The sequence below is a fragment of the Vasconcelosia minhoensis LEGE 07310 genome (genome assembly GCF_015207255.1).
GTDB classification, from domain to species: Bacteria; Cyanobacteriota; Cyanobacteriia; order Phormidesmidales; family Phormidesmidaceae; genus Vasconcelosia; species Vasconcelosia minhoensis.
Map to the genome: position 1 here is coordinate 1 of NZ_JADEXG010000011.1, position 101,812 is coordinate 101,812.

At 56.2% G+C, this 101,812-nt stretch carries 89 protein-coding genes, 2 tRNA genes, 1 pseudogene and 1 CRISPR repeat array; of the genes and pseudogenes, 45 read left to right on the top strand and 47 right to left on the bottom strand.

Going from position 1 to position 101,812, the window contains the following annotated elements:
- Window positions 1–9: 9 nt before the first annotated feature.
- Window positions 10–1,777: a CRISPR direct-repeat array (repeat unit 37 nt; unit sequence ACCGAAACCAACCCAAACCCCTCTCAGGGATTGAAAC).
- A gap of 338 nt (window positions 1,778–2,115) precedes the next feature.
- Complete coding sequence (gene pruA, locus IQ241_RS06490) at window positions 2,116–5,106, top strand: L-glutamate gamma-semialdehyde dehydrogenase (RefSeq protein ID WP_193905609.1); 2,991 nt, start codon at window positions 2,116–2,118, stop codon at window positions 5,104–5,106.
- Between the two features lie 63 nt (window positions 5,107–5,169).
- On the opposite strand, the gene IQ241_RS26390 is transcribed toward pruA, so the two are convergent.
- From IQ241_RS26390 to IQ241_RS06505, 3 genes are read right to left on the bottom strand one after another with little or no spacing between them, the layout of a single operon-like run.
- On the bottom strand, window positions 5,170–5,622 hold the full coding sequence (locus IQ241_RS26390) for an HNH endonuclease (RefSeq protein ID WP_193905610.1): 453 nt from the start codon (window positions 5,620–5,622) through the stop codon (window positions 5,170–5,172).
- Window positions 5,623–5,645: 23 nt separating this feature from the next.
- On the bottom strand, window positions 5,646–6,074 hold the full coding sequence (locus IQ241_RS06500; protein WP_193905611.1) for a hypothetical protein: 429 nt from the start codon (window positions 6,072–6,074) through the stop codon (window positions 5,646–5,648).
- 12 nt (window positions 6,075–6,086) lie between these two features.
- Window positions 6,087–6,587 carry a hypothetical protein gene (locus tag IQ241_RS06505; RefSeq protein ID WP_193905612.1) on the bottom strand — a complete coding sequence of 167 codons (501 nt, stop codon included), beginning with the start codon at window positions 6,585–6,587 and terminating at the stop codon, window positions 6,087–6,089.
- Window positions 6,588–6,750: 163 nt separating this feature from the next.
- Between IQ241_RS06505 and IQ241_RS26395 the strand changes: the two are divergent.
- Window positions 6,751–6,918: pseudogene (locus tag IQ241_RS26395) on the top strand (helix-turn-helix domain-containing transcriptional regulator); the annotation flags it as partial.
- A 138-nt stretch (window positions 6,919–7,056) separates the two neighbouring features.
- Here the strand turns inward: IQ241_RS26395 and IQ241_RS06510 are convergent.
- Both IQ241_RS06510 and IQ241_RS06515 read right to left on the bottom strand, forming a co-directional pair.
- Window positions 7,057–8,781, bottom strand: coding sequence for an ABC transporter ATP-binding protein (locus tag IQ241_RS06510; RefSeq protein WP_193905613.1), 1,725 nt, complete (start codon window positions 8,779–8,781; stop codon window positions 7,057–7,059).
- The gene (locus IQ241_RS06515) at window positions 8,778–9,995 is read right to left on the bottom strand and encodes a lipid-A-disaccharide synthase-related protein (protein ID WP_193905692.1); all 1,218 of its coding nucleotides are present in this window, start codon (window positions 9,993–9,995) and stop codon (window positions 8,778–8,780) included. The genes IQ241_RS06510 and IQ241_RS06515 overlap by 4 nt, the downstream gene beginning before the upstream one ends.
- 164 nt (window positions 9,996–10,159) lie before the next feature.
- Between IQ241_RS06515 and clpS the strand changes: the two genes are divergently transcribed.
- Window positions 10,160–10,486: an ATP-dependent Clp protease adapter ClpS gene (clpS, locus tag IQ241_RS06520; RefSeq protein ID WP_193905614.1), complete on the top strand. Its 327-nt coding sequence runs from the start codon at window positions 10,160–10,162 to the stop codon at window positions 10,484–10,486.
- A 138-nt stretch (window positions 10,487–10,624) separates the two neighbouring features.
- Here clpS and IQ241_RS06525 read toward each other — a convergent pair whose 3' ends face one another.
- Window positions 10,625–12,151 (bottom strand): GAF domain-containing sensor histidine kinase, encoded by a 1,527-nt coding sequence (locus IQ241_RS06525; protein ID WP_193905615.1) that lies wholly within the window; start codon window positions 12,149–12,151, stop codon window positions 10,625–10,627.
- A gap of 204 nt (window positions 12,152–12,355) precedes the next feature.
- Between IQ241_RS06525 and IQ241_RS06530 the strand changes: the two genes are divergently transcribed.
- Window positions 12,356–13,699 (top strand): leucyl aminopeptidase family protein, encoded by a 1,344-nt coding sequence (locus IQ241_RS06530; RefSeq protein ID WP_193905616.1) that lies wholly within the window; start codon window positions 12,356–12,358, stop codon window positions 13,697–13,699.
- Here the strand turns inward: IQ241_RS06530 and IQ241_RS06535 are convergent.
- Together IQ241_RS06535 and IQ241_RS06540 are read right to left on the bottom strand one after the other, a co-directional pair.
- The gene (locus IQ241_RS06535) at window positions 13,696–14,886 is read right to left on the bottom strand and encodes an MFS transporter (protein WP_193905617.1); all 1,191 of its coding nucleotides are present in this window, start codon (window positions 14,884–14,886) and stop codon (window positions 13,696–13,698) included. The genes IQ241_RS06530 and IQ241_RS06535 overlap by 4 nt on opposite strands.
- Window positions 14,887–14,895: 9 nt before the next feature.
- Window positions 14,896–15,798, bottom strand: a complete 903-nt coding sequence (locus IQ241_RS06540) for a DMT family transporter (RefSeq protein WP_193905618.1) — start codon at window positions 15,796–15,798, stop codon at window positions 14,896–14,898.
- 194 nt (window positions 15,799–15,992) lie between these two features.
- Here IQ241_RS06540 and pdxR point away from each other — a divergent pair, with 194 nt between their 5' ends.
- The 8 genes from pdxR to IQ241_RS06580 all read left to right on the top strand — a co-directional run bounded on the left by pdxR (window position 15,993) and on the right by IQ241_RS06580 (window position 23,840).
- Window positions 15,993–17,498: a MocR-like pyridoxine biosynthesis transcription factor PdxR gene (pdxR, locus tag IQ241_RS06545; protein WP_193905619.1), complete on the top strand. Its 1,506-nt coding sequence runs from the start codon at window positions 15,993–15,995 to the stop codon at window positions 17,496–17,498.
- A 128-nt stretch (window positions 17,499–17,626) separates the two neighbouring features.
- On the top strand, window positions 17,627–18,073 hold the full coding sequence (locus IQ241_RS06550) for an Hsp20/alpha crystallin family protein (RefSeq protein WP_193905620.1): 447 nt from the start codon (window positions 17,627–17,629) through the stop codon (window positions 18,071–18,073).
- A 201-nt stretch (window positions 18,074–18,274) separates the two neighbouring features.
- Entirely contained in the window at window positions 18,275–19,591 is a 1,317-nt protein-coding gene (gene aroA, locus IQ241_RS06555) for a 3-phosphoshikimate 1-carboxyvinyltransferase (RefSeq protein WP_390622421.1), read from the top strand.
- 176 nt (window positions 19,592–19,767) lie between these two features.
- A complete protein-coding gene (locus IQ241_RS06560; protein ID WP_193905621.1) occupies window positions 19,768–21,510 on the top strand; it encodes a putative bifunctional diguanylate cyclase/phosphodiesterase in 1,743 nt (580 codons plus the stop codon).
- 90 nt (window positions 21,511–21,600) lie between these two features.
- Entirely contained in the window at window positions 21,601–22,053 is a 453-nt protein-coding gene (locus IQ241_RS06565; protein WP_193905622.1) for a hypothetical protein, read from the top strand.
- 84 nt (window positions 22,054–22,137) lie between these two features.
- The gene (locus IQ241_RS06570; RefSeq protein ID WP_193905623.1) at window positions 22,138–22,659 is read left to right on the top strand and encodes a photosystem I assembly protein Ycf3; all 522 of its coding nucleotides are present in this window, start codon (window positions 22,138–22,140) and stop codon (window positions 22,657–22,659) included.
- Window positions 22,660–22,674: 15 nt separating this feature from the next.
- Window positions 22,675–22,965, top strand: coding sequence for an Asp-tRNA(Asn)/Glu-tRNA(Gln) amidotransferase subunit GatC (gene gatC / locus IQ241_RS06575; protein WP_193905624.1), 291 nt, complete (start codon window positions 22,675–22,677; stop codon window positions 22,963–22,965).
- Window positions 22,966–23,363: 398 nt separating this feature from the next.
- Window positions 23,364–23,840 carry a hypothetical protein gene (locus IQ241_RS06580; protein ID WP_193905625.1) on the top strand — a complete coding sequence of 159 codons (477 nt, stop codon included), beginning with the start codon at window positions 23,364–23,366 and terminating at the stop codon, window positions 23,838–23,840.
- A gap of 128 nt (window positions 23,841–23,968) precedes the next feature.
- On the opposite strand, the gene IQ241_RS06585 is transcribed toward IQ241_RS06580, so the two are convergent.
- Window positions 23,969–24,349, bottom strand: a complete 381-nt coding sequence (locus IQ241_RS06585; protein WP_193905626.1) for a DUF2267 domain-containing protein — start codon at window positions 24,347–24,349, stop codon at window positions 23,969–23,971.
- Between the two features lie 413 nt (window positions 24,350–24,762).
- On the bottom strand, window positions 24,763–27,306 hold the full coding sequence (locus IQ241_RS06590) for a sigma 54-interacting transcriptional regulator (protein ID WP_193905627.1): 2,544 nt from the start codon (window positions 27,304–27,306) through the stop codon (window positions 24,763–24,765).
- 273 nt (window positions 27,307–27,579) lie between these two features.
- On the opposite strand from IQ241_RS06590, the gene IQ241_RS06595 reads away from it, so the two are divergent.
- Window positions 27,580–28,155 carry a hemerythrin HHE cation-binding protein gene (locus IQ241_RS06595; RefSeq protein WP_193905628.1) on the top strand — a complete coding sequence of 192 codons (576 nt, stop codon included), beginning with the start codon at window positions 27,580–27,582 and terminating at the stop codon, window positions 28,153–28,155.
- 75 nt (window positions 28,156–28,230) lie between these two features.
- On the opposite strand, the gene IQ241_RS06600 is transcribed toward IQ241_RS06595, so the two are convergent.
- The 13 genes from IQ241_RS06600 to IQ241_RS06660 form a co-directional block, all read right to left on the bottom strand.
- Window positions 28,231–29,073, bottom strand: coding sequence for an Rpn family recombination-promoting nuclease/putative transposase (locus tag IQ241_RS06600; protein WP_193905629.1), 843 nt, complete (start codon window positions 29,071–29,073; stop codon window positions 28,231–28,233).
- A gap of 113 nt (window positions 29,074–29,186) precedes the next feature.
- Window positions 29,187–30,524, bottom strand: a complete 1,338-nt coding sequence (locus IQ241_RS06605) for a UDP-glucose dehydrogenase family protein (RefSeq protein ID WP_193905630.1) — start codon at window positions 30,522–30,524, stop codon at window positions 29,187–29,189.
- A complete protein-coding gene (locus tag IQ241_RS06610) occupies window positions 30,525–31,631 on the bottom strand; it encodes an NAD-dependent epimerase/dehydratase family protein (RefSeq protein ID WP_193905631.1) in 1,107 nt (368 codons plus the stop codon).
- Window positions 31,632–31,683: 52 nt separating this feature from the next.
- Entirely contained in the window at window positions 31,684–32,979 is a 1,296-nt protein-coding gene (locus IQ241_RS06615) for an NAD(P)H-dependent oxidoreductase (RefSeq protein WP_193905632.1), read from the bottom strand.
- A complete protein-coding gene (gene rfbC / locus IQ241_RS06620; RefSeq protein WP_193905633.1) occupies window positions 32,976–33,530 on the bottom strand; it encodes a dTDP-4-dehydrorhamnose 3,5-epimerase in 555 nt (184 codons plus the stop codon). Before rfbC ends, IQ241_RS06615 begins: the two co-directional genes overlap by 4 nt.
- 50 nt (window positions 33,531–33,580) lie before the next feature.
- Complete coding sequence (rfbF, locus tag IQ241_RS06625) at window positions 33,581–34,354, bottom strand: glucose-1-phosphate cytidylyltransferase (protein ID WP_193905634.1); 774 nt, start codon at window positions 34,352–34,354, stop codon at window positions 33,581–33,583.
- 33 nt (window positions 34,355–34,387) lie between these two features.
- Window positions 34,388–35,575 (bottom strand): glycosyltransferase, encoded by a 1,188-nt coding sequence (locus IQ241_RS06630; RefSeq protein ID WP_193905635.1) that lies wholly within the window; start codon window positions 35,573–35,575, stop codon window positions 34,388–34,390.
- Window positions 35,576–35,635: 60 nt separating this feature from the next.
- On the bottom strand, window positions 35,636–36,574 hold the full coding sequence (locus tag IQ241_RS06635) for a glycosyltransferase family 2 protein (RefSeq protein WP_193905636.1): 939 nt from the start codon (window positions 36,572–36,574) through the stop codon (window positions 35,636–35,638).
- A 14-nt stretch (window positions 36,575–36,588) separates the two neighbouring features.
- Window positions 36,589–37,608: a hormogonium polysaccharide biosynthesis glycosyltransferase HpsE gene (gene hpsE / locus IQ241_RS06640; protein WP_193905637.1), complete on the bottom strand. Its 1,020-nt coding sequence runs from the start codon at window positions 37,606–37,608 to the stop codon at window positions 36,589–36,591.
- 84 nt (window positions 37,609–37,692) lie between these two features.
- Entirely contained in the window at window positions 37,693–39,651 is a 1,959-nt protein-coding gene (gene hpsE, locus IQ241_RS06645) for a hormogonium polysaccharide biosynthesis glycosyltransferase HpsE (protein WP_193905638.1), read from the bottom strand.
- A gap of 266 nt (window positions 39,652–39,917) precedes the next feature.
- Window positions 39,918–40,517 carry a precorrin-6Y C5,15-methyltransferase subunit CbiT gene (gene cbiT / locus IQ241_RS06650; protein WP_193905639.1) on the bottom strand — a complete coding sequence of 200 codons (600 nt, stop codon included), beginning with the start codon at window positions 40,515–40,517 and terminating at the stop codon, window positions 39,918–39,920.
- Window positions 40,518–40,573: 56 nt separating this feature from the next.
- Window positions 40,574–42,052 carry an aminotransferase class I/II-fold pyridoxal phosphate-dependent enzyme gene (locus IQ241_RS06655; protein WP_193905640.1) on the bottom strand — a complete coding sequence of 493 codons (1,479 nt, stop codon included), beginning with the start codon at window positions 42,050–42,052 and terminating at the stop codon, window positions 40,574–40,576.
- 8 nt (window positions 42,053–42,060) lie between these two features.
- On the bottom strand, window positions 42,061–42,528 hold the full coding sequence (locus tag IQ241_RS06660) for a VOC family protein (RefSeq protein ID WP_193905641.1): 468 nt from the start codon (window positions 42,526–42,528) through the stop codon (window positions 42,061–42,063).
- Window positions 42,529–42,695: 167 nt separating this feature from the next.
- Between IQ241_RS06660 and metH the strand changes: the two genes are divergently transcribed.
- The 4 genes from metH to kaiC all read left to right on the top strand — a co-directional run bounded on the left by metH (window position 42,696) and on the right by kaiC (window position 49,335).
- Entirely contained in the window at window positions 42,696–46,295 is a 3,600-nt protein-coding gene (gene metH, locus IQ241_RS06665; protein ID WP_193905642.1) for a methionine synthase, read from the top strand.
- 170 nt (window positions 46,296–46,465) lie between these two features.
- Window positions 46,466–47,302, top strand: coding sequence for a circadian clock protein KaiA (locus IQ241_RS06670; protein ID WP_193905694.1), 837 nt, complete (start codon window positions 46,466–46,468; stop codon window positions 47,300–47,302).
- A gap of 72 nt (window positions 47,303–47,374) precedes the next feature.
- Window positions 47,375–47,692: a circadian clock protein KaiB gene (kaiB, locus tag IQ241_RS06675; protein WP_193905643.1), complete on the top strand. Its 318-nt coding sequence runs from the start codon at window positions 47,375–47,377 to the stop codon at window positions 47,690–47,692.
- An 83-nt stretch (window positions 47,693–47,775) separates the two neighbouring features.
- A complete protein-coding gene (gene kaiC / locus IQ241_RS06680) occupies window positions 47,776–49,335 on the top strand; it encodes a circadian clock protein KaiC (protein WP_193905644.1) in 1,560 nt (519 codons plus the stop codon).
- 38 nt (window positions 49,336–49,373) lie between these two features.
- Here kaiC and IQ241_RS06685 read toward each other — a convergent pair.
- The 4 genes from IQ241_RS06685 to IQ241_RS06700 form a co-directional block, all read right to left on the bottom strand.
- Window positions 49,374–49,446 (bottom strand) — tRNA-Arg (locus IQ241_RS06685).
- 58 nt (window positions 49,447–49,504) lie between these two features.
- Window positions 49,505–50,020: a MarR family winged helix-turn-helix transcriptional regulator gene (locus IQ241_RS06690; protein ID WP_193905645.1), complete on the bottom strand. Its 516-nt coding sequence runs from the start codon at window positions 50,018–50,020 to the stop codon at window positions 49,505–49,507.
- Window positions 50,021–50,049: 29 nt separating this feature from the next.
- A complete protein-coding gene (gene dusA, locus IQ241_RS06695; protein ID WP_193905646.1) occupies window positions 50,050–51,042 on the bottom strand; it encodes a tRNA dihydrouridine(20/20a) synthase DusA in 993 nt (330 codons plus the stop codon).
- Window positions 51,043–51,216: 174 nt separating this feature from the next.
- On the bottom strand, window positions 51,217–52,989 hold the full coding sequence (locus tag IQ241_RS06700) for an Rqc2 family fibronectin-binding protein (RefSeq protein WP_193905647.1): 1,773 nt from the start codon (window positions 52,987–52,989) through the stop codon (window positions 51,217–51,219).
- 227 nt (window positions 52,990–53,216) lie between these two features.
- Between IQ241_RS06700 and remA the strand changes: the two genes are divergently transcribed.
- From remA to puuE, 3 genes are all read left to right on the top strand, one after another.
- Window positions 53,217–53,480: an extracellular matrix/biofilm regulator RemA gene (remA, locus tag IQ241_RS06705; protein WP_193905648.1), complete on the top strand. Its 264-nt coding sequence runs from the start codon at window positions 53,217–53,219 to the stop codon at window positions 53,478–53,480.
- 98 nt (window positions 53,481–53,578) lie between these two features.
- Window positions 53,579–54,034 carry a SufE family protein gene (locus IQ241_RS06710; protein WP_193905649.1) on the top strand — a complete coding sequence of 152 codons (456 nt, stop codon included), beginning with the start codon at window positions 53,579–53,581 and terminating at the stop codon, window positions 54,032–54,034.
- A 9-nt stretch (window positions 54,035–54,043) separates the two neighbouring features.
- Complete coding sequence (gene puuE, locus IQ241_RS06715; RefSeq protein WP_193905650.1) at window positions 54,044–54,946, top strand: allantoinase PuuE; 903 nt, start codon at window positions 54,044–54,046, stop codon at window positions 54,944–54,946.
- A gap of 127 nt (window positions 54,947–55,073) precedes the next feature.
- Here the strand turns inward: puuE and tkt are convergent, their stop codons facing one another.
- From tkt to acpP, 3 genes are all read right to left on the bottom strand, one after another.
- A complete protein-coding gene (gene tkt, locus IQ241_RS06720; RefSeq protein WP_193905651.1) occupies window positions 55,074–57,080 on the bottom strand; it encodes a transketolase in 2,007 nt (668 codons plus the stop codon).
- A gap of 206 nt (window positions 57,081–57,286) precedes the next feature.
- Window positions 57,287–58,540 (bottom strand): beta-ketoacyl-ACP synthase II, encoded by a 1,254-nt coding sequence (gene fabF, locus IQ241_RS06725; protein ID WP_193905652.1) that lies wholly within the window; start codon window positions 58,538–58,540, stop codon window positions 57,287–57,289.
- Between the two features lie 84 nt (window positions 58,541–58,624).
- Window positions 58,625–58,870, bottom strand: coding sequence for an acyl carrier protein (gene acpP, locus IQ241_RS06730; protein ID WP_193905653.1), 246 nt, complete (start codon window positions 58,868–58,870; stop codon window positions 58,625–58,627).
- Between the two features lie 424 nt (window positions 58,871–59,294).
- Between acpP and psaC the strand changes: the two genes are divergently transcribed.
- Window positions 59,295–59,540 carry a photosystem I iron-sulfur center protein PsaC gene (gene psaC / locus IQ241_RS06735; RefSeq protein ID WP_193905654.1) on the top strand — a complete coding sequence of 82 codons (246 nt, stop codon included), beginning with the start codon at window positions 59,295–59,297 and terminating at the stop codon, window positions 59,538–59,540.
- Between the two features lie 229 nt (window positions 59,541–59,769).
- Here the strand turns inward: psaC and IQ241_RS06740 are convergent, their stop codons facing one another.
- Window positions 59,770–60,669, bottom strand: a complete 900-nt coding sequence (locus tag IQ241_RS06740) for a cell division protein FtsX (RefSeq protein WP_193905695.1) — start codon at window positions 60,667–60,669, stop codon at window positions 59,770–59,772.
- A 230-nt stretch (window positions 60,670–60,899) separates the two neighbouring features.
- On the opposite strand from IQ241_RS06740, the gene def reads away from it, so the two are divergent.
- Window positions 60,900–61,463: a peptide deformylase gene (gene def, locus IQ241_RS06745; RefSeq protein ID WP_193905655.1), complete on the top strand. Its 564-nt coding sequence runs from the start codon at window positions 60,900–60,902 to the stop codon at window positions 61,461–61,463.
- Window positions 61,464–61,523: 60 nt separating this feature from the next.
- Complete coding sequence (locus IQ241_RS06750) at window positions 61,524–61,721, top strand: hypothetical protein (RefSeq protein WP_193905656.1); 198 nt, start codon at window positions 61,524–61,526, stop codon at window positions 61,719–61,721.
- 9 nt (window positions 61,722–61,730) lie between these two features.
- Here IQ241_RS06750 and IQ241_RS06755 read toward each other — a convergent pair whose 3' ends face one another.
- Window positions 61,731–63,989 carry an APC family permease gene (locus tag IQ241_RS06755; protein ID WP_193905657.1) on the bottom strand — a complete coding sequence of 753 codons (2,259 nt, stop codon included), beginning with the start codon at window positions 63,987–63,989 and terminating at the stop codon, window positions 61,731–61,733.
- A 125-nt stretch (window positions 63,990–64,114) separates the two neighbouring features.
- A complete protein-coding gene (locus IQ241_RS06760) occupies window positions 64,115–64,513 on the bottom strand; it encodes an allophanate hydrolase-related protein (protein ID WP_193905658.1) in 399 nt (132 codons plus the stop codon).
- A gap of 202 nt (window positions 64,514–64,715) precedes the next feature.
- Between IQ241_RS06760 and IQ241_RS06765 the strand changes: the two genes are divergently transcribed.
- The 5 genes from IQ241_RS06765 to IQ241_RS06785 all read left to right on the top strand — a co-directional run bounded on the left by IQ241_RS06765 (window position 64,716) and on the right by IQ241_RS06785 (window position 69,821).
- Complete coding sequence (locus IQ241_RS06765) at window positions 64,716–65,936, top strand: ABC transporter ATP-binding protein (protein ID WP_228021449.1); 1,221 nt, start codon at window positions 64,716–64,718, stop codon at window positions 65,934–65,936.
- Window positions 65,937–66,044: 108 nt separating this feature from the next.
- Window positions 66,045–67,352, top strand: a complete 1,308-nt coding sequence (locus tag IQ241_RS06770; protein ID WP_193905659.1) for an ABC transporter substrate-binding protein — start codon at window positions 66,045–66,047, stop codon at window positions 67,350–67,352.
- Window positions 67,353–67,391: 39 nt separating this feature from the next.
- On the top strand, window positions 67,392–68,246 hold the full coding sequence (locus IQ241_RS06775) for an ABC transporter permease (protein ID WP_193905660.1): 855 nt from the start codon (window positions 67,392–67,394) through the stop codon (window positions 68,244–68,246).
- A gap of 6 nt (window positions 68,247–68,252) precedes the next feature.
- Entirely contained in the window at window positions 68,253–69,068 is an 816-nt protein-coding gene (locus IQ241_RS06780) for an ABC transporter permease (protein ID WP_193905661.1), read from the top strand.
- A gap of 132 nt (window positions 69,069–69,200) precedes the next feature.
- Window positions 69,201–69,821: a hypothetical protein gene (locus tag IQ241_RS06785; protein WP_193905662.1), complete on the top strand. Its 621-nt coding sequence runs from the start codon at window positions 69,201–69,203 to the stop codon at window positions 69,819–69,821.
- Window positions 69,822–69,897: 76 nt separating this feature from the next.
- Here the strand turns inward: IQ241_RS06785 and IQ241_RS06790 are convergent, their stop codons facing one another.
- The 3 genes from IQ241_RS06790 to IQ241_RS06800 all read right to left on the bottom strand — a co-directional run bounded on the left by IQ241_RS06790 (window position 69,898) and on the right by IQ241_RS06800 (window position 72,392).
- On the bottom strand, window positions 69,898–70,986 hold the full coding sequence (locus IQ241_RS06790) for a WD40 repeat domain-containing protein (RefSeq protein ID WP_193905663.1): 1,089 nt from the start codon (window positions 70,984–70,986) through the stop codon (window positions 69,898–69,900).
- Window positions 70,974–71,942, bottom strand: coding sequence for a CobW family GTP-binding protein (locus tag IQ241_RS06795; RefSeq protein WP_193905664.1), 969 nt, complete (start codon window positions 71,940–71,942; stop codon window positions 70,974–70,976). The genes IQ241_RS06790 and IQ241_RS06795 overlap by 13 nt, the downstream gene beginning before the upstream one ends.
- 189 nt (window positions 71,943–72,131) lie before the next feature.
- Window positions 72,132–72,392, bottom strand: coding sequence for a hypothetical protein (locus IQ241_RS06800; protein ID WP_193905665.1), 261 nt, complete (start codon window positions 72,390–72,392; stop codon window positions 72,132–72,134).
- Between the two features lie 783 nt (window positions 72,393–73,175).
- Between IQ241_RS06800 and IQ241_RS06805 the strand changes: the two genes are divergently transcribed.
- The 5 genes from IQ241_RS06805 to IQ241_RS06825 all read left to right on the top strand — a co-directional run bounded on the left by IQ241_RS06805 (window position 73,176) and on the right by IQ241_RS06825 (window position 79,871).
- Window positions 73,176–74,075, top strand: coding sequence for an RnfABCDGE type electron transport complex subunit D (locus IQ241_RS06805; protein ID WP_322743595.1), 900 nt, complete (start codon window positions 73,176–73,178; stop codon window positions 74,073–74,075).
- Window positions 74,076–74,191: 116 nt separating this feature from the next.
- Entirely contained in the window at window positions 74,192–75,487 is a 1,296-nt protein-coding gene (locus IQ241_RS06810) for a DUF2330 domain-containing protein (RefSeq protein WP_228021450.1), read from the top strand.
- 173 nt (window positions 75,488–75,660) lie between these two features.
- A complete protein-coding gene (locus IQ241_RS06815; RefSeq protein ID WP_193905667.1) occupies window positions 75,661–77,397 on the top strand; it encodes a diflavin flavoprotein in 1,737 nt (578 codons plus the stop codon).
- 48 nt (window positions 77,398–77,445) lie between these two features.
- Window positions 77,446–79,206 (top strand): diflavin flavoprotein, encoded by a 1,761-nt coding sequence (locus tag IQ241_RS06820; protein WP_193905668.1) that lies wholly within the window; start codon window positions 77,446–77,448, stop codon window positions 79,204–79,206.
- A gap of 59 nt (window positions 79,207–79,265) precedes the next feature.
- Window positions 79,266–79,871 carry a phosphate-starvation-inducible PsiE family protein gene (locus IQ241_RS06825; protein WP_193905669.1) on the top strand — a complete coding sequence of 202 codons (606 nt, stop codon included), beginning with the start codon at window positions 79,266–79,268 and terminating at the stop codon, window positions 79,869–79,871.
- Between the two features lie 33 nt (window positions 79,872–79,904).
- Here the strand turns inward: IQ241_RS06825 and IQ241_RS06830 are convergent, their stop codons facing one another.
- Entirely contained in the window at window positions 79,905–81,824 is a 1,920-nt protein-coding gene (locus IQ241_RS06830; protein ID WP_228021451.1) for a heavy metal translocating P-type ATPase, read from the bottom strand.
- A 63-nt stretch (window positions 81,825–81,887) separates the two neighbouring features.
- Here IQ241_RS06830 and IQ241_RS06835 point away from each other — a divergent pair, with 63 nt between their 5' ends.
- The 7 genes from IQ241_RS06835 (at window position 81,888) to IQ241_RS06865 (ending at window position 89,594) form a co-directional block, all read left to right on the top strand.
- Window positions 81,888–83,036, top strand: a complete 1,149-nt coding sequence (locus tag IQ241_RS06835; protein ID WP_193905671.1) for a precorrin-8X methylmutase — start codon at window positions 81,888–81,890, stop codon at window positions 83,034–83,036.
- An 89-nt stretch (window positions 83,037–83,125) separates the two neighbouring features.
- On the top strand, window positions 83,126–83,551 hold the full coding sequence (locus tag IQ241_RS06840) for an OsmC family protein (RefSeq protein ID WP_193905672.1): 426 nt from the start codon (window positions 83,126–83,128) through the stop codon (window positions 83,549–83,551).
- 43 nt (window positions 83,552–83,594) lie between these two features.
- Window positions 83,595–84,440: an aldo/keto reductase gene (locus tag IQ241_RS06845; protein ID WP_193905673.1), complete on the top strand. Its 846-nt coding sequence runs from the start codon at window positions 83,595–83,597 to the stop codon at window positions 84,438–84,440.
- A 116-nt stretch (window positions 84,441–84,556) separates the two neighbouring features.
- Window positions 84,557–85,999, top strand: a complete 1,443-nt coding sequence (locus IQ241_RS06850) for a glycoside hydrolase family 13 protein (RefSeq protein WP_193905674.1) — start codon at window positions 84,557–84,559, stop codon at window positions 85,997–85,999.
- Between the two features lie 74 nt (window positions 86,000–86,073).
- Window positions 86,074–87,519 carry an ATPase domain-containing protein gene (locus IQ241_RS06855; protein WP_193905675.1) on the top strand — a complete coding sequence of 482 codons (1,446 nt, stop codon included), beginning with the start codon at window positions 86,074–86,076 and terminating at the stop codon, window positions 87,517–87,519.
- Window positions 87,520–87,555: 36 nt separating this feature from the next.
- Window positions 87,556–88,671: an ATP-binding response regulator gene (locus tag IQ241_RS06860; protein WP_193905676.1), complete on the top strand. Its 1,116-nt coding sequence runs from the start codon at window positions 87,556–87,558 to the stop codon at window positions 88,669–88,671.
- Window positions 88,672–88,775: 104 nt separating this feature from the next.
- Window positions 88,776–89,594 (top strand): hypothetical protein, encoded by an 819-nt coding sequence (locus IQ241_RS06865; protein ID WP_193905677.1) that lies wholly within the window; start codon window positions 88,776–88,778, stop codon window positions 89,592–89,594.
- A 10-nt stretch (window positions 89,595–89,604) separates the two neighbouring features.
- On the opposite strand, the gene IQ241_RS06870 is transcribed toward IQ241_RS06865, so the two are convergent.
- The 3 genes from IQ241_RS06870 to IQ241_RS06880 all read right to left on the bottom strand — a co-directional run bounded on the left by IQ241_RS06870 (window position 89,605) and on the right by IQ241_RS06880 (window position 91,841).
- Window positions 89,605–89,991 (bottom strand): type II toxin-antitoxin system VapC family toxin, encoded by a 387-nt coding sequence (locus tag IQ241_RS06870; RefSeq protein WP_193905678.1) that lies wholly within the window; start codon window positions 89,989–89,991, stop codon window positions 89,605–89,607.
- 11 nt (window positions 89,992–90,002) lie between these two features.
- A complete protein-coding gene (locus IQ241_RS06875; RefSeq protein ID WP_193905679.1) occupies window positions 90,003–90,266 on the bottom strand; it encodes a hypothetical protein in 264 nt (87 codons plus the stop codon).
- A 105-nt stretch (window positions 90,267–90,371) separates the two neighbouring features.
- Window positions 90,372–91,841, bottom strand: coding sequence for a phosphohexomutase domain-containing protein (locus IQ241_RS06880; RefSeq protein ID WP_193905680.1), 1,470 nt, complete (start codon window positions 91,839–91,841; stop codon window positions 90,372–90,374).
- Between the two features lie 252 nt (window positions 91,842–92,093).
- On the opposite strand from IQ241_RS06880, the gene IQ241_RS06885 reads away from it, so the two are divergent.
- Both IQ241_RS06885 and IQ241_RS06890 read left to right on the top strand, forming a co-directional pair.
- A tRNA-Pro gene (locus IQ241_RS06885) sits at window positions 92,094–92,167 on the top strand.
- A gap of 24 nt (window positions 92,168–92,191) precedes the next feature.
- A complete protein-coding gene (locus IQ241_RS06890; RefSeq protein WP_193905681.1) occupies window positions 92,192–92,884 on the top strand; it encodes a Uma2 family endonuclease in 693 nt (230 codons plus the stop codon).
- A 55-nt stretch (window positions 92,885–92,939) separates the two neighbouring features.
- Here the strand turns inward: IQ241_RS06890 and IQ241_RS06895 are convergent, their stop codons facing one another.
- The 4 genes from IQ241_RS06895 to IQ241_RS06910 form a co-directional block, all read right to left on the bottom strand.
- Window positions 92,940–93,077, bottom strand: a complete 138-nt coding sequence (locus tag IQ241_RS06895; protein ID WP_193905682.1) for a hypothetical protein — start codon at window positions 93,075–93,077, stop codon at window positions 92,940–92,942.
- A gap of 71 nt (window positions 93,078–93,148) precedes the next feature.
- The gene (locus IQ241_RS06900) at window positions 93,149–93,787 is read right to left on the bottom strand and encodes a pentapeptide repeat-containing protein (protein WP_193905683.1); all 639 of its coding nucleotides are present in this window, start codon (window positions 93,785–93,787) and stop codon (window positions 93,149–93,151) included.
- Between the two features lie 37 nt (window positions 93,788–93,824).
- Window positions 93,825–95,237 (bottom strand): DICT sensory domain-containing protein, encoded by a 1,413-nt coding sequence (locus IQ241_RS06905; protein ID WP_193905684.1) that lies wholly within the window; start codon window positions 95,235–95,237, stop codon window positions 93,825–93,827.
- A gap of 68 nt (window positions 95,238–95,305) precedes the next feature.
- Window positions 95,306–96,883 carry a photosystem II high light acclimation radical SAM protein gene (locus tag IQ241_RS06910; RefSeq protein ID WP_193905685.1) on the bottom strand — a complete coding sequence of 526 codons (1,578 nt, stop codon included), beginning with the start codon at window positions 96,881–96,883 and terminating at the stop codon, window positions 95,306–95,308.
- 167 nt (window positions 96,884–97,050) lie between these two features.
- Here IQ241_RS06910 and IQ241_RS06915 point away from each other — a divergent pair, with 167 nt between their 5' ends.
- On the top strand, window positions 97,051–98,430 hold the full coding sequence (locus IQ241_RS06915) for an MATE family efflux transporter (protein ID WP_193905686.1): 1,380 nt from the start codon (window positions 97,051–97,053) through the stop codon (window positions 98,428–98,430).
- Between the two features lie 29 nt (window positions 98,431–98,459).
- On the opposite strand, the gene IQ241_RS06920 is transcribed toward IQ241_RS06915, so the two are convergent.
- Entirely contained in the window at window positions 98,460–98,876 is a 417-nt protein-coding gene (locus IQ241_RS06920; protein ID WP_193905687.1) for a hypothetical protein, read from the bottom strand.
- A 318-nt stretch (window positions 98,877–99,194) separates the two neighbouring features.
- On the opposite strand from IQ241_RS06920, the gene IQ241_RS06925 reads away from it, so the two are divergent.
- Both IQ241_RS06925 and IQ241_RS06930 read left to right on the top strand, forming a co-directional pair.
- On the top strand, window positions 99,195–100,265 hold the full coding sequence (locus IQ241_RS06925; RefSeq protein ID WP_193905688.1) for a ParA family protein: 1,071 nt from the start codon (window positions 99,195–99,197) through the stop codon (window positions 100,263–100,265).
- Complete coding sequence (locus IQ241_RS06930; protein WP_193905689.1) at window positions 100,249–100,998, top strand: HEPN domain-containing protein; 750 nt, start codon at window positions 100,249–100,251, stop codon at window positions 100,996–100,998. Before IQ241_RS06925 ends, IQ241_RS06930 begins: the two co-directional genes overlap by 17 nt.
- Window positions 100,999–101,040: 42 nt before the next feature.
- Here the strand turns inward: IQ241_RS06930 and IQ241_RS06935 are convergent, their stop codons facing one another.
- Both IQ241_RS06935 and IQ241_RS06940 read right to left on the bottom strand, forming a co-directional pair.
- The gene (locus IQ241_RS06935) at window positions 101,041–101,349 is read right to left on the bottom strand and encodes a DUF3181 family protein (RefSeq protein WP_193905690.1); all 309 of its coding nucleotides are present in this window, start codon (window positions 101,347–101,349) and stop codon (window positions 101,041–101,043) included.
- A gap of 62 nt (window positions 101,350–101,411) precedes the next feature.
- Window positions 101,412–101,687 (bottom strand): 2TM domain-containing protein, encoded by a 276-nt coding sequence (locus IQ241_RS06940; protein ID WP_193905691.1) that lies wholly within the window; start codon window positions 101,685–101,687, stop codon window positions 101,412–101,414.
- Window positions 101,688–101,812 lie beyond the last annotated feature (125 nt).

Genomic DNA, 101,812 nt, shown 5'->3' on the forward strand with positions numbered 1-101,812 from the left:
CCCCCAAGCACCGAAACCAACCCAAACCCCTCTCAGGGATTGAAACTATCTCTAGACTAAATGAACCATAGTCCATCGGCACCGAAACCAACCCAAACCCCTCTCAGGGATTGAAACAAGGACGGGTTCCATGGCATCGATAATCCTCAGCTACCGAAACCAACCCAAACCCCTCTCAGGGATTGAAACATGGCGATTATCCAGTCCACAACCAATATCCAACACCGAAACCAACCCAAACCCCTCTCAGGGATTGAAACACACAAGTTAGCCGTTCATCTTTACGATAAGGTTACCGAAACCAACCCAAACCCCTCTCAGGGATTGAAACCTCCAGGTACAGAGTATGGCTAGCATTAACTACCACCGAAACCAACCCAAACCCCTCTCAGGGATTGAAACAACGCCGAATACACAGAGAAAGTTTCGGCTATTGCTACCGAAACCAACCCAAACCCCTCTCAGGGATTGAAACCAGGTATCGAGATACCTAATCGAGGGTGGAGGGGCACCGAAACCAACCCAAACCCCTCTCAGGGATTGAAACAGAACAATCTCAACAATCAACCCCACCGCCACCCGACCGAAACCAACCCAAACCCCTCTCAGGGATTGAAACCCCAGGTAGGTGGCTGGAGCCAGCAAGGAATATCACCGAAACCAACCCAAACCCCTCTCAGGGATTGAAACGATTGTTGAGATTGTTCTAACAGCGATAATTGAGCTACCGAAACCAACCCAAACCCCTCTCAGGGATTGAAACAACCACTGTTCCAGGTACAATCGCGCCGCCAAAATACCGAAACCAACCCAAACCCCTCTCAGGGATTGAAACGACTAGTAGCGCTTCCATCTGGGATGAAAGAGCAGACCGAAACCAACCCAAACCCCTCTCAGGGATTGAAACCGAGGTGGCACGCTGTTCGGGAACACGATAGACAGCGGACCGAAACCAACCCAAACCCCTCTCAGGGATTGAAACCGCAACTAGCGATAGCCATGCTTTGCAGCTAGCCTACCGAAACCAACCCAAACCCCTCTCAGGGATTGAAACAGCTTCTACTTCCCCAGGATTGACGCGCCTGTGGTTACCGACCGAAACCAACCCAAACCCCTCTCAGGGATTGAAACAATGATTGTAGCTCTATCGCCACGGTTAGCGATTACACCGAAACCAACCCAAACCCCTCTCAGGGATTGAAACATCTTTTTCTCTGTGGACAGCGGTGCTAGCTACACGACCGAAACCAACCCAAACCCCTCTCAGGGATTGAAACACATGCTTCCTGCACGGCTGTATGGATATCAGCTTACCGAAACCAACCCAAACCCCTCTCAGGGATTGAAACTGGTTGACATCCTTGCACGGGAGATGGGCGATCTACCGAAACCAACCCAAACCCCTCTCAGGGATTGAAACATGAGAAAACAGGTGTATGTCGAACTCGACACCACCGAAACCAACCCAAACCCCTCTCAGGGATTGAAACATTAGCTGGGCGGAGGGGGTGTTCGACGAGCTGTCACCGAAACCAACCCAAACCCCTCTCAGGGATTGAAACAGATACACAGAGCATACAGTGGCGTTCACCTTCAGACCGAAACCAACCCAAACCCCTCTCAGGGATTGAAACAGAACATTGGCAAAAGCTAGCCCTGTCAGAGGGGACCGAAACCAACCCAAACCCCTCTCAGGGATTGAAACGTCGAATTGGGAACAGCTGGAGAGTTGTCCCCGGGACCGAAACCAACCCAAACCCCTCTCAGGGATTGAACTATTGTTAGAACTCGGGGACAATACTGCTTCGCTGATCAAAGCATCAATCGTGAGCGATCGACCCAACCAAATTCAGCCAAACACAATCTTTGAACTACGGGCAGGCCAAGACCAAAATCGGGCGATCATAAACCAGATTTTGCGGCGCGATCAGGAGCGAGGCAGCTAATGTCAGTTAGGGTGAATAGCTGAGGTTGGAGGCGCGATCGCAACCTGGCCAAAGCCCCTCAGAGACTGAAGCAAATGGTGACACCATGACTTAGCGCGGTTAGCTCTAGCTGGCATGACACAATAGAGATAGCTAGACATGGAACGCTGGATAGGTTCAGGAGATACAGATGGTAGTGCAAGTAAAGCCCTCGACCGACTATGAAGCTAAGACCCAGAAAATTGCTGAGACGCTGCTAGGGCTGACCCGCAATAATCGCTCCTGGCTGGCCCAAATGCGCGACCAGATGCGCTGGGATGACAAGCTGCTGGGCTTTGCGATGGCCAACCCAGGGCTGCGGGTACAGCTATTTCGGCTGATTGACTGTATGCCCGCGCTCGAAAGCAAAGCCGACGTCGCCTGCCACCTCCAGGAATATTTGGACGATCCCACGGTCGAGCTGCCTAGCGCCCTCAAAAGCCTGCTCAACTTTACCCAGCCCGACTCGATGCCGGGGCAGCTAGCGGCTTCGACCCTAAATACGGCGATGGAAACCCTGGCGAAGAAGTATATCGCTGGGGAAACGATTGAGCAGGCGATCAAAACCCTGACCCAGCTGCGGAAGCAGAAGATGACCTTCACCATCGACCTGCTGGGCGAAGCGGTGATGACCGAGACCGAGGCCGAAGCCTACCTACAGCGCTACCTGGACATGATGGAGCGGCTCGCCACGATGGTCGAAAAGTGGTCGCCCCTGGAAGGAATTGAGGCCGTAGACGGTCAGGTGCTGCCCCAGGCACAGGTGTCCGTGAAGCTTACCGCCTTCTATTCTCAGTTTGATCCGCTTGATCCGGAAGGCAGTCAGCAGCAGGTCAGCGATCGCATCCGCACCCTCCTGCGCCGGGCCGCCGAACTCGGGGTCGCAGTCCACTTCGACATGGAGCAGTATGTCTACAAAGACACTACGCTGTCCATCCTCAAGTCACTGCTGATGGAAGAGGAGTTTCGCCAGCGCGACGACGTCGGCATCACCCTCCAGGCCTACCTGCGCGACAGCTATCAGGATTTAGAAGACGTGATTGACTGGGCCAGAAAACGCGGCACGCCGCTCACGGTTCGGCTCATCAAGGGCGCTTACTGGGACCAGGAGACGATTAAGGCCATTCAAAACCACTGGCCGCAGCCGGTCTACAGCGAAAAAGAATCCACCGATGCCAACTTTGAGCGGATGACCGAGCGGCTGCTGGAAAACCACGAGCTGCTCTATGCCGCGATTGGCAGCCACAATGTGCGATCGCAGGCCCACGCTATGGCGATCGCTGAAACGCTGAAAATTCCCAAACGCCGGATTGAACTGCAGGTGCTCTACGGCATGGCCGACCCGCTGGCCACGGCCCTGGTGAAGCAGGACTACCGGGTGCGGGTCTACTGCCCCTACGGCGAGCTGATTCCCGGCATGGCCTACCTAATCCGACGGCTGCTGGAGAATACGGCCAATACCTCCTTCCTTCGCCAAAATTTTGAAGACCGCCCCACCGCAGAACTGATTGCCTCGCCGCAGATGGACCCCGACGATATGAAACCTTCCCCACCGTTGGGTACGCCCAACCAGTTTGACCAGGCCGCCGACAGCGACTACGCCCAGGCCGCAGCGCGGCAGGCTGCAGAAAAAGCGATGGCGACGGTGCGGCAGCAGCTGGGCCAGACCTACTGGCCAATCATTGCGGGCGAAGCGCTTGAGACAGAGACGGTAATCGATTCAGAGAATCCGGCCCAGCCGTCAGAAATTGTCGGTCGGGTAGGACAGATTACGGTCGAGCAGGCCGAACAGGCGATCGCGGCTGCCCGAGAAGCCTTCCCCAACTGGCGGCGCACCCCCGCCACGGAGCGGGCCGCCTGCCTGCGCCGAGCTGCTGACCTACTGGCCGAACGGCGGGCTGAGCTGTGCGCTTGGATGGTGCTGGAAGTGGGCAAGGTACTGCGCGAAGCCGATGGCGAGGTATCTGAGGCGATTGACTTCTGCCGCTACTATGCCAACGAAATGGAGCGGCTCGACCAGGGCGTCAACTACGATATCTCCGGCGAAAATAATCGCTACCGCTATTTTCCTCGCGGCATTGTGGTGGTGATCTCGCCGTGGAATTTCCCGCTGGCGATCGCGACCGGCATGACCGTAGCGGCCCTGGTGACAGGTAACTGTACGCTGCTAAAGCCCGCTGAGACGTCTTCAGTGATCGCCGCCAAGCTGGCTGAAATTCTAGTGGAGGCCGGGATTCCTAAAGGCGTCTTCCAGTTCGTGCCGGGCAAGGGCTCGACCGTAGGCGCGCATCTGGTGGGGCACCCCGACGTGCATATGATTGCCTTCACCGGCTCGCGTCAGGTGGGCTGCCAAATCTATGCCGACGCGGCCCAGCTGAAGCCAGGGCAAAAGCACCTGAAGCGGGTGGTGGCAGAGATGGGCGGCAAGAACGCGATTATTGTCGATCAAAGCGCCGATCTGGACCAGGCGGTCGCAGGCGTGGTGCAGTCGGCCTTTGGCTACAGCGGCCAGAAATGCTCGGCCTGCTCGCGGGTGATCGTACTGAATCAGGTCTATGACAACTTTGTTGCTCGACTCACCGAGGCGACCAAATCGCTCAACGTGGGTCTGGCCGAAGATTCGGGCGTGAAGGTGGGACCGGTGATCGATGGCAAAGCCCGCGATCGCATCTACGAATACATTGAGAAAGGCCGTCAGGAAGCCACCGTCGCCGTCAGCCAGCCCGTCCCAGAGGAGGGCTATTTCGTCGGGCCGACCGTCTTTGTAGACGTGGCCCCAGATGCCACGATCGCCCAGGAAGAGATTTTTGGCCCGGTGCTTGCGGTGATTAAAGCGGATAGCTTTGACCAGGCAATCGCGATCGCCAACGGCACCGACTATGCGCTGACCGGTGGCCTCTACTCCCGCACGCCGTCCCATATCGACCGGGCTCAGGCCGACTTCGAGGTCGGCAATCTCTATATCAACCGGGGCTGCACCGGTGCAATCGTCGCCCGCCAGCCCTTTGGTGGCTTCAAACTCTCCGGCGTCGGCTCCAAAGCGGGCGGCCCCGACTATCTGCAACAGTTCCTGGAACCCCGCGCAGTGACTGAGAATGTCCAGCGGCAGGGGTTTGCCCCAATTGAAGGCGTCGATAGTTAGGCGCTTTACAGTACGGCAGGGGGTGGCTATGGTCACCACTTGTCAAGCGTTGATCACGCTGAACTACTCTGCTTTTAAGCTCCTAAGGAGCTGTCTTGGGCGGGCAAACCTAATATCCTCGTACCGATCTGGGTACTGATTAAAGATATAGTGCTCATATTCGTACCAGTGCCTCTCCCCTTTCTCTTGATTACACTGGTAGCAAATCACCCATAGATTTCTAAAATCTAACGATAGCCAGGGATATTGAGCCCTAGGCAATTTGTGGTCGATAGTTTTCTTGTGGTGGCGGCTAAATCGCTCTCCGCATATGGGACAGTGGCTTTCTGAGTTGTCTCTAACCCATTCTCGGCTTTCCTCGGTAATACCGCATTCACTCTTGCCGTTAATGTATCGCCAAACGTCAAATTTCCGATATTCTTGAAAATCCTGCAAAGTTAATCTGCTGTAGCGTCTCTTGCCGACCTTGTCAGCCAGCTTGAAAAGGCTTTGGAGTGTCTTATCTGCTTCAGACATGGCAAGGATAATACCGCGAAGGGCTAGGTGCTGCTTTTTCGCATAGCTTTTACTGGCTTACGAGGCTGCTTGCTATAGTCAACAAACTCATATTCTGAATCTGAGTCTGGAAACTGCTTGTCAATCTGATTAGAAATCTCTTCAACCTCAGATCTGAGAGATCGATTAAACGCATCTATTTCCTCAGAAGTTTGATACTTGTTGCCAATTCGGTCAGCCTGCAGAAACAGGTCCTCAAGGCTGGGCTCGTCAGAATTAGAGGAGGACAGCAAGTCGTTGATCTTCTGATAAAGCTCAATCACATTATCCCAACCCACATTCCTGTAGCCGCTTTCCTTGAGCCATTCCTGCTCTTTTTTGGGCAGCTTACTTCTGCGGTTGGAATTAGATCGCTGTACTTCGCGATAGCCCATGCCGCTAAAGAGACGTTTTTTATTCCTTTGGCTCACCATATTGACAATCCTCTAACCCAAAGTCCAGCGGAACATGCGAATGAGCGCTTTACGGATTTCACTATCCTCATATTGCAGGAGCATTTTCGTATCTTGGGCCAGCCGCAGGCGGATTTGGTCAACCACATTTTTAAGTTCTTTGTTGTCCTTTTTGAGCTGGTCGTTCGCTTTAATCAGTTCTTCATTGTGGGCCGTTAGGGTTTGCAGATCCGAGCCTAAACCCTGATTTTCGGTAGCTAGCTGATCAATTTCGGCTTTAAAGGCCTGATTTTCTACTTGCAGCCGCTCATTTTTTTTCTCTGCCTGACTCCGCAGCTGGCCAAAATAGCGATTATTCGCTGAGAGTTCAATATTTTTCTCGATAAAGGACCTGATTACCCTTTCTGCGCTAGGTTGAGCGCTTAAAACATTCAGCAGGTTTTCACAGTCATCTGAGCTAAGCGACTGAGTAATATTCTTATTAATTCCATACTTTTCCTTTAGCGTAGCTTGAAGCCCACTCTTAGATGGCATTCGGCTTGTCCTCTGCAAGTCTTAGATCCAGGTTCCCAGTATTCCCAAATGGTGCAGACGATGCTTGCACATCGTAAAAGTCTTCATCCGTATAAATTTTTGATGTAGGTGTTTTGGGCCTCAAAATTTCGAGTCAGTTATATAGAAGTTCGCCTGTTCTAAGGAAATAATGCAAATTTCTCGCAAAGCCAGACTTGGGCGTAAGCGCCTATACAAAGCGCTGTCATCCAAAGTTAATTCAGAGATTGCCACGATTTCAGGAGTTCTACAGGCATTGGGTCTGCGGTCACAGGCTACTGAAATACAGCGGCTTGAACCATTTATGAGGTGATTAGTTCACTGCCTACAGCCGACACGATTGAGTAGTAAAACATAGGCTCGAACAGTAGCGATCGCGGCAATTCATTTGGCGACAGCATGAGCGTGTTCATAGGCTGCAACAACTGCTCTAAAGCTATCAATGTCCTATTCACGATTTGAACTGTTGGGCATAGAACTGGGCATAGCGACCTGCCTGAGCAATCAGCTCATCGTGGGTGCCCGATTCTAGGATTTCGCCCTGTTCCAGGAAAATAATCCGGTTGGCCCGGCGGATGGTGCTGAGGCGGTGGGCGATGACGAAGGCGGTGCGGTTTTGCATGACCCGTTCGAGGGCTTCCTGCACCAGGGCTTCTGACTCGGAGTCGAGAGCTGAGGTCGCTTCGTCAAGGATCAGAATGCGGGGGTTGAGCAGGACGGCGCGGGCGATCGCGATTCTCTGCCGCTGGCCGCCCGACAGGTTGACGCCGCGTTCGCCGACCCAGGTGTGGTAGCCCTGAGACAGCTGGCTGATGAAGTCGTGGGCATTGGCAATCTTGGCGGCAGCCGCGATCGCGTCATAGTCCAATTCCGTCTGGCCATAGGCAATATTCTGGGCCAGGGTACCGGAAAACAGCGTGGTTTCCTGGGGGACAATGCCAATCTGGCGGCGCAGGCTGGTGACCGTCACCTGCCGCAGATCGACACCATCCACCCGCACCTGACCCGCCTGCGGATCGTAGAAGCGCGCCAGCAGATTGACAATGGTAGTTTTACCTGCGCCCGACGGGCCGACCAATGCTACAACCTGGCCCGGTTCCACCAGCAGGCACAGATCTCGCAGGACCGGTTTGCCCGGCTCGTAGGCAAAGTCTACATGGCGATACTCCACCTTGCCCGTCACCCGAGGGAGCGTGATGGCATCGGCGTTTTGGTGCAGCGTCGGCGCGATCGCCATCAGCTCAAACACCCGTTCCACTGAAGCTTCGGTTTGCTTATAGGCATTGTAGTGTTGGGCAATTAGGTCAATTGGGTGAATTAGCAATACCACTGCGACCAAAAAGCTGACCAGCGCCTGGGGTTGCAAATTGCCCAGCGAAATTTGCCAGCCGCCCAGCAGAAACAGCAGCATGATGCTGATCGCTTCCAAAAAGCCGACCACCGGATACTGGATCGCCGTCAGGTGCTCAGTTCGGTACCTGGCCCGGCGGTTTTGCTCTGCCTCCTGGCTAAATCGGGCTACCTCATAGTCCTGGGCTGCGAACGCCTGCACCACTCGAATGCTGCCAAACACCTCGGTCATCAGCGCAGACAGGCTCGACATTTCGCTCTGACTGCGGCGTGAGAGCATCAGCAGCCTCTGGCCAAACAGGCTAATTAACCAGCCCATCAGCGGTGCGATAATCAGGCCCGCCAGCGTCAGCTGCCAGTTGAGATAGAAAATGTAAACGGTCAGGACAATCAGCTGTAAAACGCAGGAGATAAACTGCTGCGACATCTTGTTGACGACTTCGCCGATTCGGTCGATATCCTCCGTTAGCCGGTAGGCTAAATCACCCGTCTTTGCAGTGGCAAAATAGTCGATTCCCAGCCGATGCAGGTGCGCATAGACTCGCTGGCGCAGGCGCAGCACGACGGATAGAGAAGCGCGGATGGCCCAGACTTTTTCGCCGTAGAGAAAGATATTTTGGATCAGAAACACCAGCACCGCTAGCCCCATCCAGTAGGCCGTCTGGCGCACGTCGCCCTGGCTGATGGCGGTTGTCACCTGACCCGCCAGGTAGGGCAGCAGCGGCACGGTGACCACATAGCCCACCACGCAGACAAAGGTACGCAAGAAATTAGGCCACTGCGATCGCAGATCGGGCCAAAGCTGCCGGTAGCTACCTGCAATCATACGGCGGTCATATCGCCGCAGTCGGCTGTGACGAGCTCAAGCTGGGCCAAAATCAGCTGGGCAATACGGCTAGACGCGCCTAGCGGGCCAAACCGACGCTGGCCGTTTTCCACACAAGCGCTTAGATAGTCCTTATCCGCCAGCGTTTTGACTAGGCAGCGGGCCGCCGCTGAGAGAATTTCGGCATCGGCGGAGCGAGTTCCCACCGTTTGGGCCGACAGCCCCAGCAGCCGGGTCTGGGCTTCGGCAAAGGCATAGGTGAACTGCGGCCCCTCGCCGGGAATCTGAATCACCGGCTTGCCAATCGCCACCGCCTGGTCTACGGCCAGACCGGCCATGCCAATCACCAACGACGTCCGGCAGACAATATCGCTAAAGGCATCGTCCAGGCAGAGAATGTCTACCGGGGTCCCCTGGCTGTTATAGCTGAGCCAGGAATGCTCGTAGCGCCAGCCTTCCGCCTGAGCAATCTCCGGCAGTAGGGCGTACAGGGCCGGAACCAGCGCCGCCCGGTACTGGATCGCCGGGTTCAGCCTGGCCGTTTCAATCACCAGCCGCAGCTGGAGCTTAAAATTACGCACCGCCTCCGGCAGGCGCGACCCCGGCAGCAGGGCCACCATCGGCTGCTCGGGCCGCAGCTGAAGGTCCTTACCCGTGGGTTTGAGCCGATCTAGGGAAGGAATGCCGCCAAACTGGGCTTTAGTGAATCCCTGTCGCTGCAAATCGATAGCGGTGGCTGAGTCACGGGTCGCGATCGCGCGGCACCGGGGCGATCGTAAAATATTCTGCAAAATTAGCCCCAGCTTGAGCTGGCCTTCGTACATCGCCGACAGCGGCGAAATGAATGAGACAAAAGGGCGATCGCTCAGGTAGGCAAAGGTCTGACCGACAAAATCTCCGGTGGCCGCCACCAGGTCGCAGCTGGGCGCATACCGTCGCACTGCCTGTAGCTGCCGCCAGGTCAGGCCCAGCAGCCCCGACCGCAGGTCATCCAGCAGCCGCCAGCGATCCATGTAGGTAAACCCGCCCGAGGGTAGGATTTGGGTCGGTCCGATAATCGGCAGCCCCAGCCGCCGATAGGCATGACCCTGACCGACAATCGGCATCGCCGCAATTTCCAGGGACGGGCGCAGGTCTTGCAGCGTGCGGATAATGTGGGAAGAGTGGTTGTCTTCCCCATGGCCGTTACTGATAAATAAAATTCGCTGAGACATCGGGAACGACAGCGCGAACGGTTTGGCTGCTTCGATACGATAGCGCTGTAGCCGCTCGGTTCGCAAATAGCCCAAGGCCATCGTAAAATCTGTCATAGGCTTATTTGCTAGGCTACATATCTAACGCTTACGTTGCCGTTCTAGACCGCAGCCTCTTTACCGTCATGATTTTTGCATCCTCAGTCATTCCCCAGGCGATCTCTACCGCTCCAACCGTGACTCGGGAACGCGACCAGCAGGTCGTCAAGAAGCGCTATCCTAACTACAAAATTATTGTGCTCAATGACGACTTCAATACGTTTCAGCACGTGGCCGAAACGCTGATGAAGTGCATCCCCAATATGACCGGCGATGTTGCCTGGGACCTGACAAATCGCATCCATTTCGAGGGTCAGGCAGTGGTATGGACGGGACCGCTAGAGCAGGCCGAGCTTTACCATAGCCAGCTGACCCGGGCAGGTCTGACCATGGCCCCATTAGAAAAAGCCTAGCCATATTGCTGAGAAAAAACCTAGCCATACTGCTAGGCGATCGCACCCTGACCCCGTGGTATACGACGCTGTGGCAGTTTCAGCCTTAGGTCCGTTGACAGTTTCTGTCCTGTGAAAACTCGCGGCGGTTTCTTTGGATTAGCCCTCGGGGCTGCCAAAAGCCTGCCTGGGGGGAATCTGAATCACAAACTCTGTGCCCTGGCCTGGAGTAGATTGACAGGTGAGGCTGCCGCCGTGCCGTTCGGTAATGATCTGATAGCTAATTGAGAGTCCTAGCCCCGTGCCTTGCCCCACTGGCTTAGAGGTAAAGAACGGATCGAAGATGCGGGGCTGAATTTCCACAGGGATGCCCGGGCCACTATCCGCGATCGCAATCCGAATGTCGCCATTGGCCAGCTGCTCAGTCTGGACCTGGATTTGGGGAGCGCGGTCGGGCTCGGCCCTCTGATCAATGGCATCGATCGCATTGGTCAGCAGGTTCATAAATACCTGGTTGAGCTCACCGACGTAGCAGCCTACCGCTGGTAGCTTGCCATACTGCTTCACCACCTTAATTTCAGACCGATGGGGCTGACGATTGAGCCGATGGGTCAAAATCATTAGCGTACTGTCAATGCCCTCATGCAGGTCTACCGTTTTCACCCCAACCTCATCCAGCCGCGAAAAGTTTCGCAGGCTTTCGACAATGGCCTGAATTCGCTCTGCACCCGATTCCATCGAAGCCATCAGCCTGGGCAGGTCGTCCACCAGATAATCCAACTCAATGTCAGCGATATACTGCTGCAGCTCTGCATCAGCCTGGGGCAGCTTTTGCTGATAGAGCCGAATCAGGCCAATCAGATCCTGCATTTGCGCATGGGCATGGGGAACGTTGCCCCGAATAAAGCTCACCGGATTGTTGATTTCGTGCGCAATCCCCGCCACCAGCTGACCCAGCCCGGCCATTTTCTCGCCGTGGATCAGCTGGCTTTGAGTTTTTCGCAGGTCATTTAGCGCCGTTTGTAGCTTCGCTGCCTGGGTCTGAGTTTGCTGAAGCAATTCCGCCTGCTGTAGCGCAATCCCGAGCTGGGTGCCAACCTGGGTCAGCAGATCGATTTCTTCAGCCTGCCACTGGCGCGGGCCAGAGTTTTGGAACGCGGCAAGCAGCCCCCACAGCTTTTGATTGCAGTAGATTGCAAAAATAGCATAGGCCTGGGCCCGGTAGCTTTCTAGCGACTTGATATAGCAATCGCTAAATCCCGCGGCGTAAATATCATCGCAGACCCGAAACAGCTCGCCCCGGCTGAAGCGACCGCCCTGGGTCTCTTGCAAATAGGTGTCGGTATCGGGCATGGTCGCCAGCGACTTGAGGCTACATTCGCTGATATTGGCGTTTAGCTCTGGCTGCTGGGTTTGCTCATACATCAGTGAATTCCAGCCATCGGCCACGGCCTCGAAGACAAATTCGCCGCTCCAGTCGTTATTGAACCGATAGATCACGACCCGCTCTGCCCCAATCAGCTGCCGCACCTCTTGGGTTGTGGTTTCAAAGATGGTTGGGATATCTAGCGAACGCCGGATTTTATCAACGGTTTGAGTAATCAGCCGCTGGCGTTGTAGCTCTGCGCTGGCTGAGGGCGGCGTTGGATAGGAATCAGGCAGCGGGAACGACGCGGCTTGTACCATTGGGGTTGAAGGGCTGTAGAGAGTTTGACGATACGGCAGTTGAACGTTGGGGCGATTATCTGACTCGGCCCTGGCTCAGCTGATTTAGCAATAGAGTACCCAGTTCAAGCGTCTTAACAGAGATTGCCTGCGAGCAGGCTGTAAAGCTTTCGCAAAGTTTGCTAAAACTAACGATGCCCCCTTTGCACCTCGGGAGATTCACCCTTGCCTGCCGCGATCCCTCTCTACCTGGTTGATGAAACCCAAATCAAAAGAGATTATGACGACCAGTCTACCTGGCTAAACATGTCTGGCTTTACCGGTAAAGCAGGAACCCACTGCCTGATTCCTAATGGGTCTGGCGGTTTGGAGAAAGTCCTGGTTGGCAAGCCCGAGCCACTGGACATCTGGACGCTGGGTGGGGCAGCCCAAAGTCTGCCGCCGCAAACTTATAGGCTGGCTGACTCGCTTTCTGCCGACGTTGCCACGCGGCTATGCCTGGGCTGGCAGCTGGGTCAGTACCGCTTCGACCGGTATAAGCAGGCCGACTCTCAACCGCTACCCGAGCTGATTTTTCCCGAGCAGGCCGACCAAGACTACATCGCCGCCGCGACCCAGGCCACCTTCCTGGTACGCGATTTAATCAATACGCCGGCCAGCGATATGGGGCCTGGCCAGCTCGAAGCAGCGGCCTGTCAGCTGGCCCTGTCCCACGGCGCAGTCTGCCAGGTGATTGCGGGTGAAGACCTGCTGGCGCAGCAGTACCCGATGATCTACGCCGTCGGCAAAGCAAATGAGCAGCCGCCGCGGCTGATTGACATTCACTGGGGTGCCCCCGATGCCCCCAAAGTCACCTTGGTGGGCAAGGGCGTCTGCTTTGATACCGGCGGCGTCAACGCCAAATCCGCCAGCGGCATGAAGCTGATGAAAAAAGATATGGGCGGCGCGGCTCAGGTGCTGGGGCTGGCCAGCCTGATTATGCAGCAGGGCCTAGCCGTCCGGCTGCGGGTGCTGGTGCCGGCGGTGGAAAACAGCATTGGCGGCAACGCCATGCGCCCTTCCGACGTGCTGACTTCGCGCAAGGGTATCACCGTAGAAGTGGGCAATACCGACGCTGAAGGTCGCTTAGTTCTGGCCGATGCGCTTTGGGAAGCGAGCAGCGAAACGCCTCAGCTGCTGATTGACTGCGCCACGCTCACCGGTGCTGCCAGAGTCGCTGTGGGGGCAGAGCTACCGGCCTTTTTCTGCAATGATCAGGCCATGGCCGAAGCCCTACAGCAGGCTGGGCTAGCGGTTGACGATCCGCTCTGGCAGCTGCCGCTGCATTCCCCCTACCGGGCCATGCTAGATAGCAAAATTGCCGACATTAGCAACATCTCTAACTCATCCTACGGTGGCGCGATTACCGCAGCGTTGTTCCTTCAGGAATTTACCCAGCCCGATATTGCCTGGATTCACGTTGACTTTATGGCTTACAACACGCGCAACCTGCCGGGTCGGCCCGAGGGCGGCGAAGCCATGGGACTGCGATCGCTCTTTGCCCTAATCAAAGATCGGGTCGCCGCCTAAGCCGCCTGCGGTCTCAGCTTGGCTCGAAAGATCAGCAGTAGGCCAAAATTGAGGCATAGGATCGGGAGCACCAGCAGAATCAGCGACTGCCAGCCAAAACGAGCAAACAAAATGCCGGAGCTGAGCGAGCCCAGGGTATTACAGAGATAGATCAGCGTATCATTCAATCCTTGAGCAAAGGATTTTTTGTCGGCAGGCACGCTTTTGGTCAGTAGGTCGGTGGCGCCGATGTAGACAAAATTCCAGCCGAGACCGAGTAAGACCAGCGCGCTGAGAAAGTAAGCATAGCTCTGACCGCTCAGGGCGATGAAGCCGCAGGCAAACAGGAAAAGCAGACCGACCAACATGACAGAGACAGTCCCCACAGCTTTGATAATGCGCCCCGTGAAAAACGACGGGAAGTACATGGCGAAAATATGCCACTGAATCACCGACGTAGCAGCCGCGAAAGGCAGGCCAGCCCCCTGCTCAATCGCTAGGGGAGCCGCGTTCATAATTAGCGTCATCGTCCCATAGCCGACCGCGCCAGACAAAACAGCCATCAAAAAAGGAATGCGGGTCAGCAGCGACCCTGAAAAGCCCGATGCGGCAACCGCTGGAATAGCCGGAGCCGCATCGGCGCGATAAAAGCAGAAGAAGAGAAGTCCCTGGAGCAGACAGAGCAGCGCGATCGCGCCCCCCGCTGCGCTAAACTCCACGACCCAGAAGTCGCGAGTCAGCCGGGCTAGGCCGGGGCCTAAAAAGGCCGCCACAATTCCACCGACCAACACCAGTGAGATGGCCTGGGACTGTCGCTCTGGCGGCGCAATCTCAACGGCCGAAAAGCGAAAATACTGGGCAAAGGCATTCTCAAAACCCAGCAGCAGCGTGCTCAGACAGAACAGCCAAAAGCTAGCCTGAACAATCGCATAGACAGCTAGCAGGCCGCCCAGCACGCCAATGGCTGACCCAATCAAAAAGCCCCTGCGCCGCCCTAATCCGTTGCTCAAATAAGAGGCCGGAAACAGCATCATAAACGTCCCCAAAACCTGCGCGCTGATTGGCAGCGTCGCCAGGGCTGGGCTGGGGGCAAGCCGGTACCCCACAATTCCCCCCATGCTAACGACTAAGACAACAACGCTCATCGCTAGGGCCTGATTGACGATCAGCGTTGCTAGGCTAGCCTGATAGGGCTGATTTGTGGCCATTAAAATCCTCTACTCGGGCAGTCGCCGCTGGACGGGGGCGCGTTTCCCCAGGGTAACGCTGGCGACGACTAGACAGGCCGCGAAAATGGTGATTGGGGTAATGGTTTCACCCAGCAGTAGGGCGGCGGCCAAAATCGTCAAAAACGGCTGGAGCAGCTGCATCTGCCCAACCCGAGCAACGCCGCCCAGGGCTAGCCCATGGTACCAGGGGATGAAGGCCAGAAACTGACTGATCAAACCGACGTAGGCAAAGCCGAGCCAGGCTGTTGGGGAAGCTGCTAACCCGTGAGCTGCGATCGACTGAGCGAAGGGCAGCAATTCAAACGGCGCGCCCAGGAGCAAGGCCCAGCTGATCACCTGCCAGCCGCCCAGCGTTTGTGCCAGTCGGCCTCCTTCGGCATAGCCCAGCGCTGCCGCCACAACGGCCCCCACCAGCGCTAAATCGGCTAGATGAAGCTGACCCGCGCCGGAAGCAAGACCAAAGCCGACGACGGTCAGGCTGCCGACTAGGCTGGCCAGCCAGAATCCTGACGAAGGCCGGTCACCCGCCCGAAGCACTCCCGCGATCGCGGTTGCCAGCGGCAGCAGGCCCAGTACCACCGCACCGTGAGCCGAGGGCAGCCGCTCCATCGCCCAGGCCGTCAGCAGCGGAAAGCCCAGCACAATTCCGACAGCGACGATCAGCAAACTGCGAATTTGCTGACGCGACGGTCGCGGCTGATGGGTGAGATAGAGCGCGATCGCAGCCACTATAGCTGCAACTACGCCGCGTCCCAGTCCGACAAAAATAGGGTCAAAGTCAGCCACCGCCGCCCGAGTCGCGGGCAGCGTCAGGCTAAAACCAGCGACGCCGATGAAGCCGTAGAGCAGACCCAGGGTTTCGCTGGGCTTGGAGGTAGGAAGGGAACTCATGATAATGGCTATCCTTGCAGGGTTCTCCTAACTCTGGCCGATGGTTGACTGGCCCGTGAAGATACGGATCGGGACACTTTGACCATGACAGTCGCTAAGATTGCCAACTGCTATGGTCAAATCGTTTCAAACTGCCATAGGTCAAGGCTGCATGAATCGTCTACATTGGCGGTAGTGCTGTCTGAGGTGCTGCGGTGAAAATTCTGCTCGATCGTCAATCGGCTCGACCGCTGTATCTCCAAATTCGCGATCGCGTCCAGCGCCTGATTCGGTCCGGTGCGCTTCAGCCGGGCAGCCGCCTACCCTCCATTCGGGCACTCGCCCGGGAAATTCGGGTCAGCCCACTGACGGTGACCGAAGCCTATGGAATGCTGGAGGGAGACGATCTGGTCTACGCTCAGCCCGGCTCGGGTTACTTTGTGCGCGTTCCACCGGCTGAAGTTCCGGCGGCTACGTCAGCTTTCGCCCCAGCCCAGACGGTGATTATTCAGGAACCGCAGCAGAGCGGCTTTTGCGAGCAGTTTACCGCCTCGTCGCAGCTTCAGGCCCGGCCCGACCTGATTGACTTTAGCTCTGGGTTTCCCCACCTGGGTGAACAAAAAGATTTTGCCCGTCTGGCCAGACGGGCCGTCAGCCAGTCCAAAGATACGCTATTGCGCTACGGCCTGCCCCAGGGACAGCCGATTCTGCGACAGCAGATTACTCAACTGCTGGTGCAGCAGGGGCTGGCGGTGGCCCCAGAGCAGCTGCTGATTACCAATGGCTCCCAGCAGGGGCTAGCGCTGGCGATGCAGTACTACCTCAAACCGGGGGACTGGGTGATTGTGGAATCGCCGACCTATCACGGCGCGATCGCGCTTCTAGAAACCCTGGGTGCCCGTATCGTTGGCATTCCCATGCAGGCCGACGGGATCAATCTAACGCTTCTAGAACAGTATCTCCACAGCCATCGGCCCCGGCTAATTTATACCATCAGCACGCTGCATAACCCGACCGGCATTACGACTCCCTCAGACCACCGCCAGCAGCTGATCGCCATCGCCAATCGCTATGACTGCCTCGTTTTGGAAGACAACGCCTACGAGGGGCTGCATTTTGAACCGGTGCCGCCGCCGCTCAAAGCCTTCGACCCGCATGACCGCGTCACCTATGTCGGGACGTTTTCTAAAACCCTGATGCCCGGTCTGCGGGTGGGTTATCTGGTTGCGCCAGAGGCCCACCGTCAGGGGCTGCTGCGGCAGATGCTGCTGCATGATTTTCACGTCGCTACTCTTTCTCAGGCGGTGGTCAGCGAATATCTGGCCACGGGCTACTATCGCCGTCACCTGGATCGGCTGCGGATGCAGAATCGACAAAACCGCGATCGCATGTTGCAAGCTCTATCCCAGCATTTTCCCGACGGCACCACCTGGACGATTCCCCAGGGCGGCTTCTTTCTATGGGTGCATCTCCCCGAGCCCTTCCCGATCCAACGTATCAGCCAGGCCGCGCTGCAGCAGGGCGTTCTAATTGCCTGTGGTTCAGCGTTTTTTCCTAAACAGCAAGGCTATCCAGCCCTGCGGCTAAATTTCTCGCTGCCGCCGGAAGAAATTGTTAAAGGGATTGCTATTCTCGGTCGTTTGCTCCAGCAGCATCGGATTGCTGCCCTCCGTCCGGACCGCGCCTCAAACTCAGAACGGAAACGATATCGAGTTCGGTAAATACGGCCAAAAATTCTGTTGAACCGGAATGTCGCTCACCAAACAAGAGCGCTATTGTTGAACTGTGGATATCAAAGGATATCTGCAACACCGAATTTAATTAACGCTGTTTTGAGGAGCTTAAAACTATGGCACTTGTACGCTGGCAACCCTTCCAGGAAATGGGAGATCTGCAAAGGCAAATGAACCGCCTATTCGACGATATGGTCGCCCCTGCTGACCGCCGCGATGGCGTAGGCGCGCTCTTCTCGCCTGCGGCGGAACTAGAAGAGAATGAGGATGCCTATCATCTGAAGCTAGAGGTTCCAGGCATGGAGCCGGGTGATATCAACGTCGATGTCACCGCCGAAGCTGTTGCGATTACCGGTGAGCGCAAGTCTGAGCAAAAGACCGAGAACAAAGGCATGACCCGCACGGAGTTCCGCTACGGTAAATTCCAGCGGGTGATTCCCCTGCCGGGCCGGATCAATCACCAAAACGTGTCTGCTGATTATAAGAACGGCGTGCTCAATCTCAACCTACCCAAAGCCGAAGACGAAAAGAACAAAGTCGTCAGAGTTAACATCGGCCAGTAGCTGAGCGAGAACGCCCTTCGCAAGCTCTGACTAAACTTGCCTCATCTTTCAGAGTGGTTGCTGATAGCAACCACTCTGTTTTTATGCTTTTGCTTCCAAACACCAAACTTAGTAGCCAGTCCAGTATTGAATTCGAACAGTAGCGCGGTAGGATTGGTATCGCTGCTCGCCGTGCTAAATGTGACTGAGTCTCTTCTAGAAATTATTGAGCAGCCGCCGCATCAGGTTTGGCGGCTGCGGCCTCGGGGTGATGGGCTACAGGGGCGAATTCAGGTGCCGGGGGATAAGTCGATATCGCATCGGGCGCTGATGCTGGGCGCGATCGCGCAGGGCACCACCCGCATTCAAGGGCTGCTGCTGGGCGAAGACCCCCGCAGTACGGCTCGCTGCTTTCAGATGATGGGAGCAAAGCTCTCTGATTTAGAAGGCGAATGGGTAACGGTGGAGGGCGTCGGCGGACAGCTGCGGGAACCGGCAGCGGTCCTCGACGCGGGCAACTCCGGGACGACCCTGCGGCTGATGCTGGGGCTGCTGGCCTCACAGCCGGAGCGGTTTTTCTGCGTGACCGGGGATGAATCTTTGCGATCGCGACCTATGTCCCGCGTGATCCTGCCCTTGACTCGAATGGGCGCAGCGATTTGGGGACGGCAGGGCCATACTTTAGCGCCGCTGGCCGTGCAGGGCCAGTCCCTTAGGCCGATTCACTACCATTCGCCGATTGCTTCGGCCCAGGTCAAATCCTGTATTCTGCTGGCTGGGCTCGGCATAGACGGACAGACCACCGTCACTGAGCCCAGCCTCTCCCGCGACCACAGTGAGCGGATGCTGCGGGCCTTCGGGGCCGAGATTACGACGGATACCGAAACCCACAGCGTCACCGTCAGCGGCCCGGCCCGGCTTCAGGGGCAGACGGTGGTGGTGCCAGGCGACATTAGCTCGGCGGCGTTTTGGCTGGTGGCGGCGGCGACGGTGCCGGGCTCGGATTTGCTAATTGAGAACGTCGGGGTCAATCCCACCCGCACGGGTGTGCTCGAAGCGTTGCAGCACATGGACGCCGACATTACCTTAGTGAATGAGCGCCAGGTGACCGGCGAGCCCGTCGCCGACCTGCGGGTGCGCTATCGTCCGCTCAAGGCCTGCAAGCTAGCGGGCGACCTGATTCCCCGGCTGATTGATGAGGTGCCGATTCTAGCCGTCGCGGCGCTGGCGGCCCGGGGAACGACCGTAATTCGCGACGCGGCTGAGCTGCGGGTGAAAGAAAGCGATCGGCTGGCGGTGATGGCAACCCAGCTTGGCAAAATGGGGGGACAGGTGACTGAGCTACCGGACGGGCTGGAAATTACCGGCGGGGTTCCCCTAAAAGGCGCTGAAGTCGATAGCCATACGGACCATCGGATTGCCATGGCGCTCGCGATCGTGGCCCTCCAGGCTCAGGGTGCCACCCAGATCAGCCGCGCCGAAGCCGCTGCCGTTTCCTATCCGACCTTCAGCCAAACTCTGGCCCAGGTCTGCCGCTAGCAGGTGCGAAAAGCGGTGATTACGGGAACCTTAGGTCATACATAGGATAAATTTGTGAAGCAAGACAGCCGTCAGCTTTATAGGCGATAGCTCAACTTAAGGGACTTTAGCCAGCGTACAGCAGCGCTCTGGCGTTATCACCACCGTCCAGGCAGGCGGGTTTCCGGGTCAGGTCTATGCAAAAAATTTTAGTCATCCACCCCCCTAACCAGGCTCGGTTGGCAATTGAAACGCTGCTTGAGAACGCTGGGTTTGAAGCTGTCATAGCAGACAATGGGGTCACCGGGCTGCAGGCGGCTCAGCAGCAGCGGCCCGACCTTGTCGTTTGTCATCGCAACCTCAACGGCCTGAGCGGGGAGCAGGTTCTGATTGCCGTTCGTGAGGCCGCAGAGCTGGCGCTGACTCCATTAATTCTGCTGACGGATAGCGACGACCGAGCTCAGATACGCCGCGGCATGGCGCTGGGGGCAAACGACTGCCTAGCCGCTCCCTTCACGACCGAAGAGCTAATCGACACAATCGCTGCCCGACTGAAGCTACGAACAGCGACCAGCGATCGCTATGTCGCCATCCTGCGTAAAACCGCTGAACGGCTGAATCGGCTGGCCTACTACGACAGCCTTACTGACCTGCCAAACTATCAGCTATTGCACCAGCGGCTCAGCCAGGCCGTGGAGAGCTCCCAACAAACTCGCCAGCCGATGGCTCTACTGACGCTCAGCCTCGACCGGCTGCGGCAGGTCAACAACGTGATGGGTTACCCAGCCGGGGATGAACTGATCAAAGCCTCGGCCCAGCGGCTCCAGGCCTGCCTGCCCCCAGGCGCTACCCTGGCTCGGCTGACGGCCCACCAATTTACCATTGTCCTGCCGGAACTGGATGGAATTGCCCAGGCGAGTCAGCTCGCCGGCAAGCTGATCGATGCCCTGAGCCGACCGTTCTCCCTGCCGGGACAGGAAGTCTTTATGACCATCAGCATTGGCATCGCAATCTGTCCTGACCATAGCGAAGACATCAATACGCTGCTGCGCCAGGCAGACGCAGCCCTGAGCTGGGCAAAAAATCAAAAGAGCAGCTCTTACCAGGTCTTTCACGACAGCATGCCGGTGATTTCGGGGGCGCAGCTGACGATGGAAACCTGGCTGCGGTATGCGCTAGAGCGGGGCGAGTTTGAGCTGCACTATCAGCCGCAGCTGGGGCTGCGCTCCGGCTGTCTCGAAGGGGCTGAGGCGCTGATTCGCTGGCGGCATCCGCAGCAGGGCTTTATTCCGCCGCTAGATTTTATTCCGCTGGCAGAGGAGACCGGGCTAATTTTGCCAATTGGCCAGTGGGTACTGGAAACCGCCTGTCAGCAGGCCAGACAGTGGCAGGTCAAAAAACTGAGCTTGAGCCATGTCGCTGTGAACCTGTCGAGCGTCCAATTCAACCAGCCCGACCTGATTGACTGCGTCGCCCAGGCACTGGCCACAAACGACCTGCACCCCAGTCAGCTAGAACTAGAAGTGACGGAAACTGCCCTGATGCAGGATGCCGCCCAGGCGGTTGAGACCCTCAATCAGCTAAAGGCGCTGGGCATTCGCCTTTCGGTAGACGACTTTGGCACCGGCTACTCTTCCCTCAGCTATCTGAAGCATCTGCCCATTGACACGCTCAAAATCGATAACTGCTTTGTGCGTGGAGTCACCCAGGATACGAAGAACCAGATTATCCTCCAGTCCACGATTGAAATGGCTCACCGACTCGGGCTCAGTATCGTGGCGGAAGGTGTCGAAACCGAGCCTGAGAAAACCCTGCTGGTTCAATATCACTGCGACTTTTTGCAGGGATACTGGATTGGCCGCCCAATGCCAGCAGCGGCGCTAGAGGACTGTCTAACGGGGCAAGACAAAGTCGGCTCAATCGCTAAATTCGTGACTTAAGGTTTAGTCCTGCTCACAGATACCGTAATCTTGCTCAAGCCCATGGGAATATTAGATACAAACCGCGGCGGGTGCTGCCTTAAGGATTCTATGTGGCAACGGTTTAACAACTGGGTTGACAGTGCAAAGGTCTATCGCGACCTCTGCCCTGATTTTACAGTTCGCCATCAGGTCAACCGCTGGCTGCGATCGCGGCGTCGGGCGCTGCGTTTTGAAGACTGGTGCCAGGTTTTTATTCCAGATATCCTGCCAGAGCGACCGCGATCGCGACAGCTGCTAGCCTTTATTTACAATTCCTTTGAGCATTACTCAGGGCTGGAATTCAGCCGGGTACGGCCGGAGGATCGGTTCATTGCCGACCTCCAGTTTCCGCTGGTCTGCTGGTTTGACTGGCCGCTGACCTTTTGCGATGACTTTGCCGAGACCTTTGGGCACGACCTCAGCAGCCTGTTTGACGAAGCGGAATTCAAGACCCTGCAAGAGCTGGTGACGTTCCTGTCCCGACAGCTCAACCTGGGCGACACCGTCGCACCGACGACCTGAGCGATGTAACGCTGGATTGCCGAATTTTCCACCTGGTCACGAGGAGCGCTAAATTATAGTTGGCCTTCTTGCTGGATTAGACCTATGCCTAGAACCCAGAAAAACGATAACTTCATCGACAAGTCTTTTACGGTCATGGCAGACATGATTCTAAAGATGATGCCGACTAAAAAGCAGGCCAAAGAGGCGTTTGCTTACTACCGCGACGGGATGTCGGCCCAGTCCGATGGCGAATATGCCGAAGCGATGGACAATTACCAAGAAGCCCTGCGGCTCGAAGAGGACCCCTATGATAAGAGCTACATTCTCTACAATATGGGCCTGATCAACGCTAGTAATGGCGAGCATGAGATTGCCCTAGAGCGCTACCAGGCCGCCTTAGAGCTGAATCCACGGATGATTCAGGCGCTCAACAATACGGCGGTGATTTACCATTACAAGGGCGAACAGGCCGAGGCGGCCGGTGATAAGCAGCAGGCTGACGCCTGCTTTGACGAAGCGGCTAAATATTGGATGGAAGCCATCCGCATCGCTCCGAATAACTACATTGAAGCTCAAAACTGGCTCAAGACCACAGGCCGGATGAATATCGACGTTTTGTATTAACGCTTGAGCTTTACCATGATTGACCTCGAACAAGTCCGCAAGGTTGCCCATCTCGCCCGCTTAGAGCTGACGCCGGCGGAAGAGTCCCAGTTTACGACCCAGCTCAGCAATATTCTGGAATATGTGCAGCAGCTTGATACGCTGGACACGGCCAACGTGGAGCCGACGACCCGGGCAATCGAGGTGAGTAATATTACCCGGCCCGACCAGCTTCAGCCTTTTCCAGAGCGCGAATCGATTTTGGCAGAGGCCCCTGAGCGCGAGGATGACTTTTTCAAGGTGCCCAAAATTTTGGATGACGATTAATGCAGCGTTGGCGCAGGCGGCCAGTCGCAGGAGCGCAAAGACTTCGATAGAGAATTGCAGGCTGTTAGCGCTAAATCAGACGACAGCAACTGTTCTTTATTCTGCCCAGATTCAGCCATTTCGCCAAACTGGCACAGCTAATATCTACGACTTTAGGTCATTTGAAGAGCATTTCTCTCAACCACCTCAGTAAACTGTCCCTTGCCTATCCGCAGGGACTAGGGCAGCGAGATACAACAGTAATAAGCAAACGGAAGCCCAACTAAACCAGACCTGCTTCTGATTGCTAATTTCTCAGCCTTTGTCTTTTTGAGTGTCGCGACTAGAAAAGGTCAGAGGTCACGAGAGATCAATTCACGCTTATGGTTCCATCGACACATCTTTAGAGGTATCAACTGATGAAATTCAACGCACGCATTTTGGCTCCTTTTGGTCTTGCTGCTGCCGCCCTGGTAGCTCTCCCCCTCGGTGCTAGCGCCCAAACGGCGCAGACGGGCTATAACTACGTCGGCATCGGTGGCGGTGATGAAGGCTTTACCGTCAATGGTAAAATTGCCGTTGCCAACAACATCTCTGTTCGTCCAGCGGTTAGCACCGACTTCGATTTTGACGACAGCGAAGATGTTTCCTACCTGCTGCCGATTACCTACGACTTCAACTCACCCGAGCCTTCGGGGCGGCTGCTTCCTTTTGCTGGAGCGGGTATCCGCGGCGATATCGGTGACGACAGCACGGTTGACTTTGCCGTAACCGCTGGGACCGACTACCGGATCAACAATCGTCTGATTGCGAACGGCTCTCTCAACTGGGCTCCTTTTGCAGAGAACAGCCGCGACGATGTTAACTTCACCGTCGGTTTGGGTTACGCCTTCTAGACAGACAATGACTCTCGGTGAGCCGGTTTAACCGCCTTTCCGAATGATCTGAACTGTCATTAGCGCCTGAAGACTCTCTCGGAATATATTCCGAGAGAGTCTTTCTTGTTCATTTTTTCGCCGTAGCTTCAGCGACCGCTAGCTGCCCCCCGAGCTGGGAACAGTTCAGCGTATTCATCAGATAGGTTCGTGCGTAGATGATTGAACTGACCGGGAGTCACAGCCTCTTCGATCACCGCGAAGATTGCCCGGACCTGATCTCGCGCTTCGGTCACTTCTATTCCAGCTTTGTCTGCGATCGCGCTGTAGAACTCATCTAAACTCATGTAGGTGCCGTTCTCACCCTCGTGCCCACGCAGATACTGGCCTAGCTCTTCGGGGATTTGGGCTGCTAGGTCTTTCGCCTCGTCACCGTACATCCGGTTGGCAAGAACTTCAAACGTTGCGCGGATAGACTTTTCAGCCGTCTGACGGGAAGCTAAGGATCGAGAATTAAATAACTTGACCATTTGTGCATGTCTCGCGGCCCTCACCCCGGCCCTCTCCCCGGGGGAGAGGGAGCTAGATCCGGCCCCCTTCTCCCCCGGGAGAAGGGTTGGGGATGAGGGCTCGGGAGTTGTGCATCTTATTAAATCCTTGATCCTAAACCGGCAGTTGCCTGAGCTTTGTCTAAGAATTCGATGTATTTCATAAAGCCTCTCTTGGGGTTGGATCAAACAATGCATTGCAGCATCAATTGCGCATCCCGTCACCCAGAATACAGTCAGCAAAATTCTGACCTCAGCTCGAGGACTGAGTAGGGGCTGCGTTACAGGATACTAAAGATTAATATAAAAAAACCTGATTATTCCTTCATCGCTCAAAAGAGCCGTTTCAATCCCTTTCAATTGGCAGACGGCAACGGAAATAGGTCTTTCATTAGTTACAGGATGAGCTGCCAGAGAACAACCGTCATCCCCAAGGTTAATCCATGCTGGGGTAGCAGTTTGAGAAACGGCTGACGGGCGATTTTTTGGGTCAGAATTAGACTCAATAGGGCACCTGCTATCAGCGAGACGCCTTGCAAAAAAGCAATCACTGCTGGATCGGCAATCCAGATAGGGCCGGTTTCCGCTAGCCCGAAAGTTGCGAAAGATATTGGCACGATGCGGCCAGCCTCGGTCAGCCCGAGCAGTAGGTAGTGGGCGAGGTTACTCAGCAGCACCAGCGGCAGGTAGCCATAGGCCAGCTCTAAGAAAGGTCGCGGCTTGAGACTACCCCGGAGGATACGCATGAGGCCATAGACTCCTAACGCTACAGCAGTGGGAAACAGCAGGGCAAGGCCAGCCGCGATCGCATGTCCTCCCCAGCTTTCAAGCAGCGCGGTATCTCCTAGCACCGCCGTCGTCAGCGGCGGTAGCCGACGCAGGAACACCGCTCCCCACAGCAGCAACAGCAAGGCTACCTCATAGGCGGTTGGGTTGTGCCCGGCCCATAGCTCAATTCCCGGCGGTCTCAGGTTGAGCTCCACCGAGCGGTGGGGGCAGGCCTTGAGACAGGTCATGCAGAGCACGCAGTTGCGATTGTCAATCAGCTGGGCCGGGTGAGAGTAGATCGGACAGCCGCCCGTTTCCTGGCCTTCGCCTTCGGCGGGGCCGCCTTTGTAGCAGTGATAAGTCTTGCAGGTGGCCGAGCAGATGCCCTTCTGTGCCCGCAGCTCCACCATTGATAGCTTGGCAAACAGGCCATTCATGCCGCCGATCGGGCAGAGGTAGCGGCACCAGAACCGACGCTCGAACAGCGCCGAGCAAACCATCGCCCCAGCGGTGATAATCAGCAGCAGCCAGGCCGAGAGATAGGCCGTATTTTCCAAGTTCCACAGCTCTTCCCACAGCAGGATTAGCAAAAAGCCGCCGTAGAGGATCCAGCCGCCCCAGCGCTCTGCCCACTGCCTGGGCCAGGTTCCGAGCTGCCGCGGCCAGAGCCAGAGCGAGAGTTTTTGGGTGACTTCGCCGTAGATCATAAACGGGCAGACCGCGCACCAGAGCCGACCGACAAAGGGAAAGCCCAGCAGCACCAGCGGCCACCACCAGGCCCAAAACATATTTAGCGCGAAGTTGGCATCGCGGGTCTGGGGGCCAATAAACAGAACGGCTACGACGATGGCATAGAACCATAGAGTAAAGCCGTAGTTGATTCGGTCCGGCCACCAGGGACTGAGCAGAAATCGCCGCAGCCTGGGATAGCGGTTGAGCAGATTAAGGCGTAAACGGCGACTCTTCTGACTGGCTCCAGCCGACCAGAAGACTTCTTCGGTTAAAACGGATTTTGACTCGGACTGGGTAATGGCTCGTTCAACCAGGCTTTCTAGCTCAGTAATGTTGCCGGGAAAGTCGTAGCTTTGCAGCCGCCGCAGGGCTTCTGGAGTCAAACGGGGGCGAGTGAGGTCGCGATCGCGGCACAGCAGCTGCAAAAAATAGTTCACATGGGCCTCAATATCGGCCTTGCGGACGCGCAGCGGCGGCGCCTTGATCTGCTGACCTGATTTTTTGGCAAATTTAGGCAGGCTCTTTTCAGAGGTCATCAAAATCCAGGCAGAACTCTGCTGCGGCGGCGGCGGGGCTTCGCCTTCGCGCGATACCGGTCGATAGGTACCGGTCTCTAGTAAGCTGAGAATCGGCGCTTCGAGCTCGGGGTCAAGGTCTTGCAAATTATTCAGCAGCAGCGTCCCATTGCCCAACCATTCCAGCAGTCCCGGACGGCTCTCTCCCCGGCCAAACAGGTCTACCGAACGCAGCGACTCACAGTTGATTTTAACTAAGGGAGCCTTTTTATTGCCGGAACCAAAGTGAATCAGCGCGGCCAGATTGTCTTTGCCCAGGCCAGGCTCACCAAAAATGAGAATCGGCGGTCGGCGTCCGGCGTCCTCTGGTTCAATGTGAGTTGCCTGACGCACGTCCTCCCGCAGCCGAATCGCATAGCGGCTGGAGCCAACAACACCTCGCACTACCTTAGGCACCAGGTAGGGCCGCAGCGCCTGCTGTCGCTCCTGCTCGTAGAGCAGCTGTTCCGAGACCTGGTCGAGCTGCTCGGCCAGCAGCCGCGAAAGCTCTTTACTCAGCTGGGGAGAGTCTTCTGCTAGCTGCTTGAACCATTGGCCATCGAGCCGCCATAGGACACAGTCGGTCAGGGAAACGACCGTCTGGCTGGCCCTGCGGTCGAGCAGCAGCTCCTGTAAATGCAGGACGGTACCCGGCAGCAGGGTGGCTGCGTTGGCCATGCGGGTGCGCTGAGTCCGGTAGCTTTCCAATCGCCCCTGAACCAGAATGCAGAGCGTCTCGGGTCGGGTATCTTCTAAGATCAGGCGGCGGTTTTCCGCAAAGGTTTCCTCCGTCAGGCAGGACGCAATTTTCTCAACCAGTTCGTCGGACAGATCGCCAAAAATTGTGTGTTTTCGTAACCAGCTTGCGCGCTCAGCAGTATCCATAGCCAGCCTTTTGCAATTGAAACTTTTCTCAGGCTAGCCTGTAAGCCTCATTCTGAGGCTAGAGGCTTTACAAGGCGCAAGAATCGCCCAGGCCGTTTTACGCCCTTCGCTTTGTCAGAGCGGAGTTTGCCAAACTAGTTTTTCCGCCTAACACGCTGCTGAACCTGTATCCGAGGGATATCGCTGTTTCTGCCATTTGAAAGATGCTGGGCTGGGTCGTTTTCAAGACAGTAGTAAAAGTTACAAACTGCCATCGGAGGCATCGACATTATTATGGCTTCAGCCACACAGGAAACTCGAATAGACGCGATCGCAACTAAGCTTGCCGACATGCAGGCCCTGCAAGAGCTGCTCATTTCTAACGAGCAAACCCTGCTTCAGGCTTGCAGAAGCGATCAGAAGATCGCCGACACCTTCCAGGAAATCATCGAGGACGACCGGCAGAACATGGGCACGATTCAGTCGGCCATTTCCGAACTGGGAACCACCAGCCAGCCCCAGGACAACGTGCAGCAGATGGTGAACAAAGTTCGGCAGATGATGTCGGGGAATGAGCTAGACCTGTATGAAAAAGTCATGCAGCACGAAGCCCTCACCCATAGCCTGGTGATGACGGGCCTGCTGGTCCACAAAGCCGCTCAGACCTCTGGCGACATTTTAGAAAAGAAGATTGACGAAATCAACAAGGTCAATTTCAAGAACCGCAAGCACCAGGAGCAGCTCAAGAGCGTCATTTTAACGCTGGGCACCCGCGAGCTTACCGGCAGAGAGCCCGATGACGGCGTGTGGGGTCAGGCTGAAGACGCGGTTGCGGCCCTCAAAGGATTCTTCGGCGGCATTACCGACTAGCTGCGGTATGCGCTTTTAGCTTAGGAAAACTCAGGCGTTGGGTCGAGGGGAAAATGGCCCTGCTCTGACGATTTTTTATTCGCTAACGCTATTCGCTAACCAGTAGAGTAAATCCTGCTGTGACGAAAAGTCTAACAGTGCTTTCCCTAAAGCTTCGAGCTGAGTAAGGGATAACTGCTCCACCTGCGACCGCGCTGTATGTGATATATTTCCTAGCTTGTGATTGAGCAACCGGAGAATAAGCGATCGCCCTTCTTCCTGTCGGCCTTCCTGTCGGCCTTCCTGTCGGCCTTCCTGCAAAATATCCTGATAAATTACCGACTCCTGCATGAGTTCCCTCCGCAAAATTTGCTGAATCATCCCTCTTTCCAATAATAGCCCGGCTAGGATCGCTGCTGCTGCCGCAACGTTACCTTGTATGCCTTGCTCTGAAATGTTGTCAATCTCAGCCGCTACCTGCTGTAGTACTTCCGCTGGGTTTCTCACCTGACTCAATACGGCAAACGGTAGCAGTCCGGGAGCCGCTAGAAATATCTCTGGCGGCTGCTCCCACAGGCGAATGACCTCAAACTCATGATAGGTACTTGGCAGTGTAAACGATGTTTGCTGAACCAGCTCCGAGCGTGTCTGCTTCAAATAGATGACTATCTGCCGCATTGACTTGTGTGGAAAGCGACGATAGGTTCGCAATCGATAGTCGATCATTCTGAAGGGAATATTCGGGTCAGGCTGAGTCTGGAACTCTACCTGTAATACTAATTCATCGGATTGCAGTAGCATCAGCGCATCGGCTCGAATGGGCTTTAGCGACAGCTCAGAGGGACTCAGCTGAGTCAGGGCAATAGGTTCTCCAATTAGCCAGCTAGCAAAGTCGGTAGAGAAGGTTTCAATTAAGAATTTGCAAACTGTGTCGAACATGGTGTCTGTTTTGTTCTGCTCGACAACCTGATTTTCGCATAGACGTTTGTATGTAAACCGCTCAGCAGCTGAACTACTGACAATCTTCGCTATCCTCTTGTCAGTTTTGAGCCTTATAAACCGATACCGTCATAGCGAGCAACATTTTCCTTGTCTAGCATTCGCCGACCGTCGATGACCAGAGGCTGAGCTGGAAGCTTGGCCAGCAGGTCTGGCAGCGCAGAGAATTCTGGCCAGCGCGTGACCAGCACGATCGCTTGAGCATCGTCAATTGCCTGCTCTAAGCGATCGCAGAATACGACGGCGCTATCCTTGAACAAATCCTTGGTCGGCTCTAGGGCAATTGGGTCATAGGCTTTAATCTGGGCTCCCAGCTCTAGCAGCGACTGCATCACGGGTAGGGCTGGCGATTCTCTAATGTCGTCCGTGCCCGGTTTAAAAGCAAGACCCAGAATCGCGACGCGCAAATTATTGACATCTGGGCTGTGTTTTTTCAGCAGCCGAATCAGCTGATTTGGCTGCTCCAGGTTGACTCGAATCACAGATTCTAAAAGCTGCATCGGTTCGCCAGCCCGCTTGCCGTGGGCAATCAGCGCCTTGACATCTTTTGGGAAACAGCTACCGCCAAAGCCGCAGCCGGCTTCGATATAGCTCGTAAAGCTGGGCCGAATGCGGGTACCGTCCGACAGAATGGGGCTGAGTCGCTTATCGAGATGCACGCCCTCCATCACATCAACCACGTCAATGCCGCCCAGGGCAGTGCAGAGATTGCCAATCTCATTGGCAAAAGAGATCATCGTCGCCAGCAGAGAGTTGGCCGTATATTTGATCATCTCTGCAGTTTTGCAGCTGGTTTCGAGCTTATCGACGTCTTCAAAGACGCTGTACAGCTCGCCCAGGAGCTGAATGCTCCTGGCGTCAATGCCGCCGAGCACGATTCGGTCAGGGGCCATAAAGTCCTTAATCGCTTCGCCTTCCTTTAGGAACTCGGGGTTCATCCCTACGCCAAAGTCTGGCCCGGCCTGCTTACCCGAGGCCGACTCTAGAATAGGCCGGACGATATCGTCGGTCGTTCCTGGCACGACGGTACTCTTAACCACAACCAAATGGTATGAAGGCTTGTCTTTCAACACGGTGCCAATCTGCTCAGCCACCTCTTTGATGTAGCGCAGGTCAATTACGCTGCCGTCAAAGGGGGTGCCCACCGCAATAATTGAGAGGTCCGTAGACAGGACCGCCTGCCGCAAATCGGTAGTCGCTTTCAGCTGCTGGCCTACCGTCTGCTGGAGCAGCTCGTCTAAGCCCTCCTCATAGATTGGCGACATTCCCTGGTTGATCTTGCTGACCTTGTCCGCGTCGATATCGACACAGGTGACCTGATGCCCTTTGGCCGCCAGACACACGCCAGACACCAGCCCAACGTACCCTGTCCCAACTACAGAAACTTTCATCTATTTATCCTCTGCCTGCTGATTGTCTTGATACCAGAGCAGGGTGCGCTTCAGCCCCGACTCTAGGGAAATACTCGGCTGGTAGTCCAGCTCTGACCGCGCCTTTTCAATCACCGGACAGCGGCGATTGGGATTATCGACCAGATAGTCTCGGTCTGAGCTAGCCTGGCGGACAACCTGGCCGGTGTAGTCGAACAGCGATCGCGACATCTCCACCACCTGCTGCGCCAGCTCTAGCACCGAAATTTCCGGCTGCTCAACGCCGATGTTATAGGCTTCGCCGGGGCGCCCTCGGACCAGCACCTTGTAGTAGCCGACGATGGCATCGGCAATGTAGCAGAAGGTCCGGGTGGGAGCCCCGTCCGAAAGCATGACAATATCTTTTCCGGCTAACACATCACGGGCAAAATCCGGCAGCACGCGGCGGTCAGTAATTTTCAGGCCGGGACCGTAGTTATTAAACGGACGCGCCGTTTTAATCGGCAGGTCGTACTGCTGGGCAAAGTTAACACAGAGGGTTTCGCCGTATCGCTTAGATTCGTCATAGCAGGCCCTCGGCCCGGTGCAGGACACGTTACCACGATAGGTTTCCGGGGTCGGAATATTTTCAGGAGTCGGGTCGCCGTAGATTTCACTGGTGGAGTAAAAGAGGAAGCCCTCTACCGGCGCGGGGCTGCTCTGCTGCTGGCGGCAGTATTCCAGCAGGTAGCGCAGCCCGCTGACGTTGGCATCCATGGTCTCGATTGGGTACTTGCGATAGTAGATCGGCGAGGCGATAGAAGCGGCATGGATAATGTACTGAAAGTCGCCGATCGAATCGGGCAGGGGATGCGTGACATCGTGCTTCACCAGGGTCAGATTGGGGTTTTCCTTGAGCTGGGTCAGCCAGTCGGGGATGCCCCGAATATAGTTGTCGTAAACGGTGAGGCGAATCGGCTGGCCCGCAGATTGATTCCAATGCAGGATGGACTGCACCAGGTAGTAGCCTAAAAAGCCAGCGCCGCCGGTAATCAATAGGTTTTTGCCGGCGAGCTGAGCAAATTCTGACTGAAGATGCTGACAGATGTAGCTGAGGTCTGCATCGATGACGTCTTTAGCGGTTTTCATAGGAGTGGGTAAGAGAGGCGTACATTTTTTGAGCCGCGATCGCGCTGCCGGATCAGTTTTTAGATCCAAAGTGCCGATCCTGCTCGGCTCGGAGCTGATGCGCGAGTCGGCCCTGGGGCAGTTCGACATCGTCGTAGGTCAGGACCTGATCTTGCACCACATCGCGCTTCAGGCGGCAGCCCTCCGCCAGTCCCATCGGCAACAGTTTTTGGGCCATGACAACATCGGCATTGTCACACTGGCCGTAGGTCTTGTAGCCGCCTAGCCCATCTAGGGTTTCACCGGCTTTGAGGTCTGTCTTTGCCGTAGTAATCACATCGACGACCTGGCCGCCCAGCGGCGCAATCACCACATCCTGGAGCAGGGCCACCCGAGCTGCCGAAAGCGGCACTTCAAACACGGTCAGGTGATAGGGCACATAGAAGCTGTAGAGCGGCCCTTCGCCTAGCTTGCCGTAGTTCAGGTAGTGAGCCTGGATTGGGTCATCGTGGGTGGCAAACACAAACACCCCGGGACTGGGCTTGGGGCCGACAACGTAATCGACAATCCCACCCCAGGCCCTGAGCTGATCGACGTCGTAGTGGGTGACCATGTCGTCGATGTGGCCCCGATACTCGTAGCCCAGCATGCCGCGCTGGGCCACCTTCATGCCGGTGGCGTTGGCGACGATCGCCTGCTCAAAGGAAATCTTCGTGCCGTCGGCAAAGCTGGTGACCATATGGGCGGTTTGGCCCCACTGCTTGGCAAAGCTCTCCTGGGTTGTGGGGTTGCGGTATCGGTCCTGGAGTCCCTTGATGTTGCCACACAGCACCGGGGTCAGCCCGATACTCTCGACAAACCGATAAAGGTTGAGCTGCACGCCGGGCTGGTCGCCATCGCAGCCGGTCAGAATGACCCCGGCCCGGTCGGCGTAGACCTTCAAGATTGGCCCGACGGTGCCGTCTAGCTCGGCGTTCATGGTGACGATAGGCTTGCCGCATTCAATCGCCTTGAGAATCACCTGGGCACCAAATTCTACATGGCCGGTGGTTTCGATCAGGACTTCGATTTCTCCAGACTGGCAGAGCAGCTCGGCGTCATCGGTGACGGCATATTTGCCCTGGGCGATCGCGCTATCTAGCTCAGCGGTCGTCGTTACTTCTTTGATATCGCCAATGCCGACCTTACTGTAAGCTTCGTGAGCTGCAGACAGGGTGCGGTTTGAAATCGCCACCAGCCGCATTCCCGGCATGTAGTTGGCAATCTGATTGGCAATGCCTCGGCCCATAAACCCGGCCCCAATCATGCCAACACGCAGCGGATTGTGGTCGGCCTGACGGGCTTTGAGCGCAGTATCAACGATCATCATGGGGAAACCTCAGCGGTTGCGGTTGGACTAAACAGCGGCCAGGCAGCGTCTTTTGCAGAGAGCTGACTGACCGGCAGGGGCCAGTCTATTTTAAAGGTTGGGTCGTCATAGCGAATGCCCTGCTCGCAGCCCGGCGTATAGAATTCACTCACCGAGTAGAGCGCTTCTGACCCGTCCGTCAGGGCCTGGTAGCCATGGCCAAACAGCTCTGGCACATAGAGGCCGCGTCGATTTTGGGCCGACAGCTCTACCCCGACATGCTGTAAATAGGTGACTGATTCTGGCCGCAGATCGACGATGACGTGATAGTTTGCCCCCTGGATGCAGCGCAGAAATTTGGCTTCGGCTGCCGGTGGGGTCTGATAGTGCAGCCCTCGTAGGGTGCCCTGCTGATGGCTGAGCGACAGGTTGCACTGCGCGATCGCGGACTTTAGACCCTGGGCCTCGAACGCTTTTGCACAAAAGGCCCGCGCAAAGAAGCCGCGGTCGTCCGCAATCGGCTCCAGCTCGATGATAAAAGCCCCTGCTAGGCCAGTGGGAATAAATTGCATATCGCTAAACTCCTTAATTCACCTGTGGACTCCGGACCAGCCAAGGAAAACTACCAGACTTTCCAGGGTGCCTCACCCTCTTTCCAAAGCCGCTCCAGCAAATTCTTGTCCCGCAGCGTATCCATCGGATGCCAGAAACCGCTGTGCCGGTACGCGGAAAGCTGCTGCATATGGGCGAGCTTCTTCAGCGGCTCCTGCTCCCAAACGGTCTTGTCCGCCGCGATTAGATCAATCACCTGGGGCTCCAAGACAAAGTATCCGCCGCTAATCCAGGCCCCATCCCCCTCTGGCTTCTCCTGAAAACTCTCAATCTTGGTCTGCTCTTGAGCTAGGGAAATAGCGCCGAATCGCCCCGGTGGCTGCACCGCAGTCAGGGTGGCAGAGGTACCCTGAGCCTTGTGAAACGCCACTAGCTTAGTAATATCAATATCGCTGACGCCGTCGCCGTAGGTAAAGCAGAAGGTTTCTGAGCCAATGTGCTCTCTGACGCGCTTTAGTCGGCCACCCGTCATCGTCTCCTCGCCCGTATCGACCAGCGTCACCTGCCAGGGTTCGGCTTTACCCGCATGCACATTCATTTGGTTGAAGCGCATATCAAAGGTGACGTCGGACATGTGTAGGAAATAGTTGGCAAAGTATTCCTTGATCACATAGCCTTTATAGCCACAGCAGATAATAAATTCATCGATGCCGTGGGCTGAATAGGTCTTCATGATATGCCAGAGGATGGGCTTGCCGCCGATCTCCACCATCGGCTTAGGCTTGATCCCGGTTTCTTCGCTCAGGCGAGTGCCAAACCCACCCGCTAGTATGACTGCTTTCATAAGGTCACCAAAAGTTACAATCGTATAGGTCACTCACTGCGACTGGAAGTCTTTTTCGATGCGGGCCATCACCTGAGCGATAACGGTTTGATATCGCTGAACATTGAACGTTTCTCTAACTTTTTTCTGGGTTTGAAACCAGTCAACGGGATAGGCATTTCCTTTGACCAGGGTCGCGATCGCGTTGGCAATAGACTCCCCGGTCGGCTCACAGGTCCAGAGGTCCTCCGGGTCAAAAAATTCCCTCAGCGCTGGCGAATCCATCGTCAGCGTTGGCAGGCCCAGCGTTAGCGCTTCGACCAGCTTGTTGGGAACCGCGGCCCGCGCTTTGTCCGTATCGCCAAAGATACCCAAGGCTAGGTCACAATGCTCATGTAAGAAATGGGGCAGGGACCCATCGAGGAATCGCAGGTCTTGTCTCAAAAAGACCCGATCGCTGAGGTGGCTGCGCTCAATTTTTTGGCGGTAGTCTTCAAACACTTGCTGCTGGCCGGTTGGCGGCACCCCAAAGAGATAGCAGCGGTAGGCCATTCCCCAATCTTTCAGAAGCTGCATGGCTTGAATGATGTTATCCAGACCGTGCAGGGGAATAAAAGTTCCCCACCAGCAAATGCTGATCGCATCGGCTGATTTGAAGCCGCCTGACCCCAGCGCTGTGGAAGATGACGCGGAGGATTCGGTAATTTCGCTGAACAAAGGTGCAATAAAGCATTTATCAAAGTTAATTTGAATGCCTAGCATATCTTGCCAATATCGAAGCTCATAGTCAGCAATATCAATGATGTAGTCAGCCTGGGTCAGCGCTAGAGTATCTTTCTGCTTTAGCCGAGCCGCTTCGGGGCTATTTACAGGCACGGTTTGCTTATCCTTGACAGCGGTATCATACAGAGAAGCATAAACCTCAACGACCAGCTTGGCATTGAATAGTCGAGCTGCCCAGAGGGCGCTTCTGATCAATTCCACGTTCATGGGCAGAAGATAGATAACATCTGCTAGGGCGGCTTTAATAAACAGCTCGACCCAGTAATAAGCCGAAAAAACAATTCGTAAAATCTTAGAAATTAAATCTTTTTTAATGCCTCGCTCGAAGTAAAATTCGGGAAATATAAAACTAAGTCGATAGCCAGAATCAAGCAAATATTTAATCAGGTTTTCGGAGCGATAGGCCCCATACAGGTTGCCGTAGAGCAAGATTTTCAAGCGCTTTTTTGAAATCGGCATCTATCGCCTCCCGGTCCATACAATCATTTGCTTCACGCTTACTCTCTATCTCCGCTGGCGCTAGCTTGGCTTTTCTGAAGGCCTGTTCGATATTAAAGATAGCTTTGCAATTTTGAACAGCGCCGACAGCAGGACCCGAGTCTGTTTTAGCATGGCGGGATTGTAAGCAACCGAGCGGAATAGGCAGCCTGCGGCAAACATCGCTTCTTTACGACCTAAACGGTCTTTTTCAGGCGCACTCAAGACCTTAAAGGTGAGATATTTGTAAAAGCTTGCTAGTGCTTTTGGCTTGAGCCTTTGGAAACTGTCGGGAGTCTGCGCAAACACCCTGTCGATTACCGCTAGCCCGGCCGACCGATGGTTCTCTAACCTGAAGGACTTTGACCGGGACGAAACGCGGTAAAGCACCTGTACCTGGGGCACAACGGCGAAGCGGTACTGAGCGGCTAGCCGCACCCACATTTCCCAATCTTCTGCAGTGCGTAGCGTTTCGTCAAAGCCGCCGGTGTGATCAATAGCCGTTTTACGAATCAGGGGATTGGACCCACTTTCCAAAAAACTGCCCAATACAATCCGCTCGTATACGTCACCTGCAATCGTCGAATGCATTCCCGAGCGCAGAAATTGACCAGATTCATCGATATAGTCCACCCAGCTATAGGCCACGGCTACCGCCGGATCGGCCGCTAACGCCTGAACCTGTGCGGCCAGTTTGTCAGGCAGCCAGAGGTCGTCGGCGTCTAAAAAGGCAATATACTGGCCCGATGCCTTGGCGATACCGAGGTTTCGGCTCGCTGAAACGCCTGAATTTTTCTGAGAGACGACGGTCAGCCTACAGTCCTCAATCGCGTCGAGCCGCTCCAGCGTTCGGTCGGTTGAGCCATCGTCAATTACAATAATTTCAAAATCGGTCAGCGTCTGCTGTATAACAGACTCAACCGTTTCGGCAATGGTTCGCTCGCTATTATAGGCTGGGATGATTACCGAGATGAGAGCCATGACGTCAGGTCGCTTCAGGTTTCCAGGTGTTTACAGCTAAGCTGGCCCGGTTGTGCTGGCCCCGTGGCCCGGCGCGGCAGGTGGCTGACCAGGCTGCGGCCAATAAAGTAGGCCGGACTGAGGGCACTGCTCAAAAAGAACGCCATCTCGCAGGCCGCGATCGTGTCTTTCTGAGGATTTCCAGCATGGGTCCAATAGTGCTTGAGCGCACGACGCCAGCCGCCCAGCGCAATCTTGGCCATAATCAGCGGCTTTTGCCAGTAGCTTTTAGCCGTAATCATCCGAAGATGACAGATACAGAGCCCGCAAGCCCAGCTGAGATTGATCAAATAGGCTCTTTCCAAACGCCTGTCCGGAATTTCGTGGGCAGCGTGGAGGTCAGGATTGTACCAGATCTCCCAGCCAGCCCTGTGCAGATAGAGCAGCGGCTCGAAATCTTCCCCTCCAACCATTGAGCCGCTTACCGGGCCGCTTAGGGCTAGGTGGGTGGGCACATCCCTCAGCCAGGCCTGGCGTCGTACCACCCAGGCTGCCGAGGGCGGCAACACTAGGTTTTCTGGGTCGTATTGATGCGCCTCGGGGCCGCGTTCCCGAATTGCCAGGAAGGACTGAATACGCTTGAAGTTTTCTGGGGGTGGCGTCTCAAACTTGCCATGGATCTGACCGCCATAGGCACCGGCGCGATCGCGGGACGCGCCAGCGGCATAGGCCGTCGCCACCCAATCAGCAGCCGGGATAATGTCGTCGTCGAGAAAACCTACCCATTCACTCTGGGCCGTTTGAATCGCCTTTTGACGGGCGAAGCCAGCTCCCTGCTGAGGCTCGAAGGCATATCTGAGGGTGGGGGTAGTATCGGCCCAGTCCCGCTGATACTGCTGAATCAAAGCAGCGGTCTGGTCGCTGCTGTTGTTATCGACGACCAAGATTTCCCAGTCCAGGTCTGCCGGATAAGTCTGCGATCGCAGCTGCTCAAGCAGCCTGGGCAGCCGCTCAGCCCCGTTATAGGTTGGAATAGCAACTGTAAAGTCTGGCATGGTTGGCTCCACAACTGGGCGCGTAGAAGGGGCAGAATCTGACTACTGAGGGGTAACCCCAGCTCCATTAAAATGACATCTCATCTAAAACCTCAGCGGCTGAGGCTCAGCCAGCTGGTATCCCTGAACATAGTCAACCTCCGTTTTTTTCAACTGACTGAGGGCCTGAGCTGTCTCAACCCCTTTGGCCACAATCTGAATCGAGCGAGCGTGGCTCAGCTGAATCATGGACTGCGCCTGCTCAAAGGCAGAAGCATTCCGAACGGCTGCTTTGACCGTATGGCTGCTGAGCTTAAGGTAGTGAATAGGGAACTGACTGACAAATTTTTCCACTCCACCGCACTGGCTGAAGTCGTCAATGGCCACTAGGCAGCCAATCTCATGCAGCCCGTGAATCAGCTGGCTGACCTGAACCGGCAGCGCGATCGCGTCGGCTTCGGTAATCTCAAAGCAGAGCTGGCACGGGGGAAATCGATGTCGCTGTAGCTGGTCGGCGATAAAGCTAGGCAGTTTGGGATCGCAGACACTAGCAGTCGATAGATTGACGGAGTAGATAGACTGGGGCTGGGTCGGCAGATGAGTCAGCTTTGACGCCGAGCCCTCTGCCGCGCTTTGAGCTGGGAGAGATTGAAAAAATTTACGCAGGACCCAGCGATCGAGGGTGCGGAGCAGGCCATAGTGCTCCGCAACGGGGATGAAGCGGTTTGGAGAAACCATGCCCAAATTAGGACTGGCTGACTCGGCCTGGTCAAACAGGCGTAGTAGAACTTCACCTGATGCTTGACTATGGCTGTTAGCGGCGATCACCGGCTGGCTATACAGCTGGAATCGATCCTGCTCGAAGGCCTGGGTCAGCCGCTCTAGCCACTCCTGCCGCTGCGGCAGATGACGGCGCTCATAGCGGGCCTGCTGCCCGTCCTGATGGGCTTTGCGGAGCAAGAAGAAGGGGCTGACGACCGTACTGCGGAGGTGTTCGCGATCGCAGGCGGCCAGCAGCGATGACTCATTCGAGCGCCGGACCAGGTTGAGCGCCAGCTTACGCAAATCGTTGGCAATGTAGCCTGGGATCATCAGCGGTCGCTGCCAGGAGCGAATGCGCATCATCCGAATATAAAATCGGCTGAGCCCGTCACAGTGCAGCAGCTGGAGCAGATAGTCCTGCTCGAGTCGCTCGCTAGAAATCTGGTGATAGACGACCATTGCCGGGTTATACCAAACCTGCCAGCCTGCTTTCTGAATATGCAGCACGGCTTCCAGATCTTCGCTAGCCAGGCCCGCGGCTTTGCCTTTGTTGTTCAAAAATAGGCGCGGGGGGACGGCATCGAGCCAGGCCTGTCGCCGCACCACTAGTCCGGCTCCGGGGGGTAAAATTTTCTTCTGAGGCTCGTACAGATGGGGGGTGTCGCCGCGCTCGATAATGGCTAGGAAAGGCTTGATTTTGGCCAGCTCCGGCGGCGTCAGCTGGTCCGGCGGGCCGGCTGAGAATTCGCCGTGGATCTGGCTGCCAAAAGCGCCGGCGCCGGGATGAGCTTGGCCAAAGCGATAGGCCTGCTCGACCCAGTCGCAAGCAGGTAGATTATCATCATCCAGGAAGGCAATCAGCTCTCCCTGGGCGACGGTGGCAATTCGCTGCCGGGCATGGGCCGCGCCCTGTTCAGGGGCAAAGCGGTAGTGGAGTGATACCGCCTGAGGCCCCTCCTGATCCCAAATTCGCTGATAGCGCCGGACGACCTCAGCCGTCTCATCGGAGCTGTTGTTGTCGCAGACGATGATTTCCCAAGCAATATCGGCGATATTGATCTGCGATCGCAGCCGATCTAAAACTAGCGGTAGCCGCTTTGCTCCGTCATAGGTTGGAATCGCCACAGTCACATCGAGGCTGACGACGCAGCCATCAGCCTGAGCGGTCAAGGCCCTATTGGGGGCCGTATTGGGGGTAGGGTTGGGAGCGTCAGCCATCAGGGGGGCGTTGTTAACCGTAGCCGATTCTGGCTTTGACCGTGGGGTCTCTGGCTGTAGCGCGGAAAGCGGACCTTGGAGCATCGTTTCAAACCAAAAATCGGTTTATTAAGGCCAGCGCAAACCTGACCGGATGAAACTTAACAACGGCTGACTGTAGCTTGTCTGGGGAGATTGCGTCTCAAGTCAAACTCAACTATGAACGTATTCAATCTCAACATATCCGCAATCGTATCTACAACGCTTTTTGAAGTTCTTCAAAGAGTCTTCACTGAGGCTGTCCGCTGAAACACTGACAAAAAGTTTGTGTGAGGTCTCGCTGGGCACACCGGAAATAACCAGGCGGGTATTTAGCCCAGCTTATCGCCGCTGAGCACGAAAATGGGGTCTATCGCCGCAAAAAACTGCTGATTGCCTCGGGTTTCCAACCGATTGACAGCGGGCTGCGCCACTTCTATATTGCGTACCTGGAGTTCGGCAAATGCTTCTGAAACCGCGTACAGGCCTTTCAGGCTGCCGACGGTAACGACGATGCGCCCATCGGGCAGCAGCCGTTTCCAGATCGACTGAAGGATTTCCTTGAACGACCGCCCGCCCTCGATCAGCACACAGTCGGGCGACTCGGGCAGCTGGCTAAGGCAGTCGGGGGCACTGCCGACGGTCACTTCAATATTGGTCAGCTCAAAGCGATCGCAGTTGGTTTGAATCAGCTGGGCCACCTCCGGATCGCGCTCGACCGCGATCACTTTACCCTGCCGACAGAGCAGTCCGGCCTCAACCGCAATCGTCCCCGTCCCCGCCCCAATATCCCACAGCACCGAGTCGGCCCTGAGCCGCAGGTAGCCCAGCAGCAGCAGCCGCACTTCTCGCTGACTCAGCGGAATACCCGGCAGCCGCTCGAACAGATGATCGGGAATACCGGGCGTAACGTAGGGCCAGAGGGCAGACATAGGGAGCGCTGGTTTATCCCTCAGCATAGAAGATCCGGGCCGCGATCTCCTAGCATTCAAACGTCCTTGGACTGAACCACGGCTAGGGTCTGGAGGGTGGCATCCCGGCAGCCAGTCAGCACACCGCCTACCGCCAGCACCTGCTGCAGCGCCCTGATCGCAGCTGCGCTGATTCGCTCTCCCGGCAGCAGAGTGGGAATGCCCGGCGGATAAGGGCAGACGGTCTCAGCACTAATCCGGCCAACGGCGTCAGCGACGGGTAGGATTTGGGTGGGCGCAAAGAATGCCTGGCGGGGGCTACAGCCTGTTTCTATAGACCGTTCCAGCTCCGTGAAATCGGTCTTAGGCAGGTTTAATGGACCTGAGCCGCGATCGCGCAGTCCCGCTAGCGCCTCTACTAGCTGCTCCATATCCGCCAGGTCATTGCCCCAGCCGACGATGAAGGTCAGCTGCTGCAGCGTCGGCAGTTCCGCCGTGACGCCCCAATCCTTGTGCAGCATTCGATCGGCTTCATAGCCGGTCATCCCCAGGCCAGAAACATCAACCGTCAGCCGGGTGCGATCCCAGTCGGCACAGCCCGGCGTTCGCCCCATTATCTGAGGGCCAATCACCCGCAGTCCGGGCAGCTGAGCAATCCGCTGGCGAGCCCGATCGGCTCGCGTCAGCGCCTGCGCTATGAGGTCTAGTCCCTCAGTGGCCATCTGCTGGCGAGCGGCGTCGAGGGAGCCTAATAGCAAATAGCTGGGGCTGCTGGACTGGGTGAGGGCCAGGGCCTGAGACAGACGATGGCGGTCTATCCGGCTCCCCTGAGCGTGGAGCAGGGCGGCCTGGGTGAAGGCGCTAAGCACCTTATGGGCAGACTGGATGACGATATCGGCCCCGGCTCTGAGCGCCGGAGTAGGTAGCTCAGGATGGAAGGCGAAATGAGCCCCGTGGGCTTCGTCTACAATCAGCGGCAGAGCATGGCGGTGGGCGAGTTCGGCAATTTCTTCGACATCGGCGCAGATGCCCTGATAAGTCGGCGAGGTGATCAAAACGGCGCGGGCGTCGGGGTGCTGGGCTAGAGCCTGCGCGATCGCGTCTGCCGTGATGCTGTGGGCTAGTCCCCAGTCGGGGTCGTAGTCCGGAGTGACGTAGACAGGCTGGGCACCGGAGAGGATCAGGCCCGCGATCGCCGATCGGTGAGCATTGCGCGGCAGAATCAGCTTTTCACCTGGGCCACAGGTGGCCAGGATGGCGGCTTCTACACCGCTAGTCGAGCCGTTAGCCAAAAACCAGGTCTGCTCTGCCCCAAATGCTTCTGCCGCCAGCTCTTGAGCAGCTAGGATCACGCCTTCTGGCGCAAATAGATTATCTAGCTCCGGCAGCTCCGGCAGGTCAGCAGTAAAGACAGACGCACCGAACAGATCCCTATGCCGCTGAGAAACGCCGCGTCCGCGCTTGTGCCCCGGCGTGTAGAAAGCCGCGTTTGGGCGGATGGCACAGTGCCTGAGAGCCTCTACCAGCGGCGCAGCCGACTGATCCATTGACTCCATTGACGAACCTATGGGTTTGGCAATGGATCGCAGCGAATTTCGATGATGAATCCATCGGGGTCGTAAAAGTAAATGCCCCGGCCCGTCGGTCGAGTCACGGGGCCGTCAAAAGTAATCTGATGCGCTCTCAGCCGCTCCATCGCCTGGTCAAACTGGGTTGGGGCAATATCGAAGGCCAGATGATTGGCTCGGGTAAAGCCTTTCTCGGGGTCGGGGTCCGGCGGTGACAGGTCGGGCTCCCAGAACAGGTCTAGAATCGTCCCATCTGGTGTCCTAAAGTTAGTCACTTTGCCCTCCGCCACCAGCTTGACCAGCGTTTTCGGCACCTCTTCGCCCTGAAGTTTGTGAAGGCCTAAGACCTCACCGTAAAACTGGCAGGCCGCCTGCATATCTTTCACGTTGAGGGCGATGTGATGGACGCCACGTAGCATTCCTTCGGTGAGGACAGGCTGGGGACGGGAAGAAACACTGACCATAGCGTTGTCGGGCTTCGTAGAGTTCAAGCGAATCGTCGATGCCTTTACTCTAACGGAACTTCTGAATCGACATCGACTAAAACGCTAAGAAACTTTAGGGAGGCAATTAATATAGATAGAACGCCTTACAAGCGCAGCTGCCTGAGCCCTTATCCAGCACCACTCCTATGAAAAGCACCTTCCTCAACCGTCTGCACAGCCCGGAGCGTCCCGTTCTCGTCTTTGACGGCGCGATGGGCACGTCGCTCCAGTCGCAGCAGCTGACGGCGGCGGACTTTGGTGGCGCCGAGTATGAGGGCTGCAACGAGTATCTGGTCGAGACCCAGCCGGAAGCGGTTGAGAAAGTCCATCGCAGCTTTCTAGAAGCCGGGGCCGATGTGATCGAGACGGATACCTTTGGCGCGACCTCAATCGTCCTGGCGGAATATGACCTGGCCGACCGGGCCTATGCGCTGAACAAGAAGGCAGCTGAACTTGCTAAGCAGGTCGCGGTTGAATACTCGACTCCCGAAAAACCGCGTTTTGTCGCCGGTTCTATGGGGCCGGGGACAAAGCTGCCAACCCTGGGCCATATTGACTTTGACTCGCTCAAGGCGGCCTACGCTGAGCAGGCCGAGGGACTCTACGACGGCGGAGCCGACCTGCTAATCGTCGAAACCTGCCAGGACGTGCTCCAGATCAAGGCGGCCCTGAACGCGATTGAGGAAGTCTTTGCCCGCAAAGGCGAACGGCTGCCGCTGATGGTGTCGGTGACGGTAGAGCAGCAGGGGACGATGCTGGTCGGCTCTGAAATTAGCGCCGCCCTCACCATTTTGGAACCCTACCCGATCAATATTCTGGGCCTCAACTGCGCCACCGGCCCCGACCTGATGAAGGAGCATATTAAATATCTGTCAGAAAGCTCACCCTTCGTCATCTCCTGCATTCCCAACGCGGGCCTGCCGGAAAACGTCGGCGGCCAGGCTCACTATCGGCTGACGCCGATGGAGCTGCGGATGTCCCTGATGCACTTTATCGAAGACCTGGGCGTGCAGGTGATCGGCGGCTGCTGCGGCACCCGAGCCGACCACATTGCCCAGCTGGCCGAACTCTCCCGAGGGCTGCGAGCCAAGCCCCGGCAGGTTGGAGGCCGCAGCGAGCTGCCGCCCTACGGTGGGCTCGCCTACCAGCCCTCAGCCGCCTCGATCTATAGCCCCCAGCCCTACGAGCAGGACAACTCTTTTCTGATCATCGGCGAGCGGCTCAACGCCAGCGGCTCTAAAAAATGCCGCGAACTGCTGAACGCCGAAGACTGGGACGGCCTAGTAGCTTTGGCCAAAGCCCAGGTCAAAGAGGGGGCACATATGCTCGACGTCAACGTGGACTACGTGGGTCGAGACGGCGATCGCGATATGCGTGAGCTGGTTTCGCGGCTGGTCACCAACGTCACCCTGCCGCTGATGCTCGACTCCACCGAATGGCAAAAAATGGAGGCGGGGCTCAAGGTCGCAGGCGGCAAATGTATCCTCAATTCGACCAACTATGAGGATGGGGAGGAGCGCTTCTTTAAGCTGCTGCAGCTGGCTAAGCGCTACGGTGCGGGCATCGTTGTCGGCACAATCGACGAAGACGGTATGGCTCGCAGCGCCAGCAAAAAGTTTGAAATCGCCCAGCGGGCCTACCGAGCCGCGGTAGAGTACGGCCTGCCGCCCTACGAAATTTTCTTTGACCCGCTGGCCCTGCCGATTTCCACCGGCATTGAAGAAGACCGGGTGAACGCCAGGGAGACGATCGAAGCGATTCGCCAGATTCGCTCGAACCTGCCGGGATGCCACATCGTCCTGGGCGTGTCGAACGTCTCCTTCGGTCTTAGCCCAGCGGCGCGGGTGACGCTGAATTCGGTGTTTTTGCACGACGCGATCGCGGCTGGGATGGACGCCGCCATCATCAGCGCCAGCAAAATTCTACCGCTGGCCAAAATTGAACCCGAGCATCAGGCCCTCTGCCGCGACCTAATTGACGATCGCCGCCAGTTTACCGGCGAAGCCTGCACCTACGATCCCCTGACTAAGCTGACGACGCTGTTTGAAGGCAAGTCAACCCGGCAGATGAAGTCGGCCTCGGATGAAACTCTGCCGGTGGAGGAGCGGCTGAAGAATCACATTATTGACGGCGAGCGGATCGGACTGGAGGAGCAGCTGGAGAGAGCGCGGGAGAAATACGCGCCGCTGGACATTATCAACACCTTTTTGCTCGACGGCATGAAAGTGGTGGGAGAGCTGTTCGGCTCGGGGCAGATGCAGCTGCCCTTCGTGCTCCAGTCGGCTCAGACGATGAAGGCGGCGGTCGCCCATCTAGAACCCTACATGGACAAGGCCGATAGTAACGGCAGTGGCAAGGGTACGGTGGTGATCGCCACGGTTAAGGGCGACGTCCACGACATTGGCAAAAACCTGGTAGACATCATCCTGTCGAATAACGGCTACAAGGTGGTGAATCTGGGGATCAAGCAGCCGGTAGACAATATCATTACCGCCTACCGGGAGCACGGGGCCGACTGCATCGCTATGAGCGGCCTGCTGGTGAAATCGACCGCCTTTATGAAAGAAAATCTAGCCGTGTTTAACGACCAGGGGATCACGGTGCCGGTAATCCTGGGCGGAGCGGCCCTGACGCCCAAGTTTGTCTATCAGGACTGTCAGCAGACCTATCAGGGCCGGGTAATCTATGGCAAAGATGCCTTCGCCGACCTGCACTTTATGGACGAGCTGATGCCCGCTAAGCAGGCAGGCGAATGGGACGATATCCAGGGATTCTTAACCGAGCCGGAGAGTGATGCTCCCACCCCAACGCCTCAGCACGCAACCGTCAGGTCGGGCGATGCTGCTGACCCCACCGTTCCGCCCGCGACGCAGGTAATTGATGAGCGCCGCTCGGACGCGATCGCAATCGACATCGACCGCCCCGCCCCGCCCTTTTGGGGCACGCAGGTGCTGTCTGAGCAGGACATTCCGCTGACAGAGGTGTTCAGCTATCTCGACTTGCAGGCGCTGATTGCCGGGCAGTGGCAGTTCCGCAAGCCCAAAGACCAGACGCGAGCCGAGTACGATGAATTTCTGGCCGAAAAGGTCTACCCGATTCTGACCGAGTGGCAGCGGCGGGTTGAGGCCGAAGCGCTGCTCCAGCCCCAGGGGGTGTACGGCTATTTTCCCTGTCTGGCCGAGGGCAATCGGCTGCACATTTACGATCCGGCGGCGGCTCAGGCTGAGGAATCGGCAGACGCGATCGCGGTGTTTGAATTTCCCCGGCAGCGATCGCTCCGTCGCCTCTGCATTGCCGACTTTTTCCTGCCCAAAGCCGCAGCCCAGCCGGGGCAGTATGACGTCTTTCCCATGCAGGCGGTGACCGTCGGTGAAATTGCGACGGAGGTGGCGCAGCAGCTCTTTGCCAACGACCAGTACACCGACTATCTCTACTTCCACGGTCTGGCCGTACAGGTGGCCGAAGCCCTGGCCGAATGGACCCACGCCCGCATTCGCCGGGAGCTGGGCTTTGCTAACGAAGAACCCGAAAGCCTCCGCGACGTGCTAGCGCAGCGCTACCGGGGCTCGCGCTACAGCTTTGGCTATCCGGCCTGTCCCCGCATTCACGACCAGTTCCGGCAGCTAGAGCTGCTAGGAGCCGAGCGGATCGGGCTGCATATGGACGAAAGCGAGCAGCTTTACCCAGAGCAGTCTACAACCGCGATCGTCACCTATCACTCTGAGGCAAAGTACTTCAGCGCTTAGAGACATTAGGGTCTATACTCATAACATCTATATTAAGCAATGTAACATTTTGACCCACTCTTCTCATTCAGCGCTAGCGGTTACAGACAGTGCCATTTTCAGAACGGCAGCTGAAGTTATAGAGTACTGAAGGACTACGCCCCTTTATTGAAGTTTCAGATTTGAATCCATTGACAGCACAGCTACTCATTGGAATTTTTATTCCGTCCGAATCACTGGCGGAAACGCTGCGCGAACCGCTTTCCCACAGCAGGTTTGTAGTGAGCTGGAGTGAGAATTCAGCGGATTTTCTGGACTGGGCAATTGATAATCGGCATCAGATTGACTGCTTAATTTTGCAGCAGCATTCTGTCGTCTACGAGAGCTTAATCGAGCTTCAGCAGCGTGATATCCTGCTACCCACGCTGATTGTAGAATCCGAACGGCGGGCCGCTGAGCTAGACCAGGCCTACCATGAAGCAGTGATCAAACTCGCAGCCGACGAGCTGGCAGATTTGGAAAAGTCGATTCACAAAGCGGTCGATCGATTTTTAAAGCTGCCTGCGGTACCCGGTTCATCTCAAGCCGAACTTTCTGCGCCGGACCATCGGCTATTTCTCCTGAGTCTGCAACAGCAGCGGCTTTCTGAGAAGCTAAAAGAGCGACTAGGCTATCTAGGCGTTTACTACAAGCGTAATCCCAGGAACTTTCTGCGCAGTGTGTCCGTTTTAGAACGGGATGAATTTTTAAATAAGCTGCGTCAGGACTACCGGCACATCATTTTGATTTATTTCTCTCAAGATGATACGCTCAATCAAAAAATTGATGACTTCGTTAATGTTGCCTTTTTTGCCGATATTTCAATTTCGCAAATTGTTGAAATTCATATGGAACTGATCGACGAGTTCTCCAAACAGCTTCAGCTCGAAGGGCGAAACGAAGAAATCTTACTAGACTATCGCCTAACGCTAATTGACTTAATCGCTCATCTCTGTGAAATGTATCGGCGCTCAATCCCACGGGAGTGATGAGGGGTGATAGATTGGGCGAAGCGTATCCCTTCGCAGTCAGCTGATCTAACCGATATTGTGGGCTAGTTTATGGTCGCTTCAAAGAAAACATACATTTTAAAGCTCTACGTAGCCGGCAATACGCCCAACTCTATTCGGGCATTAAAGATGCTGAATAATATTCTGGATCAGGAGTTTCAAGGCGTCTATGCGCTAAAAGTTATCGACGTCCTCAAAAATCCTCAGCTGGCTGAAGAAGATAAAATCCTGGCGACGCCTACCCTATCGAAAATTCTGCCCCCACCCGTCCGTAAAATTATTGGCGACCTTTCCGACCGCGAAAGGGTTTTGATTGGGCTTGATCTTCTCTATGATGAGTTGCTAGAGGACGAATCGCTTTACTCCTAACAAACCTTCCCATCAAATTTTCGACCCCGCCAACCCTTAGTTAGAACCCCTAGTCAACCCCAGCCTCTTCCCTCCGACCTGCTATGAGTCAACTGTCCCCCAACACATCAACACCGATCAAAGGGGTTCACAAAATTCGCACCATGATTGAGGGGTTTGATGACATCAGCCATGGTGGCTTACCGGTAGGTCGCTCCACTCTGGTCAGCGGCACCTCAGGCACAGGCAAAACCCTGATGGCCGTCCAGTTTTTATATAACGGGATTATTCACTTTGACGAGCCCGGCGTTTTCATCACCTTTGAGGAATCTCCGACCGATATCATCAAAAATGCCCACAGTTTTGGCTGGGATTTACAGCAGCTGCTCGACGACGGCAAGCTGTTTGTTTTAGATGCTTCTCCCGATCCCGAGGGCCATGAGGTGGTCGGTGACTTCGATCTTTCAGGGCTAATTGAGCGGATTCGATATGCGATCGGCAAGTACGGCGCAAAGCGCGTTTCGATTGATTCAATCACGTCCGTTTTTCAGCAGTATGACTCAGCCGGGATCGTGCGGCGTGAAATTTTTCGCCTGGTGGCGCGCCTGAAGCAGATGGGCGTAACGACGCTGATGACAACCGAGCGGGTGGAAGAATACGGCCCGATTGCCCGTTTTGGGGTGGAAGAATTCGTCTCTGACAATGTGGTCATCGTCCGTAATGCTCTAGAAGGAGAGCGCCGTCGCCGGACGCTGGAAATTCTCAAGCTGCGGGGCACGACCCACATGAAAGGCGAGTACCCGTTTACGATGACCGATCAGGGGATCAATATCTTCCCCTTGGGAGCTATGCGGCTGACCCAGCGCTCTTCAAATACGCGGGTTTCTTCCGGCGTTGAGGCGCTCGACAAAATGTGCGGCGGCGGCTTCTTCCGAGACTCGATTATTCTAGCGACGGGCGCCACGGGAACGGGCAAGACGCTACTGGTGAGCAAGTTTTTAGAAGAAGGCTGTCGCAACGGAGAAAGGACGATCCTGTTTGCCTACGAAGAATCACGGGCACAGCTCTCCCGCAATGCGTCATCTTGGGGCATTGACTTTGAGGAGCTAGAGCGGCAGGGGCTGCTGAAAATTATCTGTGCCTATCCAGAGTCAGCCGGGCTGGAAGACCACCTTCAAATCATCAAGTCTGAAATCGCCCAGTTTAAGCCCGGGCGAATTGCCATTGACTCCCTGTCAGCGTTGGATCGGGGGGTCAGCAATAATTCCTTCAGACAGTTCGTGATCGGCGTCACCGGCTTCGCCAAGCAGGAGGAGATTACAGGCTTTTTTACTAACACCACAGAGCAGTTTATGGGCTCCCATTCGATTACCGACTCCCATATCTCGACCATCACCGACACCATCCTGATGCTGCAATATGTCGAAATTCGGGGAGAAATGTCGCGGGCGATAAACGTTTTCAAGATGCGCGGTTCCTGGCATGACAAGGCCATTCGGGAATATACCATTCGAGACAATGGGCCAGAAATCAAAGATTCCTTCCGCAATCTGGAGCGAATTATCAGCGGCTCGCCCACTCGAATTTCAGTCGATGAGAAGAGCGAGCTGTCCCGCATCGTTCAGGGCGTTCAGAGCATACCAGGCGAAGATCGCAGACTATAGCTAAGATAGCCTGCGCCTGAATAGCAAGATTAAACCAACGAGCATGGAGGGATTCGAACCCCCGACCCTCAGAACCGGAATCTGATGCTCTATCCACTGAGCTACATGCCCTCGGGAGCGATCGCTCTCGGGTGTTAGCATTCTAGCATTGCGCTTAGGCGCTCTAGGGCTAATTTCCATAAAAATCTGCGGCATCCGTCGCGAAACCAGCGTCAAAGCTGTCGTTATCATCAGCTGCGGCGATCGCTCCCTCGTGGCCTAAACCCAAGCCCTGCAATAGGTCTTGACCGCCCGCTGACAGCGAATCTAGGACGCCTGCCTGTAGCGTTTCCCAAACGGGAGCGGTTGTCTGGAGCAGCTGGCGACCCTGGGGCGTAGCGCTGAGCAGCTGAGTGCGTCCATCCTGGCCCGGCATAATTTGCAGCCAGGCTTTCTTAACCATCCGGTCTACGGTTCGGCTGACGGTTGACTTTTCCATCCCCAAAATTTGTCCCAGCTGACCAGGCCGGATTTGACCCTGGTCAATGACTACGGCCAGAATATGGAGCTGATTAACCGTTAGCCCGTAGGGTCGTAGGGCATCGTCATAGAGTCGGGTGACCCTCCGATTAACCTGGCGCAGACGACGAGCAATGCACTGCTGAGTCATCGTTTGCGCGATCGCGCGGGCAGTTCCTGAAGGCATCCATCGGCACCGGCTAGCGTCACCGTTGACTATACAACTTTGGTCGCTACGGCGAGGACCTTTTGCAGCGCCGCCTCCACGACTTCGGCCCCGGCTCCGGGCTTGCTGGCGTTCTCAGTAATAGACCGCTTCCAAATCCGGCTGCCAGGCTGACCAAAAAAGAGCTGGAGCAGATGACGGGTGATGCTGCTGAGCTTGGTGCCCCGGCTCAGCCAGTAGTCGATGTAGGGCAGCATTGCCTGCACGACCTGAGTCCGGCTGGGCGGTGCTGAACGGTCACCGAAGAAAAGCGAGTCGGCGGCGGCAAACTGATAGGGATTGTCATAGGCAGCGCGGCCAATCATTACCGCATCTACGCTTGGCAGCTGGGCCTGAGCCTGCCCCAGGCTGAGAAAGCCGCCGTTGACCTCGATCCACAGGTAGGGAAAGTCCTGCTTTAGCCGATGCACGTCGGCGTAGCGCAGCGGCGGGACGGTGCGGTTGTCCTTAGGGCTGAGTCCCTGCAGCCAGGCTTTGCGGGCATGGACGGTGAAGCGCCGGCAGCCGGTCGCAGCAACCGCGCTGACAAAATTGGCCATGTCTTCGTAGCGATCGCGATCGTCAATCCCAATCCGATGTTTCACGCTCACGGGAATCGGGGCTGCTGCCATCATCGCCGCCACGCAGTCGGCGACGCGCTGGGGCTGGGCCATCAGACAGGCCCCAAAGTTGCCGTCCTGCACCCGACTGCTGGGGCAGCCCACGTTCAGGTTAATTTCGTCATAGCCCCGCGCGGCGGCAATTTGGGCGCACCGGGCCAGGGCTTGGGGATCGTCGCCGCCGACCTGGAGCACCAGCGGTTTTTCGTCGGGGGTAAAGCCCAACAGCCGGTCGCGATCGCCATACTCAATTGCCGCGCTGGTCACCATTTCGGTATAGAGTAGCGTCCGCCGCGTGATCTGCCGCATGAAATAGCGGTAGTGACGGTCGGTGCGATCCATCATCGGCGCAATGCTGAGCGGATAGGGTCGGTCGGAGAGCATGGGTCGTCGAACAATATATTAAAGATATTAAGGATGAGATAGGGAAAAAGGGCCTTTCACTATTTCAGGCCAGGTACGCAGCCGGCGGTCAAGACTTTTCTGCGAGCTCCAGCTCTTTGTAGACGGGGAATCGGCTCAAAAACCTGGGTTAAGCTGATATCACTGCCCTACCGGTCAGACTAGCGAGGGCTGAGCTGAATCCTGAACGGCGGACTGCTGCAAGTAGGCCAAGGCTCGCTGAGGCTGACCCCACAGTACTCGTTCCTGTCTGTAGATCACCATGCCCGGATGCGCCCCTTTCGGTTTATAAACATGCTTGGGCTCAGTGTAGACCACGGGCACCTGGTCGGCCTGATGGGCGCGGCTGTAGTAAGCGGCAAAGTCAGCGGCGAATTGGAGCGTCTGATCGCTAGCCACCGCCCCGGGATCGAGCCGCAGCAGCACGTGGCTGCCGGGAATCTCTTGCGTATGGAGCCACAGATCGTAGTCGGTCGCCTGCTTGAAGGTGAGCTCCTCATTCTGCCGATTGTTCCGCCCGACCAGCAGCTCCACTCCGTCGGGGGTCCGGTAGCGATGGAATTGGCTAGCGCTGTCAGCTTTAGCCGCGCGGCCTGCGTCTCTGGAATCGGCTAGATAGTCCTGCTGCACCAGCTCATCGCGCATTTCTTCCAGCGCTTCCAGGTCCGCTTCGGTTTCATAGACAGCGCTCTGCCAGAGTGCCGCTTCGACCTGCTCGAGGTAGCGAACTTCGGCAGTCACCTCGGCCAGCAGCGGCGCGACGGCCAGGCGGGCGCGTTTGAGCTTTTGGTGCTGCTTGTAGAGGGCCTGGGCGTTTTGTACCGCATTCTTTTCAGGGTTGAGCTGGAGCGTCACCGGCTCACCGGTCTCAAAATCAGCCAGCACCAGGGACTGCATGCCCGGCTGCCAGTCTTGCAAATGGGCCATCAGCAGGTCGGCCTTTTGTCGGTAGGCTTCTGCCGCGTCGGACTGATGCAGCCGCTGGGCAAAGGTGTCGGCTTTCTGCCGTAGCTTAGCCAGCTGGTTTTTGAGTTTTTGACTGAGCTGATGGTGCAGGCGGCTAAAGGCTTCCTGGTTGAGCTGCTGTCGGTAGTACTGCTGCAGCAGGGTTTGAACGTCGGGCGCGGGCGTTTGCAGACCCCAGCCCATGACGGTATAGCCCGTTTCCCTCCAGCCTGGCGTAAAGTCGCGATCGCGCAGCCGATACAGCCAGGACTGCCAGCAGTCGTACAGCCGCTGCCAGTCCGCTGGGCTGAGGCTGTCGGTACTCTGGTCGGGGTCGAGCTTTGCCGCCTGGATTATCTGGCTGACGATGGCGGAGCTGAGGCCGCTATAGGCTTTAGCCAGCATTTTCTTCAGCCTGCCGGGGATCAGGCTAACCCGGTCCTGCCAGTCGTCAAAGGCTTCTTCTAGCCGAGGCAGCCGACCGGCGATCGGCGGCGGCGGCTGATAGAGCCGACCGGTCTGAATCGGGCGGACGCTGGACTGCTGCTCGCTCACCTGATGGGCAGCGGTGACAATGCGCTGGTCGGCCTGGGTGAGGATGACGTTGCTGTACTTGCCCATCACTTCGACATAGAGATGCCACAGGGCCGGTTCGTCGGGGCGACGGGCAAACTGCAGGTCAAAGGCCCGCTCCCAGGGCGCAATCGGTTCGATCTGGGTGAGCGCCAACCCGTTCAGCTGATGCTTCAGCTGCTGGCTAAAGGTGAAGGTGTCGGGCTGACGCGGCGGCGGTGGCCCCATGTGCAGCCGAGCCGCCTGGGGATGCCAGGACAGGGTGAGCCAGCCGCGCTGCTCTAGGGTACGTAGGGCAACGCAGAGGGTAAAGCGATCGCGCTGATACACCTGCTCACAGCGGGCCGGTAGCCAGCGCGATCGCAGCTCGTGGCAAGCCGCCGCCAGGGTAGTAAAGTCAACCGGTTGCACAGACGTTTCCCAGAAAGATTGCAGAAAGGACAGGGCTATTTCCCATTGTAAGTCGGGGTAAAACGGAATAAAAAGCGCCTTTTGGACAATATTTCGCGGATTTAAGCCCTTTGAAAGGCTAGGGGCGCATTTTTTTTTCGCTACTATTGAGCCATCGATTTTCGGTTGGGTTCAATTCCCGGTACCTTCGCGGCTTGAGTGCCATAAATGCTTGAGTGCCATCAGTCATGGATATTAAGCTTATCAATATCGGATTCGGCAACATTGTCGCAGCCAATCGGGTCGTCGCGATCGTTAGCCCCGAGTCAGCTCCGATCAAGCGCATCGTCTCAGACGCCCGAGAGCGTGGCCAGCTGGTAGACGCCACCTACGGACGCCGCACCCGGGCGGTGATGATTACCGACTCTGGCCACATCATTCTGTCGGCGATTCAGCCGGAGACGGTCGCCAATCGCTTTGTAGCCCAGAAGGAGTTTGCCGCAGAAGCCTGAGTCGGTACGGGTCAATCTAGAACTCAGCCAGATGAGGAGACTACAATAGGCATGGTCGCTCTCAGCGTCCAGCCCTTGTCACCCGTCTACAAGATCCCATGTCCGATTCGTCTCGCCCCGCCAAGCTCGACAAAATCGTCAGGCGTTTTCAACGCATCACCGATCCCAAGCGCCGCTACGAACAGCTGCTGTGGTACGCCAAACGGCTAGACGATTTTCCCACCGCTGAGAAAACCCCTGAGAACAAGGTGCCGGGCTGTGTCTCGCAGGTCTATATCACCGCTGCGCTGACAGACGGCAAAGTCGATTTTCAGGGCGACTCCGATGCGTTGATCACTAAAGGGTTAGTCGCCCTACTGATCGACGCCCTGAGCGACCTGACCCCTGCCGAGGTGGTTCGCCTGTCGCCCGACTTTATCCAGGAGACCCAGCTCGACGTCAGCCTGACGCCCTCCCGCGCCAACGGGTTCTATAACATTTTCAAGACGATGCAAAAAAAGGTGCTACCCTTTCTCTCAGACTCGCAACCTGAAACTGCCAGCATTGAAGGCTGAGAGAACTGGATGGACTACCCCAGAGACCTGATTGGCTATGGCCGCAAGCCGCCCGACCCGAAATGGCCTGAGGGAGCCCGCCTGGCCCTCCAGTTTGTGATCAACTACGAAGAGGGTGGAGAAAACTGCATTCTGCATGGCGACCCGGCCTCGGAAGCCTTTTTGTCAGAGAGCGTCGGGGCGGAGCCGCTGTACGGCGTGCGCAATCTAAACATGGAGTCGATGTACGAGTACGGCAGCCGGGCCGGATTCTGGCGGCTGCATCGGCTATTTACCGAGCGGCAGCTGCCGGTGACGGTGTTTGCGGTCGCCATGGCAATGGAGCGAAATCCGGCCGCGATCGCGGCCATGGTCGAAGCCGACTGGGAAATCGCTAGCCACGGCTACCGCTGGATTGATTATCAGTACGTCGGCGCCGAAACCGAGCAGGCCCATATTCAGCAGGCCGTTGAAATTCATACTCGGGTCGCGGGTAGCCGACCGCTGGGCTTTTATCAGGGCCGGGTCAGCTCCCATACGCGATATCTCGTCGTTGCCGAGGGTGGCTTTCTCTACGACTCCGACAGCTACGCTGACGACCTGCCCTACTGGGCTCCTGGCTTTGAGCAGCCGCACCTGACTATTCCCTACACCCTGGACAATAACGATATGCGGTTCGCCACCGTTCAGGGATTCAACTCCGGCGATCAGTTTTTTGCCTACCTGCGCGACGCCTTTGATACCCTCTATGCCGAAGGGGCTGACGCACCGAAGATGATGAGCGTCGGCCTGCACTGCCGCTTAGTCGGCCATCCGGGTCGGACGGCGGCCCTGGCTCGTTTTTTAGACTATGTGCAGCAGCATGAGGCCGTCTGGGTTTGCCGCCGCGTCGATATTGCCCGTCACTGGTACGAGCATCATGCCCTGAGCTGACGGAAACGGGGTTATCCTCACATCCCGTAGCGGCTGAGCAGGCGAACTTCAGATTACACAAAATTTCCCCGGGCTCGCTCTATATAAAGCCAGCCCGGGGAAAACGGCGACGGCTAGTATCAGCCTGCTAGCCTAGCAGCGCCTTGGCTTTGGTCACGACATTGTCTACCGTATAGCCAAATTTCTCTAACACAAGGCCGCCGGGGGCTGACGCGCCGAAGGTCTCAACGCTAAGCATATCGCCCTCCGCACCGTAGTAGCGGCACCAGCCGAAGCTGGAAGCTGCTTCCACAGCCAGACGCTTGGTAACGGCCTTGGGCAGAACTGACTCTTTGTAGTCGGCACTCTGGGCTTCGAAGAGTTCCCAGCACGGCATGGAAACGACCCGCACCTTTTTGCCCTCTGAACGCAGTTTTTCGGCGGCCTCAACGCAGAGGTGAACTTCGCTGCCGGTGCCAATCAGGATTAGGTCAGGTGTACCGTCGCTGTCGGAAAGCACGTAGGCCCCCTTGGCGACGTTTTCGATGGAGGTGCCGTCTAGATTGGGCAGGCCCTGCCGGGAGAAGGCCATCAGCGTGGGGGTCTTGCGGCTCTCAACGGCAATCTTGTAAGCCCCAGAGGTCTCATTCCCGTCAGCGGGACGAATCACGTAGAGATTGGGAATCGCCCGCAGCGCAGCCAGGGTCTCAACCGGCTGGTGGGTGGGGCCGTCTTCACCTAGACCAATCGAGTCGTGGGTCATGACGTAGATCACGCCCGCTTTAGAAAGCGCCGCCAGACGAATTGCACCGCGCATGTAGTCCGTAAAGACCAAGAAGGTCGCACAGTACACCAGCAGGCCCGGGTTGTGCATGGTCATGCCGTTGCAGATTGCACCCATGCCGTGCTCCCGCACGCCGAAGTGAATATTACGATTTTCATAACCGCCCTTCTGGAAGGTGCCTGAGCACTCCAACTCGGTCAGGTTGGAATGGGTCAGGTCAGCAGAGCCGCCGAGCAGCTCCGGCAGCACCTCAGCCAGGGCGTTGAGCGTGGCTTCAGAATTTTTTCGGGTCGCTAGCTTTTTATCCTCGGGCGTATAGGTCGGCAGTGCCTTTTCCCAGCCCTCGGGCAGCTTACCCGCCAGCAGCCGCTCGAACTCAGCCGCTTCATCGGCATACTTCGTCCGATAGGTGGCCAGGGCCTCTTCCCACTCGGCTTCGTAGCTGGCCCCGCGGTCAACCGCCTGACGGAACCGGGAGAGCGCATCATCCGGAATTTCAAAGGGCTCGTAGGACCAGTCCAGATTTTCACGGGTGGCCTTGACTTCATCAGTTCCCAGGGCGGCGCCGTGGATGCCGCCGGTATTGGCCTTATTGGGCGAGCCGTAGCCAATAATGGTGGTGACCTTAATCATGGTGGGGCGGTCGGTGACCTTTTTCGCTTCTTCGATGGCGGCCGCGATCGCGTCCAAATCCCCATTCCCATCTTCCACGTGCAGCACGTGCCAGCCGTAGGCTTCAAACCGCTTGCTGACGTCTTCGGTAAAGGCAATGTCGGTCGAGCCGTCAATGGAAATGTGGTTATCGTCGTAGAAGGCAATCAGCTTGCCCAGCCCCAGGTGACCGGCCAGCGAGCAGGCTTCGCCCGACACGCCCTCCATATTGCAGCCGTCGCCCAGGATGACGTAGGTGTAGTGATCGACTAGCGTACAGTCGGGCTTGTTGAACCGGGCAGCCAAATGCGCTTCAGCCATCGCCAGCCCAACGCCGTTGCAGATCCCCTGACCCAGCGGTCCGGTGGTCACTTCGATGCCCTCGGTCTCAAAATTCTCCGGGTGGCCCGGCGCGTGGGAGCCCCACTGCCGGAACGACTTAATGTCGTCCATGCTGACGCTGTCATAGCCGGTCAGGTACATCAGGGCGTACTGCAACATACAGCCGTGCCCCGCCGAGAGGACAAAGCGATCGCGGTTAAACCACTTGGGATTCTTCGGGTTGTAGCGCATGAAGCGGTCCCACAGCACGAAGGCCATAGGGGCAGCGCCCATGGGCAAACCGGGATGCCCCGACTTCGCCTTTTCGACGGCATCCACCGCCAAAAATCGAATTGAGTTAATGCACAGGGCTTCAAGGGATTGGGTTGCGACAGCCATAGTCTCTCTGGTTAATTAGCGTTTACGGGGTAGCAAAAGGGGCGTCTCCCCTTCTGATATCAGACAGGATCTAAATTTAGATTAAGCGTGTCTCATCGGCTCACACTTCACTACTAAGTTAATACACTTAAGTCAATGCACTAGAATTAACGCCCGGTTAATTTGTCAGGCTATTGGCCAATCAACTATTTAGCTAGCGTAAACCGCTACGAGTCATACTTTCGAAACGCTAGCGTGACGTTGTGTCCGCCAAAGCCAAAGGAGTTGGACAGCGCTACCTGCAGCGCCTGCTGCCGACTCTGATTCGGCACGTAGTCCAGGTCGCACTCAGGATCGGGGTTCTCCAAATTGACGGTCGGTGGAATCTGGCCTTGGGCGATTGCCATCGCCGAAGCGACGGCTTCAATCCCCCCCGCACCGCCGAGTAGGTGCCCAGTCATCGACTTGGTGGAGCTGACCGCAATCTGGTAGGCATGATCGCCCAAAGCCGTCTTAATCGCCTGGGTTTCATTCGGGTCGTTGACCGCGGTACTGGTGCCATGGGCATTGATATAGCTCACCTGGCTGGGGGAAAGGCCAGCGTCTTTTAGCGCCATCTGCATGGCCCGGGCCGCGCCCTCGCCGCCGGGGACGATGGCGGTCATGTGGTAGGCGTCGCAGGTCATGCCGTAGCCGACAATCTCAGCGTAGATTCGGGCACCGCGGCTGAGCGCATGCTCGAGTTCTTCAATCAGCAAGATGCCGCTGCCTTCGCCCAGGACGAAGCCGTCGCGATCGCGGTCGAACGGGCGGCTGGCCCGGCTGGGCTCGTGATTGCGGGTAGAGACAGCGCGGGCCGAGGAAAACCCCGCGATCGCCAGCGGCGTCACCGCCGACTCCGTGCCGCCACAGATCATCGCTTGGGCATAGCCCTGCTGCACCAGCCGAAAGGCGTCGCCGATAGCGTTGGAACCGGCCGCGCAGGCGGTCACCGGGCAAGAATTTGGCCCTTTAGCACCGGTGTGAATCGCCGTCAGCCCGGCGGCCATATTGGCGATCATCATCGGCACCATGAAGGGGCTACAGCGGCTGGGACCGCGATTGAGGTAGATTTCCTGCTGGTCTTCCATCACCTTCAGGCCGCCGACGCCGGTGCCAATCATGACGCCAACCTGCTCGGCATTCAGGGCGGTAATGTCGAACTGGGCATCGGCCAGAGCCTGCTTGCTAGCCGCGATCGCAAACTGGGCAAAGCGATCCATCCGCTTGGCCTCCTTACGATCGACATAGTCCAGCGGGTCAAAATCCTTAACTTCACCCGCAATCTGACAGGCATGTTGAGACGCATCGAAGGCCGTGATTGAGCCAATGCCGTTGCGACCGCCGAGCAGACCCTGCCAATAGTCATCCAGGGTGTTGCCAAGGGGCGTGACAGCACCCATACCGGTGATCACAACACGTTTTTTCTCTATATTTGTCATGATTTTCTCAACGCGGGACGACTAGCCCCCAAACTGCTTAAGCGATTAAAACCTGCCTGCCAGATTCGAGCGGGCGACAGAAATTTAGGCAGCCGCTTTCTCTTTGATAAAGTCAACCGCAGCTTGAACGGTACCAATGCCCTCAGCCGCCTCATCGGGAATTTCAATATCAAATTCCTCTTCTAGCGCCATCACTAGCTCAACGGTGTCTAGGGAATCGGCACCGAGATCGTTGGCAAAGCTCGCTTCGGGTTTAACTTCGGCTTCGTCTACGCCGAGCTGCTCAGCCACGATTTTTTTAACTTTTTCAAAGATGTCGTCTTGGCTCATACCGCTTTTCCTTCAACAGCAAACATCACGTCCAGACTGGAAACCAGCCCTCTCAGTCACCCGTCGGGCCGACTATCGTCAGAGGCTCTGACGCCAGACATTTCCTCATCTTATAGGAAAGCGGGTGAGGAAAGCGCAATCCCCGCAGATTGCCCGACGCTGTCCCTGCCTGGTCCGACCTTCCAAATTCCAAATCTTTCGAACCTCGATGCGCTATCGGCCAGCGCCAAAATATTACATTCCATAACTTTTTCGGGGGCTGCTAGCGGTATAGCGGCAGGCTCCGCTATAAACTGTTGATCAATTGAAGCACTCTTATCGACGGTCTTGGTGAGCAGACGCTTTTTGCCCCTATGCAGAAGGCCCTCAGTCGCCGACCGTCCGCGATATTGGCGGCATTTGATTTTATTGGAGCCTTCACTCAATGTCTCACTCAGTTAAGATTTACGACACCTGCATTGGCTGCACTCAGTGCGTCCGGGCCTGTCCCCTCGACGTTCTAGAGATGGTGCCCTGGGACGGCTGTAAGGCCGGTCAGATTGCTGCCTCCCCTCGGACGGAAGACTGCATTGGCTGCAAGCGATGCGAAACCGCCTGCCCCACCGACTTCCTCAGCATTCGCGTCTACCTCGGCGCTGAGACCACCCGCAGCATGGGCCTGGCCTACTAGACAGCGGCCCGGTTTACCCAAATCAAACAAACAAAGCCCGATTTCGTCAAACTGAAATCGGGCTTTGTTTGATTTAATTTTTATTTTGTTTATTTTTATTTAAAGCCAAATTAAAACCAAAAATCGAGCTGAATCCAATAGCCGCGTAGGCAAGGAGACCCGGCCCACTACCCCTAACACCCAAGGTAAGGGCCGGTTTCAAACCGGCCCCAACGATCGCGTTTACCCCCTACCGCAGCGCCAGCTTCCGCACTGCGATCAAACTTCCCCCCAGCCCCACCGCGCTACCCAGGGCAAACAGAGACAGCGGCAGCAGTAAAATTTGCCCTAAGCTCAGCTGCAGGCTGTCAGCCAGAAACTGCACCAGGTCAGGCGGTTGGGCGGCCAAATGATGCAGAAACTGCTGAATGCTCAGCAGCAGTCCCCAGGCGACGGCAGCCCCGGCCAGGCCAAAGGCCGCCCCCTGAAGCAAAAAAGGCAGATAAATCCATAGGCTGGTCGCCCCGACCAGCTGCATTACCTCAATCTCCTGCCGCCGGGCCATCACAATCAGACGGATGGTCGTCGTAATCACGGCTGCCGCCGTCAGGCTCAATACGCTAACGATGCCCAGACTGAGCCAGCGCAGCCCCTGGTGCAGCTCACTCAGCCGCTGAATCGCTTCGGTGACATAGCGGACTTCGCTGACGCTGGGGATGCCTTCTAGCTGCTGCGCCAGCTGAGGCACTGCGTCAGCCGTTCGGGCCTTGACCCGGAGCTCATCGGTCAGCGGATTGCCGTTTAGCTGCTGGGCGGCACCAGCCACATCAGTCATCCCCAGCTCTTCGGTTAGCCGCTGCCAGGCTACTTCTTTGGAAACCGGCGTTACCTGGGTGACCGTTGGCAGAGCTTGAATCGGCTCAACCAGGCTGGTCGCATCGATGCCGCTGTCGAGGTAGACCGAAATCACCAGCTGGCTGCCAAAGTGGTTGAGCAGCCCCTCAATCTGCCAGGTGGTTTGCAGACTGATGCCAAATAAAAATAGTAGGACCGTCATCGTACTGACCGCAGCCCAGTTCATCCAGCCGCCGCGGCGAATGCCGATCGCGGTTTCTCGCAGCAGATAGGCTGCCTGGCTAAGATTTAGCATAGTCGCCTCGCCCGCGATCGCGGCTGATAAAATTCCCAAGCCTAGAAAGCCCTAAACCTTGAAAGCTCTAAACCCAGAAGAATAAGCAAGATTGCCGGAATTGGAATCGGGGTTTGTGCGGAAAACAGTGGGAATTCCCGAAACGGAGTGGGCTAAATTGGCCCGCGATCGCAGAGGCTGTCTTGCTAGGATAGAGAGACAGTATTGGATGACCTACTCAAGATTGCTCTATGGCCGCTGCGATTGAAGTCGAAAAGAAAAAGCTAAAGCAGCCCCCGCTGGCTCTGCACTACCTGGGCGATCGCGTCCTGCGTCAGCCCGCCAAGCGGATTGCTAAAGTAGACGGCGACATCCGCGAGCTGGCCCGGAAGATGCTGCAAACCATGTACAGCGAGGATGGAATCGGGCTGGCCGCGCCCCAGGTCGCAGTCAACAAGCAGATGCTGGTGGTAGATCCCGACCCCGAAGACGCGGCAACTCCGGCGCTGGTGCTGATCAATCCCAAAATTGTGCGCGCCAGCAAAGAAATCTGCACCGGCCAGGAAGGCTGCCTAAGCATTCCCGGCGTCTACCTAGACGTGGTGCGCCCAGCCGCGATTGAAGTCAGCTTTAAGGATGAAACCGGGCGGCCGCAAAAGATTTCGGCCAGCGATCTGCTGGCCCGCGTGATTCAACATGAGATGGATCACCTCAACGGCATTATGTTTGTCGATCGGGTTGAAAATGCGCTGGCGCTCAACCAGGAATTGCAAAAGGGCGGCTTTTCTGCCAAAGATGTTAATAAGATTGCCTAGTCGCGATCGCGTCTGCTATTCGGCCTAACCATTGGCCTGTCCTAATCCCTGGAGCCGCCCGTGACCCCTAAAAGTGGTGCCTTTTTAGCCGTTTCCTGCATTGCCGGGATTGCCGCCGTCGGCTCGATTTTTGAACTGTCGTCGGGGCAGCCCGACTGGGGGATGCTGCCGACTAGCCTCGTCCTAGGGCTGAGCATTCCGCTGGGAGTCGCCGCCTTTGTCGCCGCGGTCAAAGACGCCCGGGCCAATCAGCAGTAGCGGCTAACGCTATTCTTTTTCGAGCATTTCAGAAAAGTCGAGATTCTCTGAGGCCAGCACGAAGACAGTGGGGGGCAAGCTACTCGTCCGAGCCTGTAACGACTGGTAGTAGCTGGCAAAATCATCATCGGGCGCAGCCAGCCCCAAAAATACGATATCGGCAGAGGCCGAAGATTCTTGCAAAATATCATCAAAGGAACGATCCTCTGCCAGAATCACCTGAGACTTGGCGCCGATTCGCAGCCGGTCGGCTAGATTGTCAAGGTTGGCATGGGCTGCCTCGGCTGCCGCATCGTTGTGGACCACCAGCTTGACGCAAATTTCAGTATTCGAGCGCCAGCGTCGGCTGGTTCGCAGCAGGTAGGCCAGAATCAGCATCAGGCCGCCGTTGGACTGAAGACCGCCCCACCAGACATCAATTCGCTTTTTAGGGCTGCGCAAGCCAAAGAAGGGCAGTGCCCTTTCGTCGGGCTGTTCGGGTGGGTCGTCGCGGTAAATTACCACGTTGCGCTTAGCCTGGTGACATTTGGCAATAATGCTGCAATAGCGCTCGATGCTTTCGGGATCAGAGGTTTCGGTATCGCCCAGCAAGACCGTATTCGGGACCAGCGGGCCGATGCCGTAAGCTTCAACCAGCCGCTCCGCTCCGGCATAGGGGTTTTCGGCGGTAATCAGCTTAACAAAGGCGCGAATGCCGTGGCGTTTGAGATAGTCGCTGATCGTATCTTCCATCGCATCCTGCTGGGCAATGCTGCGAGAGCCGCTGGGCAAGACGCTGGCGATGGTAATCAGACCGCGATTGTGGCTGAGCGCCCGGGCCAGCTCAATCAGATGCCAGCGCTTCGTCGGCGCGCCCGAGAGCACCAGCAGATGTGGCCGCCAGTTCTTGGCATCGAGGCTCTCATCAATATTTAGCAGGCCGGTCTGCACCAGGGTCAGCCACATGCCCTGGCGAACGTCGCCCCAGGTGCTCTGAATCTCCTGGCGCTCTAGCCAGATATAGATACCCAGCACGATCACGGCGGCGGCGATGGTGGCTACGGCGTTGATGAAGAACATAATGCCGATGCAGGCTACTGCGCCCAGCACCGACAGCGACCAGTGCACCTTAAACGTGGGTCGGAAAGACGGACTTTGTAGGAAGCCCTCAATCCCAGCGGCGACATTCAGCACCATATAGGTGGTCAGGAAAAACATCGTCAGGACGGGCGCGATCGCGTTCAAGTCACCCACGCCCACCACGGCCAGGGCCAGCCCCAGCGTAAACAGGGTGCCCAGTCGCGGCTCATCCGTCGGGCCGTGACCGTTCCCCATCCAGCGCAGCCAGCGGGGCAGAATGCCGTCCCGGGCCAGGGCCTGTAGAACTCGTGGAGCGCCTAGAATGCTGCCGATGGCGCTGGATAGAGTCGCGCCCCACACGCCGAGTAAAACGGAGTCGCCCCAGAGCGCAATCCGCCGCATCACCAGCGGGTCGGCGATCAGCGCGTCGGGATTGTCCCGGGTGTAGTACACCAGGAAAAAGGGAATGACCATATAGATCACGTAGCCCACCCCGACGGCGGCCAGGGTACCTTTGGGAATTGACCGCACCGGATCCTTCAGATCGCCCGACATATTCACCCCGGCCATGATCCCGGTCACCGCCGGGAAAAATACCGCCAGCACCGGCCCAAACCCCAGCGGCTCCTCAGCTGGGGGAATATCGGTTGACGCTGGCACAACCTGATGGCCAAACACCAGGCAAATTAAGGACAGCGCGATTGCGGCCATAATCACGTACTGGGCCTTGATCGCAAAGTCGGCAGACATCAGCGCCAGCGCCGTGACCAGCACGGTGGTAATCAGCGCCACCAGCGTTAAATTCAGGCCCGGAAAAATGCGATTGACGCTTTCGGCAAAGCCGATGGTGTAGAGCGCTACCGACAGCGCCTGGGCGAAATACAGCGGAATGCCCACCGCGCCGCCGGTCTCGATTCCCAGCGAGCGGCTGATCATATAGTAGGCGCCACCGGCCCGCACCACCTGATCGGTGGCGATGGCGCTAATCGAAAGGCTGGTCAGCAGCGTAATCGCGGTCGAAATGGTGACGATTAGCATCGCCTGCCAGAGCCCGACGTTGCCTACAACCCAGCCAAACCGGAGGTACATAATCACCCCCAGAATGGTCAGAATTGACGGCGTAAAGACGCCTCCAAACGTTCCTAAGCCAACGGCTTCTTCGTTCTGCTGGACCACAGCTGCGGTTTTCTCAGATTGATTTGAGGCCATCGGCTTCGGAGAGGAAGGATTGTAAACAAATCAAGTGTAGACCGTTTGAGATCAGAAAGCTGTCTGCTGAGAGCCAAACCCGGCTGCCTTAAATCCGGCAAACTGTTTAGAGAACGGGCTACCCGCTAACCGGCTGCTTTGGCATTGGCCTTGTAGTTCGCCCAGCCGCCGTGGTCAGAAATGTCGGGCCAGCCCTGCTCGTCGATCAGCGCCTTGGGATAGAGAAACGCGATCGCGCTGCCCCCATCAGCCAGCTCCACCGCTTCGGGATACATGTGAGGCGGCTCATTCGCCTTGAGGTGCTCATACTGTGCCAGCGTCATCTCGTAGAGCTCGCCAGGAATCGCCACACCGCCTGCTTCGGCTTGATAGATGCCCGGATGCCAGCCGTCCTTGACTGAGTGCATCCGATACTTAGGCGCCGTCTTAGCCGAGCGCAAAAAGGTCGCAGCTTGGAGGTTGGCGTGGTCGGGCTGGCCCCGCAGGGCAGAGCCGCAGATAAAGACGGTCGTGGTATCTGCCATAGAAACTAAAAAAGAATACAGGATACAGAATAGACCCTTTAGACCGCTGCGGCACGCTTCTGACCGGCTTTGCGCCGATGAAAATTCGGCCAAAATGCAATTCTCTATACAGTTTCAACCCCGGTGACGGGCGATAAAGAATCATTCGCTGCTGCAACACCTGCACCGTTTGGGCCATCGCTGTCGTCCTGGAGCCGCGCTTATGCCAGAGTCCTCCACATCTATTAGCCCCGATGTTGGGCCAGATACCCGTTCGGATCTGAGCCCAGATATGCATCTGGAAGCCACTTCCTCGACCTCAGCGGCAGCCACTGCTGAGAAGGCTACCGGCGTTTCGCTGCGGGCCGTGACCAAGAAATACGGCCCTGTGGTCGCCGTTCAGGACATCAGCATCGATGTGGCAGCCGGCACCTACTGCTGCCTGCTGGGTCCAAGCGGCTGCGGTAAAACGACTACGCTGCGGATGATCGCCGGTCACGAAGAGATTACCTACGGCGATGTCTTTATCGGTGGTCGCCGGGTCAACGCCCTGCCGCCGGTGAAGCGAGATACAGCCATGGTGTTTCAGAGCTATGCCCTATTTCCCCATAAAACGGTCTGGGACAATGTCGATTTTGGCCTGAAGATGCAGCGGCTGGACCGGCAGGCCCGACGCCAGCGGGTGGGCGAAATTCTAGACATCGTCGGCCTCAGCGACTTTGCCCAGCGCAAGCCCGACAATCTCAGCGGCGGCCAGCAGCAGCGGGTGGCCCTAGCCCGGGCGCTGGTCACCCGGCCCCAGGTGCTGCTGCTCGACGAGCCCCTGAGCGCCCTGGATGAAACCCTGCGGGTGAGAACGCGGGGAGAGCTACGACGGCTGCAAAAGCAGTTTGGCCTCACCTTCATCCAGGTTACCCATGCCCAGGACGAGGCGTTTTCCCTATCGGACCAGATCGTCGTCATGGGCGATGGCCATGTCGATCAGGTGGGCACCCCACAGCGCATTTTCAACCGCCCGGCCTCGCGCTTTGTCGCTAATTTTATGGGCGATAACAATTTGTTCGAGGGCAACGTGACCCAGGTTGAGGCAGACGGAGAAGTCGCGATCGCGCAGCTAGAGGTGCCTCAGCTGGGGAAATTTACCTGTCAAGCTGAGGTCGCGCCCGACGTGGGTATGGAAGCCGCATTCTGCATCCGCGCCGACCGGATGCAGGTGACCCGGCGGGGAGAGCTGCCCGAGCAAACGACTAATCACCTCTCAGCCCGGATTACGGCCATTGAGTTTACCGGGTACATCACCCGGGTGGCGCTACTGGCTGAGGCGACCGGCCAGGAGCTGCTCTACAAAGCCCGCACCCAGGACTGGCTGGCCCGCGACCTGCAGGAGGGCCAGGTCGTCGAATTGTACTGGACGACGGAGGCCGCTAATTTTCTTTCACACTGATTTTCAATCACATTAGCGCTCAGGCTAGTGCCTGAAGGCCGCAAACAGCTTAATTTGAGCAAACGCAATTCAACGCAATTTTTTTAGAGGGTTTAGAGGAACAGAACTATGGCTAAAGTGACTCGCCGTAAAATGATTCAAACGGGGCTGGCCGCCGGGGCTTTTCTGACGGCGACCCGCTGCTCTTCTGCGCCAAAGGGCACACCCAACAATCCGGCTACCGGACCGGAAGTGAACACAAACCAGAGCAAAGAAGTCACCCTGCGGTTTATCGGCACCGGCGTTTCCCAAATTAACGAAATCCGCGATAAGGCCCAGGAAGATCTGGGCTTTAAGCTCGATATGCGGGCGCTGAGCACTGAAGAAAATAACCAGATTGCGATTACTCAGCCTGGCCAGTACGACATCTTCGACGGCGAATATTTCAGCCTGCCGCTGGTCGTCCCCTCTGGCAACCTCCAGGCGCTTGACATCAGCCGAATCAAGAATTGGGATAAAATTGTCCCCTTCTTTACCACCGGAAAATTCAAAGGAATGCCGGTCGAAAATTCTCAGGGGACGACACCCTTCACAGTGATGTACCTGACCGGGCCAGACTCGACCGAATTTTCGCCTACGCCTACGGACTACGCCACCCTGGTTCCCTTTCAGTACAACGCTGATACGCTGGGCTACCGGCCCGACCTGACCGGACGGCAAATTGAGAGCTGGTCGGCCCTGTTTGACGAAGAATTCAAAGGGAAAACCTCCATTCTGGATATTCCTCAAATCGGCATTATGGACGCCGCCATGGTGGCCGAAGCGGCGGGGCTGATGACCTTTGCCGATAAGGGCAACATGACCAAAAAGGAAATCGACCAGATTACCGAAATCCTCAAGGAGCAGAAGCGCAACGGTCAGTTCCGCGCCTTCTGGAAGACCTTTGACGAGTCGGTCAACCTGATGACCTCAGGCGAGGTGATCCTACAGTCGATGTGGTCGCCAGCGGTGACCGCCGTACGGGCTAAGGAAATTGAGTGCATCTATGCGCCGCTAAAGGAGGGCTATCGCGGCTGGGGCGGCGGCATTGGCCTGTCGCAAAACCTCGAAGGCATGGCCCTGGATGCCGCCTATGAATATATGAACTGGATGCTCGACGGCTGGGTGGGGTCATTCCTCGGACGCCAGGGCTACTACAGCGCGGTACCGGAGACAGCGAAGGAATATATGACGCCGGAAGAGTGGGCCTACTGGTACGAGGGCGAGCCCGCCGCCAGCGATATTGTCGATCCCTTTGGCAATACGCTGGAGAAAGCGGGGGCAGTCCGCGACGGCGGCTCCTTTGAGGAACGCTTCGGCAACATTGTGGTTTGGAACTCCACCATGGATGAAAACACCTACCTGGTGCAGAAGTGGAACGAGTTCATCGCCTCCTAATGCTCCCTTTATCCCCAAACTTGGGGGGTTCTAAGCCCTATGTCTAAACTCAAGGCTCTCCGCCCCTATTTCCTGGTCGCGCCGCAGACGATAGTCTTGCTAATTTTCCTGGTGCTGCCGATTGTGCTAATCGGGGTGGTGAGCTTTTGGGAATTCAACGGCTACTCAATGACGCCCGCCTTTACGCTGGACAACTACCGCGGCGTGCTGACCTCAAGCGTGACGCTGGATACCTATCTGAACACGTTTAAATATGTCGTCCTGGTCTGGGCGGTTTGCCTGGCGATGGCGTTCCCGGTCGCCTATTTCCTCTCTTTCTGCATTGATAACCCGCGCTTGCAGGTCATCCTCTTTCTAATTTGCACCATTCCCTTTTGGACTTCTAATATCATTCGGATGATTGCCTGGATTCCAGTACTGGGGCGAGAGGGACTGGTAAATCAGGCGCTGACCGGCCTGGGGCTGGTCGAAACGCCGGTGGCCTGGCTGCTCTACTCCGACTTTGCCGTAGTGGTGGGGCTGGTCTATCTGTATGCCTTTTTTATGATTGCGCCCATTTTCAACAGCCTGATGCGGATTGACCGTAGGCTGATCACGGCGGCTCAGGATATGGGGGCTTCTGGCTTTCAAATCCTCAAAGAGGTGATTCTGCCCCTGGCCGCGCCGGGCATTTCAATCGGCTCTATTTTTGTGGTCACGCTGGTGATGGGCGAATTCATTACCGTGCGGCTGATGGGCGGCGGCCAGTCGGCTTCGGTGGGTAAGCTGATCAATACCCAAATTGGCAGCCTGCAATATCCGCTGGCAGCGGCGAATGCGGTGGTGCTGCTGGCGGTGACGCTGCTGCTAGTGGTTCTGATTTTGCGTACGGTTGATGTCCGCAAGGAGATGTAGCAGCTCATGCTAAAGAAGCGCTCGCTCTCGTTTTATCTGCTGCTGATTTTCTTTTGCCTGTTTGTCCTATTTCTCTACGGACCGATTATTGCCATCGTTCTACTCTCGCTTCAGGGACCCGACGGCCAGCTAATGTTTCCAGTCCGCAGCTTTGGTGTTTACTGGCTGGGGCAGGTCTTTCAGGAGCAGCGGGTGGGCAATTTTGTCGAGCCGTTTAAGCGATCGCTGACCCTGGGGTTGCTGGTTACCGCGATCGCGATTGCCGTCAGCGTCCCCGCCGCGATGGCCTTTCGCAGCCGCTTTCGGGGCGCGTCAGTGATTTTATACCTGACCATTGCCAGCCTAATCGTCCCTAGCGTTCTGGTCTCCCTGGGCATTGGCATCCTCTTCCAGGTGATGGGCTGGCCGACCAACTGGTTTTCATCGGGGCTGGGGGCACACCTGACCTGGACGGTGCCGTTTGCCTTTTTGATTATGCTAGGCGTGTTCAACCGATTTGACCCAAGCTATGAAGAGGCGGCCCGAGACCTGGGGGCCAGCGGCGTGAAAACCTTTCAGGAGATTGTCCTACCGCTGATAGCCCCGAGCCTGATTGGGATCACGATTCTCGGCTTTACGCTCTCTTACGACGAATTTACCCGGACTTCGCTGGTCTCTGGTCAGGACAATACCCTGCCGCTGGAGGTCTTCGGCATGACGACCAACGTCACCTCGCCTGCCCTCTATGCCCTGGGCACGCTGACCACAATCTTTTCCTTCGCGATGATCGCAATCGCCTATAGTGGCTATCGCATCTATAGCCAGCGACAGCGAGGCGGATAGACGCGATCGCGGTTGGGGTGTTCGTGAAGCATCGCTGTAGGCGTCGGGAGTGTTCGCGCAGCGTAGGCGTTAGGAGTGATAGAGTGATGGAGTGGTGGGGTGATCGCGGCTTCTTGCAGGATAGAGGTGTCAGTGAGCAATCGCTTTTTTCAAACCTGGGTTGCGCTAGCGCTTGACGGTGGGCTGGCGGTTCTGCCTTTGCTAGCAGTCGCTCAGGAGCCTGCTCCGACTCATGTTGAAGCGACCGCTGACGGTACGGCTATCCAGCTGAGTTGGGAAGACGGAGACAGCTCGACCTATGACATCACCGACTGGAAGATCAGGCTCCTAGAAGCAACGGACTGCGCGACCCTGAGCCAGGTGCCGGAGAAAGTCTTTAGCGCCCGACGGATTGTGGGCACGCCAGTGGTGGACCAGGCAACCGGTCATATTGCGGTGCCGGTACTGCTCGACGAATGTGTGGAGACGCAGCAGTCAGCTGTCTTTATCGTCGCTCCGCAGGACGTCGGGACCTATGCCCTCTATCGGCTTCAGGTGCCGGGCGATCGCGCTTTTCCCGATGAGTTCTCCAGCTATCCCCTGGCCAGCCTTTCGGGCCTTCAGTATTGGGATGGAACGCTCCTCGTTCGCCAAAGCACCGCTTCTGGTGCCGAAGCCCTGCTAGCCTTTCGGCCCGGCCCAACCCCCGCCGGCGAGTTTGCCACCTGCGGCATCATCAATCCCCAAGAGGGCGCTTGCCGACTCTGTCCGTAAGTTTACATGTCTGGCCTATAGCTCACTTCGCCTTAGAAAATCACGGCTTCAGCGGTCACAACCCGGCGGAAACTGATCAGCCAAAACCCACACCCCGACGATTGCGAGTCCAAACCATCAGCTCTCCGGCGCTGCCCGCCACCGCCAGCTGGCCGGAGGGGTGCCAGCTGAGGCCAGAACTTCCTGCTGTCAGGCCCTTCAGCGTTTGGACATGACCGCCCTGCGGCCAGAGACAAACCAGGCCATCCAGACCCGCCGATGCCAGCAGCTGCGTCCGGGGTTGAAACGCGATCGCATTTACCGTACCTCGATGCTGCTGTAGCACCTGAGACCTCCACCCGCCGCCGGGCTGGGCCGTCCGCTCCCATACCGTAATGCCCTCAGCACAGGCCGCCGCAAGTAAGGGGGAACCAGACTTTGTGGGCGAATCTGACCAGCTGAGACAGCGCACTTTGCCCGGAAACCCCTGCATAAACCAGGGTGGCGGGCTGCCCCACTCCACCACGGTGAGCGTGCGGTCAAGATTGCCTGAGGCCAGATAGCGACCCTCAGCTGACCAAGCCGCATAGAGACTCGCCCCCGGCACCTGAATGAGCGTGGGCTCCGCTGCCCAGTCCGCCGCCGACCAGACCTTGACCCCGCCATGACCGCTGACCGCTAAACGCTCACCTTGAGGATGCCAGGCCAGATGCAGCCCGGAAGAAGCCTGAAAGTTGAGCTGCGCGACCAGGCGATCGGCGGCGGCATCCCACAGATAGCAATCTTTCCCGACGCTGTAGGCCAGCTGATTCTTAAGCGGATGCCAGGCCAGCCGATCGATCCAGATTCCGGGGTAAGACCGCTGGCGGATCTGAGGGAAATCTGGCGCATCCATGGCCCAGAGCGTGACCGTACCGGCCTGGCCAGCAGCGGCAAGCATTCGACTGTCGGCGGAAAAACCGATACCGCTAATGGCTTCAGCCTGGGCTGACGGCAACGTGAAGATCCAATTTTCTTCAGATAAGAAGCCGTCCGTACCCGCCTGCACGACCACCAGCTCACCCTGGGCCGAGGCAGCCGCTAGCCATTGACCATCGGCAGACCAAGCGAGGGCGCTGACATAGTCACTCAGCCGATGTTGCCACAGGAGCCGGAAGGATTCGGCGGACTGGCCTACGCCAGGCATGTGCGAAACCCGGCTCGCAGCTCGGCTTCGTCCAGATTGCGACCGATAAAGACCATTTCGCTGCGGCGCGGTTCAGTCGCTTTCCAGGCGCGATCGCGGCGTCCGTCAAAAATCATATGCACCCCTTGAAATACATAGCGCCTGTCGTCTCCGGCCAGGTTCAAGATTCCCTTCATCCGAAAGATATCCGGCCCTTTAGTTGCCAACAGCTGATTGACCCAGGCGCTGAGCTTGCCCTGATCCAGCGGCTGGTCTTCGGTAATCGCCAGGGAATAAACGGTCTCGTCATGCTCATGGGCATCTTCGCTGAGAAAGTCTGGATCGACTTCCAGAGCGCGGTCCAGGTCGAACGCCTGCACGCCTAGCACAGTCTCAATATCCAGAGCAGCGTTTTCAGTCCGATAGATTTTCACCATCGCGTTCATACTGCGGATGCGACGCTCCAGCTGATCTAGCTCGTCTGGCGAAACCAGGTCCATCTTGTTCAGCAAGATCACGTCGGCGAAGGCAATCTGCTCCTGTGCTTCATCGCTGTCCCAATGCTGCTGAATGTGCTTGGCATCCACAACAGTGACCACCGCATCCAAAGCCAGCTGCGACTGAATATCTTCGTCTACAAAGAAGGTCTGAATGACCGGAGCCGGATCGGCCAGGCCAGTGGTTTCGATCACCAGATGGTCAAACCGATCGCGGCGCTGCATGAGATTGCCGATGATCCGAATCAGGTCGCCCCGCACGGTGCAGCAAATACAGCCGTTGTTCATCTCAAAAATTTCTTCGTCCGTGTCGATAACGAGCTGATGATCGATTCCCACCTCCCCAAACTCGTTGACGATCACGGCCACCTTTTTACCATGCTCATGGGTCAGGATGCGGTTCAGCAGCGTGGTTTTACCCGCTCCCAGATATCCGGTCAAAACCGTCACAGGCACCGCCTGAGAAACCGATGTCGTCATAGTATTCGCGCCGCTTCAGGAACGTAGAACGCCTCTATTATCAAAGACCTCTAGCCGCCTAAAAAGTACATAGCGAACCTTATTTCTCGCGCGATCGCGGTTGTCAAACAGAGTCGGCAAGCAGCAAAAGCCGTCCGTTTATACCCGTCAACGGCTGATCGAGACGAGTCAATTTCATTCACTTCAGGCTCAATCGAGTCGAAGCAGGAGTTCATTCGGCTGAGCTGGCTGACCGTTCGCAGCTGTGGGGAGAGCGGCAGTTGAGGACTGGGGAGCGGCTGATAGACTTAGATTTACGCCTACAATAGCTGCGAGAGCGCCCATTCCCAACCCGGCAAAGAACGTCCAAACATGGGAAGGAGAAAGCGTACAGCGCAGGCGGCGATTGCGATCGTAGATATGGACTACCCAGGCTTCGTCTAGGGGGGCGTCAAGTTTTAGGCCGTTCATAGAAATCTCTTGTTCTCGGTACAACATAAAGTTTGAGAGGGCTACGCGCAGTCGGCTTTAAAGATACCCCTCCAGAGAGGGCCAACTGCTGTCAAACAAAGCACACAGGCTTTAAAAAGTTTGTTGGAGAAGCGGGAATCGACATCTTTTAATCGACTAGTTAAAATCTATCTCGTAAAATCTCAAAACCAACAGAAAACCTTGCTAATTTGGAATCAATTATTAAATCCGATACATAAGGAAAACTTTTGTGTAGAGTTTTACTTATAAAGCCAGGCAATCAATGACTTGCTTAGCGTTTTGTCAATGGGTTATTGAAACCCTCTCTAGGGCAGAAAATTACGCTGCCTCGGTCATCGGCACGAACTACAGCACAATGATTGACTTCCGCCAATACTGTTGCAATGACGATAAGTAGTCAATCAAAATTAATTACATGCTTTTTGCAGAGCAGAGTCTGATGTCATGCCGTATAGCCCAAGGGGCATGAACCCGCGGAGCGACGCTGAAAGCGTAACTGGTCGAGGTATCTCACCCAGAAGCATCAGCGTTCGAGAGATTCCACCCTGCGGGAAGCCGCAAGCGTCTACGCTCTACTCGGAATGACAAGTTCTTTTATGTAAATTTCAATGCTCAGGTACTTAAGCGGTGCCTAGACAGGAAGGTTGAAAGATTGACGAGCGTTGATTGCTGAGGAGCAGGTTACCAAATCTGTAACCCACAGTCTGCGGTATAACCCGCTTGTCATACTGGCTTCAACTTGTGAAGCTGAGGAGGCGACCGGTGCTCAAAGACGCTCGGGACCACCAGATTGTATTTTTAACGCTGTTTCTACTGCTCGGCGTGGCGATGCGCGACTGGTCGCTGCGGCCAGAAATGGTTGGCGTAGCGGTCGGGGTGAGTCTGGCCGTGCAGGCTGGCTTTTCCTGGGCGACTCATGACTGGTCAGGACGAAAGTCATCAAACTGTCCTGATAGACAAGACTTCTCTAACCCAAATCACAATCCCCAAATCACAAATCACAAATTCACCCTAAACTGGCGCAGCCCTCTGATTACCGCCCTTGGCCTTAGCCTGCTACTGCGTACCGATCACCTCTGGACGATGGCCCTTGCCGCCGGTTTAGCGATCGCCAGCAAGTTTCTATTTAAGGCTAATCATAAGCATTTTTTTAATCCGGCTAACTTCGGCATCATCGCCGTCCTCACCCTCACTCAGGATGCGTGGGTTTCACCGGGACAGTGGGGAGAAGAGATCTGGTATGCGCTGATTTTCCTGGGAGCCGGTGGGATTGTACTCAGGCGGGTGGGGCGCTGGGATACGACCGGCATGTTCTTGGGCAGCTATGCGCTGCTAGAGGCGCTGCGCAATCTCTACCTGGGCTGGAGCTGGGACGTGTGGGCACATCGCCTGTCCAGCGGCTCGCTGCTGCTGTTTGCTCTGTTTATGGTCACCGACCCCCGCTCGATTCCCAACGCGCGACCGGCAAGGCTGATCTGGGCAGGCGCGATCGCGCTCCTCACCTTCATCCTGCGCAACCAGTTTTATCTGTCTACCGCTGTGTTTTGGGCCTTATTCGCGATCGCCCCCCTTACCCTAGTCCTGGACAAAATCTGGGCAGCCCCACGGTTTGAATGGCGAAAGCGCTTCTCGTTTGAGCCCAATACATTGCCCCAAGCATAAATCTTTTCTTAGAAAGCAATTTGTCGCAAATGATGAATCACTCCGTTTCTGACCATTTAAAGCTCAAATTTTTTCCCTTCCTGGGTCTATTGCTCTTCTGTCTAGTCTCCTTCGCGATGCCCGCCTGGGCCTTCTGCGGCTTCTATGTCGCCAAAGCCGACACCAGCCTCTACAATCGGGCTTCTCAGGTAGCAATTGCTCGGGATGGCGATCGCACCGTGCTCACCATGGCTAACGACTATCAGGGTGAGGTGGCTGACTTTGCCATGGTGGTACCCGTGCCGGTCGTCCTGCAAGAAGACCAGGTCAAAGTGGCTGACCCTACGATTCTCGACCGACTCGACGCCTTTAGCGCCCCCCGCTTGGTGGAATATTTTGACGAAAACCCCTGCGCGCCGCGCCCCTATCCAGAAATGTTTCGATTGGAGTCGGAGGCACCGGTAGCAGCCGATGGGGGAACGTCTGCAAGCAATCAGGCACTAGGCGTCACCGTCGAATCTAGCTTTTCGGTGGGTGAATACGACATTCTGATTCTCAGCGCCCGAGAATCGGACGGCCTGCAAACCTGGCTGCGGGAAAACGACTACCGCATTCCAGATGGCGCCAGCAGTTTGCTACAGCCCTACATTCGCCAGGGAATGAAGTTTTTCGTCGCCAAGGTCAATTTGCAAGAATTTGACCAGCAGGGCTTTCAAAGCCTGCGCCCGTTGCAGATGAGCTATGAGTCGCCGCGCTTTATGCTGCCGATTCGGCTGGGGATGATAAATGCCGAGTCAGAGCAGGATCTGGTCGTGTATCTTTTATCGCGCAACGGCAGAACCGAGCTGACCAACTATCGCGCCGTGCCGATTCCCTCCGATGCTAACATTCCGCTCTTTGTCAAAGACGAGTTCAACGACTTTTATACGGATATGTTTCAGCGCAGCTATGAGCGGGAAGGCAAGAACGTCGCCTTTCTGGAATATGCCTGGAATATGGGCAACTGCGACCCCTGCTCGGCAGACCCGCTGACGCCTGAGGAGCTCAGCCAGGCCGGGGTATTCTGGACACGGCCTGGGGAATGGCCCAGCGTTTTCATTTCCCGGCTCCACGTTCGCTACACCCGCAACAAGTTTCCCGAAGACCTGATGTTTCAGGAAACGAGCAACCAGCAGCAGTTCCAGGGTCGCTACGTGCTGACCCATGCCTATCTGGGACCTACCAGCTGCCCCGCTGGCGAAGCCTATCGCCGTCAGCTGCCCCAGCGCTTTGAGCAAGAGGCCCAGTCCCTGGCTCGCCTGACTGGCTGGAATATCAATGATATCCGTCGCCAGCTGCCCCAGATAGATTCCGTCCGAACTGAGCAGCCCCGGTTTGAAGCGGAGGCTACGGACTCCTGGTGGCAGTCCCTGTGGTCATTGCTAAGCCTTTAATCTGACAGGCTTTGCTAGGACACATTAATTTCTTTAGCTTAACTGAAATCCGCAATCTATATAAATTTATTATGAATTAATTTTAGAATTGACATTTTACAGCAAATGGAATCTCGACCACCATAGGGACAGACATGAGTACATGTTGATTTCGCATTGGTGATAGAGTCCTTATGGTTGCACTTGTTGATTCGCAACAGTCTTTGCGTCCCCAAAGACGCCTAACCCTCCAAACGGCCGAGATTGCCCCGGATAGCTTTGCGATTCGCTGCTTAGACTGGGATCGCGATCGCTTTGATATTGAATTTGACCTACAGAATGGGACCACTTACAACTCATTTCTGATTCGCGGTGACCAGCTGGCCCTGATTGACACCTCGCACCGCAAGTTTCGCGAACTCTACCTGGATTATCTGTTTCAGCAGGTTGACCCGGCTGAGCTCAGCTACCTGATTGTGAACCACACCGAGCCCGACCACAGCGGCCTGGTGGAAGAGATTCTGGACTGGGCTCCCCACATCACGGTGGTCGGTTCCAAGGTGGCCATCCAGTTTCTAGAGAATATGGTGCATCGGCCCTTTACCTCAATGGTCGTCAAGAGCGGGCATCAGCTGGATTTGGGCCGGGGGCACGAGCTGGAGTTTGTCTCTGCGCCCAACCTGCACTGGCCAGACACTATCTTTACCTACGATGCGGGAACGAACGTGCTTTACACCTGCGATGTGTTTGGCATGCACTATTGCAATGACTTTTTGTATGACGAAGTTCCCGATCTGATGGAGGCCGACTTCCAGTATTACTATGACTGCCTGATGGGTCCCAATGCCCGCTCTGTGCTGATGGCGCTGAAGCGGATCGATAAATTTTCAGTAGATCTAATTGCCACCGGCCACGGACCGCTGCTGCAGCACCACCGGGCGGACTGGGTAGAGCGATATCGCGACTGGAGTCAAAACCAGACCCAGTCCGAGACCTTTGTGGCGCTGTTTTATAGGGATGAATATGGCTATAGCGATCGCATTGTGCGGGCGATCGCCGACGGCATTGCCAAAACCGGGGTCGCGGTTGAGCTGGTGGATTTGACAGTGGCCGATTCCCACGAAGTGCGAGAGCTGGTTAAGTATGCGGCGGGCCTGGTGATCGGGATGCCGCCCCAGACCGATCAGATCGCAGCCGCTCATCCCGGCTTGAGTACGATTTTGGCGACGGCGACGAGCCGTCAGGCGATTGGCCTATTTGAAACGGGTGGAGGGCAGGATGAGCCGATTTACCCGCTGCGCAATCAGTTTCGAGAAATCGGGCTGACGGAGGCATTTCCGCCAATTTTGATCAAGACCGCTCCGAATGAAGCCACCGATCAGCTCTGTGACGAAGCGGGAACGGATCTAGGGCAGTGGCTGATTCAAAATCAAATGAAGAAACCGGGCAAGTCGCTGGATTCCGATTTGGACCGGGCCTTGGGCCGCATCAGCAACGGGCTGTATATCGTCACGGCGAAAAAGAACGACGTATCGAGCGCGATGCTAGCCTCCTGGGTGATTCAGGCCAGCCTGAATCCTTTGGGGGTTGCGATCGCGGTTTCCAAAGATCGCGCCATTGAATCACTGCTGCATGTCGGCGACTGCTTTGTGCTGAACGTCTTAGAAGAAGCGCGCTATCAGCCCCTGATGCGGCATTTCCTCAAGCGCTTTCCGCCGGGGGCCGACCGCTTTGCTGGCGTTGAAACCTACACTGCCTTCAACGGGTCTCCGATCCTGGCCGAGTCCCTGGCTTATATGGAATGCGAAGTCACCAGTCGGCTGGACTGTAGCGATCATTGGATTGTCTACGGCACCGTTCAAACGGGCCGAGTCGCCAAACGCGACGGTCTAACGGCAGTTCACCACCGTAAAGCAGGCAATCACTACTAAAGCTGGATTTTAACAATCTGGTTGTTCATTTGCTTGGAGAAAATTCCTATGGCCAGTAATTTATTACATTCCCCCCAGCCCGTATCGACCCCGCCTCGCCCCCGCGACGTGCAGATTGTCGAGGTCGGGCCGCAGACAACCGTAATGCGATCGCGGATGTGGGAAAGGCTGAAGTTTGAAGTGGAATATGGCCGCCGCCGGGGAACAACCGCCAATTCCTACCTGGTCTGCGGCGATCGCGTCGCGCTCATCGATCCCCCCGGCGAATCATTCACGAAAATTTTTCTAGAAGAACTCCAGCCCTATCTAGAGCAGACCCGGCCCGACACCATCATCCTCGGCCATGTCAACCCCAACCGGATGGCGACCCTGGCCGTTTTAATGGAGCGGCTGCCCGAGGTCACAATAGTCTGCTCACGCCCCGCCGCCCAGGCCCTCAAAACCACCTTTCCCGACTGGGAAAGCCGCATCCAGCCAGTTTGCCCGCCCCAGACCAGTTTGGATTTGGGCCAGGGCCATCACCTACAGCTGTTTACCGTTCCGACACCGCGCTGGCCCGACGGGCTCTGCACCTACGACCCGGCGACCCAAACGCTGTTTAGCGACAAACTCTTCGGGGCTCACGTCTGCGGCGATCAGGTGTTTGACCAGAACTGGCGGCAGCTGGAGGTCGATCGGCGCTATTACTTTGACTGTCTTCACGCCGCCCAGGCGAAGCAGGTGGCAGCGGCCCTAGAGCAAATTGCGCCGCTCTCGGTTCAATGCTTTGCCCCGGGTCACGGACCGCTGGTGCGCTACAGCCTCAGCCGCCTGCATCATGACTATCGGCAGTGGTGTCAGCAGCAGGCTCAGCAAACCCTACGGGTGGCCCTGCTCTACGCCTCGGCCTATGGCAATACTGCTATCCTGGCAGACGCGATCGCGCAGGGCTTGATGCAGTCGGAGGTCGCGGTTGAATCGATTAACTGCGAGCTAGCTGACCCAACTGAGCTGGCTCAGTCGATTGCGGCCAGCGACGGCTTTATCATCGGTTCACCGACCCTGGCAGGCCATGCCCCGGTGCAGGTGCAAACGGCTTTGGGTATCGTGCTCGCTTCTTCGGTTAAAACTAAGCTGGCTGGCGTCTTTGGCTCCTACGGCTGGAGTGGCGAAGCCATTGACTGGATCGAAGGCAAACTGCGAGACAGCAGCTTTCGCTTGGGGTTTGAGACGATTCGCGTTCGCTTTAGCCCAGACCAGCCGACCCTCGAAGCCTGTCAGCAGGCGGGTGCTGAGTTTGCGCAGCAGCTGAGAAAGCAGAAGAAACAGCGCACCCCGCGTCAGGCGGTGACCGAGACCCAGACCGACCGTACCGAGCAGGCCGTCGGTCGGGTGGTCGGCTCAATTTGCGTCGTCACCACCCGGCAGGGCGATAGCCACAGCGGTATGCTGACCGCCTGGGTCTCGCAAGCGACCTTTGACCCGCCGGGACTGATGCTCGCGATCGCGGCGGAGCACTATGCAGAGAGCCTGATTCAGCCCGGTGCTCAGTTTGTCGTGAATATCCTAAAGGAGGGCCGGACGGTACGGCGGCATTTCTCCTATCAGCCCAGGCCAGGCGATGATCCCTTTAGCCAGGTCGCCCATCGCACTGCCGCAAATGGCTGTCTGATGCTAGAAGATGCCCTCGCCTATTTGGAATGCACGGTCCAAAGCTGGATTCGCTGTGGCGATCACTGGCTCGTTTATGCCGCGGTCAATCAGGGGGATTTGCTGGAAACCAGCGGCGTCACCGCGATTCAGCATCGTAAATCTGGTAGCCAATACTGAGCAAAAGAATTTCTTTTTGAGCCAATCTGTCAACTTGTTAACCCATCGAGACGCTGACTATGAACTCGCAACAATCGCCTTCTCTCCCCTGGTATCGCTGGTTAAACAGCAGCGGTGTTATTCGGCTTTTAGAGACTGTTCAAGATCTAATTGTGATTTGCCTATGTGTGGGATTGTTTAGTGTCATGGTTCTCCAACTGCGAGAAATGGTGCTATCGCTACTTCCCCCTATCGATTTCCAGCCAGTGACATCAGACATATTGTTTCTGCTAATTTTAGTGGAATTGTTTCGCCTATTAATTATCTATTTACAAGAGCATCGAGTATCCATTGGGGTTGCGGTCGAAGTATCCATCGTCTCTGTTCTTAGGGAGATGATTTTGCGCGGTGTTTTGGAAACGCCCTGGGTTCAGGTTCTAGCCGCCTGCGTTTTTCTGCTGGTGCTAGGAGGACTGCTCGTGATCCGGGTTTGGATACCGCCCACCTTTGAGGGAATTGATCCAGAACAAGTTGTATCTGAACGTCACCGATCGCGCCTTGGCAGCCAGACAACAAACCAGCGTTCGACGCAGAATTCATCTAGGAATCATCGCGATATGTCCGAGATGAATACTTCGTCAGCCGATTCTGACAGGTCGCCGCTGCCGGTGTCATCCAAGGCATAGCTCCAGCGGTATCGGGCTTCACCGCTCATAGCCTTACCGTCTCAGGAGTCTGAGGCCGTTGAGGGTCACTAGCAGGGTGGAGCCTTCGTGGCCGACAACGCCGGCGGGAAGGTTGATGCCGCCGGCGAAGTTGGCAATCAGCAGCAGGCCGATAACCGTCAGCGCAAAAACGATGTTTTGTTTGACAATGCGCTGGGAGCGGCGACCGATTTGGATAGCGGCTTCTAGCCTATCCAGTCGGTTAGCCATGAGAACGATATCGGCAGTTTCTAGGGCGACGTCGCTGCCGGTACCGCCCATCGCAATGCCGACGGTGGCCTGGGCCAGGGCGGGGGCATCGTTGATGCCATCGCCGACCATCGCGACCTGGTCGTACTGCTGCTGAAGCTGTTTGATCACCTTGACTTTGTCTTCCGGCAGCAGCTGGGCATAGACTCGATCAATGCCGACGGCTTGGGCAACGCTGTCCGCCGTGCGGGGATTGTCGCCCGTGAGCAGGACGGTTTGCTGGATGCCGAGCGATCGCATCCGCTGAACCATCGCCTGAGACTGCGATCGTACTTCGTCAGCCACCGCAATCAGCCCCAGCACCTGCTCCTGCTGCAAGACCCAAACGACCGTTTGCCCCTGACTTTCTAGCTGTTCGCGAGCGGCGTCTAGTTCTGGCCCATAGGAAATGCGATCGCCCTGGGTCAAATCTATCCGTCCGACCCTTGTGGGCAGCCCGGCGACCTGACCGGTTATGCCTCGACCCGCGACTGCCTGAGGATTGTCTACCGGCAGCAGCGCCGAGTCGGCAGCGCCGACAATCGCAGCCCCAATCGGATGCTCTGAGTAGGCTTCGAGGGAGGCGGCGACCTGTAGGACCTGAGCTGCCGTCTGGCCAGGACTGGGAATCACCTGCGAAACCTGGAGCTGACCGGTGGTTAGGGTGCCGGTTTTGTCAAACGCGATCGCCTTGACCTGCCCCAACAGCTCCAGCTGAGCACCGTCCTTAAACAAAATCCCCTGCCGAGCCCCGTTGGCAATCCCTGCCAGCAGCGTCGGCATAATCGCCGCCATCAGCGCACAGGGGGAAGCAACCACTAGAAAAATCAGGGCGCGGTAGATTGTTGTTTCCCAGCTCCAAGCCCAGGCCAGCGGCGGCAGCACCGCCAGCATCAGGCCCACGACGACAATCACCCGAGCATAGCCCCGCTCAAACCGTTCGATAAACTGCTGCGAAGGCGGCGTTTCCTGCTGGGCCTGCTCCACCAGCTGAATGATTCGCTGGATCAGGTTGCTCTCAGGCGGCGTGTGGACTTCTAAGGCGAGTGCGCCGCTGCCGTTGAGCGTCCCCGCGAAGACCTCATCCCCAGTCGCTTTCTCAACCGGTACTGACTCCCCGGTGATTGAGGCTTCGTTCAGGGTGCTGCTGCCCGAGCGAATTAGGCCGTCTAGCGGAACTCGTTCGCCCGGCTTGACTAAGACGCGATCGCCCAGCCTGACCTGCCGAATGGGCCGGGTCTGTTCACCCTGGGCCGTTACTACTCGCGCCGTTTCGGGCGTCAGGCTCATCAAGGCTCGGATGCTGCGCTCGGTTCGGCGCATGGCAATACTTTCGAGCGCGCCGCTGATGGCAAAAATTAAAATCAGAATGCCCCCATCGATTAATAGGTGGTATTCCTGCCGCCACAGGCCCAGCCCGGCTGCGCCCAGTGCCGCCACAATCATCAGCAGATCAACATCTAATTCTCGCTCTCGGAACAGAGTAGTCAGCCCCTCACGAGCGCTGTCGTAGCCGCCAATTGCATAGGCCGCTAGCAGCACCCAGACGCCGATGCCGATCCAGCCCAAATGCAGGCTAAGCCAGCCCAGCAGTAGCAAAATGGCACAGATGACCACTGCCACAGCGTCAGGGAAAGCCTGAGTAAGCCGCTTGAGCGGGTCGGGTAAATTGAGCGCGGTCGTCATAGCGAGCAGAGCCGATAGCAGCCGTCCCACCCTAAACCTTGACATTAATGTTAAGGTCAAGGTATGACTCAAACCTTTACGATCAAGCAGCTTTCGACTGCCGTTGGCAGCGTTACGCCGCGCATGGTGCGGCACTATCATCAGCTTGGCCTGCTGCCGCCGCCGCAGCGATCGCGCAGCAACTATCGCCTCTATACCGACGCGGATATCCAGCGACTAAGGCGGATTGTCAGCCTTAAGCAGCAAGGATTTCAGCTGGCTCACATTAAGCAGGTGCTGGCGACCGAAAGTTCTCCTGAGCCAGACCTGAGCGCACAGCTGCAAAGACAGTATCAGAGTGTTGTACAGCAGCTGGTGCAGCTACGGCAGACGGCGACGGCGCTGGAGGGACTGATTGGCCGCGATCGCGCCTGTCAGTCGGTTCAGGCTGAGGCACTGGCTCAGCTGCGGCGATTAGAAGCAGAATCGCGAGCTGAGCAGGCCATAACAGAATCGCTTTGGCACCGCTTAGATGCGGCAGTGGATAATCATCCCGAGAACTTTCAGGAGGCGCTACAGCAGCTTCTGCCGGATCTGTCGCAGCGGTCAGAAATTGAAGTAGATCTGCTCTCACAGCTGGTGCTGGCCTGCGGAGATGTCAGCCTGGTTTCCTTTGTACGGCTCAGTCATGGAGCGATTAAAGCAGCCCGAGCAGCCCTCGGGGCGGGCTGCGCTGTTGTCGGTGACGTACCGATGGTGACGGCAGCCCTTGATCAAACTCGTCTAGCTCATCTAGGCTGTGAAACTTTGACGCTGTTAGACGATCCTCACATTCACAGCGCTGCTGAAGCGGAAGCCAGCTGCTGGCAGGTCTCTGACTGGCAGCAGCGGCTGTCTCAGCTGCCCCGAGGCTGCATTTTAATCGTGGGCTATGCGCCCTCTTTGCTGGTCAGGATTTGCGATGCAATCGCCTACGGCATGTCTAACTCCTCTGGAGACGCTGCGCGAACACTTGCCGCGCAGCTCCAACCGGCTTTAGTGATTGGTATGCCCATCGGTTTTAGTCACGCCCCTGCGGCCAAGCGGCGGCTGATGCAGCTATCGGTTCCATCGATTACGATTGAGGGAACTGCTGGGGGCGGTCTGCTTGGCGCAGTCGGGCTGAATGCGTTAGCGGCTTCCTTGATCGAGAAACCCGACTGTCACTGCTACTTAAAGGAAAGAACTCATTGACCGCAAGAAAAGAGATCGGTCTATTGGAGGATTCTTTTTATTGGGTTATCGCCTAAGCCTAAACTAGTTGTAAAAAAAGGATTTTTTTTATGGAAAGTAAGTCAACTGTTATCTGGCAGGGCAGTATTAAGGAAGGCGAAGGTAAAATTACCACCGAAAGCGGTACCCTCAATAACTCAAAACTCTCCTACGGGACGCGCTTTGAGCATACGCCGGGGACTAATCCAGAGGAGCTGATCGCGGCAGCCCATGCGGGTTGTTTCTCCATGGCATTGACCGATCAGCTCAGCGAAGCCGGTCTCACCCCCGAGACGATTGAAACGACTGCTAGCCTGACGCTCAACACCGAGAGCAACGAGTTTGAGATTACCAAGGCGCACCTGAACGTCACCGCTAAGATCCCCGGGGCCAGTCTACAGGCGTTTGAAAAAGCGGCGAATACCGCGAAAGAGAACTGTCCGGTCTCCAAAGTGCTGAATGCCGACATCACCATGGATGCGCGGTTAGAAAGCTAGCCTTTCTCCTCCCCGCTCCGCAGCTGTCGTCTAGAGGAATCCAATGAAAACCCTGCTCCTGCCGTCTGGAAATGCCATTCCTGTCCTGGGACAGGGCACTTGGAAAATGGGAGAGCGGCCCTCAGAGCGGGCGGCTGAAGTTGAGGCGCTGCAGCTGGGGATAGAGCTGGGGATGACGCTGATTGACACGGCTGAAATGTATGGCGAAGGCGGGGCTGAGGAAGTGATTGCGGACGCGATCGCAGGCCAGCGCTCAGAGGTTTTCCTAGTCAGCAAGGTCTACCCTTACAATGCGTCGCGGCAGGGGGCAGTGGCGGCCTGCGATCGCTCCCTACGGCGCTTGCAGACTGACTATCTCGATCTCTACCTGCTTCATTGGCCCGGCTCAGTGCCGCTAGCGGAAACCTTAGAAGCCTTTCAGTCGCTGCAAGCGGCGGGCAAAATTCGCGACTACGGCGTCAGCAATTTTGACCAGGACGGCATGGCAAAGGCGATTCGCAGGCCGGGGGGCGAAAACATCGCCACCAATCAGGTGATGTACAACCTGATGCATCGCGGCATCGAATGGGATCTGCTGCCCTGGTGCAGGCAGCAACAGATGCCGGTCATGGCCTATTCTCCCATTGGCCAGTCGGCCAGCGAGCAGCAAAGGCTGTTTGGTCAGCCCCAGCTGCAAGCCGTGGCCACCCGGCACGAGGTTACCCCAGCTCAGGTGGCCCTGGCCTGGCTGCTCCAGCAGGGCATCGTCGTCATTCCTAAAGCAACCCAGCCCGAGCACGTGCGCGAGAACCGGGCCGCCCTCGACCTGACCCTAACCGCCCAAGACCTAGCCGAGCTAGAGCGGGCTTTTCCACCGCCGCGCCGGAAGACGGCCTTGGAGATTCGATAGTCGAGGGATCAAATTGTCCAGCAGGCAGTTTAGCGCTTTTCTACCGTTCGACCAAAGAAAAAATGGCGCTAACTCAGTAGGCTATTAATTATTAAAGGAGTCCGACAGCAGCCTTTATGCAAGTTCAAACCCCAGACTGGGTCAAACATGCGGTTTTCTACCAAATTTTCCCTGATCGCTTTGCGCGCTCGACTCGGCCAGACCTGCCGCCTGAGATGCAGGTGCCGCTAGAGCCCTGGAATAGCCCACCGACGCTGCAAGGCTATAAGGGCGGCGACCTCTGGGGCGTAATCGACCAGCTCGACTATCTGCAAGACCTGGGCGTCACCGCGATTTACTTTACGCCAATTTTTCGCTCGGCCAGCAACCACCGCTACCATACCCACGACTACTACCAGGTCGATCCGCTGCTGGGGGGTAACGAGGCATTTCTCGATCTGCTCCAGGCCGCCCACGCCCGAGACATGAAGGTGGTGCTCGACGGCGTTTTCAACCATTCCAGCCGCGGCTTTTTCTACTTCAACGATGTGTTAGAAAATGGCCCCCATTCGCCCTGGCTCGACTGGTTTGACATCCACGACTGGCCGCTGTCGGCCTACGATGGGGAAAAGCTGGCTAACTATCGCGGCTGGGTGGATAATCGCGCCCTGCCCACCTTCAACCACGACAATCCGCAGGTGCAGGAATACCTTATGCGGATTGCCGAATATTGGATTCGCCAGGGCATCGACGGCTGGCGGCTGGATGTGCCCTTTGAGGTGAAGACACCGGGCTTTTGGAAAGTGTTTCGCGATCGCGTCAAGGCCCTCAACCCCGAAGCTTACATCGTCGGCGAAGTCTGGACGGACGCCCGCCAGTGGCTCGATGGCACCCAGTTCGACGGCGTGATGAACTACTTGTTTACGGGACCGACGCTGGCCTTTGCGGGGCGCGATCGCGTCGTTAAGCCGCTGGTTGAGCTGCCCGACTACCTGCCCTACCCGCCGCTGGACGCCCAGGGCTATGCGGAAAAAATCCAAACTCTGCTCGATCTTTACGACTGGGAAATTCAGCTGACCCAGCTCAACCTGCTCTCCAGCCACGATATCGCCCGTGCCCTCAGCGTTGTCGATGAAGACCTGGCCAGCTTTGAACTGGCAGTGCTGCTACTCATGACCTTCCCCGGTGCGCCGAGCATTTACTACGGCGACGAGGTTGGTCTACCGGGACGACTCGATCCCGACTGCCGCCGGGTATTTCCCCAACAGCCCGACTGGAACCAGCCGCTCCTCCAGCTGCATAAAGATCTGATTGCCCTGCGCCACGCCTATCCGGCCCTGCGTATCGGTCAATATCGGACGCTGGCTGCCGAGGGTCTATGCTATTGCTTTACCCGCCTTCTAGATGATGAGATGCTGGTTGTCGCAGTTAATACTGGAGAGACCGCCGCAACACTTAAGATTTCTCTAGACCGGCCTTTGCCCCAAAAAATTCTCTATGGCCAGGGGGAAGTGACCCCACGAGGGCAGCAAAACCTGATATTAGAATTGCCCGCTCGTAAAGGGCTAATTGCCGTATAGCCCGGGCAGCGGCCTACTTTCTTGAGCGCGGTGTATCATATTTGTTGAATCAGCGTTGAGAGCAGGAAAGCAGTTTGGATCAGAAGCGCTTGCAGTCAGGCATTGCGGGATTAGATACGGTGCTTGACGGCGGCTACCTTGCCAATCGGGCCTATCTGGTGCGGGGCCAGCCCGGGACAGGCAAGACCACCATTGGCCTGCACTTTTTGGCGGCGGCAGCCGATAATGGTGAAACGAGCCTGTTCATCACCCTGGAGGAACCGGTAGAGCAGCTTAAGAATACGGCTCAGGGGCTAGGCTTAAACCTGTGGTCTACGACATTTCTCGACCTCAGCCCGACAACGGATTTTTTTGCTCAGGTTCAGACCTATGACATCTTTTCTCCCGCAGAGGTCGAGCGAGAACCGATGACCCGGGAAATTGTCGAGCAGATCGAATCGCTCAAACCCCAGCGTATTTTTATTGACTCGATTACGCAGTTTCGCTATTTTGCCGCCGATGCATTTCAGTTTCGCAAGCAGGTGCTGTCGTTTCTACGATTTTTGAGAGAGCGCGGAGCCACCGTCCTATTTACGTCAGAGGATAGTGAAGCCGCGCCAGACGACGACCTACAGTTCATGAGCGACGGTGTGATTAGCCTCAAACTGGAGCAGCATGAACGCTCCTTGCAGGTCTCAAAGTTCCGAGGTAGCGATTTTCGTAGCGGGCAGCATTCAATCCAGCTCACTTCAACTGGGATGGTACTTTTTCCCAGGCTGATCCCCGATATTTATGGGCACTCGCTTGAGATGGAAACAATCTCCTCTGGCATTCCTGAGATCGATGAGCTATTGGACGGTGGCATCGAGCGTAGCAGCATCACGGTAATCACCGGTCCGAGTGGGGTAGGCAAGAGTACTCTCGGGTCTCAATTTATGAAAGAAGCCGCTGGACGGGGTGAACGATCGGTAATTTATTCTTTTGAAGAAAGCCGAGAGACGCTGCTGCGCCGTTCTAGAGGCATCAATATCGCCGTAGATGCAATGCTAGAGCAGGGAACGCTTTCAGTCGTTCAAATTGAGCCATTGCGGTATTCGCCAGACGAATTTGCCGATCTGGTGATCAAAGAAGTAGAGCAGCAGAACGTGCAGATTGTGATGATTGACAGTCTCTCGGGGTACCGCCTCTCGGTCCGGGGTAATGATTTGGTCAGTCACATTCACGCATTATGCAAGTATTTACAGAATGTAGGCGTTGCCGTACTTCTGGTCAATGAAACAGAGAATATCACCGGCGATTTTCGAGCTACAGAAATTGGGGTTAGCTACCTAGCCGACAACATTATTTTTCTACGATATCTAGAATTTAAGGGTGGGCTGCGCCGCGCAATCGGGGTTCTGAAAAAGCGCATGAGCAATTTTGAGAAAACCCTGCGTGAGTTTGAGATTAGCCGGTACGGCATGAAAGTGGGACAGCCGCTGAACCAGCTGCACGGCATTCTAAGCGGCTTTCCAATATCCACCAAGGAAATAGTTGAGTAAGATGGTCTTACGCAGCAGGATAGCTCAGGTAAGCCGATGGCACAGATCTTAATCCTTGTAGAACAGTCTGAAAATCGCCGTCTGCTAGCGGAATACCTGAAACAGTATTACGAGGTCACCGTTGAAAACACGGTAGCGCAAACAAAGCCGGTTTCTTTCACAGATGACCCCTTCGATCTATGCATTTTAGACGGTAGAGCGCTAACTCATCTGTGGGAAGAGATTCAGAGCCGAAAACAGCAAGAACAGCCGGTTTTTCTACCCGTTTTGCTGATCACCTCCCGCCCTGATGTAAAGCTCATGACGCGCAATCTGTGGGAGAGCATCGACGAGCTGATAGCTAGGCCGATTGAAAAGGCAGAGCTGCGGGTGCGGGTGGAAATGCTGCTGCGATCGCGCCGCTTTTCTCTTCAGCTGAGCGAGTCACTCGCCCGCGAACGGGAGCAAAACGAGCTCAAGTCGCGCTTCATCTCGGTTGCCTCCCATGAGTTCCGCAGCCCCCTGAATATGATTTCGGGCCTGACGCAGCTGCTGGAAACAAAGCAAGATGCCGTTTCCGAGAAGAAAGCTGACTTTTTGCAGCGGATTCAGAAGGCCGTCAAACGGATGACGACGCTGCTGGATGACGTTTTGGTGATGATTAAGACCGAGGTGAATGGTTTGGACCTGGCCCCGGTCGCCATTACGCTTGAACCGTTCTGCCGCAAGCTGATTGAAGAAGTTAAGCTCAGCAGCAGCTATGCTCGCACAGTCCATGTTACCTATGAAGGGGAACACGATCCGGCTTATTGCGACGAGGTTTTACTCCGACAGATTCTGACCAATTTGCTATCCAATGCGCTTAAGTATTCTTCATCAGATAGCGTTGTTCAACTCCAGATACAGCGCCGTTCGGCAGATGTTGTCTTTCAGATCCAAGACCAGGGCATTGGAATTTCTCCTGAAGATCAGAAAAGTCTCTTTGATGCCTTTTACCGAGCCGCTAATGTGGGCGAGGTTTCAGGGACCGGGCTGGGATTGGCAATTGTAAAACAGGCCGTTGACCTGCATGGAGGAACGATTTCGTTCAGCAGCGAGGTCAATGCTGGAACAACATTTGTCGTCACTTTACCGGATTTAGCCCATCGAGAGGTGAACTCTGCCAACGTATAGCCTTAAGGCAGGTGACACCTGAGCGATTGGCCGATTCGCTCAGTCAAATGACTTCATCCGACTTAAGGTACGTTTTTGGAAAGCTAATATTTTGGGAGGCCAATATGCTGGAGCACCTCTATACGATTTCAAGAAAAGCATTCAAACATTCGAGGCTGGGCGCACTGGTCGGGGCCAGCGCTTTGCTTTCAGTCGGCGCTGCTGCTGCCGGAACCACCCCGGCTGATAGTGGACCCCCAAGCCAGTCAGTAGGCCAGACAGTCACAGCCCAAAACAGCGCCGCGCCGCTCGTGGCCCAGGTTGACAACCATCTCATTCTAGTTCGAGCTAAGAACGAAGCCCGGCAGGCGGCAGAACGGCTCAACGGCGGACTGAACGAATATCGAGCTGAGTCAGCCATGCACGGGTCTATCCTCCAGGTCCCCTACGTAGACAATAACGATGGCACGGTTACCTTTACCTTTCGCGGGGGCAATCCTGCCGACGTCGCCGCAGGCATCTACAGCGTTGAAAGCATCATTACCGTCGATGTCACCAGCTGGGAAACCGTCATCGACTACAATGGCGACCTCAGAACAGACATTGCGGCAGACACGCCCCCTAGCACCATTCAGCCCGACTTCGTCTCGCGAGCAAACGACCACTTTGTGCTAGTCCGGGCCAAAAACGAAGCCCGACAGGCGGCAGAGCGGCTTAACGGCGGTCTGGGGTCCTACCGGGCCGAGCCCGCCATGCACGGTGACGTAAACCAAGCGCCCTACGTCATCAATCAGGACGGCAGCATCACCTTTACCTTCCAGGGCGGCAGCCCCAGCCAAGCTGCCAATGGCAACTATCCGATCGAAAGCGTAGTCACCGTCGATAATCGCGATCGCAGCGTCGTAGTTGACTACAACGGTCCTATCAGGGAATCGGCAAGTTAAAAAAAGCAGATCAGTTTTGAGCTTCGAAGGGGTTAGTCAGATTTAAATCTTCAACCTTGGCAAAGTCAACTTCGTTTCGAGTAATCAGTCGAAGCGAATACTCTAGTGCCGTAGCAGCAATGATGGCATCAGGAATTTTAATCTTAAAGCGCTTACGCAGCATAATTGTGCGTTCAGCAACTTCAGATGTCAATGGCAATTCAATCAGTCCAGATAGAACTCGTCTAGCTTGAACGTCGGCAGTATCAGGCTGGTTAAAGCCAAGTAGCTCAATTTTCGAAATAATTGAGTAAGCACTCTGCCCAGAAAGACCTTGCCTTAAGAGATTTTCGCCATACTCATTCAGCTGATTGTTCAAGTGATAAATTATAATATTAGTATCGAAAAGCAGCTCCACAGGCTCAAATTCTACTCTCCCCAATCAATCTGCCGTAGCCGAGCGAGCTCAGCATCTATTGCTTCAGGACTTCGATCTCCCCAGCTACCGCGAGTTTCCTCCAGCAATTCGTCAATACTCATTGCTCCAGTCGATGATTCAACCTCTGGCTGTAGCGCTTCAGCTATCTGTACCTTGGACTGAAGCTGGTTCATTAAGTAACCCACCAGCTTCCACTGCTCGTTCAAGGTGAGCTGTTTCAAATCACTCATCACGCGCTGTAAAGTTGGGCTCATAAGCCACGATTCGCCTCTAGCGCTAACTATCTCTAGATTTTAGCCCGATTAGTAAAAAGTATTGAGCAGTAGGATAGTTTTTGATATAACCGTTTAACCTAAACGTCACTGCTCCCCGGAGCTGGCCCAGTCTTTGGCCCAGCTCAGCGTTTCCTGAACCTGGTCCAGCGTGGCAGCCTCGCAGTACAGCCTGAGGACGGGCTCGGTGCCGCTGAAGCGAATCAGCAGCCAGCTGCCGTCTTCCAGGCTGAATTTGTAACCATCAATGGTGAGACAGTTGACCACCTGACGTCCGGCAACGGTCTGAGGCGTTTGGTTCTGGAGCCGGGTCAGGAGCTGATTGCGTACCTGCATGTTGGCCAGGGGCAGATCGATCCGATCGTAGGCAGCGGTGAAGTCGGTTTTTTCCCGCAGGGCCTGGTCGAGTTCGCCGAAGCCCTGGCCACTCTGGACGACAGCTTCTAGCAAATACAGCGCCGATAGCAGGGCATCGCGCTCAGGGATATGATGGCCATAGCCAATGCCGCCAGACTCTTCACCGCCAATTAGCACCTCGGCGGCCAGCATACGGTCGGCAATGTACTTATAGCCAATCGGCGTTTCATGAACGGGGAGCCCATACAGTTCGGCGACGGCGGGCATCAGCCTGGAGCCGCTGATGGTTTTAACGACTTCGCCTCTAAACCCGCGGCGGGCGGTCAGGTGCTCGATCAGGATAGGAATTAGCACCTGTGAGCTGAGGAAGGTGCCCTGGCCATCCATCCCGGCAACGCGATCGCTATCCCCGTCAAAAATCAGACCTGCCGCCAGCCCGGTCGCCCCGGACTGGTGCCGCGCCTGCATTGCCGCCGTCAAAGCAGGAATATATTTCGGCAGCGGCTCCGGCGCACCGCCGCCAAATAGGGGGTCGGCCTCGCCGTTGAGCTCATTGATTTCCGTCTCTAGTAGCCGCTTTAGGCCGGTAGCAGCAGCGCCGTGCATGACGTCGGCAAAGACCGTCAGCTTGCCGATGCTGACCGCCTGCCGAATTGCCGCGATATCGACCTTGGACTGGAGGGCATGGCAGTAGCTGGGCCAGGGGTCAAAGCGGTGGATCCCTCCGGGCGTGCTAGCCACAGGCAGATCCTGTCCGAGTTTGGCTTCGATCTGCTGGGTCACCTCGGGCGGCACCGAACCCCCAAACGCGCCTTTTACCTTCAGCCCAGAATAGGCTGCCGGGTTGTGGCTGGCTGTAATCACGATTGCGCCTAGGGCGCTCTGGTCGTGGGCAGCCCAGCTAAAGGCTGGCGTAGGCGCAAAGGTCTCCGACAGCAGCACCGTAAAGCCCACCGCCGCAATCGACTCCGCCGCAATCTGGGCGAACTCGGGCGATAGAAAACGGCGGTCAAAGCCGACGATCACCGTACTGCTGCCGCTGCTCTGACCGTAGCAGTCCTGAAGCACCTGGGCCGCGATCGCGGCCACCTGAGCCACGCGCGCAAAGGTAAAGTCGGCGGCGATCATCCCTCGCCAGCCGTCGGTACCAAATTTAATCGGCTTATCGATAAAGGCAGTCGGAGATAGAGCTATAGCCATTACAGGGGTCGCTTAGACGCTACGCTAGATGAAAACTTGAGATGGATACTTTTCCGCATGTGCAAGAAGAGCCCAGCGCTAGCCGTTCGGCCAGCCAGCCTAGATTTTATCCCAGTCCTGGCGAAAAGAGTGTATTAGAAGGCAAGCCGTGTTTAAACTGAGTTTTGTGGCGCGATCGCGCTACGCACCACCAGCGTCCTATGATAGGCTAGGTGAGCGCTGATGCTTGTAGGGTCGGCGTAAGCCATGAAACGGGATGTGGCGCAGCTTGGTAGCGCACTTCGTTCGGGACGAAGGGGCCGTGGGTTCGAATCCCGCCATCCCGATTTTTTGTATTTACAGCGCCAGCCATGGTTAACTTCCCCTCCCAGCGACAGCTGCTACCGCCGTTGGAAAATGGCGATCGCTTAAATCGTGACGAATTTGAGCGTCGCTACGGGGCCATGCTCAACGTCAAAAAAGCCGAGCTGATTGAAGGAGTCGTTTACATGGCAGCGGCCCTGCGCTTTAGAAGTCATGGTCAACCCCATGGTCACTTAATCACTTGGCTAGGGGTTTATGAAAGTATGACTACCGGTGTAGCATTAGGCGATAATCCGACAGTCCGCCTTGACTTGGAGAACGAACCCCAACCGGATGCCGTGCTGCTGATTGAAGAACAGTCTGGAGGCCGGGTTCGGCTTAGCGAAGACGATTACATTGAAGGAGCACCAGAACTGGTCGCAGAGATTGCAGCAAGCAGTGCGGCCATTGACCTCAGAGATAAAAAGCGGGCGTACCGGCGTAACGGCGCTCAGGAGTATATCGTTTGGCAGGTATTTGAGCAGAAGCTAGATTGGTTTTATCTGGAAGCGGGAGGCTATCGGCCCCTCCCCGTCGATGCGGATGGATTCATCCGCAGCCGGGTGTTTCCAGGATTATGGCTAGCAGTAGCAGACTTGCTAGCCGGAAATATGGTGAAGGTGCTGTCAGGACTACAATCCGGACTGGCAACGCCGGAACATGCGCTGTTTGTTCAGCAGCTATCGAGACAGCGACTATAGGGGATATTTATAGGATGTTCCACAGATTGAGCCGCGATCGCGCTCCAGTATTGAACTAGCTCAAGTAGCCACGAGCGATCAGCCCAATATCGATCAGCTGTTGAGGAAAGGCTCTCGTATAGATACGCTTTTGCAGCAGATAGAGAATGCCATCATCAGAAGCGCATAGTGCGGCTACCATAGCTGAATCCATGATTTTATCATCTAGGCTAGCGCTGCCGTCAGCCGCTTTACGCTGACCTTAGTATCTTGCCACCCGACCGGCTAAACCGCCGTAGCCAAAACAGTTCCCGTCCGGCAGGCACCGTTTAGGTCGGCACCGTTTAGGTCGGCACCGTTTAGGTCGGCACAGAGTAAATTAGCTCCGGTCAGCCTAGCTCCAGCTAGATTAGCGGCTTGCAGGTTAGCCTCTTCCAAATTAGCCTCAGTTAAAACAGCCCCCTGCAGGTCGGCCTGGGACAGATCGGCCCCATGCAGGCTGCTATTGCTAAAGTTAGCGCCACGCAGGTCGGTATTGCGCAGATCGGCGGTTTGGAGGTTGGCTCCCGTCAGGTTAGCGCCACTGAGGAAGGCCCCAGCTAGGCTGGCCCCGACCAGTTTGGCGCCCATCAGATTGGCGCCGCGCAGATTGGCCCCGCGCAGGTCGGCCCCGGTCAGGTCGCACTGCATCAGGTTGGCTCCCCACAGATTGGCCCGCAGGTCAGCGCCGACCAGTCGCGCTCCGCCTAAATGACTCCCCTCCAGGCGGGCCTGAGCCAGCTTCGCTCGGGTCAGATCGGCCCCGACCAGGTTGGCTCCGGCGAGATGAGCGTCCCGGAGATCGGCCTCGGCCAGCTCGGCCTCATTCAATTGGGCACCAGAGAGATGCTTGAGTTCACCCTTGCGGATTGCGTTGATGTCCATACTTGTTGACGGTCAGGTGAAAGTGTAATGTCAAAAACTATTTGGCCGAAACCTTAGCTTCAGCTTCGGTCGGTTCGGGCCAGGCGTCTTCCATGTCGGGATTGAGCAGCCCAGAACCCAGCGACACCTTCATCGGAATTGTGGGCAGGCTGAGTCCCTGCTGCAGGCCCTTAACTAAGAAGCCCAGAACCTCGACTAGTTTAGGATCCCAGCGTTCGCCCTGCTCAGCTTGACAGGCGGTCAGGGCATTAGTGATGTGCTGCCAGTTAGCTTTGGCAGCGTCCTCTACAGAAGCATCTTGCCGGTGCTGATCGGTAACCTCAGCCTGGAAAGCAGCGACCAGTGCCAAAATCCGAGATTCAACCGGAATCTGATCGCCTGCTAAGCCGCCGGGCTGACCGGTACCGTTCCACCATTCGCCCTGGTGAGCTAAAATCCTGGCGACTGCCCGCATTCGAGGCATTATCCGCAGCGCCTGGGTGCGCTGATTCAGCGGACAGCTCGGGCCAACCCCAGTTTCGTCATCAACCGCTGGCTGGAGGGGGGCAATTCGGTGCAGCAAACTAGCCAACCGCAGCCGCTGGAGCTGCCAGACGGGCAGCTCCAGCAGCTGGGCCATCATCTCTGCTAGGGAGGCTACTTCTGAGGCCGCTAGAGGATTAGTCGGGTCGGCAATGTCAGCCAGCTGGGCCATCCGTAAAAAGGCCTGAAGCTCGCTAGAGGCTAAGTTTTGCCGCAGGGCGTTGGCGAATTGCAAGGTTTCAGACCGGGTCGAGAGGGAGTTACCCTCCTGTAGGTAGTCCACCACGCGGACGACCACCTCGCTGATGCCGTCGGTCTTGGCGGCGGGCTGAACCTGAATCTGGTCGAGCCGCTGCTGCAGGGTCGCCTGTAGCTCAGGATCGTACTGCCCCAAATGCGCTAAAGAAATGTCGATTGTTTCCCGCACCAGCTCTGGGTCGAAGGTCCAGAAGCCGTAAAACTTCCGCTCCAGGTCGTTTTCAGGCCGACCATTGGGGCCATAGTCGGCATCGGAGAGCTCCTGACAGAGCACCATAGCGCTGTAGGACGGGTCTAGGATCATCAGGTGCCATTCCTGAGCAACCGGATCGTCTTTCGCCAGATCGACTAAGAAGACATTGGGTAGCTGACTCGTAGGATGGTCGTGAAACCCAGCTCCTGGAGCAGCCATGATCGCAATGTGGCTAGCCCGTTTGGCAATGTCGCCATAGCGATCGGCCTCTTGCAAATACCATTTTCCCTGCTGGAAGGCCGTCACCATCAGCGGCGAACAGTCCGTCGCAATCACCGCATCCTCCAGCGCATGACAGAGCGCCACCAGCGTATTTTTGTAATACACCCCAAAGTTCAAAGGGGTCCGACCCGATTGCTCAGAGTCCTCTGAGTCTCGGCGATCGACTAGCTGCTGAAGAATGGAACCGGGCAACATGGGTTTGAGGTATGGGTTAACGGTTTAAAGGACAGTGGAAATGAATATCTAGATATTATTCACCCACTTTAAGATGATATCTCAGCCAAGGCCCGGGGCTGATCCCCGATAGGTGCGGTCAGTGCTTCTTCGAGCGAAGAGCGGCCCAATTTGGCTTCTAACAGGTCCATCACCGTGCGGCCAAAGTCGTTGGGATTTTGCTGCCAGGCTTCTAGACAGATTTCGCCGAAGAACGAGCCCAGCGGTTCAGGATTCCACAGCAGCTTATTAGCCACCCAGGGCAGATGAATATTGAGCGGATTATAGTCTGGCTTGAGGATATCGTGCTCGAAGGCGTATTCTTCCAGATGGGTATGGGGCTGTAAGCCAATAAAGAAGATTGCCGGTTCGACCTTATCTCGACCAAAGATGGCTTCCAGCGCCCGGTGGTAGGCAATCGTCTGACGGATCGTTTCGGGCCGCTCATCAATCACGTTAAAGGAATAGTTGACCGAGACCAGATCCTGAAAGCCCGCCGATTTCAGGTCACGGCAGTTTTCCAGCACCGTCCGCAGGTTATAGCCCATCCGCATTTTTCGCACCAGCTCCTGGGAACCGCTGGTGATGCCGATTTCGAAATAGTTCATGCCGGTGGCGACCATTAGCTCGCAGAGCTCTGGCGTCAGGTTGTCGGCGCGGATGTAGGCGGCCCAGTGAATGTCATCCATGCCTGCCGCTAGGATTTTTTGCAGCAGCTCAACTGCATCGTCGATAAACTTGCGGGCGGGGATAAACTGGGCATCGGTGAACCAGAAGTTGCGAATACCTCGGCCGTAGAGCTGCTGCATCTCCTTGACGACTTCATCCGCCGGATTAATGCGCACCTGCTTGCCTTCGACCACGGTATAGATGCAGTAGCAGCAGTTGTGGGGACAGCCTCGCTTGGTTTGAACGCCGATATAGAAGTCCTGCTCTTGCAGGTAATATTCAAACTCGGGCCAGATTTGCTCGATATAGTCGTAGTGGCAGGCGGTTTTCTCAATTGGCGTCGGCCATTCGTGGATCAGGCGATCTCGCGGCTGACGCTGCCCCACCACGTAGCAGCGCTCGTCGTCGATGGGCTGGCCGCGCAGCAGTTTTTCTAACAGCGTCTCGCCTTCGCCCACAGAGATGATGGTTCCTTCCGGCATCATCTGGCTCATCTGCTCGTAAAACACACTGACCGCGCCGCCGCCCACCACCATCTGCACGTCGGGAAAATGCTTTCGCGCCCGCTTCAGACCGCGCTTGATTAGCCGGGAGTTGCGCCACAGCTCGGATAGGTAGGTGGTCACCATCCGCAGGCCGCCCATCGCCCCGCGCAGCTTCACCAGCGGATTGGCACCATAGTTAAATTCAAAGGCGTTTTGCAGAGGGTTCCCGCCGCGACCGCCAACCGGCGCGTAGATTTGAATATCGCGCCAGGAAAAGACCATCAGCGTTGGTCGAAAGCTATCGATGTAGCGGTCTAGGGCCGAGCCAAAGTCGAGCGGCGGCACCGTGCCCAGGTCAAAAATGCGCTGCTCGGCTTGGGGAAATAGCTTGTGGAGATGATCCGCCAGATACACGACCCCAATCGGAAAGATAGGATTACAGGGGAGGCGGACATAGAGGACGCGATCGCGCATAGCCTAAAGGAGTTGCTGCTGAGTAATACTGAGTGAACCCTGACGAATCTATACCTTAGCTGAGGGCACTCAGTTTTTTCATATATCTTTACGATAGCACTGCTAACTCGCTCCTGGGTCTCATTCCGGTAGTAGACAGACTTAAAGCATCATCTCAGGAATTCTGCATGGCGAATCAACCCAGTCCACCGGCAAATCCACCGGCAAATCCACTGACAAGTCTACACAACACGAACTGGGTTGCGCCATTCCTGCGACTGTCGATCGCGAATACCATCTCCAATTTAATGGTGCCGCTGGCTGGGCTAATTGATACCGCCTTTCTGGGGCACCTGGACGAAATCTATTATTTCGCTGGGGTGGCGCTGGCGACGATTATCTTCAACGTGATCTACTGGAGCTTCGGCTTTTTACGCATGGGAACGACCGGGCTGGTTGCTCAGGCAGTGGGTCGGGCTGAGTCTGACTCACTCTGGCTGGTTGGCATGCGCAATCTACTGCTGGCCCTGGGGCTGGGACTGCTAATTTTTCTACTCCAGTTGCCGATCCGCCGGTTGGGCTTTTCGCTGCTCCAGGCCGACGCCGACGTGCTGACGGCGGGGCAGGCGTTCTATCGGGCCTGCATTTGGGGAGCGCCGGCGGTGCTGATGAACTATGTGCTGCTGGGCTGGTTTCTAGGTCGGGGCCAGGGGCGGATTGTGATTTTGCTGTCTCTCGTGAGTAACGGGGCGAATGTGGCACTGGACTACGGGTTCATCTATCGGCTGGGCTGGGCCAGCTACGGCGCGGGTTTAGCCACCGCCATGAGCCAGTATCTGATGCTGCTGGTGGGGCTAGCGATGATCTTACCGACGATCCCCTGGCCGACGATTCGGCAGCTGCGCGGTCAGCTCTGGGAAACCAAGGCGATCCGAGCCCTGTTTCAGCTCAATCGGGATATCCTGATTCGCACCTTTGCCCTGGTGATGTGCTTTTCCCTCTTTACCAACTTCAGCTCGGGAATGGGGGCGCAGACCCTGGCGGTGAATACGCTGCTGCTCCAGGTGGTGACCCTGGCCGCCTATTTGCTGGATGGGATTGCCTTTGCCACTGAAACCTACGCCGGGCAATTCTACGGTCAGGCCGCCTACGCTCAGCTGCGGCGGCTAGTGCTATGGGGCAGCGCCGTGAGCGTAATTTTAGGCGTGGGGTTTGCGATCGCGTTTGCCCGCTACCCCGCTTCCCTCTTTGGCCTGCTGACAAACCACGCCGACCTGGTCGCCGGGGTGAAAGCCTATGTCATTTGGCTGCTGCCGGTACTGGGGTTCGGCGCGATCGCGTTTATGCTAGACGGCTATTTCCTGGGACTGACCGCCGGTCGAGCCCTGCGCAACTCCACCCTGATTGCTTCCTTAATTTGCTTTTTGCCCATCGCCCTAATCGCCCAGCAGCTCCGCAGTCCCAACCTGCTCTGGCTAGCCATGACCTGCTTTATGGCGGGCCGAGCCCTGACGCTGGCCTGGATGACACCTAAAACTTTAGGCCCGCAGCCGGAGCCACGAGCCTAAAGTCAGGCAGCTCTGAAGGTCACTTTCAACTATTTCCGCATCTCGCGAGCCATGTTGCGGAAGGTATCCATGCTGCTGTCAGGCTTGCGACGCTTAGACTGGCTATTTGCCACGTTGTTGTTCTGAGTCGAGATGCCGCTGCTGCTGGTGCTACCGGTGCTGCCAGTGCTGCTGCCGGTACTAGTCCCCACAGACGGGAAAGTCCCACTATTGTTATAGGGGGTGCTGCCGAGCGCAGAAACTTGCTTAATGCTCTCGACCTCCTTCGTTTGACCCTTCTTCCGAGCAAAGGTGCGCTTGACGGTCTTACTGGTGCGCATATAGTCAATATCGCCATAGCTCTTGGCATCGTCGGCGTCCAGGTAGAAAGCTCCCTTAGCCTGAGTCGGCCCGTTGGGCCGATCGGCTTTTTTGCCGCCAAATAGTCCTCTGATAAATCCAGTCATGGGTTTTGCGAGTCGGTGTTAAGTATAAACTTCCCTTATATGTTAACTTTTATTAGCCTTTTTCAGCAAATAAATCAGGCTATTTTTTGGAATTTGGGCTGAATTTACCGGCTCAAAGGCGTTTCCCGCTCAGGAGACGCTAAGGGCGAGTACTGGAATCTGAGATTTCTGATTGATTTCTTTGTAGTCTGGCTTCACGGTATACCTGCATTGACTTCTGGTTATACTCAAGGCTAAGGGGTTAAAAGGCTGCCTCGCCCCTTCAGTCCTACTTTTGTGCAACCCGCGATCTTGACATCCACAAGCAGGCTCAATGCTATGGTTCAAAAAGTTGCCTTATTTAATCACAAGGGCGGAGTCAGTAAGACTACAACCGCATTTAACTTGGGCTGGATGCTCGCCTCAAAAGGGAAAAGAGTAATTCTCGTAGATAGCGATCCGCAGTGCAATCTCACAGGCATAGCTTTGGGCGAGGAGACCGAGGATGATGAAGCGAGAATTCAAGAGATTTACAATACAACTTCAAATATAAAGTCGGGGTTGGCCCCGGCGTTTGAGTCACAACCCAAAGCGATTGAGGCTGTCGATTGTATTCCAATACAGGGCCGCGATGATTTGTTTCTTTTGCCAGGACACGTTGGTTTTGCTGAGTATGAGGTAACTCTAGGTATTGCGCAAGAGCTTAGCGGTTCGATTCAAGCTCTTAAAAACTTACCCGGTGCTATCAATGACTTGCTTGAGAAAACAGCTGCCAAGTTCAATGCAGACTATGTGTTGATTGATATGAGCCCCAGCCTAGGCTCTATTAACCAGAATTTGCTGATGATCAGCGACTTCTTTTTGGTGCCTACCACTGCTGACTTTTTCTCTGTAATGGCAATTGATTCTTTGGCAAAGGTTCTGCCAAGATGGTATGCCTGGGGCAAATCAGCAAGCTCACTGCAAGTTTTGAAAGAGGCTAATTATCCTTTCCCTGATGTCAATCTGCGTTTTCTAGGAACGATCGTCCAAAATTATCGAATTATCCGGGGTAAAGAGACTGCTGCATTTCAAATTTGGATTGAGAAAATTGAAAAGGCCGTCTCTGAAAAGCTGATTCCGACCCTAAGACAAAGCAATATGATGCTGCCAGATCAGAGCTATAGAGATCAGGGAATTGAAGGCAATCTCTCTCTCGCAAAGATTGCAAACTTCAACAGCTTGATTGCGCTATCTCAAAAATACCGTACTCCAGTCTACGCTTTAACTTCCGAACAACTGCATCAGAAAGGAATAGTAAAGACTAGCAACCAAAAGAAACAGCAAGAGTTCAAGCAAACTTTTTCAGATTTGACCGATAAAATCATTGCGCTAAGCTCTGAAAGCTCCGCCTATGCAGTCAGCGCTTGACCAGTTTCGCGTCAGCATAAGTCGCGTTCGAGACCTGATTGCACTGCACAATTCCGTTAAAGCTCAAGCTACAGGCGCACTTGATATATCAGATATGTTACGCGCAGCGCTAGTTCTTGCTGTGAGCGCACTGGATTATTATGTGCATGAAGTTGTGACATTGGGAATGTTGGAAATCCATCGAGGAAACCGGGCCGAACCAAAGGCTTCAGCAAACGCGACTCAATCGGCGTTCTCACGCTTTGAGGTTTCACTAGGTGGCGCACGCCAAGACCGACTAACAGCGATCGATATTGCCGCCTGGCTTGAAACTGAAATTCAACAAGCACAAGGTTATGCATTTCTCCAGCAAACCCATTCAGTTTCAGCCTTGATCCCCATAATATCAAGTAGCATCCAAAGCCGGTTGAACAATACTTCCTGGCTAGAGAGCGAAATTAGGAAGCGCTTAGGGTATCAGAGTTTTCAGCAAGCAGGCAAGATCGCCGATGCGATTAGATACATCTCAGATAAGAAGCTGTGGGATGAAGTGGCTACTCAGATGAGTAGATCCGCGAAAGACATTAAGCAGCAGCTGAATTCAATTGTTGATCGAAGAAATAAGATTGCTCATGAAGCCGACATAGATCCGACGTTTAATATTGGCAGCCGATGGAATATCGATGAGTTGCTTGTAGGCGATGCAGTTGACTTTCTTGAGATGCTCGTCGAAAGCATCCATCAAGTGCTGTAAAGATAATGCGCAATAGATTCAGTGAGGTTAGACGCCAAGCAGTTATAGCTTGCGCTGATATTCCTCTAGCAAATCCATCAGGTTGACCTGGCACTGCATGGGCAGCATTTCTGCCAGGGAAACCGTCTGCCGTCCGCCGCCGAGCTTGATGGGAATGTCCTGAAGCACCTTGAGCACGTCATCTTCGCTGGGGGTGCCGTTGCCTAGCATGGGATAGAACCGATCGGCCAGGACGGTATGCAGCTTGGCATCGCCCAGATACAGATGCCATTTGGCAATATCCATGTAAATATTCTCGCCAATTTCTGCGGCGAGCGCTTCGACGGCTTCGGCTGAATCTGCGAATGCCATGGGTCTTACCTCCGGTCTACGTGAATAGAATAGTCGGAAAAGCGCTGAAGCGATGCCTACCCTCAGCCAGAATCTTGAGTTTTTTGGGGAACTGAGGCGGGGGAATAGTCTGCGATCGCGAAAATATAAATCCCATGCAGCACCAAAATCCCAATCCAGACCAGCGTAAACGTCTTGAGCCAGGGCAGCACGTCGGGTTTAAGATTGCGATAAAACCAGAGCCCGGAATTAACCGCAGATAGCAGGCCAACATGGATGGCAAAATTCATCCGGTCATCCAGGCGGCGATAGTCGGGATCATTGACGCGGTCAGGTTTACGAGGCCAGCGAGGAGGCATAGTGAATTTGAAAAAAGGTGAGTATTTAAGCTAATTGTAACCTTTGTCCCCCCATCACCCCTAACGCCTAAGGCGACGCTCCACGAACACCCCTACCCTACGGGAAGCCGCTATCGCGTCTACAC

Coding starts and splice junctions, on each gene's coding strand:
- pruA (WP_193905609.1), top strand. CDS start 2,116: ATGGTAGTGCAAGTAAAGCCCTCGACCGACTATGAAGCTAAGACCCAG.
- IQ241_RS26390 (WP_193905610.1), bottom strand. CDS start 5,622: ATGTCTGAAGCAGATAAGACACTCCAAAGCCTTTTCAAGCTGGCTGAC.
- IQ241_RS06500 (WP_193905611.1), bottom strand. CDS start 6,074: ATGGTGAGCCAAAGGAATAAAAAACGTCTCTTTAGCGGCATGGGCTAT.
- IQ241_RS06505 (WP_193905612.1), bottom strand. CDS start 6,587: ATGCCATCTAAGAGTGGGCTTCAAGCTACGCTAAAGGAAAAGTATGGA.
- IQ241_RS06510 (WP_193905613.1), bottom strand. CDS start 8,781: ATGATTGCAGGTAGCTACCGGCAGCTTTGGCCCGATCTGCGATCGCAG.
- IQ241_RS06515 (WP_193905692.1), bottom strand. CDS start 9,995: ATGTCTCAGCGAATTTTATTTATCAGTAACGGCCATGGGGAAGACAAC.
- clpS (WP_193905614.1), top strand. CDS start 10,160: ATGATTTTTGCATCCTCAGTCATTCCCCAGGCGATCTCTACCGCTCCA.
- IQ241_RS06525 (WP_193905615.1), bottom strand. CDS start 12,151: ATGGTACAAGCCGCGTCGTTCCCGCTGCCTGATTCCTATCCAACGCCG.
- IQ241_RS06535 (WP_193905617.1), bottom strand. CDS start 14,886: ATGGCCACAAATCAGCCCTATCAGGCTAGCCTAGCAACGCTGATCGTC.
- IQ241_RS06540 (WP_193905618.1), bottom strand. CDS start 15,798: ATGAGTTCCCTTCCTACCTCCAAGCCCAGCGAAACCCTGGGTCTGCTC.
- IQ241_RS06550 (WP_193905620.1), top strand. CDS start 17,627: ATGGCACTTGTACGCTGGCAACCCTTCCAGGAAATGGGAGATCTGCAA.
- IQ241_RS06560 (WP_193905621.1), top strand. CDS start 19,768: ATGCAAAAAATTTTAGTCATCCACCCCCCTAACCAGGCTCGGTTGGCA.
- IQ241_RS06565 (WP_193905622.1), top strand. CDS start 21,601: ATGTGGCAACGGTTTAACAACTGGGTTGACAGTGCAAAGGTCTATCGC.
- IQ241_RS06570 (WP_193905623.1), top strand. CDS start 22,138: ATGCCTAGAACCCAGAAAAACGATAACTTCATCGACAAGTCTTTTACG.
- gatC (WP_193905624.1), top strand. CDS start 22,675: ATGATTGACCTCGAACAAGTCCGCAAGGTTGCCCATCTCGCCCGCTTA.
- IQ241_RS06580 (WP_193905625.1), top strand. CDS start 23,364: ATGAAATTCAACGCACGCATTTTGGCTCCTTTTGGTCTTGCTGCTGCC.
- IQ241_RS06585 (WP_193905626.1), bottom strand. CDS start 24,349: ATGGTCAAGTTATTTAATTCTCGATCCTTAGCTTCCCGTCAGACGGCT.
- IQ241_RS06590 (WP_193905627.1), bottom strand. CDS start 27,306: ATGGATACTGCTGAGCGCGCAAGCTGGTTACGAAAACACACAATTTTT.
- IQ241_RS06595 (WP_193905628.1), top strand. CDS start 27,580: ATGGCTTCAGCCACACAGGAAACTCGAATAGACGCGATCGCAACTAAG.
- IQ241_RS06600 (WP_193905629.1), bottom strand. CDS start 29,073: ATGTTCGACACAGTTTGCAAATTCTTAATTGAAACCTTCTCTACCGAC.
- IQ241_RS06605 (WP_193905630.1), bottom strand. CDS start 30,524: ATGAAAGTTTCTGTAGTTGGGACAGGGTACGTTGGGCTGGTGTCTGGC.
- IQ241_RS06610 (WP_193905631.1), bottom strand. CDS start 31,631: ATGAAAACCGCTAAAGACGTCATCGATGCAGACCTCAGCTACATCTGT.
- IQ241_RS06615 (WP_193905632.1), bottom strand. CDS start 32,979: ATGATGATCGTTGATACTGCGCTCAAAGCCCGTCAGGCCGACCACAAT.
- rfbC (WP_193905633.1), bottom strand. CDS start 33,530: ATGCAATTTATTCCCACTGGCCTAGCAGGGGCTTTTATCATCGAGCTG.
- rfbF (WP_193905634.1), bottom strand. CDS start 34,354: ATGAAAGCAGTCATACTAGCGGGTGGGTTTGGCACTCGCCTGAGCGAA.
- IQ241_RS06630 (WP_193905635.1), bottom strand. CDS start 35,575: ATGCCGATTTCAAAAAAGCGCTTGAAAATCTTGCTCTACGGCAACCTG.
- IQ241_RS06635 (WP_193905636.1), bottom strand. CDS start 36,574: ATGGCTCTCATCTCGGTAATCATCCCAGCCTATAATAGCGAGCGAACC.
- hpsE (WP_193905637.1), bottom strand. CDS start 37,608: ATGCCAGACTTTACAGTTGCTATTCCAACCTATAACGGGGCTGAGCGG.
- hpsE (WP_193905638.1), bottom strand. CDS start 39,651: ATGCTCCAAGGTCCGCTTTCCGCGCTACAGCCAGAGACCCCACGGTCA.
- cbiT (WP_193905639.1), bottom strand. CDS start 40,517: ATGTCTGCCCTCTGGCCCTACGTTACGCCCGGTATTCCCGATCATCTG.
- IQ241_RS06655 (WP_193905640.1), bottom strand. CDS start 42,052: ATGGAGTCAATGGATCAGTCGGCTGCGCCGCTGGTAGAGGCTCTCAGG.
- IQ241_RS06660 (WP_193905641.1), bottom strand. CDS start 42,528: ATGGTCAGTGTTTCTTCCCGTCCCCAGCCTGTCCTCACCGAAGGAATG.
- metH (WP_193905642.1), top strand. CDS start 42,696: ATGAAAAGCACCTTCCTCAACCGTCTGCACAGCCCGGAGCGTCCCGTT.
- kaiB (WP_193905643.1), top strand. CDS start 47,375: ATGGTCGCTTCAAAGAAAACATACATTTTAAAGCTCTACGTAGCCGGC.
- kaiC (WP_193905644.1), top strand. CDS start 47,776: ATGAGTCAACTGTCCCCCAACACATCAACACCGATCAAAGGGGTTCAC.
- IQ241_RS06690 (WP_193905645.1), bottom strand. CDS start 50,020: ATGCCTTCAGGAACTGCCCGCGCGATCGCGCAAACGATGACTCAGCAG.
- dusA (WP_193905646.1), bottom strand. CDS start 51,042: ATGCTCTCCGACCGACCCTATCCGCTCAGCATTGCGCCGATGATGGAT.
- remA (WP_193905648.1), top strand. CDS start 53,217: ATGGATATTAAGCTTATCAATATCGGATTCGGCAACATTGTCGCAGCC.
- IQ241_RS06710 (WP_193905649.1), top strand. CDS start 53,579: ATGTCCGATTCGTCTCGCCCCGCCAAGCTCGACAAAATCGTCAGGCGT.
- puuE (WP_193905650.1), top strand. CDS start 54,044: ATGGACTACCCCAGAGACCTGATTGGCTATGGCCGCAAGCCGCCCGAC.
- tkt (WP_193905651.1), bottom strand. CDS start 57,080: ATGGCTGTCGCAACCCAATCCCTTGAAGCCCTGTGCATTAACTCAATT.
- fabF (WP_193905652.1), bottom strand. CDS start 58,540: ATGACAAATATAGAGAAAAAACGTGTTGTGATCACCGGTATGGGTGCT.
- acpP (WP_193905653.1), bottom strand. CDS start 58,870: ATGAGCCAAGACGACATCTTTGAAAAAGTTAAAAAAATCGTGGCTGAG.
- psaC (WP_193905654.1), top strand. CDS start 59,295: ATGTCTCACTCAGTTAAGATTTACGACACCTGCATTGGCTGCACTCAG.
- IQ241_RS06740 (WP_193905695.1), bottom strand. CDS start 60,669: ATGCTAAATCTTAGCCAGGCAGCCTATCTGCTGCGAGAAACCGCGATC.
- def (WP_193905655.1), top strand. CDS start 60,900: ATGGCCGCTGCGATTGAAGTCGAAAAGAAAAAGCTAAAGCAGCCCCCG.
- IQ241_RS06755 (WP_193905657.1), bottom strand. CDS start 63,989: ATGGCCTCAAATCAATCTGAGAAAACCGCAGCTGTGGTCCAGCAGAAC.
- IQ241_RS06760 (WP_193905658.1), bottom strand. CDS start 64,513: ATGGCAGATACCACGACCGTCTTTATCTGCGGCTCTGCCCTGCGGGGC.
- IQ241_RS06765 (WP_228021449.1), top strand. CDS start 64,716: ATGCCAGAGTCCTCCACATCTATTAGCCCCGATGTTGGGCCAGATACC.
- IQ241_RS06770 (WP_193905659.1), top strand. CDS start 66,045: ATGGCTAAAGTGACTCGCCGTAAAATGATTCAAACGGGGCTGGCCGCC.
- IQ241_RS06775 (WP_193905660.1), top strand. CDS start 67,392: ATGTCTAAACTCAAGGCTCTCCGCCCCTATTTCCTGGTCGCGCCGCAG.
- IQ241_RS06780 (WP_193905661.1), top strand. CDS start 68,253: ATGCTAAAGAAGCGCTCGCTCTCGTTTTATCTGCTGCTGATTTTCTTT.
- IQ241_RS06790 (WP_193905663.1), bottom strand. CDS start 70,986: ATGCCTGGCGTAGGCCAGTCCGCCGAATCCTTCCGGCTCCTGTGGCAA.
- IQ241_RS06795 (WP_193905664.1), bottom strand. CDS start 71,942: ATGACGACATCGGTTTCTCAGGCGGTGCCTGTGACGGTTTTGACCGGA.
- IQ241_RS06800 (WP_193905665.1), bottom strand. CDS start 72,392: ATGAACGGCCTAAAACTTGACGCCCCCCTAGACGAAGCCTGGGTAGTC.
- IQ241_RS06810 (WP_228021450.1), top strand. CDS start 74,192: ATGCCCGCCTGGGCCTTCTGCGGCTTCTATGTCGCCAAAGCCGACACC.
- IQ241_RS06815 (WP_193905667.1), top strand. CDS start 75,661: ATGGTTGCACTTGTTGATTCGCAACAGTCTTTGCGTCCCCAAAGACGC.
- IQ241_RS06820 (WP_193905668.1), top strand. CDS start 77,446: ATGGCCAGTAATTTATTACATTCCCCCCAGCCCGTATCGACCCCGCCT.
- IQ241_RS06825 (WP_193905669.1), top strand. CDS start 79,266: ATGAACTCGCAACAATCGCCTTCTCTCCCCTGGTATCGCTGGTTAAAC.
- IQ241_RS06830 (WP_228021451.1), bottom strand. CDS start 81,824: ATGACGACCGCGCTCAATTTACCCGACCCGCTCAAGCGGCTTACTCAG.
- IQ241_RS06835 (WP_193905671.1), top strand. CDS start 81,888: ATGACTCAAACCTTTACGATCAAGCAGCTTTCGACTGCCGTTGGCAGC.
- IQ241_RS06840 (WP_193905672.1), top strand. CDS start 83,126: ATGGAAAGTAAGTCAACTGTTATCTGGCAGGGCAGTATTAAGGAAGGC.
- IQ241_RS06845 (WP_193905673.1), top strand. CDS start 83,595: ATGAAAACCCTGCTCCTGCCGTCTGGAAATGCCATTCCTGTCCTGGGA.
- IQ241_RS06850 (WP_193905674.1), top strand. CDS start 84,557: ATGCAAGTTCAAACCCCAGACTGGGTCAAACATGCGGTTTTCTACCAA.
- IQ241_RS06860 (WP_193905676.1), top strand. CDS start 87,556: ATGGCACAGATCTTAATCCTTGTAGAACAGTCTGAAAATCGCCGTCTG.
- IQ241_RS06865 (WP_193905677.1), top strand. CDS start 88,776: ATGCTGGAGCACCTCTATACGATTTCAAGAAAAGCATTCAAACATTCG.
- IQ241_RS06875 (WP_193905679.1), bottom strand. CDS start 90,266: ATGAGCCCAACTTTACAGCGCGTGATGAGTGATTTGAAACAGCTCACC.
- IQ241_RS06880 (WP_193905680.1), bottom strand. CDS start 91,841: ATGGCTATAGCTCTATCTCCGACTGCCTTTATCGATAAGCCGATTAAA.
- IQ241_RS06890 (WP_193905681.1), top strand. CDS start 92,192: ATGGTTAACTTCCCCTCCCAGCGACAGCTGCTACCGCCGTTGGAAAAT.
- IQ241_RS06895 (WP_193905682.1), bottom strand. CDS start 93,077: ATGGATTCAGCTATGGTAGCCGCACTATGCGCTTCTGATGATGGCATT.
- IQ241_RS06900 (WP_193905683.1), bottom strand. CDS start 93,787: ATGGACATCAACGCAATCCGCAAGGGTGAACTCAAGCATCTCTCTGGT.
- IQ241_RS06905 (WP_193905684.1), bottom strand. CDS start 95,237: ATGTTGCCCGGTTCCATTCTTCAGCAGCTAGTCGATCGCCGAGACTCA.
- IQ241_RS06910 (WP_193905685.1), bottom strand. CDS start 96,883: ATGCGCGATCGCGTCCTCTATGTCCGCCTCCCCTGTAATCCTATCTTT.
- IQ241_RS06915 (WP_193905686.1), top strand. CDS start 97,051: ATGGCGAATCAACCCAGTCCACCGGCAAATCCACCGGCAAATCCACTG.
- IQ241_RS06920 (WP_193905687.1), bottom strand. CDS start 98,876: ATGACTGGATTTATCAGAGGACTATTTGGCGGCAAAAAAGCCGATCGG.
- IQ241_RS06925 (WP_193905688.1), top strand. CDS start 99,195: ATGGTTCAAAAAGTTGCCTTATTTAATCACAAGGGCGGAGTCAGTAAG.
- IQ241_RS06930 (WP_193905689.1), top strand. CDS start 100,249: ATGCAGTCAGCGCTTGACCAGTTTCGCGTCAGCATAAGTCGCGTTCGA.
- IQ241_RS06935 (WP_193905690.1), bottom strand. CDS start 101,349: ATGGCATTCGCAGATTCAGCCGAAGCCGTCGAAGCGCTCGCCGCAGAA.
- IQ241_RS06940 (WP_193905691.1), bottom strand. CDS start 101,687: ATGCCTCCTCGCTGGCCTCGTAAACCTGACCGCGTCAATGATCCCGAC.